Source organism: Curtobacterium sp. MCJR17_055 (assembly GCF_003224335.1).
Classification (GTDB): domain Bacteria; phylum Actinomycetota; class Actinomycetes; order Actinomycetales; family Microbacteriaceae; genus Curtobacterium.
On record NZ_QKLF01000005.1, the window covers coordinates 55880 to 169518 of the forward strand.

Here is a 113639-nt window from a genome sequence, read left to right on the forward strand (position 1 = left end):
CGCGCACGCTCGGCCTCCGCGACCTGCTCGACGTCTACGTGCGGCACCGCCTGTCCGTGGTGACCCGCCGCTCCGAGTACCGGTTGGCCCGTCGTCGCGAACGGCTGCACCTGGTCGAGGGGTTGCTCATCGCGATCCTGGACATCGACGAGGTCATCCAGGTCATCCGGACGTCCGACGACTCCGAGGCCGCGCGCAGTCGCCTGCGGGACGTGTTCGACCTGTCGGAGGTGCAGGCCGAGTACATCCTCGAACTGCGCCTGCGACGACTCACGAAGTTCTCGCGCATGGAGCTCGAGGGCGAGCGTGACCAGCTGCTCGCCGACATCGCCGCGCTCGAGGAACTCCTGGCGTCCGACGACCGCCTGCGCAGCCAGGTCGCGACCGAGCTGAGCGAGGTGTCCGACCGGTTCGCGACGCCCCGGCGCACCCTCCTGACCGAGGCCGACGCCCCCGTCCGCGGTGGCCGGAAGGCCGCGGTCGACCCCGAGTCGCTCCAGGTCGCCGACGCTCCCTGTCGCGTGCTGCTCTCCACGACCGGGCGGTTCGTCCGCGTCGACATCCCCGCGGCCGAGTCCGGCATCGTGCACGTCCCGAAGCGGTCGAAGCACGACGCGGTCCGCTCCACGGTGGTGAGCACCGTGCGCGGGCAGGTCGGCGCCCTCACCTCGACCGGCCGTGTGCTGCGCTTCTCCCCCGTCGACGTCCCCGCCGTGCCGCCCGCGTCCGTGCGGCTCGACGCCGGCGTCCGCGTCACCGACTACCTGGGCATCCCGAAGTCCGAGACCGTCGTCGCACTCGTGTCGCTCGACGCCGCCGTGACCGAGTCGCTCGCGATCGGGACCGCGCAGGGCGTCGTGAAGCGCGTGGTGCCCGGCGCGTGGCCGGACAAGCCCGAGGTCGTCGCGATCGGGCTCAAGCCGGGCGACCGCGTCGTCGGTGCGACCCAGGCACCCGAGTCGGACGACCTGGTGTTCATCACCTCGAACGCGCAGCTGCTGCGTTTCCCGTCCGCCGCCGTCCGCCCGCAGGGGTTGCCGGCCGGCGGTGTCGCCGGGGTGTCCCTGGCCGCCGGCGCGTCCGTCATCTGGTTCGGATCGGTCGCGCTGACCGAGGACTCTGTGGTCGCCACCGTGTCCACGACGTCGACCGCCCTGCCCGGGACGGACGCCGGACGGGCGAAGGTGTCCGCGCTGACCGAGTTCCCGGCGAAGGGCCGCGGAACCCAGGGGGTCCGGGCGCACGCGTTCCTGAAGGGCGAGGACGGTCTGACCGTGGCGTGGGCGGGCGTCGCTCCGCCGCACGCGGTCGGGGCGGACGGTGCTGCCCGGACGCTGCCGGACTGGCTGTCGAAGCGTGACGGCTCCGGCAGTCCGCTCGACGCCGAGGTCGTGACCATCGGTGGGAGCGCGGCGGCCGTCGACGGGACGCGCGGCGAGGCCTGAGCCTCACGCGCGCTGAGCGCACACGAGCGTCGCAGCAGGGCGCACGCCAGCGTGGCCGCACCGGGACGGACAGAGCGTGGCCGCACCGGGACGGACAGGAGGCGCGGGGCCGGGCCGCCCCGCGCCTCCTGTCCGGCAGGGCGCCGTCAGGCGTCGATGCGCTCGCGGTCCAGACCCTCACCGGCGAGGATGAACTCCTTGCGCGGGGCCACGTCGTTCCCCATGAGCAGCTCGAACACCTTGGCCGCCGACTCGGCGTCCGACACGTTGACGCGTCGCAGCGTGCGGTGCGCACGGTCCATCGTGGTCTCGGCCAGCTGGTCGGCGTCCATCTCGCCCAGGCCCTTGTAGCGCTGGATCGGCTCGAGGTACTTCTTGTTCGAGCGCTCGAGCTTCTTGAGGAGCGTCGTCAGCTCCTGCTCGGAGTAGGTGTACAGCGTGTCGTTCGGCTTGCCGCGGTTGACCACGACGACCCGGTGCAACGGCGGCACGGCGGCGAACACCCGGCCCTGCTCGATCATCGGGCGCATGTACCGGAAGAAGAGCGTCAGCAGCAGCGTCCGGATGTGGGCACCGTCGACGTCGGCGTCGGACATGATGATGATCTTGCCGTAGCGGGCCTGGTCGAGCTCGAACGTGCGTCCGGACCCGGCGCCGATGACCTGGATGATCGACGCGCACTCGGCGTTGGAGAGCATGTCCGAAACAGACGCCTTCTGCACGTTGAGGATCTTCCCGCGGATGGGCAGGAGCGCCTGGTACTCGCTGTTGCGGGCGAGCTTCGCGGTGCCGAGTGCCGAGTCGCCCTCGACGATGAACAGCTCGGTCCCGTCGACGTCGTTCGAGCGGCAGTCGGCGAGCTTCGTCGGGAGCGACGAGTTCTCGAGCGCGTTCTTGCGCCGCTGCGTCTCCTTGTGCGCCCGGGCGGAGATGCGCGTCTTCATCTCGGCGACGACCTTCTCGAGCACGACCGCGGCCTGCGCCTTCTCGGTGCGCTGCGTCGAGGTGAGGATCTCCGTCATGCGCTTGGCCACCACGGAGTCGACGATCCGGCGGACGGCCGGCGTGCCGAGGATCTCCTTCGTCTGGCCCTCGAACTGCGGCTCGGGCAGCCGGACGGTCAGCACCGCGGTGAGGCCCGCGAGCACGTCGTCCTTCTCGAGCTTGTCCTGCCCGACCTTGAGCTTGCGCGCGTTCGCCTCGACCTGGGCACGGACGGCCTTGACCAGACCGGACTCGAACCCGGCCTGGTGCGTGCCGCCCTTCGGGGTGGCGATGATGTTCACGAAGCTCCGGAACACCGTCTCGTACCCGTCGCCCCACCGCAGGGCGACGTCGACCTCGCACGTGCGCTCGACCTCGGTGGACACCATGTGGCCCTTGTCGTCGAGCATCGGCACGGTCTCCTTGAACGTGCCGGAGCCCTGGATGCGCCAGACGTCGGTCTTCGCCCCGTCGACGGCGAGGTGCTCGACGAACTCGCCGATCCCGCCCTCGTAGCGGAAGCGCTCGACGACCGGCCCCTGCTCGACCGCCAGGGCCGGCGCGGTGTCGGTCGCGGGCCCGTCCGTCCCGGTCCCGTCGGTGGCGTCGGCCGTCGTCCCGGACGCCCCGGCGCCGGCAGTCGACACCGCCAGGGCCGCACGCTGGGCGGCCGCCGCGATCGACGCCGGGCGAGCGTCGGTGATGGTGAGCCCGAGTCCCGGCACGAGGAACGCGGTCTGCCGCGCGCGGTTGACGAGGTCCCCGGTGCTGAAGGCCGCGTCCTTCGTGAAGATCTGTCGGTCTGCCCAGTAGCGCACCCGCGTCCCGGTCACGCCCTTCTTCACCTTGCCGACCACCCGCAGTTCGCTCCCCGAGGTGAAGGGTGCGAACGGGGCGTCCGGCCCGATGCCCCGGGAGTCGTCGAACACGCCCGGCTCGCCCCGGTGGAACGACATGGCGTACGTCTTGCCGCCGCGGTCCACCTGCACGTCGAGTCGTTCGGACAGCGCGTTGACGACCGAGGCGCCGACGCCGTGGAGGCCGCCCGAGGCCGCGTACGACCCAGAGCCGAACTTGCCGCCGGCGTGCAGCTTCGTGAACACGACCTCGACCCCGGTCAGCCCCGTCTTCGGCTCGACGTCCACCGGGATGCCGCGCGCGACGTCGGACACCTCGACCGACCCGTCGGCGTGCAGGGTCACCCCGATCTCGTCCCCGTGTCCGGCCAGGGCCTCGTCCACGGAGTTGTCGATGACCTCCCACAGGCAGTGCATGAGCCCACGGGAGTCCGTCGAGCCGATGTACATGCCGGGACGCTTCCGGACCGCCTCGAGTCCTTCGAGGACGGAGAGATGCCGTGCGGAGTAGTCGGAGCTCACGTGATCAGGGTACCGAGCCGCACCGACACCAGCGGGCCGCACGAGCGGTGTGCCTCGGCGAGGGGACAAGCGCTCCGCGCTCAGCGAACGAGCCGGTCAGGATGCACGGCATCCAGGCGGGACGTGTTGGAATGGGTGCATTCACCGCACCGTACTGCGATCCGTGAGGAGCACAGCAATGACCCAGACCGTGCAGGACCTCTCCGTCGACGAACTCAACGACAACCACCAGCTCACCGCGGCCGACCGCTGCGACAGCTGCGGTGCGCAGGCGTACATCCGCGCCACCATGGCCAGTGGTGAACTCCTGTTCTGCGCCCACCACGGCGCCGAGTTCAAGGACAAGCTGGCAGCCACCGCCCTCGAGTGGCACGACGAGTCTTCGCGACTCCACGAGTCCAAGTAGGCGGCACCGCCGCGACGCACCGGAGGCCCGGTGCCGGTCCACGAGACCGGCACCGGGCCTCCGGTGCGTCGTCCGGTCGTCGGGCGCTGCCCGACGGCGGGATCAGGTGATGCGCTTGAACGCCTTGTCGACGTAGCGGTCGACCGTGGCGCGAGCTTCGCGCGCGTACCGGTCGATCGTCGCGGTGCGCTCGGCGTCGGGTGCGTACGTCCGTCCGAGGCGGGCGGTCGCCGCGGCGAGGACCGCATCCGTGAGCTGCGGGTTGAGCGGCAGGATCGGCCCCTGGGTGTGGGTGCCGAACGACGTGCCGGCGATCGCGCCCTCGACCGGTGCACCGGCCTGGTTGCCGCCACCGGACACGACGTCCGCGAACGGTTCGACGCCGTCGGCCAGCTCGATGCGCGCGGCGTGGTCCTCGAAGCCCGCGAGGCGCGTGGAGGCGCCGGGGAGCAGCGGGTACCGGGTCTCGAGCACGAAGTAGTTGACCCGGCGCTCGGCACCGCGGACGGCGCGGGCGTCGAACACCCCGAACCCGTCGACCGGGGCGCCCTCGGTCGGCACGACCTGGTTCGTCGCGAGGTCGAACCCGCCGCCGACCGCGACGACCGGCACACCGGCGGCGGCGAAGTCGCGCAGCGGCGCACCGACGCGGGCGACGTCGGTACCGAGCGACCGCATCGCGCTGAGCGGTCCGTTGCCGACCAGCACGACGTCCGCGGACGCGGGGAGCGTGTCGCCCGGGGCGTACTCCACGACCTCGATGTCGATGTCGGCCGCAGCGGCGCGACGGACGAGGGCCGCGACGTTGCCGCGGTCCCCGGAGACCCCCATCTGGCGCGGGTACACGTGCAGGATGGTCAGGCGATCGGCCGTCATGCGGTCTTCTCCAGGTCCGGGTGGCCGAGGGCCTTCCGGGCGATCATCATGATCTCGTAGTTGACGATGAAGTTCTTCGTGCCGGTCGTCGTCGCCCCGAGGCCCTGCATGTGCCGGATCGCGGACTCGACGTCGGGTTCGACGCGGCCGATGCGGACGCCGGCGTGCTCGAGGGCGATCGCGATCTGCCAGGCCTTGTCACCCGACACGACGTCCACGTGGTCGAGCTTCGAGAAGTCGATGTCGTAGATCCACGAGATGTCCGGGGTGCCCTCGTCGATCGCCATGAGCACCTGTTCCGGGTGCGCGGGCAGCGCGTCCAGGTTCAGCTGCAGACTCGCGGCGTTCTTGAACATCGTGAACTCAGCGGACTCGCCCGCGATCGGCAGACGCTCACCACGTCCGTACGCCGGCTTCATCCGCTGGAACGCCTTCGTCACGGCGTCGGCACGGAACTGGGCGCCGAGCGCGGCACTCGCGGTCGCGGTCGCCGCCGCGGCGTCGACGGCGTAGTGCAGGCCGCGAGCCGGCAGGCGCACCGGCACCTCGTCGCCGTCGAAGGCGATGGTCGCGCCGTCGCCGGTGAACACGACGACCTCGGCGTCGGCCGTCGTCTGGGCACGGTCCGTCCCGGCGACGAAGTCGTCGGCGTTCTGCAGGCCGTTCGGCGCAGCGGCCACGACCTCGGAGCTCGCACCGAAGCGGAGCACGCGCTGACCATCGACGGGCGTGTAGGCGTCCAGGAACTGGTCGTCGTGGTTCGTGATGACGTTCGCGGACGACAGCGCCGCGGTGTCGAGCATCATCGTGGCGACGCGCTCGGTCTCGAAGAACCGGTAGAGCTGGTCGACCTGGACGTTGAGCATCGTCACCGTCGACGGCGACAGGATGCCCGCCAGTTCGACGGCGAAGGCCTCGTCCACCTCGAGGATGCCGATGTCCGCCTTGAGCTTGCCGGTCAGCGACACCTCGGACAGGAGCGCGGACGCGATCCCCTGCGGCAGGTTCGCCCCGGACGGGTTCGTGAAGACCCGGAGCCCGTGCGCACGCACGATCTCCGAGATCATGTGCGTCGTCGTCGACTTGCCGTTCGACCCGAGGACGAACACGACGCCGTTCGGGAACTGCCGGGTGACGTGCTGCAGGAAGTCCGGCACGAGCTTGAGGACGACGTAGCCCGGGTAGGCGGATCCGCCGCCCCGCGCACGAGCGAGGGCACGGAGGATCCGCCCGACCAGGATCGGGATCGCGAAACGCACGGGCGGCCTACTCGAGGTAGTCGCGGAGCGACTGCGACCGGGACGGGTGGCGGAGCTTCGCCATCGTCTTCGACTCGATCTGACGGATCCGCTCGCGCGTGACCCCGAACGTGTCGCCGATCTGGTCGAGCGTCTTCGGCTGGCCGTCACCGAGGCCGAAGCGCATCCGGATCACGCCGGCCTCGCGCTCGGACAGGGAGTCGAGCAGGCTCTCGAGCTGCTTCTGCAGCATGGTGAAGCCCACCGCGTCGGCCGGGACGACCGCCTCGGTGTCCTCGATGAGGTCACCGAACTCCGAGTCACCGTCCTCGCCGAGCGGCGTGTGCAGCGAGATCGGCTCGCGGCCGTACTTCTGCACCTCGACGACCTTCTCGGGCGTCATGTCGAGCTCGCGGGCGAGCTCTTCCGGCGTGGGCTCGCGGCCGAGGTCCTGCAGCATCTGCCGCTGCACCCGGGCGAGCTTGTTGATGACCTCGACCATGTGTACCGGGATGCGGATGGTGCGGGCCTGGTCGGCCATGGCACGGGTGATGGCCTGACGGATCCACCACGTCGCGTAGGTCGAGAACTTGAAGCCCTTCGTGTAGTCGAACTTCTCGACCGCACGGATCAGGCCCAGGTTGCCCTCCTGGATGAGGTCGAGGAACTGCATGCCGCGGCCCGTGTAGCGCTTCGCGAGCGAGACGACGAGACGGAGGTTCGCCCCGAGCAGGTGCGACTTGGCACGCTGACCGTCACGCGCGACCCAGCGGAGCTCGCGCTCCTCGGGCTTCGAGAGCCCGGTCGAGTGCTGCAGCTTGTCCTCGGCGAACAGGCCGGCCTCGATGCGCATCGCGAGCTCGACCTCCTGCTCGGCGTTCAGCAGCGCGACCTTGCCGATCTGCTTGAGGTAGTCCTTCACCGGGTCCGCGGTGGCACCCGTGATGGTCGTCGAGTAGACCGGCGCCTCGTCGTCGTCGGTCTGCGAGATGACGAGCGCACCCGCGGCGACCGCGGCGGCTTCGGTCGAGGGCTTCGCAGCCGACTCGTCCTCGGCGTCCTCGGCGACCTCGTCGGTGGTGTCGGTCGTGTCCTCCACGACCTCCACCGGGGCGTCGTCCTCGCCGTCGCCGTCCTCGTCGTCGGCGGCGGCGGCCGTGGCCTTCTTGCCCGCGGCCTTCTTCGGGGCCGCCTTCTTCGGGGCGGCCTTCTTGGCGGCGGTGGTGGTCCTGGTGGCGCGCTTCTTCGGCGCGACCGTGCCCTCCGTCTCCGTGGCGTCTTCCGCCACGACGCCGTCGGGCGTGGTGTCCTTCGTGGGATCGACCGTCGTGCTCCGGGCAGCCATGCGATCACCTTCCTCGTCGTGCCACGTTCCTGGGGTCGTGGCCTTCCCTCGCCGCCCAGGGCCACCGCCGCGGTCCCCCACGTCGTCTGGTCCTACCGTTCCGGGCAGCACTAGGACCCATGTCAAGTCCCCCGACGTCGGACGCGGGGAACCCGAAAGGGTCCGTGGTCATTATTGCACGCGCCGTTTCCGCAGGCGTGCAACGAGTGCAACCCACAGCGGTCCCACCCGTATTCCGTCCTCGGCGTGCAGACGGGCGCGGGTCCGGCGACGGGCGGACAGGAGCATCACGACGCCGAACCCGACGACGACGTACTGCACCGTCATCGCGACGCGGAAGTTCTGCCACGCGAACGTGTCGGTGCCGGAGGCCGAGGCGAGGACGTCGAGCAGCGTCCCGATGGCGAACATCATCACGAAGGCCGCCAGGAACCCGCCGACGTTCACGACGCCGTTCGCCGATCCGAGCGAGCCGACGGGGTTGAACGACCGCGCGAAGTCGAAGCCGATGAGGGAGCCCGGACCACCGACGCCCATCGCCACGACGAGCAGGACGAGCAGCCACGTCGGCGGCTGCCCCGGCCAGAGCAGCACCGCGGTCCAGACGACGCCCAGGGCGGTGACGATCCCGAGCACCAGGTTCGACCGGCGCATCGGGAAGCGCGCGCACAGGAGTCCCAGGACGGGCCCCGCGACGAAGCCGACCACCACGATGACCGTCAGGAAGCTCGCCGCCTCGGTCGGTGAGTACCCGAGCCCCCGCAGCATGGGGACGCCCCACAACAGGCTGAACACGGTGCCGGAGGACTGCGTCACGTAGTGCGACCAGAACCCGAGCTGCGTGCCCGGCCGGCGGAGGGCGTGGCCGAAGGTGGCGAACGCCGCACCCCACGAGTGCGGGATCGGGATCGTGTCCGTGCGCACCGCGACCGGCCCCGCACGGACGAAGACCACCGCCAGGACCAGGCCGACGGCACTGGCGACGGCTGCGACGCCGAACGCCGCGTCCCACCCGACCGAGTGTAGGAGCAAGGCGAACGGGAACGCGGAGACGATCTGGCCGATCTGGCCGAGGTTGCCCGTCCACTGCGAGATCTGCGGCAGTAGCGTCCCGCTGAACCACATCGGCAGCAGTCGCATCACCGAGATGAACGTCATCGCGTCGCCCGCTCCGACGAGCACGCGCCCGATGACGGCCGGGCCGATGGTCGGTGACACCGCGACCACGGCCTGCCCGACCGTGAGCAGCACCGCCCCGAGGAGCACCAGGCGGCGCGGACCGACGCGGTCGAGCGCGATCCCGACGGGGATCTGCAGTCCGGCGTAGACGGCGATCTGCACGACCGCGAGCGTCGACAGCACGGCGGCCGACACGGCGAAGCGGTCCTGCGCGTCGACCCCGGAGACCCCGAGGGACGACCGCTGCACGACCGCGAGGACGTACGCCAGGACGGCGACGCCCCAGACGACGAAGGCGCGGCGGGAGTTCACCCGACCAGGCTAGCCACCACGCGGGCACCGTCCGCGCGGGCGGACCGTGACCCCGCGCCGACGTCAGTCGTCGTCGGCGGTGCGACGGTCCGCGAGGAACCGTTCGAGTTCCGCGGCGATCGCGTCCGCCGTCGGCACCTCACCGTCGGCGCCGGTCAGCGGGGAGGCCACCGGGTTGCCCTCCATGTACGTGTCGTGGCGCTGCTCGAGCGCGCCGACCAGGCGCTGGAGTTCGGCGTTGCCGGCGACCTGCTCGTCGACCCGGGACAGGAACTCCCGACCCTCCTCGCGGAGGGCGTCGGTCGGGAAGATGAGCCCGGTCGCGGCCGAGATCCCGGACAGGGCGGCGACGGCCGCGTCGGGGTACTCGGTGTCCGCCAGGTAGTGCGGGACGAGCAGGACGAGCCCGGTCACCTGCTGCCCGAGCTCGGCGAGGCGGTGTTCCACCAGGTGCAGGACGTTCGCCGGCGCCTGCGTCTCGGGCTTCCAGACGCTCATCGACTCGACCAGGTCCGCCCGTGTGCCGGACACGGTGGTGCCGATCGCCCGGGTGTGCGGCACCGGCATCGGGATCGCCTGCACCCAGGTGGTGTCGGCGACCTGCAGGTCCTCCGCGAGGTCGACGACGGCGCGGACGAAGCGGTTCCACTGGAAGTCGGGTTCGTAGCCCGACAGGAAGAGGAACTGCTGGCCCAGCTCGTCGCGCACGAGGTGCAGGGTGAGCCGGGGCGGCTCCACGGCGGTGATGTGGTCGTGCTCGAACGTGATCACCGGGCGGCGGGCGCGCCAGTCGAGCAGGACGTCCGGGTCGAACTCGGCCACGAGCTGCGACTCGAGGGAGCCGGTGATCGACGTCGTGATCTGCGCCACCGCCGAGCCCGCGTCCGCGAAGCCCGTGAGGGCGGCGACGAGGTGCAGCCCGGCGGGCACCGTCGGGGCGGACTCGTCGAGCGTGTAGAGGTCCTCGGGGTGGTTCACCCGGCCAATGCTAGGCGGGCACGCCGACGCGGCCCGGACCGCCGCCCACGCCGACAGCGAACAGGCCGTCAGAGCACCGTCAGTAGGCTGGTGCGATGGTCCGACCGACGCTCTCCACCACTTCCTCCTCCCCCGCCTCCGTCGACGCCGACGTCCTCGTCGTGGGCGTCCGCCCCGGCACCGACGGCGGCCCCGCCACCCTCGCACCGACCGCCGTCGGCCCCGTCCCCGGCCTCGAACAGCTCGACCTGGAGGCCGTGGGCGCCACCGGCGCGAAGGACCAGCTCGTCCGCATCCCCGGTGGTGCCGCCGCCGGGGTCGCCGCTGCCGGCGTCGCCCTCGTCGGGCTCGGGAGTGCGACCGGGACCGCCACCGTCCGCTCCGCCGCGGGCAGCGCCGTCCGGCAGCTCCCGCACGTCGGCTCGATCGCCCTCGCGCTGCCGACCGAGGACGACGACGCCGTCGCCGCCGCACTCGAGGGCGCGGCCCTCGGCTCGTACGCCTTCACCCGGCACAAGGGCACCGGCACCACCGGTCCGGTCCGCGGCGACCAGCGCATCACGGTCCTCGCCCCCGCATCGGTGGACGCCGACGCGACCGTGCGTCCGGCCGTCGTGGCCGAGGCGGCATCGCTCGTGCGCGACCTCGTGAACACCGCCGCCGGCGACCTCGGTCCGTCGGACGTCGCCGACGTCGCGGCCGCGGTCGCCGAGGAGCTGCCCCTCACGGTCGAGGTCCTCGACGAGACGGAGCTCGAGCAGCAGGGCTTCGGCGGCATCGCCGGGGTCGGTCAGGGCTCGGTGCGGCCGCCGCGACTCGTCGTCGTCCGGTACGAGCCGGCCGGTGCGGCGAAGCACCTCGCGCTCGTGGGCAAGGGCATCACGTTCGACACCGGCGGCCTCTCGCTGAAGCCCGCCGCGTCGATGCTCGGCATGAAGACCGACATGACCGGCGCGGCGACCGTGCTCGCCGCGACGGTCGCCGCAGCACGCCTGGGTCTCGACACGAAGATCACGGCCTGGCTCTGCCTCGCCGAGAACATGCCGTCCGGGTCGGCGATCCGCCCCGGCGACGTCCTCACCCTCAAGAACGGGAAGACCGTGGAGGTCACCAACACCGACGCCGAAGGACGCCTCGTCCTCGGTGACGGGATCGCGGCGGCCTCGCTCGAGCAGCCCGACGCGATCGTCGACGTCGCGACGCTCACCGGCGCGCAGATGGTCGCCCTCGGCGACCGGACGACCGGTCTCATGGGCAGCGACGCGTTCGTCGCGCAGGTCCGCGCGGTCGCCGACGCCGTCGCCGAACCGGTCTGGCCGATGCCGATGCCGGAGGAGCTCGACGGCCGGCTCGCGAGCGACGTCGCCGACATGGTCAACGCCACCGTCGGCCAGACCGCGGGCGGCATGCTCCTCGCCGCCAAGTTCCTCGAGCGCTTCGTCGGCACGACCGCCGACGGCACGACCATCCCGTGGGCGCACCTCGACATCGCCGGCCCCTCCGAGAACCGCGGTGCCGGGTACGGCTGGCTCGGCAAGGGCGCGACCGGTGTGATGGTCCGGACCCTGGTCGCACTCGCAGAAGACCTGCAGGGCAAGTAGTAGGTTTGGTTCCGGCGGGGCCGCCGCGTCAGCGTGCTCCCCGCCGGAACTGACGGGACGGGACCGGTACAGACGGTCCGACCGCCGGACGCCGCCGCGCGGTGTCCACCGGGACGGCGTCCAAGAGACACCAAGCCGCCCCTGACACGCACGAGGGAGTTGCACCAGGTGACGGAACAGACTTACGACGTCGTGGTCCTCGGTGGCGGCAGCGGCGGCTACGCCGCAGCGCTCCGGGCCGCCGAGCTCGGCATGAGCGTCGCGCTCATCGAGGGAGACAAGCTCGGAGGGACGTGTCTGCACCGCGGCTGCATCCCGACGAAGGCACTGCTGCACTCGGCCGAGATCGCCGACGGTACCCGTGACGCGGAGAAGTACGGTGTCATCGCCGAGTTCACCGGCGTCGACGTGCCGAAGGTCATCGAGTACCAGCAGGGCGTCATCAACTCGAAGTACAAGGGCCTGCAGGGGCTCATCAAGGCCCGCGGCATCACCGTCGTCGAGGGGTGGGGCCGGCTGACCTCGCAGAACACGGTGCAGGTCGGCGACCAGACGGTCACCGGTCGCAACGTCGTCCTCGCCACCGGCTCCTACTCGAAGTCGCTGCCGGGCCTCGAGATCGGCGGCCGGGTCATCACCTCCGAGACCGCGCTCCGCATGGACTACGTCCCGAACAAGGTCGTCATCCTGGGTGGCGGCGTGATCGGTGTCGAGTTCGCCAGCGTGTGGAAGTCGTTCGGCGCCGAGGTCACGATCGTCGAGGGCCTGCCGCACCTCATCCCCGCCGAGGACGAGTCGATGTCCAAGCAGCTCGAACGCGCGTTCCGCAAGCGCGGCATCGAGTTCTCGCTCGGAGTCCGGTTCGACCACGTCGACCAGCACGAGAACGGCGTCGTCGTCACGCTCGAGAACGGCGCGACCTACGAGGGCGACGTCCTCCTGGTCGCTGTCGGCCGTGGCCCGGTCACGCAGAACGTCGGCTACGACGAGGTCGGCGTGGCCATGGAGCGCGGGTTCGTCACGACGAACGAGCGCCTCCTCACCAACCTGCCGAACGTCTACGCCGTCGGCGACATCGTCCCGGGCCTGCAGCTCGCCCACCGCGGCTTCCAGCAGGGCATCTTCGTCGCCGAGGAGATCGCCGGTCTCAACCCGGTCGTCATCTCCGACACGAACATCCCGAAGGTCACCTACTCCGACCCCGAGGTCGCCTCGGTCGGGCTCTCCCAGGCAAAGGCCGAGGAGCAGTACGGCGCCGACAAGGTCGACACCTACGAGTACAACCTCGCCGGCAACGGCCGCAGCCACATCATCGGTACGGCCGGTGCGGTGAAGGTCGTCCGCGTCATCGACGGCCCGGTCGTCGGCGTCAGCATGATCGGCGCGCGCGTCGGCGAGCTCATCGGTGAAGCCCAGCTCGCCGTGAACTGGGAAGCGCACCCGGAGGACGTCGCTCCCCTCGTGCACGCCCACCCCACGCAGAACGAAGCCCTCGGCGAGGCCTTCCTGCACCTCGCGGGCAAGCCGCTGCACGCGCTGTGATCGACACGCACGTGCGCACGACGAACACCACAACCACGAACCACGCCTGCGAAGAGGAGTCCACCCGATGAGCGAATCCGTCAACCTCCCGGCGCTCGGGGAGAGCGTCACCGAGGGTACGGTCACCCGATGGCTGAAGAACGTCGGTGACCGGATCGAGGTCGACGAGCCGCTGCTCGAGGTCTCCACCGACAAGGTCGACACCGAGATCCCGTCGCCGGTCGCCGGCGTCATCGAGGAGATCCTCGTCCAGGAGGACGAGACCGTCGAGGTCGGCACCCCGCTCGTGAAGATCGGTGACGGTTCCGGTGGTGCCGACTCCTCCGACCAGGGCGGTTCCGAGTCCACCGACGACGCGACCGAGGCGGTCGCACAGGAGTCCGAGCCGGAGACCGCGCCGAGCACGGAGCAGGACACCGAGGCCAAGGCCCCGGAGCCCACCGAGCCCGAGCCCGCACCGGCCGGTCAGACGCAGCCCGCGGCCCCGCAGGCTCCGTCCGCGCCGCCGGCGGCCTCGCCCGTGCCACAGGCCGCTCCGGTCCCGCCGCCCGCCGCCGCCCCGCCGGCCGCGGTCCCCGCTCCGGCGAAGGCAGCCCCGGCTCCCGCGGCCGTCCCCGCCGCGGCCGCCCCGGCGTCGACGCCCTCGGCCGAGGTCCCGAACCCCACCACCAACGGTGCGGCATCCGGGTACGTCACCCCGCTCGTCCGCAAGCTCGCGAACGAGCAGGGCGTCGACCTGTCGACCGTCGCCGGCACCGGTGTCGGTGGCCGCATCCGCAAGGAGGACGTGCTCGCCGCGGCCTCGGCAGCGGCGGCCGCACCGGCAGCGTCGGCGTCGGCGTCGACCAGCGCTCCGGCTCAGTCCGGTCCCTTCGTCGCCGAGGTCTCGCCGCTGCGTGGGACGCGGGAGAAGATGACCCGCCTGCGCAAGGTCGTGGCCGAGCGGGCCGTGCAGTCGATGACCTCGACCGCGCAGCTCACCAGTGTCGTCGAGGTCGACGTGACGAAGGTCGCGCAGTTCCGTGACGCGCACAAGGCCGAGTTCCTCGAGAAGACCGGTTCGAAGCTCTCCTTCATGCCGTTCTTCGCCCTCGCGGCCTCGGAGGCGCTCAAGGCGCACCCGAAGATCAACTCGACCGTCGACGGCGAGGAGATCGTCTACCCGGAGACCGAGAACGTCTCGATCGCGGTCGACACCGAGCGCGGACTGCTCACCCCGGTCATCAAGGACGCGGCGTCGCTCGACCTCGCGCAGTTCTCGACGGCGATCGCGGACCTCGCGGAGCGCACGCGCAACAACCAGCTCAAGCCGGACGAGCTCGCCGGCGGCACGTTCACGCTGACCAACACCGGTTCGCGCGGCGCGCTGTTCGACACCCCGGTCGTCTTCCTGCCGCAGTCGGCGATCCTCGGCACGGGCATCGTGACGAAGCGTCCGGCCGTGGTGAAGGTCGACGGCCAGGAGGCCATCGCGATCCGTTCGTTCGTCTACCTGGCGCTCTCCTACGACCACCGGATCATCGACGGCGCGGACGCGTCCCGGTACCTGGTGGCCGTGAAGAACCGCCTCGAAGAGGGCAACTTCGCTCCGAACCTCGGGTACTGACCACCCAGGTCGGACCGACACCACGCCGACGGCCCCGTCTCCCACCCGGGAGGCGGGGCCGTTCCGCGTCCCCGGCCCGGTCATCGGCCCCGACCCTGCGTGACGGCGACGACGAGACCCGCCACGACCACCAGCACGGTCACGACCGCACGGACACCGACCCGTCGGCCGGCGAGCGGCACGCCCGATGTCAGGACGTCCCGACACGCCACGAGCAGGCGGCCGACCGGCAGCGTTCCCTGCGTTCCCGGACGCCCGCCCGTCGCCGTGCCGTGGCGGTCTGCGGTCTCGAAGGCGTAGGGCAGCGGCGGCGGGTCCCACCGCACGGGACGCGGTGGTGCGGCCGCCCGGACAGCGCGGTCGAGCTCCACGAGGGCCGCGCCGCCGTGCGTCCGCGCCAGGGAGCACCGTTCGTCGATCCCGTCCACACCCGGGCCCGCGATCCCGGCGTCCCGGGCGTCGACACGGTCCCAGACGGCACGGACCGCGAGCACGAGCGCCTCGACCCCGGGGAGTGACCCCGCGGGCTGCTGCCCGTCCGCGCCCGGAGGGCGGTCGACGAGCACGACCGCGCCCGCGTCGTCGACGACGACGTCCTCCACGCGGGCGGAGCCGAGCAGCAGCGCGCCGGCGTCCGCCAGCAGCGCGACCTCGAGCAGCGGGAGCGTGAGCGTCACGGCGACGCCCGGTGTCGGCGACCCGATGCGGTCCAGTGCCGTCGGCAGCGCCAGCCCGGACGGGCCGGCCGTCCGCACGACGAGCGTCCCGGTCTCGTCACGACCCACCTGCGCGACGGCGACGAGGTGGTCGTGCGCCAGGCAACTGCGGTCCGCGACCCACTCCCAGAAGGCGTCCGAGGGCGTCGCGGTCCGCCAACAGCGGTCGGTCGGTTGCTCCAGGTCCACGGTGACCAGCGTGCCGGCGGTGGGGCGGGCCTCCCGTCCGCGACCAGGACCGGTGGAGACGTCCCGTTCGCCCACAGCCTGAGGGCGGGCGGTCTCCGATCCGCGTGCCAGGCCGTATCCTTGACGGCATGGCACGCAGCAGTTCCTCAAGCACCCCGGCGAAGGAGCCCGGTCGTCTCAAGCAGATGTACCAGGTCTTCACCATGACGCGCCGGGCCGACCCGTCGTCCGTCTGGTGGTTCGCCCTCGCTTTCCTCGGTCCGGTCGTGGCGGGCGTCCTGTTGGCGCTGCTCCTGCCGGGTCAGAACTGGCTCGCGATCGTCCTCTGGATCCTCGCCGGCGTCCTGCTCGGCGTGCTGCTGTTCCTCATCGTGCTCGGGCGTCTGGCCGAGCGGGCCGCGTACTCGCAGATCGAGGGGCAGCCCGGTGCCGTCGGCGCCGTGCTGACGAACTCGCTGCGGCGTCAGTGGCGGTCGAGCGAGATGCCGGTCGCCGTCCACGGCCGCTCGCAGGCTGCGGTCTACCGCGCGGTCGGGACGCCGGGCGTCATCCTCATCACCGAGGGTCAGGTCGGCAACCTCACGCGCCAGGTCGAGGAGGAGCGCCGCAAGGTGGCCCGCATCGTCCCGAACGTGCCGATCCACGTCGTCAACGTCGGCGACGGTGACGGCCAGGTCACGCTGCACAAGCTGCCGAAGGCCATGAACAAGCACAAGAAGGCCCTGAACCGGAACGAGGTGCTGGCGGTGTCGAACCGACTCGACTCGCTGACGCACGGTCCTGCCGCGTCCATCCCGAAGGGCATCGACCCCACGCGTGTCCGAGCGGGTCGCCCGCGCTGACCGTCACCGCCGCGTCCCGATGCCCCCGGCCGTCCTGGTCGGGGGCATCGTCGTCCTCCGGCACCGGCCGGCTCGGACGGCACCGGCGGACGAGGACCCGCGCCGTCAGCGGCGGACGAGCACCGTACCGGCAGCGCCGTCGTGGAGCGGACGGCCGTCCTTCGCGTGGATGAGCGCCGGGACGACGATGCACAGCAGCACGGCGCGGACCGCCGGGCGCCAGACACCGACGTAGCCCCCGCGGATCGGCACCACGCGCAGCCCGACACAGAGGTGCCCGAACGACCCCGACGCGAGCGCGATGAACAGGACCTGCAGCACGGCGAAGATGCCCAGCGTGATGAAGTTGCCCGCCGCGCCGTACGTGCCGATGACGAGGGAGACGAGCGAGGCCAGCGCCCAGTCGATCACCAGCCCGAGGAACCGCCGGCCGAAGCTGCCCATGCTCCGCGGACCCGACTCCGGCAGCCCCAGGACCTTGCCCGGCCACTCGGTCCGACCGGAGCCGGCTGCGGGCGGGGTGGACGGAGTGGAGCGGGCCATGTCCCCAGCGTAGGCGGTCGCCGGGTGCGTAACACGCTGGAAACAACGCAGTCACGTCCGGGAAACCCGGTGTCTCTAGCCTCGTCGGAGGGTGCCTCCTGGTTCCCTCGACACCACCCAACGCCACAGGAGACCGACTCGCATGTTCAGTGATTCCTCCGAGGTGCTCGCGTTCATCAAGGACACGGACGTCAAGTTCCTCGACATCCGGTTCACGGACCTCCCCGGGGTCCAGCAGCACTTCAACATCCCCGCATCAACGGTCGACGAGGACTTCTTCGCCGTCGGTCAGCTCTTCGACGGCTCCTCGATCCGCGGCTTCGCGTCGATCCACGAGTCGGACATGCAGCTCATCCCCGACGTGACGACCGCCTACGTGGATCCGTTCCGCGCGGAGCGCACGCTGATCATGGTGTTCGACATCTACAACCCGCGCAACGGCGAGATCTACGGCCGTGACCCGCGCCAGGTCGCCAAGAAGGCCGAGAAGTACCTCGCCTCGACCGGCATCGCGGACACGGCGTTCTTCGCCCCCGAGGCCGAGTTCTACATCTTCGACGACGTCCGCTACTCGGTCACGCAGAACGAGTCGTTCTTCTCCGTCGACTCGGAAGAGGGCGCGTGGAACACCGGCCGCGAGGAAGAGGGCGGCAACCTCGCCAACAAGACCCCGTACAAGGGCGGCTACTTCCCCGTCTCGCCGGTCGACAAGACGGCGGACCTGCGCGACGACATCTCGCTGAAGCTCATCGACGCCGGCCTCGAGCTCGAGCGCGCGCACCACGAGGTGGGCACCGGCGGCCAGCAGGAGATCAACTACAAGTTCGACACGCTGGTCCACGCCGCGGACGACATCCTCAAGTTCAAGTACATCGTCAAGAACACGGCCGAGCAGTGGGGCAAGGTCGCCACGTTCATGCCGAAGCCCCTGTTCGGTGACAACGGTTCGGGCATGCACACCCACCAGTCGCTCTGGTCGGACGGCACCCCGCTGTTCTACGACGAGAACGGCTACGGAGGCCTGTCCGACGTCGCGCGCTGGTACATCGGCGGCATCCTGCGGCACGCCCCGGCCCTGCTCGCCTTCACGAACCCGACGGTGAACTCGTACCACCGCCTGGTCCCGGGCTTCGAGGCCCCCGTCAACCTCGTCTACTCGGCGGGCAACCGTTCGGCTGCGATCCGCATCCCGATCACGGGCACGAACCCGAAGGCCAAGCGCATCGAGTTCCGCGCGCCCGACGCGTCCGGCAACCCGTACCTCGCCTTCGCCGCGCAGCTCATGGCCGGCCTCGACGGCATCCAGAACCGCATCGAGCCGCACGAGCCGGTCGACAAGGACCTCTACGAGTTGCCGCCCGAGGAAGCCAAGAACATCCCCCAGGTCCCGGCCGGCCTGTCGCAGGCGCTCGACGCGCTCGAGGCGGACCACGAGTTCCTCACGAAGGGCAACGTCTTCACCGAGGACCTCATCCAGACCTGGATCGACTACAAGCGTGAGAAGGAGATCCTCCCCCTCGCGCAGCGTCCCCACCCGTTCGAGTACGAGCTGTACTTCGGCGTCTGAGTTCCGCACACGAGGAAGGGCCCCGCACCGTCAGGTGCGGGGCCCTTCGTCGCGTGCGCGTCCGCAGAGCAGGGAGCCGTCCCCTGCGCCGAAGCGACAGATGGCGGCCGTACTTCCCCGCCGATCTGTCGCTTCCGCGGCGGGACCGCCGTGCGCGTCCGCCTGGAGGCCCGGTGGCGGCCCGGCGGACCGGCACCGGGCCGCGCAGCGCAGCGCAGCGCAGCGCACCGCACTGCGCTGCGCTGCGCTGCGCCACGGCAGACGAGAGCGGGGCCCGCGCCGTCGCCGGCACGGGCCCCGCTCGACCGCGGTCTGTTCAGCGCGCGGTCACCAGCGCGTCCGTCACACCGGCTGCGACGCTCGTGGCCGGTGCAGCGGCCGGGCTCGGTCGGCCGAGGGAGCGGACGGTCCAGCCCGCCCCGACCCACCGTGCGGCCGGGAGGCAGTTGCGCGCGTCGATCACGACCCGCTGACCGACGAGGGCGGCGAGGGCGACCGGGTCGGCCTCGACGACCTCGTCCCACTCCGTGAGGACGAGCACGAGGTCGGCGCCCTCGATGGCCTCCGTCATCGATCCGGCGTACGTGAGGGTCGGGAACGAGCGCCGTGCCGTCTCCATCGCCTCGGGGTCCCACAGCGTCACCTGGGCGCCGCGGAGGTGCAGCGCCGCCGCGACGTTGAGCGCCGGCGAGTCCCGGACGTCGTCGGTCATGGGCTTGAAGGCCGCTCCGACGACGGCGATCCGGCGGTTGAGCACCGATCCCCCGGCGGACTCGATCGCCATGTCGATGACCCGCTGGCGCTGGCCCATGTTGATCTCGTCGACCTGCTGCATGAGCCCGACGACCCGCCCGGCGCCGAGTTCGGCCGCGCGGTGCATGAGCGCCCGGATGTCCTTCGGCAGGCACCCGCCCCCGAATCCGAGACCGGCGTTGAGGAACTTCCGGCCGATGCGGGCGTCGTGCCCGAGGGCGTCCGCGAGCGTCGAGACGTCCGCGCCCGTGATCGCGCACATCTCCGAGATCGCGTTGATGAACGAGATCTTCGTCGCGAGGAACGCGTTCGCGCTCACCTTCACGAGCTCGGCGGTGGCGAGGTCGGTCGTGATGACCGGGGTCCCCTCGCTGATCGGGGCGGCGTACACCTCGCGGATCACCGCGTCCGCCGCCTCCGACGCACCGCCCCAGACCAAGCGGTCCGGGTGGAGCGTGTCCTCGACGGCCTTGCCCTCGCGCAGGAACTCGGGGTTCCAGACGAGTTCGGCGTCGATGCCGGCGGGCGTGAACTCGCTGACGATGCCGCGGAGGCGCGCTGCCGTCCCGACCGGGACCGTGGACTTGCCGACGATGAGCCCCGGGTGGGTGAGGTGCTCGGCGACACCGCGGGTGGCGGCCTCCACGTAGGACAGGTTCGCGGCGTACGACCCGGCCTTCTGCGGTGTCCCGACGCAGACGAAGTGCACGTCGGCCGCAGCGACCGCTTCCGAGATCGAGGAGGTGAAGCGGAGCCGCCCGGTGGCGACGTGCTTCGTGATGAGTTCGGGCAGTCCGGGCTCGTAGAACGGCACCTGCCCGGCCGACAGGGCCGCGAGCTTCGCCGGGTCGACGTCCACGCCGATGGTCTCGAAGCCCATCTCGGCCATGGCGGCGGCGTGCGTGGCACCGAGGTAGCCGGTGCCGATGACGCTGATGACGGGAGCGGGGCGGGCGTGGTCCCGGGATGGCGATGTGGTCACTTCTTGACCTCCTGCAGGTCGTAGTCGATGTCGTTCCGGGCGATGCCGGCCGCGAAGGCCGCCATGCTGTCGGCCCGGGAGTTGAGTCGCCAGTCGTTCGTCGTGCGGGCACCGTCGACGATGGTGGTGGCGGTCTCGCTGAAGTACGCGAAGCCGATGACGTCGGCGTTCGCCGGGTCGGCGAGGGCGTCGAAGAGCGAGGTGATCCAGCGCGCCTTCTGGCCGTCCGTGACCGTGGCACCGGTCTCGGTCGCGCCGATCTCGCTGAGCAGGATCCGCTTCTCGGGCGCGATCTGCCGGAGCTGCTCGATGGTCTTCGCGAAGGTGGTGTCGAACGTCGGCGCCTCGGCCGCCTTCCGGTAGTAGCCGCTCATGCCGACCCAGTCGACGTAGTCGTCACCCGGGTAGTACGCCTTCAGGTAGTCGAGCGTCTGGTACTTCGGGTTGCCCAGGGCGTCGATGCGCGTCGGCGACCAGTTCCAGATGACGTAGTCGTTCGCGCCGGCACGGTCGAAGACGTCGTGCACGTGCTGCCACATCGCGACGAACGAACCCGGTGCGTTCTGCTGGACGGTGCCGTCGGCCCAGTTGTACCAGCTGCCGTTCATCTCGTGGTCGAGCCGGATGACGACGGGCTGGCCGTTCGTCACGAGGGCCTCGGCGTACTGCGTCAGGTAGCGGTCGAACGCCCCGCCGGTGACGTCGGCGTTCGTGTAGCCGGGCACGTACTTCTGGTCGTTGCCGGTCTTCAACGGACGGCTCTCCCAGGTGAGCATCGGGACGCGCCCGTTCGTCCAGGAGCGCTGGACGGCGTCGGCGTTGAAGTCCTGGTCGAAGCCCTGGAAGTAGCCGACCATGTTCGTGGCGGTACCGACCTGCTGGGACACCTGGTCGTACTCCGCCCAGTTGAAGGGCGACTGCGCCGTGTACAGGCCGTACCAGCGGGACTGCTGTGCGAGCACCTCGGCCTTGGTCGGGACGTCGACGGGGACCGCGGGGTCCGGGTCCGTCGACGGGCCGTCCTTGCCGGGTACGACGGTCGGACCGCCGCCCTGCCCGGACGCTCCCGATCCGGACCCCGATCCGGACCCGGACCCGGAGCTGCCGGCGTGGCCGCCGGAGGCCGACGTGCCGGAGGAGGACGAGACTCCCGAGGAGTGGTGCGCTCCGGACGCCGACCGGGCGTGCGCGAGTTGCGACCGCAGGTCCGCGATCTGGCCCTTGAGCTGCGTGAGCTGGTCGCCGCGGGAGCCGGCCTGCGCCGTGGTGCTCTGCAGCTTGCCCTCGAGCTTCCAGATCCGCTCCTGGGCTGCGGTGAGCTTCGCTTCGAGCGCCTCGGCGTCCGCCGGTTGCTCCTGCTTGGTCGGGACGCCGAGCGCTCGGCTGACGGCCGAGGAGACCGGCCCGGAGGGTGAGATCCACACCGACCAGGTGATGAGCGAGAGGACGGCGACGATGGCCGCCATGCCGACGGCGGTGCGCTTGGCGTGTCGGGTCGAGGGTGCCCACCAGGTGCCGGTGGAGCGAGGGAGATCAGACAATGAGGAACGCCTCCAGAGCGAAGACCGCGATCCCGATCACGTAGGGGATCGACGCGTAGGGGTTGAGACGACGGGGACGGGAGGGTTTCGGGGCGCGCTGTGCCTGTCGCTCGGTCGCGGTCGCGACGTCGCGGCGGGTGGCGAGGACGGTCGTGGTGGAGGCCGTGGTGGCGTCCGGACCGAAGATCTCGTCGAACGCGCGGTCGACGGCGGCCTGCTCGTCCGTGCCGCCGACGGGGGCGGACGGGTCGTGGTCGACCGGACTTCCCGGGACGGCCGCGGCGCGGGGCTGCGGCTGCGCCGGGTCCTCCTCGACCGGACCGCCGGCGTAGGCACCGGCACGGGTCCCCCAACCGCTCGCGTGGGCGAGACGGAAGAACCCGATGAGGCGGATCGGCATGAGGAAGAACGTCGAGACGATGATGAACATCGGCAGGCGGAAGAAGTCGGAGGGCTTCTCGGCCAGGTGCCGCATCTGCCGGATCGCCATGCTCAGCACGCTCGAGACGACCATGAGCCCCGCCACGTAGACGAACCCCGTCGAGAAGCCGTACTGGTGCAGGATCCCCTCGTACAGGTTCTGACCCTGCCCGGTGAGCGCCCGGTAGACCCACCCGGCGATCACGCCGAAGAGCATGAACGGCAGGATGATGTCGGTCAGGAAGAACAGGGCGAGGACCGGCGCGTGGCCGAGCATCCAGGGCAGCATCCGCAGCGTGTTGTACTGCGACCCGCGGGCCCAACGGAGCTGCTGCTTGAACAGCTTCTTCACCTGCAGCGGGGCGTCCGTGTACACGAGCGACGTGTACTGGTAGACGGTCCGGTAGCCCTCCTTGAGCGTCAGGTTCGTGAGCGTCCGGTCGTCGGACACCTCGAGGAATACGCCCATGAACTCCTCGTGCATGAACTTGTCCATCACACGGACGAGGATGCTGCGGCGGAACGCGATCGTGCGACCGGGCAGGCAGCCGATCTGCCCGAGCACGCTCTGCGCGGGCATCGAGTACAGCGCGCGGGAGTTCTCGAGCCAGTCCGCCCAGCGGGTGATCCACGAGCGGGTCGGCTCGAGGATGCGCTGGCGGGTGGTGACGCCGCCGACCGACTCGTCCGCGAACGGCCGGAGGAGTTCGACGAGGGTGCCGGGCGTCCAGACGGTGTCGGAGTCGACGAGCACCGTGATGTCGCCGGTGGACATCTCGGTGCCGACCTTGACGGCGTTGCGCTTGCCGGGGATCGGCGTGTGGGTCCAGCGGACCAGCGGCGCGAACTCGTCGCAGACCGCTTCGAGTGCCTCGTTCCGGGCGCCGTTGATGACGACGATGATCTCGCCGGGACGCTGCTCGACCATGCGGCCGATGACGTCACGGAACAGGTCGAGCGGCTCGTCCACGACGGGGACGACCACGCTGGTCGTCCCGGTGTACGTGCCGGTGAAGGGGCGGTACCGGGCGGAGAGGACGACCTTGAGCAACCAGAGCAACCAGATCACCAGTGAGTACACGGTGAAGAGGTAGAACTCGGGGTGGCCGTCGACCATCTGCCGGATCTGGAGGATGAAGGTGAACATCGATCCCTGCTGCAACGTTCGAAGGGGAGATTCCGCGCCATCGGGAAATCGGGGGTCGGTTCGGGTGTCCTCATTCAGACAGAACGCAGACGCGCCGCGCAACGTGCCCCTCGGCCGGGGGTGACGGCGTTGTGCCCCGGGGTACACCGGCGTCCACTGCACGCCGGACAGGCCGTGTCCGCACTGGTGCTGACAGCAGTTCCGTGGACCGGTCCCACGGCTCGCGGCCCGGCCGTCGACGGGGAGTCCGGCCGGGAGGCCCGGCACCAGCAGACGAGGAACCCCCGGTCAGCAGGCACATCGGCAGTGACCGCCGACAGCCGTTCCGGCGTGGGCCGCGCGTGTTCCGAAACCCTGGTCGCACGCTGACAGCGGTACCGCGGCTGAACCGAACGGGGTACGGTATTCCATCACTCGGGGTACGGCGGCGGCGTCGTGGAAATTGCGGAAGACAACTCGCGCTCCTCCGCCCGAACGGAGCACCCCGGGCGTGTCGCGCGGCCCGCCGGGTGTTCAGGTGCCGTAGAACTCGCGTTCGAACACCTGTCGCGCGCGACGCGTCACGGCGAGGTAGTCCTCCTCGAGCTGCGACGCCGAGCCCGGCGGGTACTCCAGCAGACGCGCGATCCCCTCGAGCTGCGTGCGTTCGACCGGCAGGACGTCGGTCGTGCGGCCGGACCAGAGCACGAGCGCGCTCCTCGTGCGCGAGGCGAACCGCCAGGCGGCCGCGAGCTTCTCGGCGTCCTCCGCGGTGACCCAACCGGCGTCCGTCGCGGCGTCGAGGGCCTCGAGCGTCGAGGTGGTCCGGAGCGACGGCTGCGCACGCCCGTGCTGCAGCTGCAGGAGTTGCACGAACCACTCGACGTCGCTGAGGGAACCACGTCCGAGCTTGAGGTGCCGTGCGGGGTCGGCTCCGCGCGGCAACCGCTCCGACTCGACGCGGGCCTTGATGCGCCGGACCTCACGGACCTCGCGCTCCTCGATCGACTCCGGGTACCGCGTTCGGTCGGCGAGGTGCTCGAAGTCGCGGAGGAGCTGCGGGTCCCCCACCGCACCGCGGGCCCGCAGCAGGGCCTGGGCCTCCCACGTGAGCGACCAGCGGGCGTAGTACGCGGCGTAGGAGTCGAACGAGCGCACGACCGGGCCGTTCCCGCCCTCCGGCCGCAGCCCGATGTCGAGCTCGAAGGGGTGCAGGGCGTCCTCGGTCAACCGGTTCAGTTCGCGCACGACCACCTGCGCCGCCCGCGACGCGACCTCGTTCGGCACCGTCTCGGACCGGTACACGAACAGGACGTCCGCGTCGGACCCGAACCCGAGCTCGCGGCCGCCGTACCGCCCCATCGCGATGACGCCGAACTCCAGGCCCTCCGGGGCGTCCCGACGGGCCAGGTCGAGTGCGCCGCTCAGCGTCGCCTCCGTCACGTCGCTCAGCGCAGGACCGAGCCCGTCGACGTCGAGGTGCCCGAGCACCGCCGCCATGCCCAGGCGCAGCGTCTCCCGCCGACGGACGCTGCGCAGGAGGGCCGCCGCCGTGTCCACGGCGTCGCCGTGACGGGCGGTCGTCGCTCCGGTCTCCGCGAGCAGGGCCGGCAGCGGTCGGGGGCGCAGCAGGGTCTCCGGCTCGTCGAGCCAGGCGACGGCCTCCGGGAAGCGCTCGAGCAGTCCGGACAGGAACGCCGACTCCGACAGCACCGTCGTGAGGCTGTGCGCGGCACCCGAGGAGTCGCGGAGCATCCGGAGGAACCAGCTCGACTCCCCCAGGGTGTCGCTCAGTCGCCGGAAGGCCAGGAGGGCGCGGTCCGGTGCCGGTCCCTCCGCCATCCACCGCAGGAGCACCGGCAGCAGGTTCCGCTGGATGGCCGCACGGCGCGAGGTCCCCTGCGTCAGGGCACGGATGTGGGCGACGGCGCCGTCCGGGTCGAGGAACCCGATCGCGGTCAGGCGGTCGCGGACCTGTCCGCTCGTCAGGACGATCTCACCGTCGGTCGCCGCCACCGCCGAGAGCATCGGCCGGTAGAAGAGCCGCTCGTGCAGCCCCCGCACCTCGAGCTTCACCGATCGCCAGCGGTCCTGCAGCGCCGACGCCGAGGACGCCAGCCGCGTCGACCGGGCGAGCACCCGGAGTTCGTCCTCGTTGCTCGGCATGAGGTGCGTCCGCTGCAGCCGTCGGAGCTGGATGTGGTGCTCGAGCACCCGGAGCAGGGCGTAGTCCGGCCCGAACCGAGCCGCTTCGGGACGTCCGACGTAGCCCGCGGCCGCCAGGGCGTCCATGGCCTCGAGCGTGGACCGGCCCCGCACGGACTCGTCGTCCCGGCCGTGCACGAGTTGGAGCAGCTGCACCGTGAACTCGACGTCGCGCAGGCCACCCGGGCCGAGCTTCAGCTGGCGGTCCACCTGACCGTCCGGGATGTGCGCGGTGACCCGCTCCCGCATCCGCTGAACGGACTCGACGAACCCGGGGCGCTTCGACGACTCCCACACGAAGGGCGCCACCGCGGCGACGTACCGCTCCCCCAGGTCGATCGACCCGGCGATCGCCCGCGCCTTGAGCAGCGCCTGGAACTCCCACCCCTTCGCCCACCGCTCGTAGTAGGCCACGTGGGACTCCAGCGTCCGGACGAGCGCGCCGTCCTTGCCCTCCGGGCGGAGGTTCGCGTCGACCTCCCACAGCGCGGGCTCCGCGGCGAGGTCGGTGATGACGTGCGTGGCCGCGATCGCGAGGCGGGTCGCGATGAGGACCGCGCGGTCGGTCCCGATCGACGGCGCGTCGTCGCCCTCCGCCGGCTCGGTCGGTTCGGTGACGTAGATGACGTCCACGTCGCTGACGTAGTTCAGCTCGCGGGCGCCCGCCTTGCCCATCGCGATGACCGCGAGGGGGGTCGCGGCGACCTCGGCGGCGGGGAACGGGACCTCGCGACGGGCCACGGCGACCGCGACGTCGAGCGCGGCGCCGGCCAGGTCGGCGAGCCCGGCTGCCACGGCCGGGAACGCCTCGGTCGGCACCGGGTGCAGGACGTCGAACAGGGCGATCTGGGCGAGGTGCCGGCGGTAGCGGACCCGGAGGCGGCGGCGCGCGGTCTCGCCCGAGCTGCCGTCGACGGCCTCGGCCAGGGAGGCCGTGTAACGCTCCTGGGACTGCGGCGGGGTGACCGGGTCGAGCAGCAGCGTCAGTTCCTCCGGGCGTCGCTGCAGGAACTCGGCGAGGCCGATCGAGGAGCCGAGCAGCCGGACCAGACGCTCGGTGGCGGCCGGGTCGGCGAGGACGGGACGCAGCCGGTCCGGAACCGCCTCGACCAGACGCTCGATCGCGAGCAGGGCACCGTCCGGGTCCGCGGTGGCGGCCCAGACGGACTCGGCATCCGCGATCGGGACACGGGGGTCCGACGCGGGGCGGGCCTCCAGGGCGCCGATCCGCTCGAGCGTGCCGGACAGGTCGGCGAAGCCGAGCCGCGCCAGCTGTGACCGCGACGTCGCCGTCCTGCCCGTCATCTCGCGAGTGCTCCCGTGGTGCGCTGCCGGTGGATCAGAGCATGCCGAGGTTCGTGTCCAGCTCGAACGGCGTCACCTGGTCGCGGTACCGCTTCCACTCCTGGCGCTTGTTCAGCAGGACGAAGTTGAAGACCTGCTCACCGAGGGTCTCGGCGACGAGCTCGGAGTCCTCCATGAGCGACAGTGCGTGGTCGAGGCTCGCCGGCAGCTGGCTGTAGCCGAGGGCCTTCCGCTCGGAGTCGGACAGGCTCCAGACGTTGTCCTCGGCCTCGGCGGGGAGCTCGTAGCCCTCCTCGATGCCCCTAAGGCCGGCGGCGAGCAGCAGCGAGTACGCCAGGTAGGGGTTCGCGGCGGAGTCGATGCCGCGGTACTCGACACGGGCGGACTGACCCTTGTTCGGCTTGTACAGCGGCACCCGGACGAGCGCCGAGCGGTTGTTGTGGCCCCAGGTGACGAAGGACGGGGCCTCGTCGCCGCCCCAGAGCCGCTTGTACGAGTTCACGAACTGGTTCGTCACCGCGGTGATCTCCGGCGCGTGCCGGAGCACACCGGCGATGAACTGCTTGGCCGTCGGCGAGAGCTGGTACTCGCCGCCGGGCTCGTAGAACGCGTTCTGGTCGCCCTCGAAGAGCGAGACGTGCGTGTGCATGCCGGACCCGGGCTGACCGGACAGGGGCTTCGGCATGAAGGTGGCGTAGACGCCCTGCTCGATCGCGACCTCCTTCACCACGGTGCGGAAGGTCATGATGTTGTCCGCCATCGTCAGCGCGTCGGCGTAGCGCAGGTCGATCTCGTTCTGCCCGGGACCGGCCTCGTGGTGGCTGAACTCCACCGAGATGCCGAGGTCCTCGAGCATGCGGACCGAGCGCCGACGGAAGTCGTGTGCGCTGCCGCCGGGGACGTTGTCGAAGTAACCCGCCTGGTCGACGGGCTGCGGGCCGCCGTCCTTCCAGTCGCGGCTCTTCAGCAGGTAGAACTCGATCTCGGGGTGCGTGTAGAAGGTGAAGCCACGGTCGCTCGCCTTCGCGAGGGTCCGCTTCAGGACGTTGCGCGGGTCGGCCACGGCGGGCTGCCCGTCCGGCGTCGTGATGTCGCAGAACATCCGCGCGGTGGGGTCGACCTCACCGCGCCACGGCAGGATCTGGAAGGTCGAGGGGTCCGGGTGCGCGAGCACGTCGGCCTCGTACGACCGGGTGAGCCCCTCGATCGCCGAACCGTCGAACCCGATGCCCTCGGCGAACGCACCCTCGACCTCGGCCGGTGCGATGGCGACCGACTTGAGCGTGCCGATCACGTCGGTGAACCAGAGTCGGATGAACTTGATCCCGCGCTCCTCGATGGTGCGGAGCACGAAGTCCGTCTGCTTGTCCATGCACGACCTTTCCGTGTTCGCCGGGCCGCGTCGCGGCTCGCCGGAGGCCGCATCGCGACCGTGCTCACAGGCTAGTGCCCAGGCCGCTGGTCGTGGGCGGGACGCGCGCGGTCGACGTCCCGCGCGGCCTGTTGTCAGGGGTACCGACCAGTATCGGAGTGGTACCGATCCGCGAAGGAGCACCGTCATGGCCGTCCTCGACGCCACCGAAGTCCTCACCCAGACCCCCATGCCTAGGCCGGAGCCGCGCGGCCCGTTGAGCGCGGCCGTCCTCGACGCACTGGTCTCCGGTGCGCCCGGGGAATCGCTGCCGACCACCGCGGCCGCCGCCGTCGCCGCCGCGTCCGACGTCCTGCACGACGACGACGTCCAGCTCGCGCTCTTCGTCCTGTACGAACTCCACCACGGCGGGGTCCACGGGGTCGACGACCGGTTGGAGTGGGACACGACGCTGCTCGCGACGCGCGCCGTGCTCGAGACGGCGCTCGAGTCCGCCGTGCGCGCCGTCGTCCCGGTACCGGAACGGCCGGAGGCCACGGCCGAGGCGGTGTCGGCAGCCCTCTTCGCCCTCACCGCCGCCGACAGCGGACCGAGTGTCTCCCGATGGGTGGCACGCAAGGCCGACCGTGAGCAGATCCGCGAGTTCCTCGTGCAGAAGACCGCGTACACGCTGAAGGAGGCCGACCCGCACAGCTGGGCCATCCCCCGTCTCTCCGGACGCGCGAAGGCCGCGCTCGTCGAGATCCAGTCGGACGAGTACGGCGGTGGACGGCCCAAGCGCATGCACTCGGCGATCTTCGCCCGGACGCTCCGGGCCGCCGGGCTCGACGACTCGTACGGTGCCTACGTCGACCACCTGCCGGCGATCACGCTCGGCGCGCTCAACATGATGACCATGTTCGGGCTGCACCGGCGCCTGCGCGGCGCGATCGTCGGACACCTCGCCGCGTTCGAGATGACGTCCTCGATCCCGAGCAAGCTCTACGGGGACGGGTTCCGCCGGAACGGGTTCGACGAGGACGCGACCTGGTACTTCGACGAGCACGTCGAGGCCGACGCCGTGCACGAGCAGATCGCCGGTCGCGACCTCGCCGGCGGGCTGGTGGAGGCCGACCCGACCCTCCTGGACGACGTCATGTTCGGGGCGGCGGCGTGCCTGACGGTCGAGGGGATGGCCGGCGCCCAGCTGCTCTCGAGCTGGGAGGCCGGGCGCAGCTCGCTCCGCCGTCCGCTCGACGACGCCACCGTCACGTCGGGCGGTGTCGCGGATGTCGCGTGAGCAGACCGACGAGCCGTCGATCGTCGCCTACCCGGACGGGCCGTTCCTGCTCCGCGGGGACGTCGCGGTGCTCGGGCCGGACGGGCAGGAACTGCCCCGGCGCCGCCGCACCGTGGCGCTCTGCCGGTGCGGCAAGTCGGTGCTGAAGCCGTACTGCGACGGCACGCACAAGCTCATCGGCTTCCGCACCGAACCCGAGCTCCCGGCGGACGGCAGCGACCGCTCCGCCGAGTAGCGGGTCAGCCCTCGGCGTCGGCCGCGTCCGCGCGCTCGTTGTTCGCGCGGATGCGGTCGAGGGCGTGCGCGGCCTCGTCGCGGGTGGCGAACGGACCGATGTGGTGTCGGTTCGTCGACTTGAGGCCCTGTTCGACCTCGCCGGTCTTGTCGTTGTACCACCACTGGGACTCGATGCGTTCGTCGCTCATGAGCCCGACCGTACCCGCCGACCGCACGGCGCGGGCAGGGCGCCCCCCCCCGCCGCTAGAGTGGAGCGCATGCCCCGGGACGAACACGGACACCTGACCGCCGGCCGGATCTCCCCGCAGCGACCGGTCCCGAAGGACATCGACCGTCCCGAGTACGTCGGCAAGGTGGAACCGCACGAGCACGGCCTCGGTGACATCTACACGCCCGACGAGGTCGACCGCATCCGCACCGCCGGGCGCATCGCCTCGCAGGCCATCGACGCGGTGGGTGCCGCCATCCGCCCGGGTGTGACGACGGACGAGCTCGACCGGATCGGGCACGAGTTCGTCGTCGGCCACGGTGCCTACCCCTCCACGCTCGGCTACCGCGGCTTCCCGAAGTCGCTCTGCTCGTCCCTCAACGAGGTCATCTGCCACGGCATCCCGGACGACACGGTGCTGCAGGACGGCGACATCGTGAACATCGACATCACGGCGTACAAGGACGGCATGCACGGCGACACGAACCGCACCTTCGTGGTGGGCTCTGCGTCGCAGGAGGTCCAGGACCTCGTCACCCGGACGGAGGAGGCCCTGCGCCGCGGCATCCGCGCCGTCGCCCCCGGCCGGCAGGTGAACGTCATCGGCCGCGCCATCGAGTCGTACGCCAAGCGCTTCGGCTACGGCGTCGTCCGCGACTACACCGGTCACGGCGTCGGCCGGGCGTTCCACTCCGGGCTGATCATCCCGCACGTCGACGACGTCCGGTACGACACCGTCATCGAGCCCGGCATGGTCTTCACGATCGAACCCATGCTGACGCTGGGCGCGATCGACGCCGACATCTGGGACGACGACTGGACCGTGACCACGCGGGATCGGTCGTGGACCGCGCAGTTCGAGCACACGCTCGTCGTCACCGAACGCGGCGCCGAACTCCTCACCGTCTCCTGACCGCACCACCCCTCAGCACGTCTACCGGAAGGCACCGTTCCTCATGACCTCACTCGCAGTCGGCGTCGACATCGGCGGTACAGGCATCAAGGGCGCGATCGTCGACACCGAGTCCGGCCAGCTCACGACCGACCGCATCAAGAAGGCGACGCCCGAGGGCGGGAAGCCGCAGGACATCGTCGACGTGGCCAAGTCGATCCTCGACGACCTGTCGCCGGCGTCGGACGTGGCCGTCGGTGTCTGCTTCCCGGCGATCGTGCGCGGCGGCAAGACCATGTCAGCGGCGAACGTGTCGAAGAAGTGGATCGGCTTCGAGGCCGAGGCGCTCTTCGAGAAGGAACTCGGTCGCTCGATCCACTTCGTCAACGACGCCGACGCCGCCGGGTTCGCCGAGCAGCAGTTCGGTGCCGCGAAGGGCCGTGACGGCCTCGTCATCGTGACCACCCTCGGCACCGGCATCGGCACCGCCCTCATCAACGACGGCGTGCTCATCGTCAACGCCGAACTCGGGCACCTCGAGATCGACGGCGTCGACTACGAGACGAAGGCCTCGTTCGCCGCCAAGGAGCGCGACGACCTGTCGTGGAAGCACTGGGCGAAGCGGCTGCAGAAGTACTACTCGCGCCTCGAGGCCCTGCTCTCCCCCGAGCTGTTCGTCGTCGGCGGCGGGGTGTCCAAGCAGCACGAGGAGTTCCTGCCGTTGCTCGACCTGCAGGCCGAGATCATCCCGGCGACGCTCCGGAACAACGCCGGCATCATCGGAGCCGCGACCCTGGCCGCGCGCAGCAACGGCTAGACTGCTCGGAGCGAACGGGTCGGTGAGACGGTCGCGTCACTCCCCCGGGAGTGCCGAGGAACGTCCGGGCTCCACAGAGCAGGGCGGTGGGTAACACCCACCCGGAGCAATCCGCGAGACAGTGCCACAGAAAGCAGACCGCCGGCGGCGACGTCGGTAAGGGTGAAACGGTGGTGTAAGAGACCACCAGGGGTCCGGGTGACCGGATCCGCTCGGTAAACCTCGCCCGGAGCAAGGTCAGACAGAGGACGTCGAGGCTGCTCGCCGAGTCCTCGGGTGGACCGCTGGAGGCCGACGGCAACGTCGGTCCGAGAGAGATGGCCGTCACCGCGGCGGAAGTCGCGGGACAGAACCCGGCGTACGGCCGGCCCGTTCGCCTCGATCCACACAGCACGGCCCCCGACACCGCGAGGTGTCGGGGGCCGTCGTCGTCGGCTCAGAGGCCGGACTCCGCCGTCCGCACGAGGATCGCGTCGCTGTCCGGGCAGAGCACGACGTCGTCCGGTGCCGCTGCTCGGATCGCCGCCAGGTCGGAGTTCGTCAGCGTCACCCCGGACGCCGTCGAGACGCCGCCCTGCAGGAGCGACGCGCCGAACCCGTACCGCGCACGCTGCCGCTCGTAGAGGGCGAGGAGGTCCGCCGGGACCGCAGCAGCCACGTCCGCCCGCGCCTGCACGGCCGCGACGCGGTCCTTCTCGAACCGGGCGATGCCGTCGTCGCGGACGCCCATGAGCCGTCCACGCTCACCGTCGAGCTCAGCGAGTTGCGCCTCGACGTCGCCGACCCGTGCGCGCAGGCGGTCGAGCGTCTCCATGACCTCGAGCTCCTGCGTCTCGAGGTCACCGATGCGCCGGTTCAGCGAGTCGAGTTCGTTCTGCAGCCCGGCGGCGTCCTTCGCGTTGCCGACGTTCTGGAGCAGGGTCGTGTCCCGCTCGACACGGGCCTGTGCGGTCGCGGTGTCGGACTCGAGCCGGGCGAGGTCGCGTTCGGCGTCCTCGACCTCGCCGACGGCGACGACGAGCTGCGCGCGGAGGGCGGCGGCGCGGGTGCCGAGTTCGGTGAGGTGCTCGCCCTTCTGCAGGGAGCTGATCCGGTGCGCCAGACGCGTGATGTCGTTGTCGAGTCGCTGCAGGTCGAGCAGGGTGGCCTGGTCCTCGGGTGCTGCCTTCATGGTCAGGCTCCTTCGTTGGGTGCGGATGGCAGGACGGCGAAGTCCCACGGGTCGGTACGGAGGTCGCTCACGGTCACGTGCACACCGGCGGCCGCACGCAGCTGCTCGGCGGCGACGTCCAGCCAGAGCCACTCGGTCGCCCAGTGGGACGTGTCGACGAGCGCCGGACCGTCGGCGAGCAGAGCCTGTTCGCGGAACTCGGACGCGGGGTGGTGCCGGAGGTCGCTCGTCACGTAGACGTCGGCGGCCCGCACGGCCGGGTGCCCGAGGTACGAGTCCCCCGCCCCGGCGCAGAGCGCGACCGTCCGGACCGGGTGGTCGTACTCCCCGGAGACGCGGACGCCCGTCGCGGTGGCGGGCAGGACGTCGACGATGCGTCGGGCCAGTGCGCCGAGGGGCATCGGCTCGGGCAGCACGCCGACGCGGCCGATCCCGGTGATGCCGTCCGCCGCCGGGTCGATGGGGCGCTGGTCGACGAGCCCGATCCGCTCCGCGAGCACCGCCGAGGTCCCGGTGGTGACGACGTCGGCGTTCGTGTGGGCCGCGAGCAACGCGCAGCCGCCACGGACCAGCGTGGCGAGCACGGACCCCTTGACCGTGGACTCGTCGATCGTCGTCACACCACGCAGCAGGAGCGGGTGGTGGGTGAGGAGCAGGTCCGCGCCGGCCGCGACCGCTTCCCGCGCGGTGTCGGGGACGGCGTCGACGGCGAGGTGGACGTGCTCGACCACCGCGTCCGGATCGCCGGAGACGAGGCCGACGGAGTCCCAGGACTCCGCTCCGGCGGTCGGCCACAGGGACTCGACGACGGACTGCAGTTCTCGGAGCGTCGGCATCCCGTCAGTGTACCGAGGCGCGGGGCCCGCTCCGGGTGTCAGCGGCGGCCGACGAGGCGCAGCACGCGAGCGACGAGACGCGACCACCAGCCGGGGCCGGCGGTCGTGTCGGCGGCGTCCCGGGCCTCCCGGTCGGACCCGTCGACGTCGGTCGCGGAGTCCGTCGGCCCATCGACCGTGTCGTCGGTGACGACGGGCGGTGCGGCCGGGACGGCGACCGAGACCACGGGCGTCTCGCCCGTGTGGGCACGCAGCACCGCGGCGAACGCCTCGCGGTCGACGACGGTCGGGCCGGTGGCCGGCTGGACCAGCGGGGTGGGGCGGCCCGACGCCGACAGCGGCGGTGAGACCGGGGCACCGGACAGGAGGCCCGACACGGGGCGGACGGCCGTGCGCGGCCCGACTGCGGTCACGGTGGCAGCGCTCGGCGCGGGTGCGTCCGCGTCGTCGGCTCCGTCGAGGTCGGCGGGCAAGTCGAGCGCGACGGGCTCGGCCACCGCGCGGTGCGGTGCCGGCAGCAACGGGCGGACGGCACCGACCAGGACCGGTGCGGTCGCGGCACGGCGGAGCGCGGCCCGCTCGCGGCGGTCGGCCTCGAGGGCGGCGTCGGCGAGGAGGTCGGCGAAGACCTCGCGGGCGAAGACGCGTGCCCCGTCGATCTCGGCGGCCGAGACATCGGTACCGGCCAGTCCGGCGACGACGGCCTCCCAGGCAGCGAGACGGGCGAGGTCCTCGTCGCGGACACGGACCTCGTCCTCGAGCAGGTCGATGCGCTCGATCGTGGTGCGGCCGCTGGTCGCGCTCAGGGCGACGGCCAGGTCGTCGAGGCGGAGGGCGAGACGCTCGGGCGGTTCCGGGAAGGAGGGGGCGCAGACCGCGACGTGGCGCGCGCGGTCACGGCGGAAGGCGCGGTCGTCACGCTGGTCCACGACGGCACCTTCGTCGGCGACCGGAGCGTCCACGACGGGAGCGTCCACCACCGGAGCGTCGGCGACCGGAGCGTCGGCGACCGGAGCATGCGCAGCGGGATCGACGACGTCCGGGGCGGCGGGGAGCACCGGGCGTCGGACGGGACCGGTGACCGGGGGCACGACGAGGTCGGCCACGTACGGGGAGCGCGTCGCCGGGGCGTCGCGCAACCACTCCTCGAGTTCCCGACCGAAGGGGTCGACGAGAGGGGTGCGTGCACCGGACTGCGTCTCCATGTGAGGAGTATGAATATCGCGCGGTACGGATCGGCGGACATCCGCGGAGTGTCGCGTGATCGGGTGGCATGTCGCGGTGGACGTGAGCGGCGTGTCGGTCGTTCGACACGGTCCGCTCGGTCAGCCGTGCAGCGTGTCGCGGGGGTACTCGCCGAAGCGACGCGCGTACGCCGCGGAGAACCGGCCGAGGTGCGCGAACCCCCACCGCAGGGCGACGGTCGCGACGGTGGTGTCGAGGGGCGACGCTGCCCGGAGTTCGTCCCGGACCCGGTCCAGCCGGATTCCGCGCAGCATCGCGTTCGGGGCGACACCGATCTGCCGTTGGAAGGCCTGCTGCAGCCCGCGGACGCTCAGGCCGACCTGCTCGGCGACGTCCGTGGTGGTGATCGGGGTGTGGGCGACCGCGTGCATGTACTCCACGGCCGCACGAACGCGTCCGGAGGCGCCGACGGGGACCGGGACCTGGCGGGTCAGGACGTGGTGCGGGAACGTGCTGAGCAGGGCGAGGGCGGTGCGCCGTGCGACCTCGGCGAGGGCGAGCACGGACATCGGAGCGGCCCCGAGGACGACCGGCGCCCACTCCTGGACGTGCAGGTTCCAGGCGCGGGCCGCCTCGACCCCGGGTGCCACGGCGTGGTCGAGCACGACCGTGCCGGGCTCGGCGCCGTGGACCTCGGCGGCGACACGCTCGACGACGGCACGGTCCACCTGCACGAGGTTCTGCCGGACGTCCATCAGGTCGAAGCGGAACGGACGGTCCGAGGGGAACACGACAGGACGGCCCGGGACGAGGGCGACCTCGTCGCGGCCGACGTCGACCACGCCGCCGCCGTCGCTCACCCACGTCACGACGAACTCGTCCGGGGACGCGACCTCGCCGACCATCCGTGCGTCGTACCGGGTCGAGCGGAAGGACATCGTCGCGTCGCCGACGGTGCGGAAGCGGTACCCGAACGGTCGCTCCGATCGCTCGGGGAGGAAGCCCGAGGCGTCGTACGCGTCCTCGAACAAGGTCCGAGCGGCGTCGAGGTCGTTCCCGGTCATCTCGACGACGTTCCGAGGGTCGGGTGGCACGCACATCACGGGCATGCTGACACGGCTTGGACCGAGTCTATGAATCCGGATCGACCGGGTGCGGGAAACGGCTCACGCCGCGCGGGTGGCCTTCCGCACCGTCCACCGGTTCTCGTCGCCGTGACGGTCGTAGCGGAGCTCGTCGACGACCATCTGCACGAGGGCCAGCCCACGGCCGCTCTCCGCGAACTCGTCGGGCAGGGTCGCTCCGGCCACGTCGACCGCCGCGGGACGACCGTCGTCGGTGATCCGGGCCTCCAGCCCGTCGGACGCGACGGCCAACGTCAGCGAGCACGTCAACGGGACGCCGGCGGTGGCGTGCTCGATGACGTTCGACGCGAGTTCGATGATCGCGAGCTCGAGGGCCATGCGGTCCTCGACGCTGATCGCGGGCTCCGACGTCCAGACGTCGGCGAGGAAGTCGTGCACGGACGAGACGTCGTCGGGCGGTGACGCGAAGTCGAGCCGGTGTTCCCCCACGACGGCCCCGGTCAGACCCATTCGCTGACGGCTTCGTCGCCGTCCGCGTAGCTGCGGAGGATCTTGTCGATGTTCGAGAGCTTCAGGACCATCGCGACCTGCTCGGAGGGAGCGGCGATCCGGAGGTCGCCGCCGGCCTGGCGCGCGGTCTTCAGTGCGCCCACGAGTGCGCCCAGACCCGACGAGTCGAGGAACTCGACCTTCGACAGTTCCACGGCGACGCGGGGGCGACCGCCCTCGATGACGGACGCGACCGTCTCGCGGAATGCGGGGGCCGACACCATGTTGAGGCGGCCCGAGCACTCGAGCACCGCCGCTTCCGTGCCGGCTTCGTGTACGACGATGTCCATTGTCTCCGGGGCCTCCTCGAGAACGTGCGCGTGCCTTCCAGCGAGGCTACCGATTGTCGACGACCGGGGGAACAGGACGCGCTGACTCCCGCGACCCCGGTCCGGGGGGATCAGCCCGTGTTCTGCAGTCCGGCGGCGATCCCGTTGACCGTCAACAGCAGCAGGCGGTGGTCCGCGTCGGTCGTGTCGGTGCTGCCCGAGGTGCGGATCGAGCGGAGCGCCCGGAGCTGCAGGTGCGACAGGGCGTCGACGTACGGAGAGCGGAGCCGCACGGCACGCGCGAGCACCGGCCGGTCCTGCAGGACGTCCTCGGCGCCGCTGATCCGCAGGACCCACGAGCGGGTGCGGTCCATCTCGGCGAGGACCTTCTGTCCGAGGTCACCGCGGTCCGCGAGTTCGAGGTAGCGGCGGGCGATCTGGACGTCGGTCTTCGCGAGCGACATCTCGACGTTCTTCAGCAGGGCGGCGAAGAGCGGCCACTCGGCAGCCGCGGTGCGCAGCAGCTCGAGGTCGCCGACCGCCTCGAGCGCGGACCCGAGGCCGTACCACCCGGCGAGGTTGATGCGCGCCTGCGTCCACGAGAACACCCACGGGATCGCCCGCAGGTCCTCGAGGGACTCGACGCTCAGGCCGCGACGGGCCGGACGTGATCCGAGCGGCAGGAGCCCGAGTTCCTCCATCGGCGTGACCCGTGCGAACCACGGCGCGAACCCGTCCGCCTTGACCAGGTCGTAGAACGCGGCGCGGGAGACGTCGTCGAGCTGCTGCGCCAGGTCGGCGAACCGCTCGGCTGCGGCCGCCGTGCGGGACTCGTTCGACGGCGAGGACGCGAACAGGGTCGCGGAGGCCATCTGCTCGAGGTGCCGGGCGGCGATGTCCTGGTCGCCGTACTGGGCGAAGATGACCTCGCCCTGCTCGGTGAGCTTGAGCCGGCCGTCGATCGACCCCGGCGGCTGCGCGAGCACGGCCTCGTTGGCGGGACCGCCGCCGCGACCGAGCGAGCCGCCGCGGCCGTGGAACAGCGTCAGTTCGACGTCGTTCGCCGCGGCCCACGTCGCGATGCGCGCCTGGGCGTCGTACAGCGCGAGGTTCGCCGACACGGGGCCGACGTCCTTCGACGAGTCGGAGTAGCCGAGCATGACCTCGAGCCGCCGACCGGTCGCGGCGAGGCGTCGCTGGAACGGCTCGGTCCGGACGGCCTCGTCGAGGATGTCGACACTGGCGTGCAGGTCGGCGAAGGTCTCGAACAGCGGGATCACGTCGAGCACCGGGGCGGCCTCGACCGAGCCGAGCGCGGCGACCGCGAGCTCGTGCACGTTCGCCAGGTCCGCCGCGGACTGCGTGAACGAGACGATGTACCGGCTCGCCGAACGGACGCCGTACCGACGCTGCAGGTCCGCGATGGTCCGGAAGACGGCGAGGACCTCCTCCGTCATCTCGCTGCGTGCTCCCCCGGCCCGGATCTCCGCGAGGGCGGTGCGGTGGACCTGCGAGTGCTGACGGACCTCGAGTTCGGCGAGGTGGAAGCCGAAGGTCTCGACCTGCCACACGAGGTTCTGCAGCTCGCCGTTCGCGGCCCGGACGGCACCGGCGGCGGTCAGGGAGGCCTGCACGACGCGGAGGTCCGTGAGGAGCTCGTCGGGACCGCTGTACGCGAGCGGACGGTCGTCGCGGCGGGTGGCGTCGATGCGGGCGGCGATGAAGAGCAGTGCCCGACGGTGCGTCTCGTTCGGCGCGCGGATGCCGATGCGCTCGGCGACCTCCGGGTCGAGCGACTCCTGCGCCGCGACGAGGGCGGTGAGGCCGGCGTCCGCGGGGGTGTGGTCGGCGTCGAGCGTCAGGCCGCTGCCGATCCGGGTGGCGGCGCGGGTGAGACCGAGCAGGATGTGCTCGGCCGCGATCTCGGCGGCCTGGCGCGTGACGTCGGCGGTGACGTGCGGGTTGCCGTCGCGGTCCCCGCCGATCCACGTGCCGAAGCGCACGAACGCCGGGGCCTGCACCGGGGCGCGGCCGGCGTCGTCGCCCTGCAGCCGGTCGTCGAGCAGTCGGTAGACCTGGGGCACGATCTCGAAGAGCGTCTGGTCGAACACGCTCATCGCGGTCCGGACCTCGTCCAACGGGGTGGGCCGGGTCGTCCGCAGCGGCGAGGTGCGCAGCAGCGTGGCGATCTCCTCGAGCAGACGTCGCTCGTTCTCGGCACGGGCGGTGGCGTTCTTCGTGCGGTCGCGTTCGTCGATGAGGTCCGTGATGCGACGGACACCCGTGGTCACCGCACGACGGCGGGCCTCGGTCGGGTGCGCGGTGAGGACCGGGTGGAACCGGAGCCCCTCGAGCCGGGCGGCGGCCTCGTCGGCGCCGACCTGCTCCACGAGCTCGACGAACGTGGCCGGGAAGGAGTCGCCCGGCAGGCCGCCGTCGTCGCCGCGCGACCGGAGCACGCGGACGCGGTGGTGCTCCTCGGCGAGGTTGACGAGGTGGAAGTACGAGGTGAAGGCGCGTGCGACCTCTTCGGCGCGTTCCGCCGAGAACCCCGCGACGACCGCCTCGGCCCGCGCGGCTCCGTCGGCGTCGGTGTTCTCGTACGCGTGGATGACCGCCTGGCGCAGCGCCTCGACGTCGCGCAGCAGGTCGGGCCCGCCGGTCTCGCTGAGCACCCGGCCGAGCAGGTTGCCGAGGTACCGGACGTCGGCGCGGAGGTCGCTGTCGACCGCTCCGCTGACGTCGTCACGCGCCCGCCCGTGGCGCGTCGAGCCGTCGATCGTCGTCATGGAGGTCCTTCCCGGGTCGGTCCGGGCTGTCCCGCCCGGGTCGGTCCGGGCTGTCCCGGCGTGGCAGCAGCGTACCGGCCAGTGCAGCCTCGTGACGACGACCGTCCGGACGGGCGGACCAGCGGCGGCCCGCAGGGTGGGTCAGGCCGGGTCGGCGAGGACGGACGGCAGCCGCGTGCCGTCGACCGCCGCGAGCAGCCCGGCGTCGAGCCGGTACGCGAGTTCGACCTCGGCGATGACCCGCTCCCGCTCGTCCTCCGTCCACGGGGCCGCGTCGAGTTCCGCCCGGTAGGTGTCCGTGAACGCGGCGGGATCGGCCACCTGGTCGAAGATCCACAGCAGGACGCCGTTCGTCTCGAACCCGAACTGGTCGGCGAGCAACCGGCCGAGCGCGTGGCCGCCGGTCAGGTCGCCGAGGTACCGCGTGTAGTGGTGTGCGACGAACCCGCCCGGCCACGTCGCCGCGACCTCGTTGAGCCGTCGCACGTACGCCGTCGTCGCCGGCAGCGGCGTGAGCAGCTCGTCCCAGTCGGGCCCGACCAGGTACTCGAGGTCCGCGCGGATGCCCGGCATCCTGGTCAGTCGGCTCGTCACGAACGGGGCCGCGACGGGGTGGTCCGCCATCCGGTCCGCCGCGCGTTCGAGGGCGTCGTACACGAACGCGTACTGCCCGAGCAGTGCCGCGTAGTCGGCGACGTCGCACCGCCCCTCGACGAGGTCGTGCATGAAGCCGTGCCCGGCCGAGACGCCGTGCGAGCGCCGGGTCCGGGCCCGCAGCGCCTCGGAGAACGGGACGACGTTCGTGCTCATGAGGTGAGGCTAACCTCACTTGGTGCCCGTCGTCACGCACCGACGGGAAGACCCAGGAAAGGAGGCTCGTCCCCGATGAGCCCGAAGCCGAACCGCCCGCAGCACGTCCTGGTCGTCGTCCGGACCGAACGACTCACCCCGCACATGGTGCGCGTGCACCTCGGAGGACCCGGGTACGACGCCTTCGTCGGCGACGCCGACCCGGAACGCCTGGCGATGACGGACAAGTACGTGAAGCTGCTGCTCCCGCAACCGGGCTCCGGGCTGCGACCGCCGTACGACCTGGAGGCCCTCCGCGCGACGATGCCGAAGTCGGACCTGCCCGCCCGCCGCACGTACACGGTGCGCGCCGTGGACCCGCTCGCACGGACCATCGCGATCGACTTCGTCGTGCACTCGTCGGCAGGGCACGGCGACGACGGACTCGCCGGGCCCTGGGCGGTCGCCGCGCAGCCCGGGGACCGCATCGCACTGTCCGGTCCCGGCGGCGGGTACGCACCCCCGACCGACCCGACCGTCACGCACGTGCTGCTCGGCGACGACAGCGCCCTGCCCGCGATCGGTGCCGCCCTGGAGGCGATGCTCCCCACCGCCACGGGTGTCGCCCTGGTCGAGGTGGCCGGCCCCGCCGACGAACAGCCGCTCGTGCACCCGACGGGCGTCACGCTGCGGTGGCTGCACCGCGACGCGGTCGGGGCCGAGCCCGGCACGCTGCTGCTGGCGGCGACCCGAGAGCTGCCCAGGGCCTCCCGGCCGGTCCGGGTCTTCGCGCACGGCGAGCGTGCCGCGATCAAGGCGATCCGTCGGGTCCTGCAGGACGACTGGGGACTCGAGAAAACGGACATGTCACTGTCGGCCTACTGGGCGCTCGGGCGCGCCGAGGACCGGTTCCAGGAGGAGAAGCGCGAACCCGTCGGGGTGGTCTTCCCCGGCTGAGCTGCCGCCACCGGCCGGTCGGACGGGAGGCCCGCCGCGCGTCGGTGGTCGCCGGTAGCGTCCCGCGCATGGTCCGGCCCCGAGACGTCCCGCGCTGCTGCGTGCCCGGCTGCGACCGCACGACCACGGACGGCGTGCCCGTGCCGCTGTGCCTCGGACACGTCACCCTGGTCGGCGACTTCGCCGCGGAGCACGTCGGCGTCGAGGACCTGCTGCCCGGCCCGTGCATCGTGTGCGGCGGACGCATCGGCGTGCGCTTCCCGACCGGGATCCTCTGTGCCGTGTGCGAGTGGCGGTTCGGCGACGTGCCGGACGGCGAACTCGGTGCGCCGCGGGTCGACGTCGTCTACTACCTGCGGATGCGCGACGAGAGCGGGGACCGGGTCAAGATCGGCACGACCGCGAACCCGCGGCAACGGCTCGGGCGGATCGCGCACCAGGACCTGCTCGGGTTCGAGCGGGGCGACCGGACGCTCGAACGACGGCGACACGCCGAGTTCGCGGCCTCGCGCTACCCGGGCACCGAGTGGTTCCGCGTGACGCCGGAGCTCCTGGCGCACGTGGGCACGGTCGCCGCGGGCGCCCCGGACCCGTGGGCGCTGCACACGCGGTGGGTCAGCGAGGCGCTGGCGCTCCGGGTCTGAGGCAGCGAGCGGCGCTCCGGGCCTGAGGCAGCGAGCGGCGCTCTGGTCCCGAGGCAGCGAGGGGTCCGAGGCAGCGAGGGGTCCGAGGCAGCGAGCGGCGCTCCGGACCCGAGGCAGCGACCGGCGTCCCGCGCCTGGCACGCGGTCGGCGGCGACCGCGGTCAGCGGGCGTAGGCGTCGACGAAGAGCGGGCCGCGGATCTCCCGCAGGACGTCGACGAGCCGGTCGACCGTCCGGCCGGACACGCCGGACACCTGGAGGTCCCACGGACCGAGTGCCGGCAGCCGCCCGGTGCGGATGCGCACGACCTCCCACCCGACGGCACGGGTGGCGCGGTCCTTCCGGCGGTCGGAGTCCTCGCGGGAGCCCACGTGCTCGAGCCCGTGCCGCCCGGTCGAGTCGTACTCGATCGCGACGCGGAGCTCGGGCAGCACGATGTCCGGCCAGACCTCGACGTGCTCGTGGAACGGCCGGTCCAGGCGGATCGCGGTGTGGTCGAACGTCAGGTCGAGCCGGTCGCGCAGCGCTGCGCGGAGCTCCGCCTCGACCGCCGAGGCCGGCGCCGGGGCACACCGACTGACGAAGGACTCCCCCGACGGCAGGCGCGGGGTCTTCGGGCAGATGGTCCGGGGTGCGGCCGAGCGGGCACCGCCGGTCCGTCCGGTGCGGCGGCTCCCCCGGCGCGTCGACGCCACCGCGCCGCTCGGCACCGCGGACGAGGAGGCCCCGGTGGCGACGGCGCGGGCACCACCGCGCGCGGGCGCGGCCGGCAGCGTCTGCCGACCGGTCGTCCGCACGGCGCGCTGCGGGACGGGGACCCCGCTCGGCCAGTCCTCCGGCAGGACCGGCCAGCGCTGCGGCTGGGCGAGCACCGCACACTCCGGGCACCACACGGACCTTCGGCGCTCACGCCCCGGCCGGGACCGCTGCTCGGACGGTGTCGCGACGAACACGTGGCCGACGTCGCACTCCCACGTCAGCAGGACGTCGGCGGCCGGCGGCACCTGCGTGAGGACGACACCGGCGTTCCACTCCGGGTGGTACTGCCGCACGAGGACCGGCCACGACGCCCACTCGGCTCGGAACTCCCCCACGGCGTAGGGCACCGGGACGCCGCGCGACCACTGTCGGCGGCGCCACCACGCATCGACTGGTTCGGCCACGAGCGGCACGGTAGGACGAGCCACCGACACCGACCGGATCGGCCCTCGCCGACACCGACCGGGACCGCTTCGCTCAGGTCGGCGGGGTGACGAACGTGAACCGCTCGGGACCGGCGTCGGACCCGTCGTCGAGCACGCGGATGCCGGACTCGCGGCAGGCGGTGATGCCGTCGCGGTGCACGCGCTCCGGCCGAGGCCGCTTCGGGACGCCGGCGCTGCCGAAGACGGCCCACGCGTTCGCCGCCGCGGCGCTCGTGAAGCGGGTGCTGTACCGGACACCGGCGAACCCCGCCGCGTCGAAGGCCCGGGCCCACGCCTGCGGCACCCGGTAGTCGCCCATCGTCTGCAGCTCCGCCCCCACGCCGGACCGGACCGCGAGCGGGTCGGTGACGTCGGCGAAACGGCGGCCACGGGAGGCGCGCGCGGCCACGACGACCATCTCCCGAGCCCGTGCCGCGAACACGGTGTTCGTGGTCAGGGTGTGGTGTGCGAGACGCTCCCGCACGGCGACCTCCACCGAGTCCGCCCAGTAGCAGGTGCCCCGCGGAGCGGCGAGGTCGAAGCGGCCGCCGTCGATCCCGTCCGCGTCCGCCGGGGTCGAGGCGAACCACCAGGCACCGCGGTCGTGCCGCTTCGCCCGGTAGAAGGTGGTGCCGCGCGACTCCGCCGCGGGGAAGGCCGACAGGTCGACGCCCGCGTCCGGGGGCTGCTGGGCGACGTCGCTGCGCCGGGGCTCGTGTGCCGGAGTCATCGCGCGCGGCTCAGGCGTCCGCGTGCCAGGCGTTCGCCGCGCGACGGGCGGCAGTGAGCACGGGCTGCACGCGACCGTCCCGGAGCGCCTGGGCGGCGGTCGTCCCGCCGAACTCGTCGGCGACGGTGTTCAACCAGAGCGCGCTGCCCCACGGGTCGATGCCGTCGCGGTCGAGCAGGTCGAGGACCTCCCGCAGGTGCGGGAGCGGGGCGCCGGAGGCACCGAACTGGAACGACGGGAAGATGCGGGTGCCGTCCCCGATCTTCAGGCCGAGCAGGTCGCGCTTCTGGCTCGCCTTGTGGATCGCCTGCCGGCTCACACCACGCCAGGTCGCGAGCGAGGTCGTGTCGTAGAACGGCCCGATGAGGGCGTCCGCCTCGTGCTTCACTGCGGGCAGGGCGGCGAGCATGCGTTCGGCCAGCGCGTCGACGTCCGCAGAGTCGGAGAGCGCGCCGTCCGCCCGGCCCTGCCGGACGAGGTCGGTGACCGCCTCGACCAGTGCGGTCTCGGTGGCGGAGAGCCCCCGGCCCGCGCGGCGGTCCGCGTCGGCCGTGGCGCCGGAGCGCTGAGCGCTCGCACCGCGGGTGGCCGAGCGGTGCAGTGTCGATTCCAAGCCGGACTCCTGTCGTCAACCGTGTCAACCACACGCTACGCGCGGGGCGACAACCGTGTCAACCCGTCCTGCCGGTTCCGCTCCCCCGACCGCCGGACGGGAGGTGCGGTGCGCTTCCGGCACCGCGCCTCCCGTCCGGCGACCCCGCGTCAGCGGGTGTCAGTGCTCGTCGTAGTGGTCCTCGTGACGGGCGTGACGGTGCCCGTCGTGGACGAAGTCGACGTGGTCGTCGTGCTCGACGGTCTCGTGCTCGCCGCCGTCGCGCTCGTGATCGTGCTCCTCGACGCCGTGTTCGGCGACGCGGTGCTCGCCCTCCGCGGGTCCGTCGACGGTGGGGTCGGTCGTGTCGGTCATGGTGCCGTCCTTTCGTGAGATCGGTTCTCATGGCAACCGTACGGGCTCGTCCCCCCGATGTCCGCCGGCGGACCGGCAGACCCGTCGGACCTTCCCCGGGACGCCGTGCCGTGCCAGGGTCGGACCGTGTACACCGACATCACCGGACCGGACCTCACCTCGTACCGCGGCAGCGTCGCCGAACCGGACGACTTCGACGACTTCTGGCGACGCACCCTCGCGGCAGCGCGGGAGCACCCCGTCGCCGTACGGACCGAGCGGGTCGACACCGGCCTCACGACGGTCGACACCTACGACGTCTCGTTCGCCGGCTGGGACGGGCAGCGCGTCGCCGCGTGGCTGACGGTCCCCGCGGGCAGCAGCGCCGACGCTCCGCTCCCCGCCGTCGTGGAGTACCTCGGCTACGGCGGTGGACGCGGCCTGCCCACCGAACGCCTGCTCTGGGCGTCGTCGGGCGTCGCGCACCTGCTCATGGACACCCGCGGCCAGGGCTCCGGTTGGGCGACCGGCGACACCCCGGACCCGGACGGCAGCGGACCGGCGATCCCCGGCGTGATGACCCGCGGCATCGAGTCGCCCGACACGTACTACTACCGGCGCCTGACCACCGACGCGGTCCGCGCCGTCGACGCCGTCCGCGACATCGACCTCGTCGACGGCCGACGGGTCGCGGTGCTCGGCGGCAGCCAGGGCGGCGGGATGGCGATCGCCGTCGCCGGTCTGGTGGAGGGACTGGCCGGGGTGTTCCCCCGCGTGCCGTTCCTCTGCGACCACCGGCACGCCACGCAGATCACCGACGCCTACCCGTACCACGAGGTCGTCGACTACCTGGCGACGCACCGCACCGCCACGGAGCAGGTGTTCGGCACGCTCGCGTACTTCGACGGCGTCCTGCACGCGGCCCGTGCGACCGCACCGGCGTGGTTCTCGGTCGCGCTGATGGACCCGATCTGCCCGCCCTCGACCGTCTACGCGGCCTACAACGCCTGGGGTGGCCCGAAGGAGATCACCGTCTGGGAGTACAACGGCCACGAGGGCGGCGGGGCGCACGAGGACGCCGACACGCTGCCGCGGCTCCGGGAGCTGTTCGGCTGACACCGGAGCGACCACGGCGACCGGCCAGCGGGCGAGCACCGGCTCGGTCACCGGGGAGGGCCACGATGTGACGCTGCGTTGCGCCGTGTAGCGCCGTGTTGCGGAGTGTGCCGCCGTGTTTCGTCCTCCGTTGTGAGCGGGGCGCAGCCCTCGTACCGTCGGGCCACCGACCGGCACCCGCCGGCCGGGTCACCGACGTGAGGGACACCGATGACCGACACGGCCCCGGCGCACACCGCCTCCTCCCGCACGCTCGTGTTCCGCACGGTGCACCCCGACGACCCTGCCGTCGCCCCGCTGCTCGCCGACCTGGAACACGAGTACGACACCCGGTACGGCGACTCCTCCGACGAGCCGGCTTCGGTCGAGCTCCGGCGTTGGCCGGCGGAGGACTTCGTCGCCCCCCGCGGTGCCTTCGTCCTGCTGTTCGAGGACGACCAGCTCGTCGCCGGCGGCGCGTTCAAGCCGTACGACGCGGAGACCGTCGAGCTCAAGCGCATCTGGACCGCGCCGGCCGCACGCGGGCGGGGGCTCGCCGGGCTCGTCGTCGCCGAACTCGAGGCAGAAGCCCGCCGCCGTGGGTTCCGCCGCGTCCACCTGACCACCGGGCCGCGGCAGCCCGAGGCGGTCCGGCTCTACCTCCGCTCCGGGTACACCCCCCGGTTCGACCGCGGACGGCCGCCGGAGGAGATCGGGATCCACCCCTTCGAGAAGGTGCTCGACGAGGCGGAGGCGGAGCGGGCCTCCCGTCCGGAGACCGACCCGGACGTCGTCCTGGCGGGGCGCGCCGCGCTCGACCGGCCTGTCGTGCCGCTCCGGCACCCGCTGCGGTGGCTCGCCGCCGCGGTCGTCCTCGTGCTCGTGCTGAACCTGGTGCAGACGCTGTTCACCAACCCGTCCTGGGGGTGGCCCCGTGTCGGGACGTGGCTGTTCAGCCCGGCGATCCTCACCGGACTGCAGCTGACCCTCGTCGCGACCGCGTTGAGCGCGGTGATCAGCTTCGCCGGTGGAGTCCTCGTCGCGGTCGCCCGGATGTCGCCGAACCCGGTGTTGTCCGGGCTCGCCTGGGGCTACGTCTGGCTGTTCCGGTCGGTGCCGCTCATCCTCGTGCTCGTCTTCCTCTACAACCTCGGCTCGCTGTACCCGTCGATCGGCGTCGGGATCCCCTTCGGGCCGCAGTTCACCGTGCCGACGACCGACCTGCTCGGCGACCTGGCGATCGGGGTGCTCGCGCTGAGCCTCAGCGAGATCGCCTACGCGTCGGAGATCGTCCGCGCCGGGGTCCTCGCCGTCGACACCGGGCAGCGTGAGGCGGCGCAGGCGCTCGGACTCCCCCGTCACCGACAGTTCCTGCGGATCGTGCTGCCCCAGGCCCTCCGCTCGATCGTGCCGGCGTTCGTCAACCAGCTGATCGGGCTGCTCAAGGCGTCCTCGCTGCTGTTCTACGTCTCGCTGCTCGACCTGTTCGGGGTGGTGCAGAACCTGTCGAGCACCTACCCGACGGACGTCATCCCGCTGCTCGTCGTCGCGACGCTCTGGTACCTCGCACTCACCAGCGCCGTGTCGGTCGTGCAGTACCACGTCGAGCGGTGGACGGCCCGCGGCTCGGTGCGCGAGCTGCCGCCGACCCCCTGGCAGCGGATCCGTGCCGCGCTGCGGGCTGCCCGCCGCACCGCCGCCACCCGTTCCACGACCACGGCGTCCGACCCGTCCGTCGCGACGACCGCCGTCAGGAGCACCCGATGACCGCCGCCGTCTCCGTCCGGAGTGCCGTGAAGGCGTTCGGCGACCACGTCGTCGTCGACGGCGTCGACCTCGACCTGCCCGCCGGGAGCGTGACGGCGGTGCTCGGACCCTCCGGGTCGGGCAAGTCGACACTCCTCCGCGCGATCAACCACCTGGAGCCGCTCGACCGCGGTGTCGTCACCATCGGTGGCGAGCCGGTCGGGGTCCGCGTCCGTCGCGGCCGCGACGGCCGTGAACGCCTCGAGGAGCTGCCCGAACGGATCATCCTGCGGCAGCGCTCCCGGATCGGGTTCGTGTTCCAGCACTTCAACCTGTTCCCGCACCTCACCGCGCTCGAGAACGTCGTCGAGGGGCCGGTCGCCGCCGGGGTCCCCGCCGACGCTGCCCGGGCACGCGGCAGACAGCTCCTCGACCGGGTCGGGCTCGGTGACCGCGCGGACAGCCGACCACGGCAGCTGTCCGGCGGCCAGCAGCAGCGCGTCGCCATCGCCCGGGCGCTCGCGCTCGAGCCCTCGGTGGTGCTGCTCGACGAGCCGACGTCGGCGCTCGATCCGGAGCTCGTCGGCGAGGTGTTGTCCGTCATCGCGGACCTCGCCCGGTCCGGCACCACGCTCGTCGTCGTCACGCACGAGGTCGCCTTCGCCCGCGAGGTCGCCGACCACGTCGTGTTCCTCGACCGCGGCCGCGTCGTCGAACAGGGACCGCCGTCGCAGGTCATCGATGCGCCGGCGCACCCGCGCACCCGCGACTTCCTCGCCCGCGTGCGCTGACCGCGCGGCTCTCCCACACCCCGTCCCCACCCGATCCCCTCGTCTGGAGCACCATGTCCTCGAACCCCGTCTCCCTCCGCCGGCGGCACCGTGCCGGCGTCCTCGTCCTCGCGGCCGGCGTCGTCGTCGCACTCGCCGGCTGCTCAGCGAACGCCGCGGCCGAATCCGCCGGCGCGGACGACGGCTCGGTCACGATCGGCGCCGCCGCGAACGGTGCCGCGACCGAGACCACGCTCGACGTCGCGGCCGACCCCGCCCTGCACGATGCCCTCCCCGCCGACGTGCAGGCCTCGGGGAAGCTCGTCATCGGCGTCGGGGCCCTGCCCGCCGGGTTCCCGCCGCTCGCCTTCACCGGGGACGACCAGAAGACGCTCACCGGCTCGGAGCCGGACCTCGGCCGCCTCGTCGCCGCGAAGCTCGGTCTCCGGGCGGAGGTGTCGAACGCGACCTGGGACAACCTCTTCGTCGGCATCGACGGCGGCAAGTTCGACGCCGGGTTCTCGAACATCACCGTGACCGAGCAGCGCAAGGAGAAGTACGACTTCGCGTCCTACCGGCAGGACGAACTCGCCCTGCAGGTACCGGCCGACAGCGACCTGTCCTTCGACGGCGACCCGTCCGTCCTCGCCGGGGAGACGATCGCCGTGAGCTCGGGCACGAACCAGGAGAAGATCCTGCTCGAGTGGCAGGAGCAGCTCGCGGCCGACGGGAAGACCGTCACGGTCAAGTACTACCCGGACGGCAACGCGGTGAAGCTGGCCCTCGACTCGGGGAAGATCGACGGGTACTTCGGCCCGAACCCGACGATCGCCTACCAGAACAGGCAGAGCGCGGGTGGGGCGCACCCCACGAAGACGGCGGGCACGTACTCCGGAGCCGGGGCGGACCTGCAGGGGCTCATCGCGGCGACGACGAAGAAGGGCAGCGGTCTCGCGGATCCGATCGCGGACGCCCTCGACGAGCTCATCGAGGACGGCACCTACGCGGAGTGGCTGCGGGCGTACGGCCTGTCGAACGAGGCCGTCGAGCACTCGGAGGTCAACCCCGAGGGACTGCCGCTCGACAACAGTTGACGCACGGCTCCCGCGCTGGCACGACGCGCCGCTCACCTCCCCGGTGGGCGGCGCGTCGTGCGTTGCCGCCGTCGTCCGCGCAGCGGCGACGGGCCGACGGTCCGCCGGGACGCACGGTGGCGGACGGGAGGCGCGGTGTGCGCCGGCACCGAGCCTCCCGTCCGGCGGCAGGACCGCACCCCGCGCGAGCGGGCGCGACCCGGGTCGCGCGGCGCGCCGGGCTCCAGGCGACGCCAGGCCTCAGCGACGCCTGGCCTCAGCGACGCCTGGCCTCAGCGACGCCGGGCCTCAGGCGACGACGACCGCCTCGGCGGTGCGGCGGGCCCACTCGGCGGCGAGCAGCTCGTAGGACCGCACCCGTGCGGCGTGCTCGTGCGTGATCGTCGTGACGAGGAGCTCGTCCGCACCGGTGACCCGGCGGAGCACCTCGAGCCGGTCCGCGACGTGCCCGGCGTCCCCGACGAAGCGGGCGGCGATGCGGTCGCGGACGGACGCGGCGGCGGCTGCGTCGAGCGGGGTCGCGCGGGCCTCGTCCGGCGTCGGGTACGCGATCGCGCCGATGCCGGAGCGGATCGAGCGCACCCACTGCCCGTAGCCGTGCGCGAGTTCCTCGGCCTCGGCGGTCGAGCGGCCGACGACGACGTCCGCGGACACGATGACGTACGGCTCGTCGAGCACGCCGGGGCGGAAGGCCGCGCGGTACGCCTCGACGGACGCCAGGACGGTGCCGGGTGTGGAGTGGTAGTTCGCGCCGTAGGGCAGACCGAGCACCCCCGCGATCCGGGCGCTCTCGCCGCCGGTCGAACCGTGGACCCAGAGCTCGACGTCCGCACCGGTCGCCGGTGGCGCCTCGACGACGGCGCCGTCACGCTCCCAGGTGCCGGCGAAGAGGGCACGGACCAGGGCGAGTTCGTCCTCGAACCGGTCGACGTCACCGGGCACGCGGCCGAGGAGCTCCCCCTGCAGGGCGAACCGGCTCCCGGGGGCGATGCGGAGGTCGAAGGGCGCGGGCAGGAGCAGCCCGTCCACCTCGGTGTCCGCGCGCGGGGCGAGCGCGGGCGGCTTCGGGGTGCCCGGAGCGGGTGCGCCCGAGCGGCCGAGACCGAGGTCGAACCGCGGCCCGTACAGCCCGGTGAGGGTGCCGAAGGTCTCGGCGATCTGCAGTCCGCGGACGTTCCCGACCAGGGTCGCTGCGCTGCCGACCCGGATCGACGTGGTGGCACCGGCGACGGCACCCATGACGACGGTCGGCGCACTGCCCGCGACGCCCGGGTTGAGGTGGTGCTCGGCGAGCCAGTACCGGGCGTAGCCGGCGCGCTCGGTGACGACGGCGAGGTCGATCGTCTCGTGCAGGGCCGCCGTGGCGGACGAACCGCTGCGCACGGGGACGAGGTCGAGCACCGAGAGCGGCACCGGCGCCCCGCGGTCGACGCCGCTCACGCGAGCACCCCCTGGCGGTCACGGACCCGCCCGGAGAGCCCGAGGGTCTCGCGCAGGGTCGCCCCGTCCTCGTACTGCTCCCGGTACACACCGCGCTCCTGCAGCAGTGGGACGACGCTGTCGACGAACTCGTCCAGGCCGTACGGGTTCGTGTGCGGGACGACGACGAACCCGTCGGTCGCCCGTTCCTGCACGTACCGGTCGATCTCGGCGGCGATGCTCGACGGCGTGCCGACGAAGCCGCCCCGTGTCGACACCCGGATGACGAGCTCGCGGATGGACAGCCGGTCCGCCGCGGCCTGCTCGCGCCACGTCTGCACGACCGCCCGGGGGTCCCGGACGTGCCGGACCCTGCCGCGGGTGATCGTGTCCGCGTCGACGTCGGGTTCGACCTCGGGCAGCGGTCCGTCGACGTCGTAGGACGACAGGTCCCGGTTCCAGACCTGCTCGAGGAACGCGATCGCGGTCGCCGAGCTGACCTGCGCGCGACGGATCGCCCGGGAGCGTTCCTCGGCGTCGGCCCGGGTGTCGCCGAGCGTGAAGGTCGCGCCGGGCAGGACGAGCAGCTCGTCCCGGGAACGTCCGACCCGTTCCAGCCGTGCCGCCAGGTCGTCGGAGAACCGGCGGGCGTCCTCGAACTCAGTGTGCAGCGAGAAGACGACCTCGGCCTGCGCGGCGGCGAGGTCGCGGCCCTCGTCGGAGTCGCCGGCCTGCACGAGCACGGGGTGACGCTGTGGGCTGCGCGGCACCGGGAACGTGCCGGTGACGTCGAACTGCGGGCCGTGGTGGTCGACGTCCCGGATGCGGGAGCGCTCCGCGTACACGCCGGAGGTCCCGTCGGCGACGACGGCGTCCGGCTGCCACGAGTCCCACAGCTCGCGGGCGAGCTCGACGAACTCGGCGGCGCGCGTGTACCGGTCCGCGTGGTCGAGGAAGCCCCCGCGTCGGAAGTTGGCACCGTGGAAGGCGTCCGAGCTCGTCACGACGTTCCACCCGGCGCGGCCCTCGGTGAGGTGGTCGAGCGTGGCGAGCTGCTTCGCGAGCTCGACCGGCTCGTTGAACGTCGCCGACAGCGTGCCGACGAGCCCGATGTGGGACGTCACCCCGGCGAGGGCGGCCAGGACGGCGAGCGTGTTCGGACGACCGACGACGTCGAGGTCGTGCACGCGGCCCTTCTGCTCGCGGAGCCGCAGCCCCTCGGCGAGGAACAGGAAGTCGAGCCGGCCCCGCTCGGCGTTCCGCGCGAAGTGCTCGAACGACGAGAACGCGATCTGGCTCTCCGCGCGGTCGTCGCTCCAGACCGTGGTGTTGTTGACGCCCGGGAAGTGGGCGGCCAGGTGCACCTGTCGCTTCGTGCTCATGCGGGGACCCCCTCGGGTGTGGTGGTGGCGTACCGGCTGAGCGCGGGGCGCAGCCCGAACCGCGTCCGCAGGTCGGCGACGGGGCGCGAGGCGACGTCCGCGCGGAGCCCGGCGGTGACGAGCGCGGGGACGAGCTGTCGGGCGACGGCGGTGCTGTCGAGCGGGATCCGCAGCGGGCGCAGTCGGACGCCGGCGTACCCGAGGGCACGGAGGTCGCCGATGCGGGACACGAGTTCCGGCACGGTGGTCGCGAGCACGGCGGCGTCCGACCAGGAGGGACCCGCTGCCGCAGGCCCCGCCGCCACGGTTCCCGCCGCCGCGTCGAGCGCCGCCAGCGCGTCCGCCGCCTCCGCCGACGACGACCCGATGAGCACCGCGAGGTCCGCGAGCACCGGGCGCTCCGGGTCCGATCCGGCCGCCTGCTCGGCGTCCCGCACCACGGCCAGCGCGCCCCGGTCCTCCAGGCCGCCCGCGCCGGGCGTGACGAGCACGACGTCCGCGGCGTCGACCGCGAACCGGGCCGTGTCCTCGCGGTGCGCCAGTGCGAGGACCGGCGGCCGACCCTGCGGGGACCGCGGGACGATCGACGCGCCGTGCACCGACAGGTACGAGCCCCGGAACCGGGCATCGTGGATGCGGTCGCGGTCGATGAAGCGGCCGGTGGCGACGTCGCGGATGACGGCGTCGTCGTCCCAGCTGTCCCAGAGACGCGCAACGACCTCGGCCACCTCGCGCGCCTCGTCGAGCAGCGGCTCGACCGTGCCCGGTCCCGGTGCTCCGTCGGGCAGGGTCCGGCGGCCGAAGAGCGCGGCCTCGCGGGCGGTGGGACTCACCTGCAGTCGCCACCCGGCCCGGCCGGTCGACACGTGGTCGAGGGTCTGGAGGGCCGTTGCGACGTGGAAGGGTTCGGTGTGCGTCACCGAGACGGTCGGGACGAGGCCGATCTGGCGGGTGGCCGGTGCGACGGCGGCGGCGACGAGCAGTGCGTCGAGGCGCCCGACGACCGTGCTGGTGTCCAGGTCACCGGTCGCGTCCACGGGGCCGGCGGTGAAGGAGTCCTCGAACGTGACGGCGTCGACGCCGAGGCGGTCCTGCTCGCCGACGACGTCGCGCCAGTGCTGCAGGGTCGGCAGGCGTCGCGCGGCGACCGGGTCGGTCCGCCAGGCTGCCGGGTGCCATCCGGCACCCTGCAGCGCGGTGACGAGGGTGATGCGGTCGGGCACGGGTTCCTCGGCTCTGTCGGTGGTCACGGCATGCGGGATGCGGGGCATCGGGCGTGCGTCGACGCTACGGCGACGGACGCCGGACCGGGGCGTGGGTTGCGGTCCGTGACGGGGTGTTGCGTCGGATGACGTCCGGCGTCCGTCCGTCACGCGGGTGGTGACGGCGCTCGATCACCAGGTGATGCGGACGAACTCCTGGCGGAGGCGGTCGGCTCGTCCGGGGTTGGTCTGCTCACCCAGCCGATGCGGCCGAGGAGGTGCGCCCGGAAGTCCGGATGACCCGAGCGGTTCTGCGACTCCGGTCCGTGCTCGGCGCAGTTGTGGAGGACGGCGTGGAGGCGGTCGACCTCGCGGCGGCCGGGAGCGGTGCGGTCGTTGACGACGACGCCGGTGACGCTCTGGCGGACGCTCGCGGGTGGGACCCGGGTCTTGCGGGCGTTGAGCCGGAGGCCCTGGTCGGTGACGATGCGGTCGACACCCCGGAGGAAGGCGTCGGCGCGTCGCGCGAGACGGTCGTCGCCGCTGAAGGTGAGGTCGTCGACGTCCCCGCCGGGCGGCATCGCGGTGAGCACGTGGGTCGGGACGCGGTGGGTGCAGAGACCGGTGAGGACGTGGGCGAGGGGTTCCGCGAACCCGGCCGCCCGGAACACCCCGTACACGGACCGTGCGCGGACGCTCGCGAAGAAGCTGGTGAGGTCGGCGGTGATGACGACGCGTTGCCCGACGTGCAGCGCGGCGCCGGAGACCACGCTGCGGCCGGGGACGAAGCCGTGTGCCGCGTCGTGCACCGGCAGGACCGCCAGGAGTTCGTCGAGGACCGTCCGTTGCGTCCGGCGGAGCATGTCCAACGGTTTCTCGAGCAGGCGCGGCGTGCGCCCCGGGCGGCGGACCCACTCGTGCCGGTGGTGGTGCAGCGGGCTGGCGGAGCCGGGTCGGCGGTTCCACCCGCGCGTGTCGGCGAGCCACAGGAGCCGGCCGACCGTCAGGTCCAGTTCGCGGGCGAGCTCGGGCAGGGTGTCGACGAGCAGGCGGCTCGACACCCGCGGCACCGCGCGCACCGGGACCGCCCGCCGCACCAGCACCCGGACCGGACGGCGGGTGGACCGTGTGCGGTGCAGTCGCACCAGCTGCGGTGACGCCGCGATCACCGCCGCGAGTTGCCGGGGTGCGTCGACGGGAGGCCGTGGGTACGTCTCGAGCGCGGTGCGGACGGCGTGGCCCACGTACGCGCGCTCCGGTCCGACGACGTCGAAGCCCGCGGCCGTGAGCAGACCGGTGTCCCAGGCGTCGGCGGCGAGGAAGGCGTCCGCGAGGGCGGTCGCGACCACCTCGACGGGCGTGGGGTTCCCGGGGGACCTGTCGGTGCCTCCGTGAGGTCGCGCGCGCGGAGCGCGCCGAGCCTCTCGGGGCGTGTGGTGCTGCTGGTCCTGCGTACCCCGGGGTGACCCCGGAGAGGTCGACGCGTCACGCGCGCCGTCCGCCTCCCCCGGGAACTCCACGTGCTCACCATACGGAGGATCGCGCTACCGTGACGAGCGACACCGCCGTCCCTGTGAGGAGCACCATGCCCGACACCACCGACACCACCACCGGAGCCCGGTACCGCGAACTCGGGACCGAGCAGAAGCTCGCCGTCCTGCTCGCGGAGGAACGCGAACTCGACCACGACTCGTTCGACCTCGACGACGCCTGGGCGGTGGGCTCCTGGTTGCGGGCGACCGCCCTGGAGCGCGGGCTCGGCGTCGGGTTCGCGGTGTCCTTCGGCGAGCAGCGGGTGTTCCACGCGGCGACCCCGGGCTCCGGCGCGGTGAACGACGCCTGGTTGGAACGGAAGTTCCGGGTGGTGCGGCACTTCGCCCACTCCACCCTCGCGGTGCGGACGCAGTACGAGGTCGGCGGCTCGACGTTCGACGAGGCCGCGGCACTCGACCCCCGGCAGTACCAGGCCGCGGGCGGGGGCTTCCCGCTCGTGGTGCGCGGGTCGCTCATCGGCGCCGTCGGCGTCAGCGGCCTCGAGATGCACGACGACCACGCGCTCGTGGTCGAGGCACTCCGGGCACACCGGGCGTCGCGCCCGTGACGACGGTGGACCCCGACGACTGCGTCTTCTGCCGGATCATCGCGACGGACGACCCGGACACCGTCTGGATCGAGCGGGAGCCGGACGCGGTCGCGTTCCGGCCGCTGCCGGAGTCGGAACTCGCGCCCGGGCACACGCTGGTCGTCCCGCGGGAGCACGCCACGGGCCTCCTGGACGTCGCCCCGGACGCCCTGCGAGCGACGGCACTGCTCGCGCAGCGGGTGGGGCGCGCCATGCGGGCCGCGCTCGGTGCGACCGGGGTCGTCGTGCTCAGTGCGACCGGAGCGGACGCGGGCCAGAGCATGCCGCACCTGCACCTCCACGTCGTGCCGTGCTGGCCCGACGACGGTGTCCTCCGCTGGCCGGAACAGCGCTCCGCGCACGTCGTGGACGGGGACCCGTCGGCGCTGCTCGCGGAGATGTTCGAGTGACGGCCACCGGACGACCCACCGCGGTCGAACTGATCCGCTCCAGCGTGCTCAGCCCGGCTGAGTACGCGCACGCCGCCACAGCGCCGGCTCATGGCCGGCTCGTCTTCCTCGCCGGGTCGTGCCCGCTCGACGCGGACGGAGCGACCGTCGCCCCGGGCGACCACGCGGCACAGGCTGGGCAGTGCGTCGCGAACCTGCGGCAGGCGCTGACCGACGCCGGGGCGCGCATGACGGACGTCATCAGCACCCGCGTGCTCGTGGCGTCGGCTCGCCGAGCGGACCTGGTCACTGCGTGGCGGGTCGTCCGCGACGCGTTCGGCGAGCACGAGGTGCCGAGCACCCTGCTCGGCGTCACCGTCCTCGGCTACGACGACCAGCTGGTCGAGGTGGGGGCGGTGGCCGTGGTCCTCGACGCACACTGATCCGGCCTGCGACACTGGTCGCGCCGGTCGGTCCGCAGTCGCGTGGCCGACACCGGTGACGGCGGCGCGGAGAGCGCCACGGGCGGAGGCGGGGGCCGATGGGGACCGAGGGGTGGCGCGACTGCCGACGCCAACGGCGCGTGCGGAAGGGCAACGGGGAGCCGCTTCCGCCGCTGCGCTGGTGGCAGGTCGCGACGCGGTCGCTCCTCCGCATCGACCTGACCGACCCCGGCACCACGATCACGGCGACCTACACGGTCGACGTCGACCACCTGGGCGACCGTGCCGACGGTGCGGTCCGTGCCCGACTGTACCGGGACGGCCGGCTGCTGTCCCTCGCATCGCTCCCGGCGCGGTTCCCGATCCCCGGCGGCCACATCGAGGTCGCCGTCGGCACCTTCGGACTGCGCCGGTGTCACTTCGTCGCCGCCACGGGCGCCGTGCACCAGTTGACGCCGCTGGCCGGGAGCGCCGAGGGCCGCCGAGCGCGCTTGGCGGCCGAGCGCCCCGGACTGAGCCGGGCGATCGGGACGACATCGACCCTGGTCGTGCTGGCAGGTGTCGGACTCGCAGTGCCGCAGCTGCTCGAGGGGATCACGGCGATCCCGGCCGTCCAGCAGGCGGTCGGGGCATTCGAACTGGCGATCGAGATCCCCCTCGCGGTCAACATCGCCGCCGGTGTCGCGACGGTCGCGGGGAGCATCGAGCGGGCGCTCCGGCTGCGGTCGAACTGGTTGGACGACCTGGCGAACTGATCCGGCGCGTGCCAGCAGTTCCTCAGAGGTCGGCGGCCCGGACCAGGTGCCGGATCGGCGGTAGCCCGTCCTGTGCAGCCGCTGACGCCTCGTCGACGACGACCGCGACGCTGACGAGCGTCCCGCCGCACGCGTCGACGAGCGCCGCGGCGGCCGCCGCCTGCCCGCCCGTCTCGATCCAGTCGTCGACGAGCACGACCCGCTGTCCCGGGCGGACGAGGTCCGGTCTGGTGGCGAGCGTCCAGCGGCGTCCGCGGTAGTCGGGGTCGGTGACGTGAAGCACGAGCGGACCCGGGAACAAGGCACCGTCCTTCCGGACCGGGACGAACCCGACGCCGAGCACCAGGGCCACGGCCGGTCCGAGCACGAATCCGCGCGCTTCGATGCCGAGGACCAGGTCAGCACGGTCCTCCGCGACGAGCGCCGCGAGCCCCGCGACGACCGTTGCGAGGGCGTCCGGGTCAGCGAGCACCGCCCAGGTGTCCGCGTCACCGTCGAGCCACCGGAACCGGCGCACCACCGCCCGGCGAGCGCGGTCGACGGCGTCCTCGTCGGTCATGACGACGCGGTGTCCGGGGCGGTCCTGCGGAGGACCCGGCCCATGCCCTGGATCACCCGCCGGCCCGGGAGGATCGCCGCCGGACGGCGAGGACGACGACACCGGCGACGACGAGCAGCACCCCGCCGAGCGCCCACGGCAGCACGGGCGCTCCGGTACTGGTCGCGGTCGGGTCAGCGGCATCAGCAGGGGTCGGCGTCGCCGTGGCGGACGTGTCCAACCGGGCCTCCCGGCTCGCGGTGGCGGACGGCGCGGAGACCGGAGTGGGGGCGCTCGACGGGGTCGGAGCGACCTCGACGGTGAACGCGACCTGGCCGTCGACCGGGTGGCCGTCCGGTGAGACGTACCGCCACAGCACCGTGTGCGGGCCGGCCGACAGGTCGACGCGCTTCGACATCGTCGTCCCCTCGACGCGGACCTCGCCCGTCGACTCGTCCTGGCCGGTCTGGTCCCGCACCTCGATGCGGAGTCCGGCGTTGAGACCCGCGAGCGGGGCCTCGCTGAACGTCAGGTCGACCTGCCGCACGGCCGTCGTCACCGTGGCCCCGTCCGCAGGGGTGCTGCCGATGAGCGCAGAGTGCGCCGAGGCGGGCGCAGCAGCCTCCGGACCGGCGACGACCGCCGCGAGGACGACCGCCAGCGCGAGGGCGGAACCTCCGACGCGACGGGAGGAAGAGCTACTGGGTCCGGTCCGTGGCACAGACGGACTCTACGGGTCCGAGGTGTGCGCCCGGCGGACGGACGGGAGGCCCGGAGCCAGCTGGCACCGGGCCTCCCGTCCGACGGACGCCCGCGTCAGCGGCGCGAGCCGCTGCGGAGGAAGAGCACGGCGGCACCGGCGACGCCGAGCCAGACCAGCGGCCGCGTGACGCGACGCCGCTTCGCGACCCAGCCGCCGTCGGTCGCGTTGCCCGCATCGGTCGGTGCGTAGAGGTTCCCGTCGGTGGGCGCCTGCTTGCCGCGCAGGGCGAAGACCTCGACGGCCGGACGAGTGATGCGGTGGAACAGCCACGGCACGATGAACTCGGCCGGCACGAGCGCGGCCTGGATGCGCCCGACGTAGCGGTTGCGCTTGGGGTGCAGGGCCTCGGCGACGACGGCCTTCGCCGCACGCTGCACGGAGACGGTCGGGGGCAGCGGGTGCGACGCCTTCTCGGTGTAGTTCGCGCCGTTCTGGTAGATCGGGGTGTCGATCGTCGACGGCAGGACGGCGCCGAAGCGGATGCGCGTGCCCAGGTGCTCGTCGGCGAGCACGTCCATGAGCCCGAGGGCCGCGTGCTTGCTCGTCACGTAGGCCGACTGGTACGGCGCGGACAGCAGCGACTGGATGGAGCCGACGAGGACGTACGTGCCCTCACCACGCTGCTTCCAGTGCGGCAGGAGCGCCTTCACGGCGTGGACGTGACCGTGCAGGTTCGTGTCGACGACGCGCTTGAACGCCTCGGTCGGGGTCTGCTCGAACAGGCCGTAGACGAACAGCGCGGCGTTGCCGACGAAGACGTCGATGCGGCCGAAGCGGCTGGTGACGGTGCCGACGAGGTCGTTCACCTGTCGCTCGTCGGCGACGTCGGTGGGGATGGCGACGGCCTCGGCGCCGAGCTTGCGGCACTCGGCGGCGGCTTCCTCCAGGCTCTGCTCGCCGCGCGCCGCGAGGACGAGCGTGGCGCCCTGCTTCGCGAACTCGTGCGCAGCAGCCCGGCCGATGCCGCTCGATGCTCCGGTGATGACGACGACCTTGCCGCGGAATCGTGAACCCATGGCTCTTCCCTACCCGGTCGGGGCTGCTGGGGAGCCGAGCGGCGTGTCCCCCGGCCGCGCACCCGGGCGCTCGGTGGTCCGGGCGGCGCCGGCGGGATCGAGCTCCGCGCGCAGCGAGCGCAGCACCCGCACCAGCACGGGTCGCTTCAGCCCACCGGCGGTGAAGGGTCGGCCGAGCGTCGTCCGGGGAACGAGCACGACGTGACCGTTCGCGGTGCTCACCCAGATGCCGCAGTCCTGTCGCACCCCCTTGACCACGGTGTTCGCGAGGCCGAAGGCGCGGATGCGTTCCCACGGCAGCGCGTGCACCGGCCGGGCGTGGTCGGGTGTCCAGCCGTGCAGCCCGGCGTCGTCGACGGTCCAGACCTCCGGCTTCGGGTCGGCGAACTCCTCGCCGGCGACCGGGGCCGCTGTCTCGACCGGCAGGTGGAACACCGGCCGGCCACCGGCGGCGCGGATCCGGGCGAGGGTGCGGCTGTCGCGTCGGCCGGATGACCATGCGGCGAGCGCCACTCCGGGTCCGGTGAGGAGCAGGACGACCGGCACGAGGACGGTGACGAAGGCCCCGCGGCCCTGCACCTCGAAGAGTCGGCGGGTGGCCTCGGGGTGTGCGAACTGCTGCCAGAGCAGGAACGCGCCGAGCGCCGAGACGAGCACCGTGACGAGGACGATCCGCCAGGTCGAAGGGACCTCGCCGTCCCGCAGTCGCTGCACCCATCGGTCCCCGTCGTGTTCCACGGGCCCAGCTTGGCAGCGGGGACGGTCGGCGTCCGCCGAGGCTGCCGGTGGACGCCGTGCCCCGCATCCGGGCAGGTCAGGCGCGGCCGCGGAGTGCTGCGTCCACGGTCCGGCCGAGCGGCCCGACGAGGGTCGACACGTACGTGCGCGTCAGGTGCTGCGAGTCCCGGTAGACGAGCACGTTGCCGATCACCGCTGGGCAGGACCCGTCCGCGCAGAACCACCGTGTCATGTCGGCGACGACCACGCCCGGCGTCGCCCGCGCTGCGTCGACGAGCCGGTCACCGGCGGCGAACGCCCGTCCGGCGCTGATCCGACACGTCCAGCGGGAGTCGGGGTGCTCGTCGACACAGCGCTGGGCACCGCTGCCGGCGGCCGGGGTGTCCGGGATCGCGACGACGGTGGTCCCCCGTGCGACGAGGGGCTGCCAGGAGGCCCGGTACCCCTCGAGCGCGCGCCGCGCCGGCTCGGGACCCTCGGGGGTGCCCCGCAGGTCAGCCCGGGACGAGGTGAACACGAGGTCGTACGGTGCTCCCGCCGCCAAGGACCGGTCGACGGCGTCGTTCCACGCCCCACACCGGGCGCGCTCGTCATCGGACACGTCGGTCCACACCACGTGGGAGAACTCGCACCCACCCTTGACCATGAGGTGCAGTTCCCACCCTCGTCGATCGGCGAGGGCGATGAGGGCCGACGACCACTGGTGCGCGTGCGAGTCGCCCACGAGCGCGACCCGGGTGCCCCCGCGGACTCCGACGACGCAGCTGCGGGCGGCGGTCGCCTCCGCCTGGCAGTCGTCCCACGTGGGGTCGATGTCGTAGGCGGCGGTCATGGTCGAAGGGGTGGTCCCCCGGTCCGGGTCTCCGCCGACGGCGCATCCGCTCCCCGGTGCGATGGCGGCGGCTCCCCAGCAGGACCCCGTCGCGGGACCGGAGGTCGTCCCCGGAGAGGATCCGGGGGCGCCGCCGAGCTCGGCGGCGAGTGCACGGTCCTCGCGGAGCTGACCGGTCAGCACGGTCCACCCGGCGGTCGGCGCGAGCAGCACCAGGGCCATGCCCACCGCCACGACGGCGAAGGTGGCCCGTGGGCGGAGGCGGGCGAGCCTCCCGGCCGTCACCGGACGTTCCACGAGGACGGCGGTGCCGTGCGCGAGCCCCGCGGACAGCAGGACGACCGCGGCGGTACGGACCGGCGACGGCGGGTCGGCGACCCCGACGCGCTCGAGGGCGCGTGGCAGCAGCAGGACGACGGGCCAGTGCCAGAGGTACAGCGGGTAGGAGACCCGTCCGAGCCAGCGGACGGGCGGCAGCACGGCGAGACGGGCGAGGACGCCGGTCTCGGCGCGGGTCACGATGACGATCGCGGTGGCGGCGACGGGCAGGACGGCAACGGTGCCGGGGTAGGGCACGTCCGGGTGGAGGAACACCCCGCAGGCGACCAGACCGAGCCACCCGGTGGTGGCGAGACCGGTCCGGACCCGGGCTCTGGCGGACGCCGGCCCGGGTGCCGGGACGAGTGCGAGCAGCGCTCCGACGCCGAACTCCCACGCGCGGGTGTGCGGCCAGAAGTAGGCGGGGGCGGGGTCCGTCGCGGTGAGCACCACGGAGCAGACAGCCGACGCGACGGACACGAGTGTGACGACCACCGCCACGGCGGCCAGCTGCGGACGGCCGGACGGTCGCGGGGTGGGGTGCCGTCGTCGCACGAGGCGGACGACCCGCCAGGCGGCGAGCAGCAGGAGGGGCCACACGACGTAGAACTGTTCCTCGACGCCGAGCGACCAGAAGTGCTCGAACGGGGTCGAGGGGCTGCCGGCGGCCAGGTAGTCGGTGCTCGCCGCCGCGAGTGCCCAGTTCTCCACGTACCCGACGCTCGCGGCGAGGTGCAGGCCGAGGCCCGGCCAGTCCTCCCGCGGGGACAGCAGCCACGATGCCAGCGCGGTGACGGCGAGGACGACGAGCGCCGACGGGACGAGCCGACGCGCCCGGCGTGCCCAGAAGCCCGGCAGGTCGACGCCGTCGCGGGCCTGCAGTTCGCGGACGAGCTGCCCGGTGATCAGGAAGCCCGACACCACGAAGAAGGCGTCTACCCCCACGAACCCGCCCCGGACCACCCCGGCGTCGAGGTGGTAGCCGACCACGAGCACGACGGCCAGGGCGCGGATCGCGTGGACGTCGGTGCGGAAGGGTCCGTGCTGCGGCGAGGGCATCACCGGCGACGGTAGGCAGGACGGGTGAACGGCAGGCGACGCGGGCGGCGTCCGCGCCGTGCCGGTCAGGACCGTGCGACCGTCGGTGCGGTCGCGTCCGACGGCTCGGTGCGGGATCCGGCGATCAAACGGACGCCCGGTTGACCCCTCCGGAGGTCGTGCACGAGAGTGAAGCGATGCTCTCCCTCGTCTACATGTCCGTCGCCGTCGACGACCTCACCGACGCGCAGCTCGTCGACCTGCTGCGGGACGCCCGCCTGAAGAACGACGCGCTCGGCGTCTCCGGGCTCCTCGTCGCCAAGGAGGGACGCTTCATGCAGGTCCTCGAGGGGCCGGCGTGGAGCGTCGAGGACCGCTTCGGCGCGATCCAGCGCGACCCCCGCCACACCGACGTCCGTTCGCTCAGCCGCGAGGAGATCGACACGCGCCGCTTCGACGGCTGGTCGATGGCCTTCGGCACCCCCTCCGACGTCGAGGTCCGCGACGAGCCCGGCTTCAGCGACTTCCTGCAGCGACGCGGTGGTCTGCCGGCCGGGCTCTCCGGGTCACCGGCGGACTGGCTCCTCCGGTGGTTCCGCGGTCGGCAGTTGCAGGACACCCCGCTCGAGGCCGTCTCGCTGGGACGCCACGCCGCCTGACACCGGGCAACGCCCCGTTCACCCGGCTGTGGCACGGTGACGGACGTGCACCACGCTCCCCTGACCGGCCCCCTGGCCCGTCGTCTCCGGTTGTCCGACGCCGTCACGATCGGTCTCGGCTCGATGATCGGCGCCGGCGTGTTCGCGGCGTTCGCCCCCGCGGCCGCCGCTGCCGGGACGGGGCTGTTCCCCGCCCTCGTCCTGGCGGGCGTCGTCGCCTTCTGCAACGCCACCTCGTCGGCGCAGCTGGCAGCCCGGTACCCGACGTCCGGCGGCGCCTACGTGTCCGGGCGGGAGCGACTCGGGCCGTGGGCCGGCTTCGCCGCGGGATGGGGCTTCGTGATCAGCAAGACCGCGAGTTCGGCGGCGATGGCGATCACCTTCGCCGCCTACGTCGTACCGGAGCCGTGGCAGAAGCCCGTCGCGATCGCCGCGGTCGTGGTGCTCACGGTCGTGAACACGTTCGGCATCACGCGGACGGCGCTGCTCACGCGCGTGCTCGTCAGCGTCTCGCTCGTCGCGCTGACCGTCGTGGTCGTGATCGGCACGACCTCGACCGGGTCGACCGCGGCGGACCCGGGTACGCCCGCGGCACCGCTCGGCGTCCTGCAGGCCGCCGGGTTCCTGTTCTTCGCCTTCGCCGGCTACGCCCGCATCGCCACGCTCGGGGAAGAGGTCGTCGACCCCGCCCGGACCATCCCGCGGGCCGTGGTGACCGCGTTGACGATCACGCTCGTCGTCTACGCGCTCGTCGCGGTCGCGACCGTGCACGCGCTCGGGCCGGGAGGCACGGCCTCCTCCGCCGCGCCCCTCCGGTCCGTCGTCGACACCGCCGGACTGCCGTGGCCGGGCGTCGTCGTGCAGGTCGGGGCGGCGGCCGCGTCGCTCGGCGCGCTCCTCGCGATGATCGCCGGCGTCGGCCGGACCAGTCTGGCGATGGCGCGGAACCGGGACCTGCCCGGCTGGTTCGCCGCCGTGCACCCGCGCTGGCAGGTGCCGGCACGGGCGGAACTCGCCATCGGCGTCGCCGTGTGCGTGCTCGTCGCCGTCACCGACCTGCGCGGGGCGATCGGCTTCTCGTCCTTCGGCGTCCTGCTGTACTACGCCGTCGCGAACGTGGCCGCGTGGACGCAGGAGCGGCAGGACCGGCGGTACCCGCGCCTCCTGGCCGTCGTCGGCGTGGTGGGGTGCGTCGTCCTCGTCGCCGCGCTGCCGCTCACCTCGATCGTCGGCGGTGTGGCCGTGACGGCGGTCGGCCTGGCGTACCGGGCCGGGCGGCTCGCGCTGGCGCGACGGCGGGTGCGCTGAGCACCGCCGGTCCGGGCGGCTGCGGCCTCCTCCCACGCGCTGCCGCCTGGCGGCCGCCGCCGATCGGTCGACGTGTCAGTGCGCGGCGACGGGGACGCTCTGCGCCCGGGCACCCCGCGGAGAGGCGACCTCGAGCGTCACCACCACGGCCGCGACGAGCAGGGCGGTGACCGGCAGCGACACCGCCGGGACCGCGATCGAGGCGAGCACCGCGACCGACAGCACGACGACGGCCGTGTTCGCCCGCTGCGGCAGTGACGGTCGGATGGCGAGCGCCCAGATGGACAGCACGAACAGCGCGACCGGGACGGCGACGGTCGCGGCGACGGCGACGGAGCTCAGGTGCACCCGACCGTCGTCGGCGAGCACCGCGACCTCGATCCCCGCCGGCAACGCACCCGCGGCCGCGAAGACGAGGTAGTGCCCGTAGCCGAACACGAGCGCCGACCGCAGGTCACGGATGTGGTCGTGCTGCTCGCGCGAGAAGTAGATCCACCACATCCCGACGGTGATGACCAGTCCGCAGCCCGCGAGGGTGAGCAGGGAGCCGAGGTGCTCGGTGTGCTCGATGGCGTCGATCACGGCGTTCGCCGATGCGAGCAGCCCCTCGCCGAGGACGATGAGCGTGAACAGCGAGTACCGCTCCGCCAGGTGGTGGGTGTGCCACGGCGTCGTCTCCGACCGCGACTCGACCCAGACCGGCACGAGCAGTTCGCCGAGGATGAGCAACGGCGCCGCGAACGGCCGCAGGTCGTGCGGCAGGGCGAGCGACGCGACCCAGAGGACCTGGACGCCGGTGACGCCCACGGCGTACCGGACGGCGCTCGGTCGGTAGCGCGCCGACGACACCGCGGCCCGGACCCACTGGCCGACGAGCGCCAGCCGCATGACCACGTACCCGGTGATCCCGACCGTGAAGTCGCCGTCGACCATGACGGCGTGCACCCCGGCGGCGAGGACGAGCACGCCCGCCATCTGGACCACCGTCATCACCCGGTACAGCCAGTCGTCGGTGTCGAACGAGGTGGCGAACCACGTGAAGTTCATCCACGCCCACCAGATCGAGAAGAACACCAGGCCGTACGACAGGACCGCCGACGTCACCTCGCCCTCCGCCTCGATCTCGTGCAGGTCCGTCGCCGCGAGGCCGACCGCGACCACGAACACCAGGTCGAACAGCAGCTCCAGGGGGCTCGCGGCACGGTGCCGCTGGGTCGGGTCGCGGGGGACCATCCGCCGCAGACCGATCGTCGTCACGTCACGCCTCCTCGGTCGTGGGCACGTCAGCGCGTCTCGCGCAAGTAGGTGAGCACCGCACGGACCCGTCGGTTCGCGTCGTCCGGTGCGAGGTCGAGCTTGGTGAAGACGTTGCCGACGTGCTTCGCGACCGCGGCGTCCGACAGGTGCAGCTCGCGGGCGATGTCGGCGTTCGCGGCTCCCTCGGCCATGAGCGTCAGGACCGTGGTCTCGCGTGCCGTCAACCGGGCCAGCGGGCTGTCGGTCGTCCGACCACGGGCGAGGTGGCGCACGACGTCCGGATCGACGACCACCCCGCCGTCCGCCACCGTCTCGAGCGACCGGAGGAAGGCGGCGACCTTCCCGACGCGGTCCTTGAGCAGGTACCCGACCCCGCCGCGTCCGTCGTCGAGCAGGTCCTGCACGTACGCGCCCGCGACGACCTGCGACAGCACGACGACGGGCAGGTCGGGGTGCTCGCGGCGGAGCGCGATCGCGGCGCGGAGGCCGTCGTCGGTCCCGGACGGCGGCATCCGGACGTCGGTGAGCACGAGGTCCGGCCGCTCCCCCGCCGCGGCGAGCGCCGAGACACCCTGGACCAGGGCGCCGGCGTCCGCCGCGGTGCCGACCACGGTGTGACCGGAGCGCTCCAGCAGACTGACCAGGCCCTCCCGGAGGAGCACGGCGTCCTCCGCCACGAAGATCTTCACGAGCGCCATCGAACCACGTCGGGACGGTCCCGCAGGTGCTCGCCGTGCGTCGGCACGCTGAACCGCAGCACGGTCGGGCCGCCGACGGGGCTCTCGACGTGGAACGACCCGCCGAGGACGGCCGCGCGTTCCCGGAGTCCGTCCAGGCCGCCTCCGGGCGAGGACACGGCTCCCCCGACGCCGTCGTCCGCGACCTCGAGCCAGAACCGGTCGTCGGTGGTCCCGGCGGTCACCTGCACGGTGGCCGCCCCGCCGTGTCGACCGGCGTTCGTCAGTGCCTCGCTCACGACGAAGTAGGCCGCGGTCTCGACCCGTGCGGGCGGTCGGACCGGCAGGTCGACGGCCACGCGCACGGCCAGCGGGGAGCGCGCGGCGAGTTCGTCGACGGCGGCGCCGAGACCGTGGTCGACGAGGACGCGGGGGTGGATCCCGCGGATGGTCGCGCGCAGGGCGTCGACGGCGTCGTCGACGTTGCCGCTGATGCGGTCGAGGGCCTGCCGCAGGGTGCCGAGGTCCCGGCCGTCCCGCTCGGCGGCGTCGAGGTCGACCGCGAGCAGACCGATGTTCATCGACAGGATCGTCAGCTGCTGCTGTGCGCCGTCGTGCAGGTCGCGTTCGATGCGTCGCCGCTCGGCGTCGAACCCGTCGAGGAGCGCCCGCCGCGAGTCGGTGAGTTCCTCGACGCGGTGTTCGAGTTCGCCGGTCCGGTCGCCGAGGAGTGCCCGGGCGACCAGGTCGTGTGCGGTCGCGAGGGCGGTGACCGCGTACAGCAGGACGACGAGCACGACGAGGGCGCCCGCGAGCTCCACGGGTGGGCTGAGCCGGAGGCCGTCGAGCCAGGTCCGGACGACGTCGTCGTCCTGCAGGCGCGCCCCGGTGGCGGCCCCCACGGCGACGCCGACGCTGACGAGGGTCAGGACGACCAGTGCGAAGCCGATCCCGGCGACCAGGAGGAACACGGGCAGGTAGCCGAGTTCGGACCAGGCGAGCGGGTCGCGGAACCGTCCACGCAGGGTGGTGTGGCGGACCCGTCCGGACGACCGGGGGTCCGGGATGCGGGGCAGTCCGAGCACGACCGGCAGGCGGCGACCGACCCGGGCGACCGTGACGGCCCAGACGGGGGCGAGGAACCAGGTGGCCACGACGGGTGCGACGACGACGAGTCCGAGCGCCGCGGTGAGGGTGACGTCGAGCAGCGCTCGCCACGGCGTGCCCGACAGGAGGAACGTCCACGGCGGGACGGTCCACGCCGGCCCGGTCGACGGCCCGGTCCGACGGGGCGGGGCGCCCGTGCGCGTCGGTGGATCGGTCCGGTCCGTGCTCGTCACCCGCCCACGGTAGGGCGCGGAGGCGCACCACCACCAGGGTGACGGCGACCGGTCGACGGTGGAGTCGGCTCCACCACGGGAGTCCGGCCCCCACCCGTGTGCGTGACCCCGGACGCCGTCAGGATCCAGGACGTGGGACCGCTGACGGATCGTCGAGCCCTGCCGATCAGTCCGGGTGCAGGTCCCGCACCACAGCCCCAGCCGAGCACCGCGGAGTCCGCCGTGTCCGGCCCGCCCCTCCGACAGGAGTCCCCGGTGAGCTCACCGCGTCCCGCCGTCCGCACGAGGTCCGTCCTCGCCGTCACCGCCTCCGCCCTGACCGCGGTCACCCTGCTCGCGCTCGTCGGCCCTCCCGCTGCGGCCGCCACCGCCACCGTGGACGTCCCGCGGTCTCCGGCCGGCGTGACCGCGGCCGTCGGCGAGCAGGACGCCGGGACCCCGGCGGTCGGTCCGGCCGCCGACGGTGTGCGGGTCGGTGACGGGTCCTACGCCCCGACCCCGCCGGCGAGCATCACGGACAGCGCCGACGTGCAGAAGACGCTCGACCAGCGGCTGTACATCGACCCGTCGCAGGCGGGCAAGCCGGTCCCGACGAACCAGTGGTGGACCGACCTGCTCGTCAGCAGGTACTCCGGCGACATGTGGGCGTACCCGTTCGTCTCGTCGAACAGCGCCGCCGGGACGAAGGTCACCATCCCGACGCGCTGGAACAGCGACGGCACGGCGATGCGCCTCGAGGCGCCGGTCACGGTCGGCGGGACCGTCGAGCCGACCCCGGATGCCTCCGACCGGGTGCTCGCCGACTTCGAGGACGGCCTGCCCGAGGGCTGGACCGCCACGGGCAACGCGTTCGACCGGACCGCGTCGGGCACGGCCACCGGGCAGAGCGAGGTCGCCGGGTGGCTCGGTGACCGGTTCCTCGACTCGTTCACCGACGCCGACGGCGACGGCGCGACCGGGACGCTCACCTCCCCGTCCTTCACGATCGACCGGTCCACGCTCGCGTTCCTCGTCGGCGGCGGGAACCACCCCGACCACGAAGCCGTGCAGCTGCTCGTCGACGGCGACGTCGTGGCGAGCAGCACCGGGACCGACAGCGAGCAGCTGCGGTGGGACAGCTGGGACGTCTCCCGCTTCCAGGGCCGCTCCGCGCAGGTGCGCGTCGTCGACGACCTCCGTGCCGGGTGGGCCCACGTCCTCGTCGACCAGGTCCTGCTCACCGACGCGCCGGAGGGCCTGGCCGAGCGGTTCTCCACGACGTTCTCCGCGGAGCAGGCCGACGCGCTCCGCTGGGGCGACTGGAACGTCAGCTGGCGCATGCCGCAGGACGGCCCCGGCGGCCAGTACATGGACGTCACGAGCATGCAGGGCTCGCCGTACGAGTGGTTCGAGTTCCACGGCATGACGCCGCGCATCACCCTGCAGGACGGAGCCGAGGTCACCGACGGCGACGGACGGCCCCTCACGCTGCCGGTGACGACGGACCGCTTCGAGATCCGCCAGGACGGGCACGTCTTCGGCGTGCACGCTCCCGACCGCACCACCTTCACCCGGACCGGCAACGCGCTCGAGGCCTCCTCCGGCACGCCGTACCTGGTCCTCAGCGCGGTCCCCGAGGCCGGGCTCACGCTGGACGACCTGCACCGGACCGCGTTCGCCGTGCCGCGCAACACGACCATGACGTACTCCTACGACCCCGCTGCCGCGAACGTCCGGCAGCAGTGGTCCGTCGACACCGAGACCCTCCAGGGCGACGACCACGACACCGTGCAGGGTTGGCTGCAGCACCAGTACGCCGACGCCACCACGAACCTGCGCTTCACCGGCGCCACCTACGCGACCCCGCGCGGCACGATGAAGACGACGGTCGGGCACGACGGGTGGACGCTCGACTACCGGTTCACGGGCATCACGCCGATCGGCAGCAAGCCGGAGGCCATCGGGGACGACCCGTACTCCGAGGACGTCATGCGGCGGTACCTGCACGACTACGCCGCGAAGACCACCTACGGCGGCGACACGTACTGGGGCGGCAAGGACGTCCTGCAACTCGCCGAGTACATGACCATCGCCCGGCAGATCGGCGCCACCGAGGACGCCCGGAAGCTGCAGGACACGCTCGAGACGGCCCTGACCGACTGGTACACGTACACGGACGGCGAGAAGGAGCACTTCTTCGCCATGTACCCGACGTGGAAGGCCCTCATCGGGTTCGCCGACTCGTACGGCTCCGCGCAGTTCAACGACAACCACTTCCACTACGGCTACTTCGCCGTCGCGACGGCCCTCCTCGGCCGCGTCGACCCCGCCTGGGCGGACCGGTACGAGGGCATGGCGACCCTCGTGGTCAAGCAGTACGCGAACTGGGACCGTGACGACGCCCGCTTCCCGCACCTGCGCACCTTCGGCGTCTGGGAGGGCCGGTCCAACGCGGGCGGGGTGTCCTCCCCGGGCGGCAACAACCAGGAGTCGTCCTCCGAGGCGATCCAGTCCGAAGCCGGCCTGTTCCTGCTCGGCAGCGTCCTCGGCGACGAGGACATGCAGGCCACCGGCGCGATGCAGTACGTCACCGAACGGGCCGCCGTCCGCGACTACTGGCAGAACGTCCGCGGCAACCCCGCCTCGGCCTCGTACGACGGCAACGGCGCGTTCCCTGACGCGTACCGGCACGGACAGGCCGGGATCCTGTTCGACTCCGGCCAGGCCCACGCCACGTACTTCTCCGGCGACCCGGCCTGGATCTCCGGGATCCAGTGGATGCCGACCGCACCCTGGTTCGACTACTTCGGGTGGGACCCCGACTTCTCGAAGGCGCTGATGCGGGAGATGATGGCGGCCCGACCCCGGGCGCTCGGCCAGGCCGGGGTCACCGACGGCAACGCCGGCCGGATCCAGATGCTCACGAAGAAGTGGTGGGGTGTCGGGACCTACGGAGACGCGACGATCAGCCGCGACCGCCCGGCTGCGATCGGTGAACTGCAGGAGGCGATCCGCAGCGTCGAGACGAACCACCCCGGGTACGTCACCCAGCGCACCGCCGCGAACCCCCTGTACGTCCAGGCCACCGACACGCTGCTGGTCTCGGTCGACGACGACGGACGGGTGGTGTTCCCGGACCGGTACTGGACCCCGGAGACGCTCCCGGCGTCGCTCGTCCCCGCCCAGCTCGACGGACGCACCGCCGACCGTCTGCCGGAGGACTGGCCGGTGCCGTCGCCGCTCATGCCGTTCCTCGTCGACGATTTCCGCGCCGACACCGCCACCATCGACGGGTTGTACGGCGTCGACCTGACCGACCACACCCCCGGGCCGGACACCGCGCACGCCGCGCGGGTCTTCAGCGGCATGGGTGACGCGCTCGGCAACGTCGTCCTCGGCTTCCTCGGCCAGTACGACCCGGACACCTACGCCGACGTCCATGCCGCACTGTGGGACGCCGAGGACCCGGCCGTGACCGGACAGTCGATGGCCGGACTCGTCTACCACCAGGCCATGTCGAACCGCACCGTCGGCACCGAGGTCACCGACCGGCACACCTCCGACCCGCTCAGCCAGGTGTTCCGCGCGGCCGACGGGACGATCAGCTACGTGCTCGACAACCCCGACACCGTGCAGCACACGTACGACGTGTACGACGGCACCGAGGTCATCGGGCAGATCGCTGTCCCCGCGCAGACGCAGATCACCTCGCACCTCGACGCCCACCTGGCCGAGATCGAGGTGCACGCCGACGGCGACCCGAAGACCGTCGTCCCGGGGACGACCACCACGTTCACGGCGACCGGCCGCGACCAGTACGGCGCGACCGTCGACCTCGACGACGTCACCTGGTCCACCGACGCCGGCACGATCAGCGACTCCGGCGTCCTCCGCGCCGGCGAGCGGTCGGACCGGGCGACCGTCACCGCGACCGTCGGCGACGTGCACGGATCGGTCGCCTTCCGCGTCGCCCCGGCACCGGTCCTCACCGGGATCGACGTCACCCCCGGCACCGAGCGGCTCGTCGTCGGCACGCCGCAGCGGTTCCGCGCCGCCGGCCACGACCAGTACGGCGACCCCGCCGCGCTGCCCGGTGACGTCAGCTGGACCTACACCGGGTCCGGCACGGTCGCCGCCGACGGCACCGTGACGACGACCGCCGCCGGCTCCGGGTACGTCGTCGCCACCGGCGCAGGCGTCGAGGGCGCCGCCGTCGTGGCGTCCGTCACGACGATCCCGGACGCCGCAGCCGGAGCCGACGTCACCGCGAGTTCGTCGGACGGCGGCAACACCGCCGGCAAGGCCGTCGACGGCGACCGCAGCACCCGCTGGGAGAGCGCGCACGGGGTCGACGACGTCGACTACACGATCGACCTCGGGCGCATGACCGACGTCACCACCGTGCGGGTCGACTGGGAGGCCGCCGCCGCCGAGCAGTACGTCGTCCAGGTGAAGGACGCCGCGGACGACGACTGGCGGGACGTCCGCACGGTCGAGAAGACCACCGCGGACGCCGACACCGTCGCGGTCGGCACGAGTGCCCGGTTCGTCCGCCTGCACATGACGCAGCGGCTGACCGGGTACGGCTACTCGATCTGGGAGGTGCACGTGTCCGGCACCCCGGCTGCCTCCGCCGTCGAGGTCGAGGACGTGCTCCTGGCACCGCGGTCGGCGACCGTCCGTCCCGCCGACACCGTCCGGCTCCGGGCGTACGGCTTCGACCGTGACGGGTACGGCGGCCTCCTCGCCACGGACCGACCGGCGTGGTCCGTCGCGGGCGGGGACGACGTCGGCACGGGCAGCGTCGACGGCGACGGCGTCGTGACCGCCGGACGTGACGGCGGTGCCACCGCGACCGTCACCGCCACCGTCGGACGGGCCTCCGCACAGGCGGCGGTGACCACCCTCGACGAGCACGCCGACGACGACGGAGCGGTCCTGCCCGGCCCGTCGCGGGACGTCGCGATCGGCAAGCCGGTGACCACGTCCTCCGACGAGCGCGGAGACCTCGCCGGCCGCAACGCGGTGGACGGGGACGGGGCCACGCGGTGGTCCAGCGCCGCCCGTGACGACCAGTGGATCGCCGTCGACCTCGGCGCCGTCGTGCCCGTCGACCAGGTCCAGGTCGACTGGGAGGCCGCCTCGGCCGAGGCCTACCGCATCCAGGTCCGGGACGACCCGCACGACGAGTGGCGGACGGTCGCCGGCGAGCAGCACGGCAGCGGCGGCACGGCGGCCCACCCGTTCGAGGACGTGTCCGCGCGGTACGTCCGCCTGCTCGCCGACCGCCGCCACACGGCGTACGGCGTCTCCCTGTGGGCCCTCCGCGTGTTCTCGACCGAGGGCGCCCCGACCCCCGACCTCGCACACCGTGCGGCCGTGTCGTCCTCGGCCGACGAAGGTGACGGCGTCCCCGCCCGCAACGCCGTCGACGGGGACGCCGGCTCCCGCTGGGCGAGCGGGCACACCGACGACCAGTGGCTCGCGGTCGACCTCGGCGCGGAGCACGAGCTGCACGGAGCCGTCGTGCGGTGGGAGGACGCGTTCGGCCGCGCCTACCGCATCGAAGCGCGGAACGCGACGGACGACGGGTGGACGACGCTCGCGACCGAGACGGACGGTGACGGCGGGACCGACCGGCTCGACCTGCACGGCTCGTGGCGGTACGTCCGCCTGCACGGCGTCGAGCGCGCGACGCCGTACGGCTACTCGGTGTACGACTTCGAGATCCGGTAGGCCAGGACCGGATCGCAGGGCGCACGCCGTGCCGCGGTCGGGCAGTCGTGTCGCGACGGTCCGACCGCGGCGCGGTTACGTCGTCCGACGGATGCCCCGGCCGGGCAGGACCGCGGAACCTGGAGGGACCACGGCACCCACCACGTCAGGAGCACCCGCATGGCCAGCCCCACCCCCGTCCAGACCCTCGGCATCGTCGGCGCCGGCAACGTCGGCTCGCACATCGCCCGACGCGCCACCGAGACCGGCCTGGACGTCGTCATCGCGAACTCGCGCGGTCCTGAGACGCTCGAGACGCTCATCGCCGAGCTCGCCCCGCTCGCCGGCGCCGCGTCGGTGGCCGACGCGGCGAGGGCCGGCGACGTGGTCGTCGTCGCGATCCCGGTCACCGGCTACGCGGCGCTGCCCGCGGACGCCTTCGCGGGCAAGGTCGTCGTCGACACCGGCAACTACTACCCCGAGTACTCCGGCACGGTCGCCGAGCTCGAGCGGGACCCGCACCCCACGACCTCCGAGCTGCTGCAACGCGCGCTCCCCGGCGCCTCCGTCGTCAAGGCGCTCAACAACCTCGGCGCCGCCGACGTCACCACCGACGGTTCCCCGGCCGGCACCCCTGGCCGTCGGGCGCTGACGGTCGCGGGCGACGACGCCGACGCCAAGGCGGTCGTGGCCGGTCTGCTCGACCGCTTCGGGTTCGACGTCGTCGACGTCGGGCCCCTCAGCGAGGGGTGGCGGTACGAACGCGACCAGCCCGCGTACGGCGTCCGACACGACCGCGACGGCATGACCGCGGCGCTCGCTGCGGCACGTCGGTCCTGACGGGGAGGGACGACCATCGTGACCGAGCTGCTCAGCACCCCCTTCCCGGCGTCGGCCACCGCAGCCGACGTCCTCGCCGACGTCGACCTGCACGGCCGGCGGTACCTCGTCACGGGCGGCGGGTCCGGCATCGGCGCCGAGACCGCGCTCGCCCTCGCGGGTGCCGGCGCCGAGGTCGTCGTGGGCGTCCGCGACCCCGTCCGGGCCACCGCCACGCTCGAGCGCACGGGTCGGACGGCGGACCGGGTCCACGCGCGCCCGCTCGACCTCGCCGACCTCGCCTCGGTCCGCCGGTTCACCGACGCCTGGGCCGACGACGGGGTCGGTGCGCTCCACGGGGTCGTCGCGAACGCCGGCGTGATGGCGCTGCCCGATCGACAGCTCTCCGCCGTCGGGTGGGAGCTGCAGCTCGCGACGAACCACCTCGGACACCTCGCGCTCCTCCTCGGGCTCCGCGACGCCGTCGTCGAGGCCGGCGACGGACGCGTCGTCACGGTGAGTTCCACCGCCCATCTGCGGTCGCCGTTCCACTTCGAGGACCCCCAGTTCGACGAGCGTCCCTACGACCGGTGGGCGGCGTACGCGCAGTCGAAGACGGCCGACGTCCTGCTCGCCGTGGGCGTCGCCGAACGGTGGGCGGCGGACGGCGTCGTCGCGAACAGCCTGATGCCGGGGTGGATCACGACCGGGCTGCAACGGCACCTCGACGACGACACCCTGCGCGCCATGGGCGCGATGGACGAGGCGGGCAACCGCATCGAGCAACCGTTCTACAAGACCCCGGCGCAGGGGGCCGCGACCTCGACGCTGCTCGTCGCCTCGCCGACCGTGTCCGGCGTGACCGGGCGGTACTTCGAGGACAACCAGGAGGCCCCGGTGCTCGACGACGGCACGGGTCACGACCGCGGTGTCGCCCGGTACGCCCTCGACCGGGGGAACGCCGACCGCCTCTGGGAGCTCGGCACGAGCGTGCTCTGAGCGGATACGTCAGCTGACGGATGCCGCACCGTCGGCCCTGCTGCGAACGTGGGGACCGCCCCACCCATCCCACCGACACCCCGACAAGGAGCAACACCATGGCCGGAAACCCGAAGGGCATCGCCCTCGAGCCCGCCGCGCAGGAGTTCGTCGACGCGACGTCCACCCCGCCCTTCCTCAACGAGCTGCCGCCGGCGGAGGGCCGGAAGGCCGTCGACGCGGTCCAGGACACCCCGATCTTCAAGCCCGACGTCGACGAGGAGTGGCTCGAGATCGAGGGCGGCCCGACCGGCACCGTGCGGATCCGCCTCGTGAAGCCGGCCGGCACGACGGCGAACCTGCCCGTCATCCTCTACGTGCACGGCGCCGGCTGGGTGTTCGGTGACGCCCACACCCACGACCGGCTGGTCCGTGACCTGGCGATCGGGTCGAACGCCGCCGTCGTCTTCCCCGAGTACGACCGGTCGCCGGAGGCCGGCCACCCGGTCGCCCTCGAGCAGTCGTACGCAGCGGCGCAGTGGGTCGTCCGCGAGGGCAGCGACAAGGGCCTCGACGCGTCCCGCTTCGCCGTCTCCGGCGACTCCGTCGGCGGCAACATGGCGATCGCACTCTCGCTGCTCGCCGCCGAGCGCGGGGACGTCGAGTTCGTCAAGCTCGTGGCGTTCTACCCGGTGACCGACGCCGCGTTCGACACCGGCTCGTACCAGGAGTTCGCCGAGGGCTACTTCCTCACCCGCGCCGGCATGCAGTGGTACTGGGACCAGTACACGACCGACGAGACGGTCCGCGCACTCCCGACGGTGTCGCCGCTGCGCGCGCCGCTCGAGACCCTCGCGACGCTGCCCGAGACGCTCGTGATCACGGCAGAGGCCGACGTGCTCCGCGACGAAGGCGAGGCCTTCGCAGCACGCTTGCGTGAGGCAGGGGTCAAGGCGACGAACGCCCGCTTCGGCGGCATCACGCACGACTTCGTGATGGTCAACTCGCTGCACGACACCGAGGCCGCGAAGCACGCGCTCCTGCTGGCCACCGCCTCCCTGCGCGCGGCCCTGGCCTGACGGCCGCGGGCGCGGTGGTGTCCCAGACCCGACCCACCGCGCCCGTCCGTCCGTCCGTCCGTCCGCACGACCACGACCGGGACCACGACCGGGACCACGAACACGACCACCGAGGAGCAGCCGTGACCGAGACACTCGAGACCCTCGTCGCCCGCGAGGAGATCCGGACCCTGCTGGCGACCTACGCCCGCGGCGCCGACCGCCGCGACGCCCGTCTCGAGGCGTCCGTGTTCACCGACGACGGCGTCGTCGTCCTCTTCCAGGGCGACCCGTCGACCTCCGACCCGGTCGACACGATCCGCGGGCGGGAACGCCTCGAGGAGACGTTCGCCGGCCTCGTCGAGCAGTACGACGTGACGACCTACCTCACCGGCCAGTCGACCATCCGCTTCACCGGCGCCGACGAAGCCGAGGGCGAGACGTACTGCGTCGCCTTCCACGTCCTGCACGAGGGCGAGCAGCGGACCCTCCTGACGATGTCGATCCGCTACCTCGACCGCTTCGTCCGCGTGGACGGCGCCTGGGCGATCGCGGTCCGACACCTGGTGTTCGACTGGACCGACCGCGCACCGTCCCACCCCTGATCCCCGACCACCCACGACCCGTCCGGAGCCCGCTGTGTCCCAACCCCTCGAGTCCCTCATGCACGCCAACCTGTTCGACGTGTTCGGCGAACGCGACCCCGAGCGCCGACGGCAGGCGATCGCGCGCACCTACGCACCCGACGTCGCCTTCCTCGACCCCGACGAGGTCGTCGTCGGGCACGAGGCCCTGCACGCCAAGGCCCAGCGGCTGCTCGACGAGGCCCCCGGCTTCGTCTTCTCGCCTGCCGGCCCCGTGTACGAGAACCACGGCATGGGGTACCTCGCCTGGCACTTCGGCCCCGACGGCCAGCCGCCGGTCGTGTCCGGGATGGACATCTGCTTCATCGAGGGCGACGTCATCGCGAAGGTGTACACCCTGCTGACGAGCGCACCGCCCGCCTGACGGTCGGACCAGTCCCCGCCGGACGCCCTGCCATGATGGTCGGGCGTCCGGCGGTCGGGCGACGGGAGGTGACGGACGATGGCAGCCCACGGCGAGGTGCCCCCGGAGTCGCCGTACGCGTTCCTCACCGACGAGCAGATCCGGGTCTGGTACGCCTGGATGAAGCTGCAACTCCGGCTCCGGTACGAGATGAACCGGCAGCTCCGCGCGGACAGCGACATCTCGCTCGCCGACTACGACGTCCTGGTCGCCCTCACGAGCGAGCCCGGCGGTGAGATGACGATGACCGCCCTCGCGACGCGCATCGGCTGGGAGCGGAGCCGTGCCTCCCACCACACGAAGCGCCTCGCCGAGCGCGGCCTCCTCGAGCTCCGCCGCTGGGAACAGGACCGACGGAGCACCGCGGTCGCGCTGACGGACGACGGCTGGCAGGCCCTGCGCGACGCGACGCCCGCCCACACGGAACTCGTCAAGCAGATGTTCTTCAGCGGGCTCGACAGCGCGGAGTTGCCGGGCTTCGCCGACGTCCTCGAGCGGGTGTACGAGACCGTCATCGACCACGGCACCCTCCCGCGGCCGGCGGACCACCCGTAGCGACCGCTCGGCTTGCCCACCGGGACCGCACCCCGTACGTTTGAGTGAAAGATCACGCAAACCGGCGGGGAGGACCGACGATGGGTGCAGACGGACTCGCTGCGAGCCTCCAGGGCGGGACGGACGACGGCGTCCTGCGCCTCCGCACGGACGACCAGCGCCCGCTCCTCGGTCGCGACGAGGAGCTCGCCGCCCTGACCGCCCTGCTCGACCGGTCGGGCGGAGGCGGCACCGCCGTACTCGTCGAGGGCGAAGCCGGCGTGGGCAAGACCGCCCTCGTCGCCGCGGTCGAGGCACACGCCCGCCATGCCGGACACCGCGTCCTCCGGTGCACGGGCGTCCAGGGGTCGAACGCCGTCGGGTTCGACGGTCTGCACGAGTTGCTCCACCCCCTGATCCCGTACGCCGACGCCCTGCCGGGACGGCAGCGCGCCGCCCTGCTCACCGCCCTCGCCGTCGAGGACGGCCCCGTGCCGGACCGCCTCCTCGTGAGCACCGCGGCCCTCGGCCTGCTCGAGGAGGCCGCGGCGCACCGACCGGTCCTCGTCCGCGTCGAGGACCTGCACTGGGTGGACCGCTCGAGCGCCGAGGTGCTCGACTTCATCGGGCTGCGGCTCTCGAACGCGCCGATCGTGGTCATCGCGACCGCACGCACCGGGCACGAACCCACCGGTACCCTCCCCTGCTCCGCGGCCCGCCTCGAGCTCGGCCCCCTGCCGGAGGACGCCGCGGAGGCCCTCCTCGCCGAGCGCGCCGGCGGACTGTCCGAGACCGCGCGTCGGCGCATCCTCGCCGAGGCCGGCGGCAACCCGCTGGCCCTCCGCGAGCTCCCGGCCGCGCTCGCCGCCACCGGCGCCGCCGGGACCTCCCTCGCCACCCGGCTCCCGACCACCCGTCGGCTCGAGCAGGCGTTCCTCGACCAGCTCTCCGCCGTCCCGGCCGGCAGCCGGGCACTGTTGGTCCTCGCGGCGGCCGCCGACGATGCCGTGCTCCAGGACGTCATGGCGGCGGCGCGGACCATGGACCTCGGGCTGGCCGACCTCGGGCCGCTCGAGGTCCGCGGACTCCTCCGGACGGACCTGGCCGCCCTGCACTTCCGGCACCCGCTCCTCCGGTCCGCCGTCCTCGGGAGCGCGACCGCCGCGGAACTCGCCGCCGCGCACCGCGCGCTCGCGTCGGTCGCCCGCGACGAGACCCGAGCCGCATGGCACCGCGCCTCCGCCACGTTCGAGCGCGACGAGACCATCGCCGCCGACCTCGAGACGGTCGCCCGACGCGCCGAGCAGCGCGGCGCACGGCCGGAGGCGGTCCGCGCGTACGAACGCGCGGCCACCCTGTCGCAGGGGGACGTCGGGCGGGCCCGTCGGCTCGGACGTGCCGCGGAGACCGCGCGGGCCGCCGGCATGACGAACGAGGCGATCGAGCTCCTCGAGCAGGTGGACGCCCTGGCCGGCGACCCGGACACCGTGACCGCCACCGCCGTGACCCGCACCGTCCTCAGCCTCACCACGGGGTCACCCGTCGCTGGCCGCATCGAGACGGACCGCGTCCGGTCCGTGCTGGGCGGCGCCGAGCACACCGACCGGCTCGTGGAGGTCCTCTGGGTCTGGGCACTGAGCGTCCGCGGGCGGAACCTGCCCCGCGCGGAGTGGCACGCGATCGAGACACAGCTGCGCAGCCTGTCCTCCTCGAGTCCGCTGAAGCCGGTCGCACTCGCCCTGCTCAACCCGTTCGGGACGGCTCCCGCGGCCCGGGCGGACCTCCCGCACCTCGTCCCACAGCTCACCGACTCGCCCCTCGGCATGGCCTCCCTCGCGATCGCCGCCGAGTCCCTGCAGGACCTCGAGACCGCGCTGACGTGCTGGGAACTCGCCTACGAGCGCGCGCACGAGCTCGGCGCGGTGGCCGACGAGGCCCAGGCCCTCCGCGGGCGCGCCACGGTCCTCCTGCTCCGCGGGCGGATCCGCGATGCAGTCGCCGACGCCGAGTACGCCGTCCGGATGGCCAGCGAGAGCCACCTCCCCCTCGTCGCCGGGATGGCGTACGGAACGCTCGCGCGGGCGCACGCCCTGCTCGGCGACGCCGAGGCCGCCGCGCAGGCGCTCCGGGACGGCTCGGCCCGCTCCCTGGGCGGACGGCTCGCGCTCGCCAGTGCCGACGCACGCTGGGCGGCAGGCCTCGTCGCGCTCGGGCAGCACCGGTACCGGGACGCGCAGATCGAGTTCACGCACATGACGGTGCACCCGACACGCTCGCTCTGGGCCATCGCGGACCGCACCGAGGCCGCCGTGCACGGCGGTCGGCCGGAGTCGGTGACCGAGACACTCGCCCAGGCCGAGGCCGTGGCGAGCACCTTCCGGTCCGCGCACCTCACCGCCCTCGTGCTCCGCAGCCGGGCGCTGCTCGCTCCGGCGGACCGTGCCGAGTCCTGGTTCGTCCGGGCCGTCGAGGCGGGCCAGCTGAGCGAGTCCCCCGTCGAGCTCGCGCGCACACGCCTGCTCTTCGGCGAGTGGCTCCGACGGGAACGCCGCGTCGTGGAGGCCCGCACCCACCTCCGGGAGGCGCTCGCCGAGTTCGTCGCCGCGGGCACCGCCGGGTTCGCCGCACGGGCCGCCGCGGAACTCCGCGCCGCCGGTGAGGCCCCACCCAACGGCACCTCCGGCGCGCCGTCGGCGAGCGCCCCGCTCACCCCGCAAGAGCTGCAGATCGCCCGGCTGGCGGCAGCGGGGATGTCGAACCGCGAGATCGCGGACCGGATCTACCTGTCGCACCGCACGGTGAGCACCCACCTGTACAAGGTCTTCCCGAAGCTCGGTGTCAGCAGCCGCGCCGGACTCGCGGAGGCGCTCGCCGCGACCGGACACGCCGACTAGGCCCGACCGGCTCGCCTACGTCAGTCGACGGATGCCGACAGGGCGGTGCGCCTGCGACGCTCGTCGGACGGCCCGGGGCGAAGGACACGGAGCTGCCCGTGGAGGTGGAGCGCGCTCCACCCTCCGTCTCGTGCCTGCACCCGTGACCGGACGACCAGACCGAGGTGGACTGACGCCATGACCGAACCACTCCTCCATGCAGAGGACCTCATCAAGTCGTTCCCCGGCCCGGACCAGGGTCGGGTCGAGGTGTTGCGCGGTGTCTCCCTCGCCGTGCTGCCGGGCGAGTTCGTCGCGATCGTCGGGCCGAGCGGCTCCGGCAAGTCGACGCTCCTCTACTGCCTGTCCGCCCTCGAGCCCTACGACAGCGGGTCGGTGTCCATCACCGGGCAGCGACTCGGGACCCTGCGACCGAAGCAACTGCAGACCCTGCGCCGCTCCACCGTCGGCTTCGTCTTCCAGTCGTTCAACCTCATCCCCTCGCTGACGGCCCGGCAGAACATCGCACTCCCCGCCAGCCTCGCGCACCGTGCGGTCTCCACCGCCGAGGTCGACGCGGCACTGGCATCGGTCGGGCTCGCCGACCGTGGGGACCACCGTCCGGGGAGCCTGTCCGGCGGGCAGCAGCAGCGGGTCGCGATCGCCCGGGTCCTGGCGTCCCGCCCGGAGGTCGTCTTCGCCGACGAGCCCACCGGCGCGCTCGACACCACGGCCGGTGACGCGGTGCTCGGGCTCCTGCGGCAGGTGGCGTCCGGCGACCGCGCGGTCGTGATGGTGACGCACGACCTCGAGGCCGCCGCCCGCGCGGACCGGGTGCTCGTGCTGCGGGACGGCTCGATCCACCGGGAACTCGTCCGTCCGAGCGCGGGGCAGGTCCTCGACGCGCTCACCGCCGCTGCCCAGGAGGCGTGACGATGCTCCGACTCGTCCTCAGCGACCTCCGGTACAACGCCGGGATCTGGGTCGGGGCGCTGGTCGTCAGCGCGGCGACGGCCGTGGCCCTGGCGGTCGCGGCGGCCATGGTCGAGACCGGGATCGCGCTGATCGCCTCGGGTGACGAACTCGACCTGCTGCGCGCAGCCGGCCTGGGCACCCTGGCGACGCTGGTCGTGGTGCTCACGGTCGTCGCGGTGGCCGCGGTGCTCGGCAGCGTGACCCGACTGACGATCGACCTGCAGCGCCGGGGGTACGCGCTCTGGCAGCTAGCGGGCGTCCCGTCCCGGACCGTCACGGTCGTCGTCCGGATCCAGCTCGGCGTGGTCGCCATCGTCGGGAGCACCCTCGGGTGCCTCGTCGTCGCGCCCGTCGCGCCGGCCGTCCTGCACCTCGGGCTCTCGGCCTCGGACGGGCTCCGCGACCTCGACGAGCGCTTCGACGTCGTCGGCGGGGTCGCCGTCGTCGTCGCCGTGACGGCGGTCGTCGTCCTCAGCAGTCTCCGGTCGTCCCGTCGCGCCGGTCGGGTCCGCCCCGTCGAAGTCCTCCGCGACCCTGACGCAGCGGCGGGTCGGACGAGCTGGGGACGGTGGACGCTCGCGGGCGTCGCCGTCGTGCTCGCCGCCCTGCTGACGTCGAGCCTCGCAGCCGGTGGAGTGCGTGCGTCCACCTCGGTCCTGCTCATCGGGCCGTTCCTCACCGCAGCCGCCGTCGCCGTCGGGCCGACGCTGTTCCCGGTCGTGCTGCGCGCCTGGACCGCCGTCCTGCCGGCGCACTGGTCGGCGTCGTGGTTCCTGGCCCGGAACGCCGCGGCCTCCGCGGTCGGCCGGAGCAGCGCGACGGTCGGTGCCCTCGTCCTCACGATCGCGCTCCCGGCCAGCATCACGGGCGGGTTCGCGACCACCGCCGACGCCGTCCGGCGGTCCACCGGCGGGGACGGACCCGGACTCGATCCGCAGAGCCTCCTCCTCATGCTCGGCGGACCGCTGCTCGTCTCGCTGTCCGGAGCCGCCGCGACCGTGCTCATGGCCGGGCGGACCCGTGAGCAGGAGGCCGCGCTCGTCGAGGCCGCGGGCGGGTCCCGGTCGGTCGTCCTGGCCCGGGCCGCCTGGGAGTCGGTCGTCCTCGTCGGGACCGCGGTGCTCGTGTCGGCTGTCGTCCTGGTGGTGAGCGGCGTCGCGCAGGCGATCGCCCTCGGGGTCACCGTCCCCGGCACGTCGCCCGACGTCGGACTGGGTGTGGCCGGCCCGGCCACGCTGGTGAGCCTCGTCCTGATGGTGGCCGCCAGCACGCTCCCGCTCGTCGTCGGGCGCCACCGCAGCATCCCGCTCGTCCTCGCCGCGGACTGAACCCGGTCCACCACGGCCGTGTCGGGCCTCCCGGCCGGACAGGCTGCTCCGCCGTGCCCGCCCGGCCGGCGCACCCTCCCGATCCCCACGAACCCACGAACCCTGGAAGGACGCACCATGCGCATCCTCTTCTCCGGTGTCCCCGCACTCGGACACCTGCTCCCCCTCGTCCCCCTCGTCCGCGCCGCCGCGACGGCGGGGCACGACGTCGCCGTCCTCACCAGCGGCGGCATGCGGGACGCCCTCGCCGCCGAACTGCCCGGGGTACCGGTCCTGGCAGCGGGCCCCATGCCTCCCGAGCTGTTCGCGGAGGTGGCCCGGCGCCTCCCCGGCAGCGACCCGGCGAACCGACCGGAACCCGCGGCCGTCGCCGAGTTCTTCGCCGGGACGCGGGTCGACCTCACCGTCGACGACGCCGTCCGCGAAGCGAGGACGTGGGGTCCGGACGTCGTCGTGGCCGACGCGGTCGACCTGGTGGGACCGCTCGTCGCGGCGACGCTCGGCGTCCCGTACGCCGTCGTCGCGTTCGGACCGGAGGTGCCCGATGCGTTCCGACGTCCGATGACGGAGCTCGTGCTCCCCCGGTACGCGGGCCGGGGCCTGGTGCCGTCACCCCCGGTGGCGCTGCTCGACCCGACGCCGGCGTCCCTGCAGGCGTCCGGGTGGACGCAGCACCCCCTGACCGTCCCGTTCCGGGCGGAGCCGCACAGCCGTCCGGGCGACACCACTCCGCTGCCGCCGTTCCCGGCGTCCGAGCGGCCGCGCGTGCTCGTCACGCTCGGGACGGTGTTCGGGGACGCCGCACTCCTGACGGCGATCATCGACGGCCTCCACCCTGACGAGGCGGACGTCCTCGCGACGGTCGGCGTGATCGGGGACCACCTCGAGGACACCGACCACGTCCACCACGTGCCGTTCCGGCCGATGCGAGAGCTGCTGGACGGCGTCGACGTCGTGGTGAGCGCTGCGGGAGCGGGTACGGTGCTCGCGGCCGCGAGTGTCGGCGTCCCGATGGTGCTGCTCCCCCAGGGCGCCGACCAGTTCATCAACGCCGAGCGTGCTGCCGCGGCCGACGTCGCCGTGGTGGTCGACGAGCCCGCTGCCGTCGGGCCGGCGGTGCACGCGGTGCTCGCCGGGTCGCGCCATGCCGCCGCGGCCCGTCGGCTCCGCGAGGAGAACGAGCAGCGTCCGAGCGCCGGGGACGCGATCGCCGTGCTCGTGGACCGCGTGACCCGCGCCACGAGCGCCGCCGAGCGGTGACCCGGCGGGCCCTGGGCCGCCGACCGGCCCGGGGCCCCGGCAGGCGGCGTCAGACCTCGGTCAGCCCGGGTCCTCCGGGACCCGGACCGATGACCGACGCCACGAACCGACGGGCATCCTCGTCGTCGTGCTCGTGCAGCCGCATGCCGAGCAACGTGTTGATGAGCATCCCCTTGGCGAGGAACGTCTCGGCGGCCGACGGCGTGAGGTGGGCGTCGTCGACGAGGAACCGGAGGATCCGCGTGAACCCCTCCCGCGCGACCGGCCCGATCACGGGGTCCGCACCGAGCATGTACGACTGCATCACGATGAGGTGGACGCCGTCCTCGGTCGCGAGCGTCCGGTACGCCTCGCCGAGTCGGGACTCGACCGTGCCCGGTTGCCCGTCGTCCAGCGCCGCACGGAACGTGTCGAGGACCGCTTCGAGACAGCCGTCGATGACCGCGAGGAACAGGTTCTCCTTCGACCCGAACATCCGGACGACGTAGGGCTGGCTGATCCCGGCGGCCTTCGCGATCCGCTCGGTGGTCGCCCCGTGGTACCCCTCGCGGGCGAACACGGCGGCCGCGGCGGCCAGGGTCGCCTCCCGCCGCTGACTGCCCGCCATGCGCTCCGCTGCCCTGGGGACCGGACCCCTTGCCGTCGTCATGCCCCGAGGGTATCATCCGATTCCATGAGTAATGAATCGATTACTAACCAACGCTCCTCCGTTCCCTCGCTCCCGCCGCTCCGCCGGGTCCTCCCGGTCCTCGTCGTACAGGTGCTCGTCGCGATGGCCATCGCCGGTGCGTTCGCCGGCCTCTACATCGGACTGCAGAAGGCCCCCGTGCCGCACCACCTGCCGGTCGCGGTCGTCGGCGCACAGCTCGCCGACGCGGCCTCGACGGCGCTCGGTGACTCCGCCGACGTCCGTCCGGTCGACTCCGCAGCCGCCGCTCGCGCCCTCGTCCGCTCACACGACGTCGTCGCCGCGCTCGTCCCCGCTGCCGGCGGATCGACGCTCGCCGTCGCCGGCGCGGACGGGCGGAGCGCGACCGGTGCGGCGACGGCCATGCTGAGCGGTGTCGCCCGGGCCGGCGGCGTCCCGGTGACCCGCACCCAGGACCTCGTCCCGCTCGTGACCGGGGACGGGCAGGGCATCGCGGGCTTCTACCTCGTGTTCGGCACCACGCTCGCCGCCTTCGTCCTCGCCCAGATCATGAACTCCCTCGGCACCCTGGCCGGCCTGCGGGTGCGCGTAGCGGTCACCGTCATCGGGAGCATCGCCGCGGCCGTCGTCGTGGCCGTCATCGCCGGACCGGTCGCCGGCGCCGTCCCCGCGGCCCCCGCTGTCGTCGTCGGCGTGCTGGCGCTGCTCGCGGTGGCCGTCTCGCTGTCGACCCTGGCCATCACCGCCCTCCTCGGCCCGATGGGCGTCGTCGTGTCCACGCTCGTGTTCACCACCCTCGGCAACGCGACCAGCGGCGCGACGGTGAGCACACACCTCCTGCCGCCGTTCCTGTCCGCCGTCGGTGGCGCACTGCCGCCCGGAGCGGCGTTCGGGGCGGTGACGGCGGCCAGCTACTTCGACGGCGCCGGCGTCGGCCGCGCACTCCTGACGCTCGGCCTGTGGATCACCGGAGCCGCGATCGCGTTGTCCGCCGCCGCCGCCCGTCGCCGTGCCGTCCGGCATGACCGCCGCTCGCCGTCGGCCTGAGCCGAGCGACATGCTCCGTCCTTCCTGAGCACTCACAGGACTCCGCATCTCCATCGCCTATCGTGGCGACCAGCGCGATCGCGCGAACAGCCCACGCCGGTGCAGACCGGCGGCGACGGAAGGTCGGTCTGCGTTGACCACCACCCCGATCCAGCCCGGCTACACCCGCACCCGGCCTGCAACCGGTCCCAGGGGCTCGAGCACGTCCACCTACTCGGCCGTCCTCGCGCAGGTCAAGCAGCACGACCTGCTCCGCCGCCGCACCGGGTTCTACTGGTCGCTGTTCGGCTCGCTCGTCGGCACGCTCGCACTCGCGTGGATCGCCTTCGCCGTGCTGGGCGAGTCGTGGTTCCAGCTCATCGTCGCCGGCGCGCTCGGCGTGGTCTTCACCCAGTTCGCCTTCCTGTCGCACGAGGCCGCGCACCGTCAGGTGTTCGCCTCACAGCGCTGGAACGACCGCGCCGGCCGCTACGTCGGCACGTTCCTGGTCGGCCTGAGCTACTCGTGGTGGATGACCAAGCACACCCGCCACCACGGCAACCCGAACACGATCGGGAAGGACCCGGACATCGCCGCCGGCGTCATCCGGTTCACGCCCGAGGACGCAGCGGAGACCCGGGGTGCGCGGAGCGTCTTCACCCGGTTCCAGGGGTGGCTGTTCTTCCCGCTCCTGACGCTCGAGGGCATCAACCTGCACTGGTCCGCCGTGCACACCGTGCTGACCGGCGCCGACACCAAGGCCGACGTCCGGGCACGCGTGCTCGAGGCGACGCTCCTCGTCCTGCGCTTCGGCATCTACCTGACCGTGCTCTTCTGGTTCCTGCCGTTCGGCATGGCGTGCGCGTTCCTCGGTGTGCAGCTCGCCGTCTTCGGCGTCATGATGGGTGCCTCGTTCGCCCCGAACCACAAGGGCATGCCGACCATCGCGCACGACGCCAAGGTCGACTTCTTCTCGCGCCAGGTGCGCACCTCGCGCAACATCCGCGGCGGTTGGTGGGTGTCGTTCCTCATGGGCGGCCTGAACTACCAGGTCGAGCACCACCTGTTCCCGTCGATGCCGCGACCGGCCCTGAAGAAGGCCCGGCTGCTCGTCCGTCAGCACTGCGAGACGCTCGACGTCCCCTACACGGAGACGACGCTCCTGCGCTCGTACGGCATCGTCGTCCGCTACCTCAACCGCGTCGGCCTGGCCGCCCGCGACCCTTTCACCTGCCCGATGGTCTCGGAGCTCCGCATCCACTGACGGGTCGGCGAACCGCACCGCGCTCCCACCCGTACGATCGACGGACACCCATCGTCGACGGAGACGGAGCCCGGCATGACCACCACTGACCTCGCCGCACCGGCGGACGCAGCGAGCGTCGGACGCCCCGCTGCCGACCATCCGCACCACCACGCGACCGCGTCCGTCGCCGCGATCCTCGCGGAGTCAGCGGCCCGGTACCCGGACGACGTCGCCGTCGTCGTCGGCGAGCAGCGCATCACCTACGCCGAGCTGTGGGACCAGACCCTCGCGTACGCGGGCGCTCTCCGCGCCCGCGGTGTCACCGAGGGCAGCCGCGTCGCGATGCTCATCCCGAACGTGCCCGACTTCCCCCGCGTCTACTACGCGACCCTCGCGCTCGGCGCCGTCGTCGTTCCCGTGCACGCACTCCTCAAGCGGCACGAGATCGAGTACGTGCTCCGCGACAGCGGAGCGGCCCTGCTCGTCTGCGCCGCACCGCTCATCGCGGAGGGTGCGGCGGGCGCCGCACTCGCCGGGGTCGACGTCGTCACCGTCCTCGCGCCTCCCGTGGCCGACGACGCCGACGGTTCCGCCCCGCCCAGCCTGGAGGCCCTCGCCGCGTCGAGCGCGCCCCTCACCACCCTCACGCCCCGCGACCCCTTCGACACCGCGACGATCCTGTACACGAGCGGCACCACCGGGCAGCCCAAGGGCGCCGAGGGATCGCACTTCGCCCTGCTCGAGCAGGTGAACACGCTCCTCATGAGCACCTTCGACATGCGACGGGGCGACGTGCTGCTCGGCGCGCTGCCGCTGTTCCACACCTTCGGCCAGACCTGCACCATGAACACCGGCTTCCGCGCCGGCGCGACCATCGTCATGCTGCCGAAGTTCGACGGCGACGCCGCACTCGCCGCGATGGTCGAGCACGGCTGCGGCATCTTCATGGGCGTTCCGACGATGTACATGGGTCTGCTCGACGCAGCGACCCGGACCGACGCCCGACCGCACCTCCGGTACGCGATCTCCGGCGGGGCCTCGTTGCCGCTCGCCGTGCTCGAACGGTTCGAGGCCGTGTACGGCGCGCCGATCCACGAGGGCTACGGCCTCACCGAGACCTCACCCGTCGCGAGCTTCAACCACGTCGGACGGACACCCCGTCCCGGCACGATCGGGACGCCCGTCTGGGGCGTCGAGGTCGAGATCGCCGACCCAGCCGTACAGGACCGCATCGAGATGCTGCCGCGCGGCACGATCGGCGAGCTGGTCATCCGCGGCCACAACCTCATGAACGGCTACCGCAACCGACCCGACGCGACCGCCGCGGCCGTGGTCGACGGGTGGTTCCGGACGGGCGACCTCGGGACGAAGGACGACGACGGCTTCCTGACGATCGTCGACCGCACGAAGGACATGATCATCCGCAACGGCTACAACGTGTACCCGCGCGAGGTCGAGGAGGTGCTCGCCGCGCACGAGGACGTCACGATGGCCGCGGTGTTCGGGGTTCCGCACGACGTGCACGGTCAGGAGATCGCGGCGGCGGTCGTCCTCACCGACGGCGCCACGACCACCTCCGACGAGCTCGTCCGGTACGTCGCGGACGCCATCGCCGCGTACAAGTACCCGCGGGTCGTCCACGTCGTCGACGCGCTCCCCCTCGGTCCGAGCGGCAAGGTGCTCAAGCGTGCCCTCGTCGAGCGGTTCGGCTCGGAGCCGGTGCCCGGACCGGAGGAGCACGCCGGCGCCTGACCGACGTCGGTACGCTCGGCCGGGTGGAGCTGATCACGGACGTGCGTCGAGCCGACTGGCTCGTGCGACGCCTCCAGGCCTCCGGGACCGTCGCCGGCACCGTCGGCGGCGGGTTCGACGGGTACGCCCGCGTCCTGCACCCGCTCGCGGCCTTCCGGGAGGACCGCTCGGTCCTCGACGAGCACGGCGACGCTCCGGTCCTCGAGACGAGCACCTGGCGGTGGTCCGACGTCGCAGCGAGGACCGGGCGGACGGTGGACGCCGGGGTCTCCTGGAGCGCACTCAGCGCCAGCCGCGACGAGGACGTGCTGTTCGACGACGGGTGGCGGGTCGAACCGCCTGTCGAAGGCTGGCTCGATCCGCGCCTGCTGGCCGCACTCACCTCGCACCTCAGTGCCTCGACGGCGACCCCGCTCGACCTGGTGGCGGCGGTGTGGGACGGATGGGGGGACCTGAGCGGCGGCTCCACCCTCGTGTCCGGGTGGCAGGACGGGACGCCCGATGCGACGGAGCGTGCCCGCGCCGAGGCGGAGGCCGCCCGCCTCCGCGCAGCGCACCAGGCGGCACTCGACGCCGTCCGCCGCGCACTCGCCGTGCCGCGACTGCACCTCACACACCGCGAGCACCTCCTGGTGCACACGACGGTCGCGGACTGGGCCGACCCGGCGTGGACCGAGCGGGCGGAGATCGCGGACGGTGTGCCGCTCGCGCACACGCCGCAGCTGTTGTGGCCGGAGGACCACGCGTGGGTCCTCGCGACGGAGATCGACTGCGACTCGACGCTGGTCGCGGGGACGCGACGACTCGTGGACGCGATCGTCAGGGACCATCGGTTCGAGGCGTACGAGGTGGACCCGGCCGACGGACTCCGCTGACCTCCGCGGACGTCGTCCCGTGCAGGTCGACGCGGAGGCCGTCGGGCGTCCGGACCGTCCTGCCACGGACGCGGAACACGTCCGCGAGCAGACCCGGCGTGAGCACGTCCTCCGGGGCACCAGCTGCGGCGACCCGTCCGCCGTGCAGGACCACGAGGTGGTCGCAGTAGCGCGCCGCGAGGTCGAGGTCATGCAGCACGACCACGACGGTGCGTGGGCCGGCGGCGAGCAGGTCGAGGAGCTCGAACTGGTGGTGCACGTCGAGGTGGTTCAACGGTTCGTCGAGGACGAGCACCGCGGGTTCCTGGGCGAGCGCGCGGGCGATCTGCACCCGCTGCCGCTCGCCGCCCGACAGACCGCTCCACCGCCGTTGCTCAGTCCCGGCCATGCCGACTTCGGTCAGCGCCTCCCGGCAGATGTCGTCGGCGTCGTCGTCCAGCGTCCCGAGCCGGGACCGCCACGGGAGCCGACCGAGCCGGACGACGTCGAGCACCCGGTGGTCGATGTCCGTGTGCGCCTGCTGTTCGACGAAGGCGAGCCGACGGGCGACCGACCGGCGCGGGAGCGTCCGGAGGTCGGCGCCGTCGAGTGTCACGGTGCCGCGGTCGGGTGCGGTGACGCCCGCGAGGCAGCGGGCGAGCGTCGACTTGCCGGACCCGTTGGGTCCGACGATCCCGGTCATCAGCCCGCTCGGCGCGAGCAGGTCGACGCCGTCCAGCAGGTCGACGCCCGGGACGGACCGCCCCACGTCACGCGCGCCGAGCACTCCGGAGCCGTCCCCAGCGGTCATGCGCGCTGTCCCCGGCGGAGGACGACCAGGAACGTCGGCACCCCGATGAGCGCCGTGACGACGCCGACCGGGATCTGGTGCGGTGCGAGCGCCAGACGTCCGGCGAGGTCCGCGACGACGAGGAACACCGCGCCGGCGAGGGCGGACACCGGCAGCAGGAGCCGGTGTCCGGGTCCGACGAGCATGCGGGCCGCGTGCGGGACGACGAGTCCGACGAACCCGATCGCCCCGACGGCGGCGACGACCGCAGCGGTGGTGGCCGCGGCGCCGACGAGGACCACGATCCGGAGCACTCGGACGTCGATGCCGAGCGCCACGGCGGCGTCGTGCCCGAAGACGAACGCGTCCAGCGCCGGCGCGACGGCCACGAACACGACGGTCGCGAGGACGACGACGACCGTGCACACCACGACCGAGGACCAGCGGGCTGCTGCGAGCGAGCCGAGCAACCAGTAGGTGATGCCGCGGGTGGCGTCCGCGTCGCCCCAGGCCGTGACCACGAGCGACGTCACGGCCGAGAAGAGCTGACCGACGACGACGCCGGTCAGCACGACACGACTCGTGCTCGCGGTGTCCCGCCCCATGAGCGCGAAGACGAGCGCGAACGAGACGAGGCCGCCGACCAACGCTCCCCCGGCGAGGGTGACGGACCCGGCGCCGAGGCCGAGGACGAGGACGAGGACCGCCCCCGTCGAGGCTCCGGACGAGATGCCGAGCAGGTACGGCTCGGCGAGCACGTTGCGGGTCACCGCCTGCAGCACGCATCCGCACACGGCCAGACCCGCTCCGGCCGCGGCGGCGAGCAGGACGCGCGGGAGCCGGAGTTGCCAGACGACCGAGTCGGCCAGCGGCGGCAGCGGCGTGAGCGGCAGGCCCAGGTGGGTGCCGATCGACCGCACGGTCTCCGCCCACGTGATCGAGCCTCCGGCCAGCGTCACGCCGGCGATGACGACGCCGACGAGCGCCACCGCCAGCACCGGCACGACGAGGGCACCGCGCAGGGCGGTCGGGGTCACCGGCGGGCGAGCACGACGAAGTCGTCGAGGTACTGCCAGACCGGCCCGACCTCGGCGAACCCGGCGACCTCGAGCGCCGCCGTGTGGAACGCGAGGCTGAGCTCCGGGTTGGGCGGCCGGTGCTCGAACCGGCGCTCCCGCTCGGCTGCCAGACGGCCGTACCGTTCGACCGCGGTGACCTCGGCGAACCACTGCTCCCAGTCGAGCGCACCCGCAGCACGGTCGGTCTGCTGCGTCCGCTCGTCGTCGCGGGCACTGAGCTCGGCGAACAGGGTGCGTCCGTCGAGGTGCCGTAGGTGGTCGGCGTTGAGCACGACACCGCCGGGGGCAAGGAGCTCCCCGAGGTCGTTGTAGACGCGGCTCAGGACGTCCGACGGCAACCAGTGCAGTGCGGTCGAGCTGAGCACTGCGTCGGGGACCGCCCCGTCGAGGCCGGCCGTCCAGTCGCGGTCCCACAGGTCGGCGTCGACGAAGCGCACCGGCTGCCCGGCGAGCGCCGTCCGCCCGAGTTCCAGGAGCACGGGGTCGAAGTCGACGGCGATGCAGGTGACGTCGGGGCGGCGGGCGAGGACCCGCTGGCTGATCGACCCGGGTCCGCTGGCGAGGTCGAGCACGACACCGCCCTCGGGGACGACGTGGTCCACGACGTCGAGCATGATCGTGAAGCGTTGCTCGCGGTGCGTGATGTACGCCGCCTGCTGGGCGTCCCAGGCGGACAGGAGATCGAGCGCGCGCTCGGTCTCGGCGGTGGTCGGGGCGTCGGTGGTGGTCATCATCGTTCCTCGGCGTACGCGGTCAGGGCGGTGGACACGGTCTGCAGGGCGTCGATGCTCCGCACCGAGGGGTCGAGCTCGGTGGCCGGGACGGCGACGAGGTGGTCCCCGCGGACGGCGCTGAGCCCCTTCGTCACGGCGTCGGACCGCAGCTGCGCGATCTTGTCGTCGGCGCTGTCACCGGACAGGCCACGGGACAGGTCGGCGACCACGATCACGTCCGGGTCACGCTGGGCGATCTCGTCCCAGCTGGTCTCGCCCCACTGTGCGTCGAGGTCCTCGAACGCGTTCGTCGCGCCGGCCACGCGTCCCATCGTGTCGGCGAGCCCGTTCCCGCCAGCCACGACCGGCGCTCCGTTCACGGAGGAGTAGAGCCAGGCGACGGAGGGCTTCCCGGTGTCGGACGCGGCTGCGGTGACCTGCTCGAGCGTGTCCCGCTGCTCGGCGACGAGGTCGCGACCTCGCTGGTCCACCCCGAACACCCGGGCGATGTCCGTCACCTCGTCGAGGATCGCGTCGAAGCCGACCTCGTCGGGGACGAGGGCGGGGTCCTCGCAGTCGTTCGTCGACAGGTAGGCCGGCACGCCGAGGTCGACGAGCTCCTGGCGGCTCCCCGCGGCCTCGGAGGCGAACGCGGAGGCCCGCATCGAGTAGACGAAGTCGGGATCCGCCTCGCGGAGCTGCTCGGTCGTCGGGTACTGGTCGGCGAGGACCGGCACGTCGTCGTACGCCTTCCGCCACTCCGGCGCGACCGCGTCCGTGAGGTAGCTCGTGCCGACCATGCGGTCTTGCAGACCGAGGGCGAGCATGACCTCGGTGGCGCCCTGCTCGAGGGTCACCGCACGCTCGGGAGGCGCGGCCACGGTGAGCGGCATGCCACAGCTGGTCAGGCTGGTCCCACTCGACGGGTCGGTACCCGAACGGTCTGCGGCGGTCGGGCTCGCACACCCGGCGAGGGTGAGCGCAGCAAGTGCCACCGCTGGAATGAGAATCGTTTTCACATCAGCACCGTAGGGGATGCTCGGAGGCGCGCCAAATCCGTGTCGACCTGCCCTGCGCCCGCGCCGGTCCGCCACGGGGCAGGTAGGTTCGGAGCAGGACGTCGTCGACAGGGGAACCATGACAGCGGTCGTGTGGATCACAGCGGTCATCGGAGGACTCGCGGCAGTCGCTGCACTCGCGCGGACTCGCCGCCGCTGACAGCGCGGCAACGATCCGGTCACGTTCGTCCAGCTCGTGCCGTAGGCGGCGACTCGCGGTGCTTCACTGACCCGCATGGGGCAGAGCCGGACACGCGGGCCGATGTCGGTCGTCATCGCGGTGGGCATCGCACTCGGTGCAGTCGGGTGCAGCGGGACACCGGCTGCGTCCTGCGCGATACCGACGATGGAGCTCCACGAGTCGTCCCTGCACCCCGGAGGGGTGGTCCAGCTCCAGGTCGACGCGGTCTGGGAGACGTGCGAGGACACCGGAGGCACCAGCCGCGCGGCGTCGGACGTCACCGTCGTCGTCACGCCCTCCCCGGACGGTGAGGAGGTCCTGCTCGGCCGGCCGACACCGCAGGGGTCGCTGTCCACGGTCGACGAGTCCTTCGACCTCCCGGCGGACCTCCCGGTCGGTCCCGCGGTGCTCGCGCTGCACACCCACAGCGGCGACCTGATCGACGCCGAGCTCCCCATCACGATCACCGCACCGCCGGCGACCTGAGGCCGCCGCACCGCACCCGACGGTTGTGCCGTGGTGGGCCCTGCCGGGATCGAACCGACGACATCCACGAGCGACGACCCGGAGGCCGGCTACCAGTTCGTCGACGTCCTGTTCGACGAGGTGGAGAAGAGCGTCGACGTCGAGCCGTGCGAGTCCACGCTTGTGGGGACCCGGAAAGCGGATGCCCGGGTAGCGTCAGGGCGGTCGTCCCGGGTCGGGACGGACGTGGGGACCAGAACGGACGACACATGCACCGCATCACCCGCGCGGCAGCTATGACAGCTGCCGCGCTTCTCACCGCCAGCGGACTGGGGCTCACGGGACCGCACGCAGCGTCAGCTGCGGCGCCGACACCGATCGGAACCGGAGGGGTGCTGCAGATCCTGTCGCCGAACCTCGCAGACCGCGGAACACCACAATTCGCCGACGGGCCGAACGTGCGACGCTTCGTCGCGGACACCACTCGCGGCATCGATGCTCGGATGACGAGCTCACCGACTTCGACCGCGTCGTTCACGCTGACGCCGCCGGACGGGAAACCCCTCGCCGCTGGTTCCTACCGGCTCGTCGGGTCGCAGCAGGCTGACTTCGCATCGGTTCCGACGCTGAAGATCAACGACGACTACGTGTACGGCGCATTCGACATCCTCGACCTTGCCTCCAACCCGACCAACGGCACCATCACCCGCTTCGACGCGGTCGTTCCCGGCATCGGCGAGTTCCGATTCGGGGAAGACAAGGCCGGGTCGGTCCTCCTCGGAGCGAACAGCTTCTCCTTCAAGAAGACGTTCATCGGCCTGAAGAAGAACGCGGAGCAGGTCGAGACAGTGCACAACACCGGGACCACGGCGGTCGCGCTCGGGAAGCCATCGATCGCCGGCGCCGATGCTTCGTCGTTCTCCGTCATGAGCAACACCTGCCGCACCACCCTCGCGGCCGGGGCGGCGTGCACCTTCAGGGTCGGGTTCGCGCCGAAGACCGCCGGTCCTCTGACCGCGAAAGTCGCGATGAAGATCGGCACGGCGAACAAAGCGGTGCGGCTGACTGGTTCGGCGTACCTCGGCACGACCAGCATCACGTCCTCGGGGAAGGACATCGTCAACAAGGGGAAGACGACGAGCGTCAACAGCTCGAACACCGCCATGCTCGTCACCGAAGACGGTTACGGCTGGACGTTCATCGCTGACCGACTCGACGGCTCCGGCACTGTCGTCAGTGTCCACGTCGAAGGCCCTTACCGGAAGCCGCTCGCGGTTGGTACCAGGAAGACGACCTCGACCTCGGCCGCCGGAGACTACGAGGTCCTCACCACCGTCAACGGAAGCGGCTGCGACACCACGGGTACCGAGACGGTGAAGCAGTTCCTGCTCGACCCGGTCACCGGCCTTCCGGACACGGCCGACATGTCCTTCACCCAGTACTGCTTCGACAAGATCCCGCAGACGGGGACGCTGAAGTGGCAGGCCCGTTCCGACGCCACCGCGCCCGCGGCGCCGACCGCTGTGGAGGTGTCCGCGACCAAACCGCGGAAGGTCACCTGGAAGGCCTCCGCCTCGAGGGACGCGAAGTCCGTCGTCGCACGGCTCGTGCAGGGCACCGGCGCAGGTGCCACTGCGCAGAGTGGGATACCGCTGACCGTCTCCGGCACGACAGCGACAGTCCCGTCCGTTCATTCCGGACAGCAGTACACGGTGCTGCTGTTCAGCGTCGACACCGCTGGGAACGTCAGCAAGCCAGCCACCGCCCGGTTCGGAACCGCACCCGTCACCGTGATGGCACCGGGCCGGCCGACCATCACCGCTGTGACTTCCGGACCCGGAACAGTCACCGTGTCATTCACGCCGTCGCCGGACAACGGCGGACTCCCCACCAGCTACACCCTCTCCGACAGCCACACGGAGGTCACGGGCACCTCCAGCCCGCTGACCCTCACCGGCGTTCCCGCCGGAGATGGGTTCGTCTACATCACCCCGAGGAACGCTGCCGGGGAGGGCAAGACGTCCTCCTCCGTCGGGATGACCGTCGAGTAACAGCAGACTGACGAACGCCCCGACCACTGCGCGTGGTCGGGGCGTTCGTCAGTGCGTCGCGGTCTCCGCGGCTGCGGTGTCAGCGCCGTGTTCGGCGAGCTCGAGATCCGCACGGACATGGCCGCGATCGCGGAAGCGACAGAGGCCCGTCGGTCCCGAGGCGGGTCGCGAAGAGGCGGCACTCGCGCTCGACTGTCGTGCACGCCGAGGCCCGCGCCTCCGCAGCGTTGCACGCGCCATCGCGACCGCCTGTCGGACTGGAGGCGCGGCGCCGGCTGGCCCCGCGGCTCCGGTCCGACGACGCTTCCGGATCCAGCCCGGCCCGCTCGACGATCCTCCGGTGGGCCCTGCCGGGATCGAACCGACGACATCCACGGTGAAAGTGCGGCGGTTGGTGCCGCGCTCCACCGCAGGCGCGCCGCGTGTTCGCGAACTGGCGGTGGCGTGATGCAGTACCCAGCATCGGTCGCAGAGTCGGCGTGCGTCTGCCCGGAGGACTCCTACAGCTGCCTGAGCCCCGAAGCCGACATCGAGGGGTGCGAGCACTGTCGGTGGCTCGACTCCGAGGACCTGTGCCCGCAGGACCCCGACGCCGTCGAGTGGTGGAACGAGTACAAGCGCCCGTTCCTGACGTGAGCGTTCCGCGGCGCGCCTACTTGACTCTGGTGTCAGAGGCTTGTCGGCAGAATGGTGGACCGGCAACGCGGCCGGTGCCGGTTGCCCCGCCGGCCGACACGGACGGCGACGTGACTCACCACCACCTGCTCAACGATTTCGAGGACCACCAGCGCGCTGCTGGCCTCGCCCTGACCACCATCCGTAACCGATCCTCAGTCCTCCGCACCGCGACCGCCGCGTGCGGTCCGCTGCACGAGGCCACCACCCTCGACCTGCGCCGGTTTCTCGGCTCCCCCGGGTTGACCCCGGGCACACGGCGCACGTACCGCTCGGCGCTGCGGGCGTTCTACGCCTTCCTCGCGGACGAGGGCGTGTGCGAGGACCCGACAGGCCGGCTCGCGCCTGTACGGGTCGCACGTGGGCAGCCGCGCCCGTTCACCCAGGACCAGGTCGACCGCATGCTGTCGTCCGGCGCGTACCGGCGCACGCGGGCCATGATCCTGCTCGGCTACTACCAGGGGTTCCGGGTGTCGTCGATCGCCGCGGTGCACGGGCACGACGTCGACCTGGTCGGCATGACGATCCGCACGGTCGGGAAGGGTGGAAAGGATCGCACCCTGCCGCTGCACCCGACCGTCGCAGAGCTCGCCGAGACCATGCCGCGTGACGGCTGGTGGTTCCCCGCTCGAGCAGGGCGGGACGGCCATGTGTCCGGGCACTCGGTCTCGGAACTGATCACGCGCGCGAAGCGGCGCGCCGGCATCACCGACCCGAAGCTGACCGCGCACTCTCTCCGCCACGGCTTCGGGACCGACCTGGTCGAAGAGGGCGTCGACATCCGCGTCGTGCAGGAACTGATGATGCACGAGTCCCTGGCGACGACGCAGATCTACACCGGCGTCAGTGAGCACCGCAAGCGCGAGGGCCTGCACGCACTCCGGCCGCGGCCGATCCCGGAGCGTTCCGGGCGCCGCGTCGCCGCATGACTCCCGGTCCGGGACCTGACCCGAACAGGCCCCGGACCGGGTACGCTGCCCCGATGATTGATCTGCGGGCGCTGTGGGGCGCGATCTTCCCGCCGGTGCGCGGCTCCGCCGATGACGGCAGGTGCGCCCTGTGCGGACAGATGGTGACGCCAGCCGACCGAGTACACGACGAGGCCACCGGCAACGCCTTCTGCTCGACGGAGCACTACCTCGAGGGCCTGGCAGAGCGCTGGTGACCTAGACCAGCGCGAGGGCCTTCCGGGTCTGCCATGCGCGGATCGCGTCGATACCGGTCCGAGCTAGGTCAAAGTGCCCCTTCTCGTTCGGGTGCACCTGGTCGCTCGTGAGGATGTCGGTCGTCTTGTCCCAGTATCCGAACTGGTTCGGGTCGGCGACGATCACGTTCGAGAACTCCGCGGCGAGCAGGTCAACGATCGCGTTGAACGAGTTCACGGCGGCATCGGAGCCGTTCGGGAACTGCGTCGAGGCGGCGTAGTTCGCGAGGTACGGCTCCTTCATCCACAGCACCGGCGGTGGCGTGAGGCTGACAGGGAGCACTGCGTCGATGTTCAGGGCGCTGCCCCCCGTCTTGGTGAAACGGACCACGTGCCCCCTCGCGGACGCCGGCGTGCGCCACGCGTAGATGCCGGATGCCGAGATGGTCTGGTTCGACAGGTCGAGCCCGGACACGAGGACCGTGCCGGCGGTCTGGTCGGTGATGTCGACGATCACGCCGGCGGTGCCACCGCCACGGGACAGGGTGACGATGTAGGCATCACGGTTGCTCGGCACGGTGTACTCGAAGTAGGCGCCGTTCGTCGCGTTGTACGAGCTTGAGCCGTTGAGCGGGAATCCCGAGGTCTGGGACGCCCACGCGGTGCCAGTCGACTTCGTGATCCGCGGGTCGCTGTCATCGATGATCTCGGACGCGCTCAGGATCGCGAGCATCGCGCGGCCGTAGTTGGTGGCGCTGCGGAGGTCCAGATCGGTTGCTCCGCGGAGGCGCAGCGTGTTCATGAGGCACTGCAGCACGACGAGCGCTTTCGTGCCAGGAACCCACCGCGGCACCTGCGGGTCGCCGAACCCGGTGGCGCCGCCGACGCGGCCGAGGGTGTCGCCGATCGAGGACCCGCCGATCGCGCGCTTGAGGTCGTTCGCGGCGCCGCCGTCGCTCGTCGGATAGGTCAGACCGAGCGCCTTCGCGAGCCGGCGCGCCCAGTATCGGGAGGCGTCTGCGAGTCCCTGCTCTGCGAGGAACGAGTGCCCGTAGGTGATCAGCTGAGCCCGGTTGCTGATCGGCGGAGCAGACATGCCGAAGCTGGCGAGAGCGGAGTTGGTCGCCGTTCCCGGAGTCGCGATCAGGGTGGCATTCGCGTCGTCGTTCGCGATCGCGTTGACGCCCGGGAGTCCGTCCTTCCCGTCGCGGCCGTCTCGACCATCGGCTCCGGGGGCACCCGTGCGTCCATCCTCACCGCGGATGATCGGGACGCCGTTGGACGACGTGACCGGGGCGACGACGGACAGGTCAATCGTCTGGCCGGCGGGGACCGCGATCGAGAACGGGCCGTACGAGACCGGCGTGCCGGCGTAGGTCAGGCCGGTGAACGTCACCTTGTAGGTGAAGTCGCGGGGGTTGGTCTCGTCGGTGTCGGTCGCGATGAGGTTCACCGACCGCACGCCGTTCTGCACGAGGTAGCCCTGCGTGTCGAGCGTGCAGGTGATCGGGACGGGCAGGATCGTGGCCTTCTGGCCGACGACCTGGAGCGCGCGTCCCTTCGGGAGATCGGCGGTGAACGTGACCTTCCCGACGAGTGGGACCTCGTCGGGGTTGCGGTCGGTGTCGGTCGCCGTGTCGCCGACTGCGGCGAGGAATCGGCCGGTGACGGTTCCGTACTGCATGAGGTGTCCTATCCGAGTGCGTCGTCGGGCTCGGTCTTGAGCGCGTCGGGGTAGCCGGCGGAGGTCTGCTCTGCCGGCGGGCGGGCGTTCCGGACCTTGTAGGTCGCGAACGTGGTCAGCAGGGCCGTGCCAAGGCCGACCCACACGTTGTACGGCTCGGGCAGGTTCGTCAGCAGCCCGACCGAAGTGAGCCCGCCGACGCCGGTGACGATCGTCTTCGCATACTGCTGGCAGGTGGCGAGCGTGACGCGGACCTTCGTCGGCTTCTCGTGGTCGCCCATCACTTGACCTTCGCGATCTTCGCGAGCTTCTGCGCGATGACGAGCACCGCGACGAGGCGGGTTGCGAGGCCGCGCTTCGGGTCGCCGATGGCGTTCTGCACGCCGCCGAGCATCGTCTCGATGTTCTTGAGTCGGCGGTCCTGTTCCGGGGTCATGTCGTCGTCCTGTTCGTCGTGGTTGGCGGTGTCGTGCTCGATCGAGGTGGTCGGGAAGTGCGGCCGCACTTCGTCAGGCGCCCAGTCGGGGCGGAAGCGGCCGAGGATGTAGCTCTTCGGGCGGGAGCGGTAGCGGGCCTCGCGGCTGTCGGACCCGTTCGCGCCGAAGGTCTGGACGTAGCCGTTGCCGAGGTCGGCGACCATGAACTCGACGTGGTTGCCGACGCCGTTGTGCTCCCAGTCGAAGAGGAGGACGTCCCAGGGGGCGAGGTCGTCGTCGCCGGCGGCGTAGGTGCCATCGCCGGCGGTCTTGAAGTTGTCGACCCAGAGGATCGGGCCGGGCTTGCCGCCCCAGAGGACGTGCGAACAGAACGCGGCGCAGTCGTCCATGACCGGCGACGCGGTCCACGGGACGGGCAGGCGGTCGCGGGACTGGCCGGCGAGGCCGAGCGCGTAGCCGGCGGCGGCTTCTCGGGTGGTGCGCGTGAGGCTCATTCGGGCTTCCTGTCTCGGGTGTGCTCGAGTTCTTCGATCCGGTCGTCGTGCTCGCCGAGGATCGTGAGGACCCGGTCGAGCTTCCGGTCGACGCGGCCGAGGGTGCCGCGGTTCTCGTCGTGGCGCTCGTCGGCCTCTTCGCGGAGGTTGGTGGTGTGGTTGTTCTTGACCTCGTGCTTGATCGCGGCGATGTCGCGGGCGAGGGCGACGATCCAGCGGACGACCTCGCGGAGCTTCTTGATCACGTAGCCGAGCGCGGTGAGCGCGGCGAGGACGCCGGTCAGGATCGTGGTGGCGCGGCCGGCGGGGTCGTCCCAGAACGACACGACGGCGGACGCGGCCTGCTGTGCGAGCACGTCACACCACCAGCCGGCGGACGGTGAACACGGTTCCGGTGGAGTCGCTGAGGCTGGCGGCGCTGGACGTCGCCCAGGGGCGGAGCGTGTCGCCGGCGTCGAGCGAGACGGTCAGGGTGCTGACGGCGTTGAGGCCGTCCTGGAATCCGAACCGGGTGTCGTCGCTGGTGCCGTTCTTCGTCAGCCAGACGCGACCGCCCGTCGTGTTGCGGATGCTCACGGAGACGAGGTACTCGCCGCCGGAACCGGGCGGCATCGTGAGCACGCCGTCGTCCCATGCGGTCGAGCCGATGTTGTCGCCGGAGCGGTAGAGCATGCTCTCGCCGATCTGGGTGACGCCGTTGATCGCGACGCTCTCGCGGGCGCTCGCGCGGAACGAGTACGGGGTCAGCCGCTTGAGCAGGCCCTGGAGGTCAGCGCCGAGCGGCACGGCGCCGCGCTTGGCGAGGATCGCTTCCACGAGTAGCGCGTTGTCCCAGTCGACGTCAGCGATGTCGCGGGCGCGTTCGGTGGGTGCGAGCGCCGGCAGGCCGTAGAGCGGCGTGTAGCGGGGCATCGTCAGAGTCCCTTCGTGACGTTGATCAGGTCGGTGAGGCGGATGTCCGGATCGAAGTCGCGGATTCGTCCGTTGGAGAACTGGCCGAACAGGTCGGCGAGGGTGAGGTTGCTGGTCCGGTTCGAGCGGGCGGGGATCACGGTGAGGTCGTGGGTCCAGCCGCCGTCGTAGCGGAGGGTGCCGCCGATGATCTGGTACTCAGGGCCGGCGTTGTCCAGGCCGTTGAACACGGAGCCGAGGAAGTAGAGCGGGGCGTCGGTCTGGTACGGCCGGTAGAGGGCGTCGGAGGTTCCCTGCGTGAGCGGGAGCCGGCGGTCGTCCAGTCGGAGGGTCGGGAGCCGCATCTGCCCGTTCAGGGTGTTGACGATCTCGGTGATGCGGTTCGCGAGCCACCGCGGGAACGCGTTGCCGTACTGGACGGGGCCGGGTCCGGGCTCGAACTCGTCGGGGTCGCGGAACTGCGATTGCGTGTCGATCTTGAGGACCCGGTTGCCGCCGGTGGCGTCCCCGCGTGCGGTTTTCCGCTGGAAGATGGCGCCGGTGTAGATGACGCGCTTCTGGGTGCCCGGGGTCATGTTCGGGTCTTTGCCGTACCAGTTGTAGGCGATCTGAATGACGTCGATCGCGTCGGTCGAGGTGGTCTCGCCGACGAGCCCGTCCGGGACTGCGACACGCGTGGCGGGCACGAGCCGGCCGGACGGGACGGTGATGCGGATGGTCTCGCCGTCGAAGTCGAGGACGATGCTCGACGCGGTCGCGAAGCCGCCGACCTGGACTCGGTTCGTGTCGGGGTTGTAGTTCACGACGCCGAGCGGGACGAGCCGGTACACCTGAGCGATCAGCTCGAGCACGGAGCGCTGGTCGGACGCGGCCTGCCCGTGCATCCGGCGGAGCACCTGCCCGTCCGCGGTCGCCTCGGGAGCGACGCCCTCGTAGCTGTCGAAGATGCGCTTCGCGCCGAAGTTGAACAGGTTCGCCATGCGGGTGTCGGTGTACTGCTCACCCCACCCGCCGGGACCCTCGACGCTCTTCTCGCCCATCTCGCCGGGGACGACCGTGGAGGCAGCTTCGGCGAGGGTGTCGCCGGCGCTGATCGCGACGAGCCACACGGGCGCGTAGGTCTTCGTCGTGGGGTTGAAGATGACGCGGCGCTCCGGGCGCGCGGCGGCGATGCGACCGCGGAACACGACCATGTCGGGCAGGGTCGCGTGCGTGCGGGTGACGGTGATGACCTGACCGCCGAACGTGTCCGATCCGATCCACTCCCCCGTGGGGTCGATGACGATCGCGGACAGGGTCCCGGGCTCGGTCTCGTCGTAGGCGTCGCCGCGGCCCCACACGATCGACAGCCCGTCGAGCGCGACCGAGTTCCGGCCGTCCCACGTCGAGCGGATGACTCGACCCTGAATCGCGACGCGCGCCCCGAAGTCGGCCACTAGACGGCGCTCCCAGGCGTGCTGAGGCCGGTGGTGCGCTGGTACTCGCGGATCGCGCTGACGACCTCGCGGCCGATCGCGGTCTTGTCGGCGAGGGGGCCGGCCTCGACCTTGACATTGAGTGTGACGGGTCCCCCGCTGGCCTGTCCGGAGGACGACCGGCCGAAGTCGGTGGGGCTCCACCCGCCGGTGGCGGTCGGGCTGACGGTGGCCGCGGTGGTGCTGGCGACGGCCATGCGGGCGAACCGCATCGTGCCGCTCGTCTGCGCGGCGGCACGCTGGACAGTGCGGGTGGTCTTCGCGCCTCCCCCGCCGCCGAACAGGCTGGTGAGCTTGTCGAAGCCGGACCCGAAGTTGAACGTCGCGATGTCCCAGAGCGCGGAGACGAGCTTGCCGACCCAGCCGATCGCGTCCTTGATCCAGCCGACGAATCCGCCGATCTTGTCGCCGACCCACTCGACGGCGGTTGCGCCGGCCTCGCGGAACTGGTCCCAGTGGGTGACGACGAGCACGATCGCGGCGACGACGAGGCCGATCGCGACGATGATCGCGAGGATGATCCAGGTGATCGGGTTGGCGAGCCATGCGGCGTTCGAGGCCCACTGAGCAGCGGTCTGGATTGCCTGCACGGCGGCGAACACCTTCATGGCGCCGGACACGATCGCGACGGCGCCGCCGACGGCGGTGAGGACGATCGCGAGCGGGCCGAGCACGGGTGCCCACTGCTGCAGCTGGGTCAGGATCGGTTCGAGGATCGGGAGGGCGGCGACGCCGATGTCGGTGAACGTCTGCGTGGCGGCGCGCTGGAGTTTGACGAGGCCCTGGTCCTGACCGACTGTCTCGTCGAGCTTCTGAGCGGCGCCGGTGACGTCGCCGATCGCCTGCACGGCGGACGACGGGTCGAGGGCGAACAGGGCGCCGCCGAGGTCTTCCGCCTGGGTGCCGAACAGGGCGACGGCGGCGGCGTTCCGGGCGACGGGGTCCTCCATGTTGCGGAGCCCGTCGAGGACGGTCTGGAGGCCCTGCGCTGCCCCGTCGCCGCCGGCCGCGATCTGGGCGGTGGCTTCCTTCGCGTTGAGGCCGAGTGCCTCGAATCCGGCGGCGGAGGTTGCGGACCCGTCCGTCGCGCGGATCTGGAACTCCTTGAGCGCGTCGGCGACGAGGTCCGTGTTGCGGGCGCCGGCGGCGAGCCCCTGGTCGATCAGGCCGGTCGCGGTCTGCCCGTCGAGGCCGAGCGCCTGGAACAGCGCCGGGTACTCGGTGAACGTGTCGATCAGGTCTTCGCTGGCGCGGGCGTTGCCCTGGAGCCCCGCGGTGATGATGTCGAGCGCTTCGTCGGCGTCCTTCGCCATGCCGGTCCGCATCAGCTGCCCGACCGCGGTGGTCACCCCGCCGAGGTCCTGGTCGAAGGTAGTCGCGACGTCGAGCGTCTTCGCTGTGATGCCAGACAGGGACTCGTCGCTGGCCGAGCGCATCCCCTCGATGTTGCCGATGACCTGTCGCGACGCTTCGGCGACCTGGTCCATGCTGTCGCCGTAGGCGTTGGCGAAGAGGTCGCCGTTGATCCGGCCGAGTCGTTCGGACTCGGCCGGATCGAGGCCGAGTTGCCCGGCCAGCTTGTTCCCGACCTGCGCGTTCTCGACCGCGCCGATGACGCCCGCGGCGAGGGCGGCGCCGCCGGCGGCACCGGCGAGCTTGAGCCCGTCAGCGGCCTTCGCGGCGTGCTCCTGGATGCCGTCGACCGCCTTCTCTGCGTCGCGTGCGGCGCGCTGTGCGCCGGCGGCGTCGCCGAGGATGCGGACGGCGAGAACCGCGGTCTTACCCGCCACTGTGGGCCTCGTTTCTCCGGCCGATCAGGTCGACCATGGTTGCGATGTCGTCGGGGTGCTCGGTGCGCCAGACCGAGGCAGGGATGCCGGTTTCGAGGGCGAGCGCTACTAGTAGCTCGTGGGCTGACCCTCGGGGATGGATTCCCCCAGGCTCACGACCGCGTCGTCGTCGCCGGACTCGTCGTCGTCCTTCTTGAACGACACGTCGACGGCGGCATGCTCACCGCTCGAGAACTCGTCCCAGGTCTGGTCGGTCTTGTTCTCGCGCTTCGCGGCGGACCAGGCGCGGAAGAACTGCATCCGCATGGCGTTGTCGGTGAGCGAGCCCCACGCCTTGTTCTTCCGGAGGGTGGACTCGAACGCGAGGGTGTCGCCGATGTTCGGCGTGACCTCGAGCTTCTGGTCGTCGTGGGTGGTGATGACGAGGGTCGCGTTGGACACGGTCAGGCTCCTTGGATGCTGTCGAGGGTGTGTTGGACGTAGTCGGTGTAGACGGGCAGCCAGCGACCTTCGGAGTCGCGGGCGCCGTCCGAGAGGAACGGCTGGGCGGTGATGTGCCGGCGGGACCAGCCCCAGTGGATCGGGGCCGCGTACGGGACGCGGGCGGTGCCGGCGCGGATGATGCCGGCGGTCTTCGTGCCGGATGCTCGGATCGTCTGTTGCAGCCGTCCGGTGCGGCGGGGGGCGAGGTCGGCGGAGGCGTTCGCCGCGATCTGCGCGGCGTGCTTGTGCGCGGCCTTGAGTTCGGTGAAGTCGTCGCCGGCGCGGCGGAGCGACGCGCGGAGTTGCCGCGCGCCGTCCACCTGCACCAGTGCGTCGACCATCAGGCGAGGACGAGCGGGGAGCCGTCGATGTCGACCGGGATGGGCTCGCCGATGACGCGGAACTCGAAGTCGGACGTGTTCTTCTTCTTGACGTCGCCGCCGACCGTGAGCGGGACGATCGTGCAGACGCCGGACCAGCTGACGGCCAGGTTGTTCGACGGGGTGAAGAGGAACGGGACGTCCTGGAGCCGGTGCTGGTAGCACCAGAGCTCGAACGAGTCGAGGTCGTAGTCCTGGTTCGCGGTGCCCTTGAGCGCCCAGTCGGTCGAGGCGTCGCCGGCGACGGTCTCGCCGGACAGGACGGGGATGTCGTCCTCGAAGTCGCTGGACGGTTCGAGGCTGAACTTCGTCAGCTGCTGCGCGGTCTCGCGCTGGCTGGCGGTCTCGCCGAGCTTGAGCGAGCCCGGGCCGAGGACATGGGACTTGGGCGCCATGTTGGCTCCTATTCAGGGTCGGTGTAGGTGAGGAGGTAGGCGGAGAGCGGGGCGCCGGCGTTCGGCTGGAACGAGGCCGGCTCGGCGACGGTGACGTCGAGCCCAGGGGCGATCGCCGCGACGATCGAGTCGATGCGATCCCACGCGACGATGTGGTTGTCGACGGGGCCGGCGGTGACGCAGAGTTCCCACGTCGCTTCGGTCTGGTGGTAGGTCGGGAACGTCAGGCGGGGCGGGAGGATGATGACGGCGCCGTCCGGGGCGCCCTGCGGGACCTCCAGGCCGTTGATCGTGACGAGCACGCCGTCGATGCCCTCGGTGCGAACGGCGTTGTCGATCAGGTCGGCGATCTGCTGCGCGCGCTCGGTGCGGGGGCTCATGCGAGGCCCACGATCCACGGCGACAGGATCGACGTCGCGGTGTTCATCGGGTCACGGGCGAGCCGGATCGGGGCGACGTCGGCACCCTCGAACCCGACGACGCCGTTGCGGGACGCCTTGCGCCAGTACAGGTCGGCGCCGACTTCGAGGATCGCGCGCCGGCGGACGGCGGGCGGGACCGTGGCGTACGCCGTGACCCCGATCCGCTCGTCCACCAGCGCGGTTGCCTCTTCCTCGGAATCGTCGCAGAGCTTCCCCCCGAGTTCGTCTGTGCGGGCGAGACCGACGTACTCGGCGAGAGTGACGTGCTCGCGGTCCGCGTCGTCGGTGCCCGCCACGATCAGGCGCCCGCGGCCGGGTCGGCCTTGACGACGGGGATGAGCCCGCCGGGGACCTCGTCGGCGAGGGCCGTGTAGTAGTACACGGAGTACGAGTTGGTGAGGTTGACGATGTTCGCGTCCGTCAGCTGCGCGAGCGGGCTGTTGTACGCCCGGACGGCCAGCTTGTTGAGGAACTGCGGGGTGCCGTCCGTCTGCTTCGGGTCGACGCGGACCGTGACGCCGACGAGGTCGCCGGTGAGCGCGGGGACGTTGATCGTGCCGACGGCGTTGACGCCGGCGCCGGAGACGGTCATCAGCGGTCGCCCGGTGGTGTCGTTCATGTTCGCCAGCACCTTGAACGTGGCCTTGTCCACGAGCAGGACGTCGAGGCTGAGGCCCTGGTCCTCGTAGAGCCCCGCGGCGTCGATGATGCCGCCGACCCACCCGGTGTACTTCGTGAAGTCGCTCACGGTCACGGTCGTGCGGGCGGTGAGCTTGTCGGCCGCGACGCGCTTGGCGCGGAGGGCGGCGACGAACGCGCGCAGGGCGATGTTCTTGTTGCGGCCGGCGGCGATCGCGAGGGCGCGCAGGTGGGTGTCCAGCATGTTGACGCTGGAGCGCTCGATCTCCTGACGGCTGAGGGTGGTGTAGCCACCGACCGTCTGCACCGGCGCGTTGCGGGTCTTGACCTTGACGTTGCCGTAGACGAGGTCGTCGCCCTCCTTCGCCTGCACGCCGACCTGCACGGTGTTGGTGTCCAGCTCGCCGAACTCGATCGAGTTCCCCTCGGCCGGCAGCGTGCCGGTGGAGAGCAGACCGGACAGGACCGAGTTGTCCTCGATCAGCCGGGTCAGGTCGCCGACCCACGCGGGGCGGATCGTGCCGTCGTCGGCGAGCACGCCGCCCGTGTACGCGCGCTCGAGCAGGTTCTCGTACGCCTCGATCGTGTCGGAGTCGCCGCGCACGAGGGCCTGGAGCCACTGGCCGGCGCTGCGGTTGTCGGTGGCCGGGGCGACGCCACCGGCCTCACCGACGCGGGCCGTCAGCGCGTTGAACTGACGGGCGTTCTCGGCGCGCTCGTTCGCGAGCGCGGTGTCCAGCATGCGCTGGAACTCTTCGGGGTCCACGGGGTCTCCTTGGGGTGTGTGGTCGGGGCCGGGCTGGCGGTGACGGACGCTCGTGACGGTCGCGCCGTCGTAGGCGGGCATGGGGACAAGGGACACCTCACGAACGCGGACGGCGGTCCGGGTGACGTCACCGGTCTCGTCGTCGATTTCGGTGGTGATCGACTGGAACCCGACCGACATGGACGAGACGACGCCGTCGCGGAGCAGCGTGTAGGCCTCGTCGCCGCGCGGGGTCTGGGAGATTCGGGCGGTAACTTCCCAGCCCTCATCGGCGTCGCGGTGCGACACGATCCGGCCGATGGGCTCGGAGTGCCGCCAGTAGAGCAGCGCGTCGTCCGAGTCCTGGACGGCGCCGCGGGCGAACTGCTCGGTGTAGTCGCCGAACCAGTCACGGATGGACGTCGGCTGCTCCCACGGGACGGCGATGCCGGTCACCGTGCGGGACTCTTCGTCCACGGCGCGGACGTGCATCTGGCGGACGTGCAGCTGCTCGTCCGGGGCGGCGCGGTGGTGCAGGCGGTCAGGCATCGGTGTTCTCCGGGGTCGCGGGGGCGGGAGTGGTCTTCCGGGCGGCGATGCTGGTGCGCTGCGCGGCGGTGAGGGGTGGCAGGTTCTCGCGCTTGCGGACCTCGTCCTCGGTGAGCCAGCCGCCGTCGAGCGCGATCTTGTAGGACTCGTAGCGGGTCTTCGTGTCGGTGCGGAGCAGGACGTCGATCGCGAAGCGGACCGTCTGGCCGCGGACGCTGACCTCGGTGATGGCCTCTTCGATTTCGCGGAGGACGTTCATCAGCGAGAACCGGACGTAGCCGATCCAGTCCTGCTCGACGTTCGCGTAGGTCTGCGAGCCGCCCTGGACGGCGGCGAGGAACAGCGAGCCCGGGACACCCATCAGGCGGGCGATCTGCGTGGTCGAAAACTGCTGCGATTCGAGGAACTGGACGTCGGCCGGCTTGAGCAGCAGCGGCGCGTACGAGAGGCCCTTACCGAGCACCTTGACGTCGTGCGGGTTCCACCCGTCGACGTGCTCGCCGTTCTCGTCCAGGCCCTTCCACACGCGCTTGTAGAGTTCGGCCTCGTCGCGGTTGAGCGGCTGGTCGGTCTGGAGGATGCCGCTCGGCATGGACCCCTCGGAGAACCAGCCGGACCCGTAGTCGCGGGCGTCGATCGCGCCGGCGATTTCGAGGCGGGCGGCGGTGATCGGGCCAAGCCCGCGGTCCATGCCGGGGATGCTGAGGAACTTCAGGTGCTGGATGTCGTCGGTCGTCCAGTCGGCGCGGCCGTTGTAGGTGAACGTCTTCCGGCCGGTCTTCGGGTCGCTGCTCGGTGCGACCTTGCGCGGGTCGAGGACTTCGGTGTCGACCCACTCGCCGTTGAGGCGGATGATGCGGAGGAAGGCGTTGCCGTCGAGGTACAGGCACGCGGTGATCTCTTCGAGGAACCGCGATCGGGACATTGCGAGGGCCGGCCGCTGGACCATGAGCGGGGTGTCGGCGAGGGTCTGCCCGCCGCGCTCGACCACGAGCGGGAGTTGCGAGACGGCGGTGCAGTGAATCTGCACGGCGCGGAACACGGTCGAGAGGGTGAGCGCGCGCTCCTGTGTGACAGTCGCCGCGGCGGTGCGGACCGGCGGGCGGAGGGCTTTCGGCATGGTCGAGCCGTCCGTCGTCGTCGTGTCGATCGGTGCGCCGGCCCGGAAGAGGGCGGCGGTGCGGGACCAGAACGACGACATGGCAGGAACCCTCCAGGGGGCTCCTGCCATGCACCAACTCTGAGCGGCCCCACGCGGACACAGACGGACAGCGCGGCCACAGGCGGACGGTCAGAACAGCTGCATGCCGATCTTCTCCGGCAGGTGGTCTACGGCCCACGCGGCGAGGGTCGCGGCCTCCAGAGCGCTGATCGACCCGACCGATGCGCGCCGGCCCCACGTCCAGGCGCCGTCGCCGATCCACCGGCGGGTGGCAAGCTCGGCGGCGTTGTCGAGAGCGGCGTGCGGGCGGTAGCGGAACTTCGGCGAGGGCTCGGCGGTGACCCAGGCGAGCACGTTCGAGGCGGCGGCAGTGACGGCGGAGGTCTGGAGCGGGACGAGGTTGAGCTTCGCGCGCTCGGCGGCGTCGAACAGGGCGCCGGACGGGCCGACGCGGTCGATCGCGGCCGATGCGTCGAACTCGTCGCACAGCTGCTGGAGCCGCGGGAGCACCCAGTCGGACCCCGGGGCGTGGCCGTTGGGGACGACGGTGACGATGATGTCGCCGGCGACGCGGACGGCGGCGACGATCGTGGCGTCCACGTTGTCGACGCCGACTGCGGCGCCGAACGCGATCGGCCCGTCCGGCTTCGTGTCGTCGGTCCACGCGGCGCGCTTCCACGCCTCGAGCGGGATGGTGCGCTCGGTCGCGCCGGTGCGACGGTTTCCGTAGGCGCGGGCGAACTCGCCGGGGCCGAGCCGTTGAAGGTTGTCGACCAGGGTCTGCATGTCGAACAGGTAGCCGTAGCCGGGGTGTGCTCGGGCGACGGCGTCGAGGTCGGTCGGGTCGACGTCGGGGCCGATGCCGTAGTCGATCAGGCAGACGGTCGGGTCGCCGGCGCGGGCACGTTCGAGGACGGCGTTGAGGAACGTCGAGTCCACGGTCCCCTCGGTGCTCTCGATCCACACCTGAGGGCGCTGGCCGGTGACCATGGAACGAGAGCCGGCGGCGCCGGCGATCGCCTGCACGAGCGCCTGCCCGTCTGTCTGCGAGAACGCCCACGCCTCGTCAATCGACGCCCGGTCGACCTGCTTCGAGTGCAGCGAATCGACGGTCGGCGGGTGCGGTCGAAATGTCGAACCGTTGTAGAACTTGAGCGATTCCGACCCGTTCGACAGTCGCGGTTTCTTCGCAAGCGGTGCGATAGCGGACGCGGCCCAGTCGTCCTCCACCATTTCGCGCCACTTGTCCGTGGCGTGCTGCCCGGATTGCGCCGTGTACCAGGCACGACGCCCCGGACCCATAAGTGCGTTTTGCACGCTCGTCCCCAGGTCGAGCGTGGTTTTTCCGCACTGACGCTGGACGGTGACCACGACGTCCGAATACACGAACCGGCCGAACGAGTCGACTTCGAGGGCGACGTCCGCACCGATGCGCTGCCACGGAATGAACGGCTTTCCCATCGCGGCACCTACTGCGGCGGCGTGCGCCCCGTACGTGGCACGGTCATAGTTCCTGGGAGTTATCTGCCGTGGGGCCACCGGGGCGGGGGGCGGTTGCGAGTGCATCAGCGATCTTTCGGAGTTCGGGTGGGAGGTCGGACGTGTCGGCGTCGATCACGGGCGGGTCGAGTTGGTCCATCAGCTGGGAGAGGGTCGCGACCTCGTTCGCGACGGCCCGTCCCTTTTCGTTGCCCTTCGCGATGTTCTTCGCGAGCGACAGGCACATGCGAGCGAGGGCAATCCGGGAACCAACTAGCGGGTTTTTCTGCTCAATCTCGGCCAGTGCTTTTCGAACCGCTGATTCTTCCTGCGATTCCCCGTAATAGTCCGGCGCGATGTCCAAACTTGCGAGAATGTCGGGCGTTGTTTCAGGCATGGCCGGCGCTCCGATTTTTCTTTTCCTGGTCGGATTGAGGGAGAACACGGCGGTGGGAACGCTGGGTGTCGTGCGCGCCGTTCTCAGAAAAACGGATCATCCCCACCAGCCCCCATCGGGCGGGCCGGCGTTGACACGCTCCGGCTCGCGCACGGTCTTGGTCGCTTCGACCTCGGGCTCGTGCTGCCGTGCCCGTGGTGCGGCTGCTGACAGGGCTGGGGCCACAATGTCGTACCAGGTCGCGACGTGCTGGCGCATGACCTCGGGCCTCTCGGCTAGGGCTCGGCGCTCGACCGTCTCGCGGCCGGGGTCGATGGTGATGACGCGGTAGTGCAGCGCCCGGTACTCGGCGAGGTCGTCAGCGGTCGGCATGCTGTGGATGATCCACACCCCGCACGGCACCTGGAGCCGGCGTGCGCGCTGGATCGCTGCTGACCGTGCACCGATCGCGACGTGGCGGACGTGCTGCGGGTAGACGTGCGTGGTGCTCGGCTTGATCGGCATGAGGGCTCGAGCAATCTCGTCCAGGTCAATCGCGACGTCGATCGGGCTTGCGTGCTCACGGATGTACGTGGACTTCCCGCCGGCGGGCGGGCCGATCAGCACGGTGATGATCGGACCGCCGGCGCCCGACATGGCGAGGTTGCGGCGCTTCGAGTTGCACGACTTGCACGCCGGGCGAAGGTTCTCCATGTCGTCGGTGCCGCCCTCGTGGAACGGCACGACGTGGTCCTTCGTCGTGGCCTTGTACGAACACCCGGGCAGCTGGAGCCAGCACAGGTCGCCGTAGAACTCGATCACGCGCCGCGTGAGCGCCGCTGAGGCGCTACCGCCCCGCTTAGCGCCTCCCACTGTCGCCGCCCTGCTGGCAGGCCGCGAGCCAGGCGCCCACAGCGTTCGGGTGGTACCGGATCAGCCGGCCGTCCTGCACGAACACCGGACCACGGCCCCGTGCGCGCATCTTCCGCAGGGCCTCCGGGGTGACCTGGAGCAGCGCGGCGACCTCGGCCGGCGTCATGTACTTACCCACGGCGTCCGGCGCGTTCGGCGTACACGGCCTCGAGCGCTGCTGCGTCGATCGCCTGGGCGAGCAGATGTGCGTCCTTCGGGTCGAGCCAGATCGGGCTCTCGGAGACAATGCGGACGGCGTAGCCAGCCGAGGCCGGGGTCAGCTGTCGGACGCTGATAGCGACGCCCAGGGACTCGATGTGGTGCTGCGCCTCGGGAGTGGTGGTCTGCGTGCTGTCCAGAGCCTGGCGCGAAGCGCCCTGCCGCGTAGCGGCGTGCTCGCGTGGATGCTGCACGGTCATGTGGGCGTCGGTGACCTGCGTGAGTTCGCGGAGCGTGAGGTTGGGTCGCTGATAGCCACAAATGACGCAGCCGTAGCGCCAGATGCGTTCGACGTCAGCCACGGTCGGCCTCCTGGGCGTCGCGGTCGAACCAACCGCAGAAGTAGACGCCGGCGGCGGTGAGGATGATGGCAAGGACGGTGATCATGCGCGTGCTCCGATCGAATCCATGTCGAACATCGCGGGCGGCAGCGCCGTGGGGTCGTTCTCGGGCTGCGGCAACGCATCGGGACGTGGGTGGTGCAAGTCAGCGTGGCTCGCGCAGTAGTGCTTGCCCTCGCGCTCGACCCAGTCGATGTCGGTGAGGTCGAGGTCCGACGCGGACCCCATGCCGCTGTATTCGCCACCGCTCCACTGCTCCACGAAGTCGGCTTCGCATCCTGGCTCGTCGCACAGAATCGTGTAGGTCTCGAACGTCTTGATACTCATGCGGATGCTCCGATCGGTGCGGGAGCGCGGAGTCCGCACGCGTTCGTGCACCACCCCGTCAACTCGTCAAAGTGGTGCTGTCCGGCGACAGCTGAGGGGCCAGTGCAACGCGAGCGAGTCTCAGGGGTGACATCTGCTCTGTGGTTGCGTACCGGGGTCTTAGTAGGTTGTTCTCTTAGTTCTCTTAGTTCTCTATGCGCGACAGCAGTTGTCGCCCCTGGTGTCACCCCTGGTGTCACCCCTGACGGC

Annotated in this window: 107 protein-coding genes, 1 other RNA gene and 1 pseudogene (2 of these 109 running past the window's edge); 45 read left to right on the forward strand and 64 right to left on the reverse strand. The window is 72.2% G+C overall.

Annotated features, from left to right (window positions below; translation table 11 throughout):
* Positions 1 to 1445, forward strand: the 3' portion of a protein-coding gene (locus DEJ16_RS12160; RefSeq protein WP_110825447.1) for a DNA topoisomerase (ATP-hydrolyzing) subunit A. Its footprint begins 1042 nt before the window's first position; the window shows 1445 of its 2487 coding nt (coding positions 1043–2487); its start codon lies beyond the left edge, outside the window; its stop codon occupies positions 1443 to 1445.
* 146 nt (positions 1446 to 1591) lie between these two features.
* Here the strand turns inward: DEJ16_RS12160 and DEJ16_RS12165 are convergent, their stop codons facing one another.
* Positions 1592 to 3808: a type IIA DNA topoisomerase subunit B gene (locus tag DEJ16_RS12165; protein WP_110825446.1), complete on the reverse strand. Its 2217-nt coding sequence runs from the start codon at positions 3806 to 3808 to the stop codon at positions 1592 to 1594.
* A 178-nt stretch (positions 3809 to 3986) separates the two neighbouring features.
* On the opposite strand from DEJ16_RS12165, the gene DEJ16_RS12170 reads away from it, so the two are divergent.
* The gene (locus DEJ16_RS12170; RefSeq protein WP_110825445.1) at positions 3987 to 4214 is read left to right on the forward strand and encodes a hypothetical protein; all 228 of its coding nucleotides are present in this window, start codon (positions 3987 to 3989) and stop codon (positions 4212 to 4214) included.
* A 102-nt stretch (positions 4215 to 4316) separates the two neighbouring features.
* On the opposite strand, the gene DEJ16_RS12175 is transcribed toward DEJ16_RS12170, so the two are convergent.
* From DEJ16_RS12175 to DEJ16_RS12195, 5 genes are all read right to left on the reverse strand, one after another.
* Positions 4317 to 5090 (reverse strand): cobyric acid synthase, encoded by a 774-nt coding sequence (locus DEJ16_RS12175; RefSeq protein ID WP_110825444.1) that lies wholly within the window; start codon positions 5088 to 5090, stop codon positions 4317 to 4319.
* Complete coding sequence (locus tag DEJ16_RS12180; protein WP_110825443.1) at positions 5087 to 6349, reverse strand: MurT ligase domain-containing protein; 1263 nt, start codon at positions 6347 to 6349, stop codon at positions 5087 to 5089. The genes DEJ16_RS12175 and DEJ16_RS12180 overlap by 4 nt, the downstream gene beginning before the upstream one ends.
* A 7-nt stretch (positions 6350 to 6356) precedes the next feature.
* Positions 6357 to 7673 (reverse strand): RNA polymerase sigma factor, encoded by a 1317-nt coding sequence (locus tag DEJ16_RS12185; protein WP_110825442.1) that lies wholly within the window; start codon positions 7671 to 7673, stop codon positions 6357 to 6359.
* Between the two features lie 171 nt (positions 7674 to 7844).
* A complete protein-coding gene (locus DEJ16_RS12190; RefSeq protein ID WP_110825441.1) occupies positions 7845 to 9164 on the reverse strand; it encodes a nitrate/nitrite transporter in 1320 nt (439 codons plus the stop codon).
* A gap of 63 nt (positions 9165 to 9227) precedes the next feature.
* On the reverse strand, positions 9228 to 10142 hold the full coding sequence (locus tag DEJ16_RS12195; RefSeq protein ID WP_110825440.1) for a proteasome assembly chaperone family protein: 915 nt from the start codon (positions 10140 to 10142) through the stop codon (positions 9228 to 9230).
* A 95-nt stretch (positions 10143 to 10237) separates the two neighbouring features.
* On the opposite strand from DEJ16_RS12195, the gene DEJ16_RS12200 reads away from it, so the two are divergent.
* The 3 genes from DEJ16_RS12200 to sucB all read left to right on the forward strand — a co-directional run bounded on the left by DEJ16_RS12200 (position 10238) and on the right by sucB (position 14891).
* A complete protein-coding gene (locus DEJ16_RS12200; RefSeq protein ID WP_110825439.1) occupies positions 10238 to 11743 on the forward strand; it encodes a leucyl aminopeptidase in 1506 nt (501 codons plus the stop codon).
* A gap of 168 nt (positions 11744 to 11911) precedes the next feature.
* Positions 11912 to 13285, forward strand: coding sequence for a dihydrolipoyl dehydrogenase (lpdA, locus tag DEJ16_RS12205; RefSeq protein ID WP_110825438.1), 1374 nt, complete (start codon positions 11912 to 11914; stop codon positions 13283 to 13285).
* Between the two features lie 67 nt (positions 13286 to 13352).
* A complete protein-coding gene (gene sucB / locus DEJ16_RS12210) occupies positions 13353 to 14891 on the forward strand; it encodes a 2-oxoglutarate dehydrogenase, E2 component, dihydrolipoamide succinyltransferase (RefSeq protein WP_110825437.1) in 1539 nt (512 codons plus the stop codon).
* Positions 14892 to 14971: 80 nt separating this feature from the next.
* On the opposite strand, the gene DEJ16_RS12215 is transcribed toward sucB, so the two are convergent.
* Positions 14972 to 15796, reverse strand: coding sequence for a hypothetical protein (locus tag DEJ16_RS12215; RefSeq protein WP_146232876.1), 825 nt, complete (start codon positions 15794 to 15796; stop codon positions 14972 to 14974).
* Positions 15797 to 15924: 128 nt separating this feature from the next.
* Between DEJ16_RS12215 and DEJ16_RS12220 the strand changes: the two genes are divergently transcribed.
* Entirely contained in the window at positions 15925 to 16638 is a 714-nt protein-coding gene (locus tag DEJ16_RS12220; protein ID WP_110825435.1) for a DUF4191 domain-containing protein, read from the forward strand.
* A gap of 105 nt (positions 16639 to 16743) precedes the next feature.
* Here the strand turns inward: DEJ16_RS12220 and DEJ16_RS12225 are convergent, their stop codons facing one another.
* On the reverse strand, positions 16744 to 17181 hold the full coding sequence (locus DEJ16_RS12225) for an RDD family protein (protein WP_110825434.1): 438 nt from the start codon (positions 17179 to 17181) through the stop codon (positions 16744 to 16746).
* Between the two features lie 142 nt (positions 17182 to 17323).
* On the opposite strand from DEJ16_RS12225, the gene glnA reads away from it, so the two are divergent.
* Positions 17324 to 18748 carry a type I glutamate--ammonia ligase gene (gene glnA, locus DEJ16_RS12230; protein ID WP_110825433.1) on the forward strand — a complete coding sequence of 475 codons (1425 nt, stop codon included), beginning with the start codon at positions 17324 to 17326 and terminating at the stop codon, positions 18746 to 18748.
* A gap of 316 nt (positions 18749 to 19064) precedes the next feature.
* Here glnA and DEJ16_RS12235 read toward each other — a convergent pair whose 3' ends face one another.
* The 5 genes from DEJ16_RS12235 to DEJ16_RS12255 all read right to left on the reverse strand — a co-directional run bounded on the left by DEJ16_RS12235 (position 19065) and on the right by DEJ16_RS12255 (position 28452).
* The gene (locus DEJ16_RS12235; RefSeq protein ID WP_110825432.1) at positions 19065 to 20483 is read right to left on the reverse strand and encodes a UDP-glucose/GDP-mannose dehydrogenase family protein; all 1419 of its coding nucleotides are present in this window, start codon (positions 20481 to 20483) and stop codon (positions 19065 to 19067) included.
* Positions 20480 to 22024, reverse strand: coding sequence for a glycoside hydrolase family 26 protein (locus tag DEJ16_RS12240; RefSeq protein ID WP_146232877.1), 1545 nt, complete (start codon positions 22022 to 22024; stop codon positions 20480 to 20482). The genes DEJ16_RS12235 and DEJ16_RS12240 overlap by 4 nt, the downstream gene beginning before the upstream one ends.
* Complete coding sequence (locus DEJ16_RS12245; protein ID WP_110825430.1) at positions 22017 to 23591, reverse strand: glycosyltransferase family 2 protein; 1575 nt, start codon at positions 23589 to 23591, stop codon at positions 22017 to 22019. The genes DEJ16_RS12240 and DEJ16_RS12245 overlap by 8 nt, the downstream gene beginning before the upstream one ends.
* A 513-nt stretch (positions 23592 to 24104) precedes the next feature.
* Complete coding sequence (locus DEJ16_RS12250; protein ID WP_110825429.1) at positions 24105 to 27080, reverse strand: bifunctional [glutamine synthetase] adenylyltransferase/[glutamine synthetase]-adenylyl-L-tyrosine phosphorylase; 2976 nt, start codon at positions 27078 to 27080, stop codon at positions 24105 to 24107.
* A gap of 34 nt (positions 27081 to 27114) precedes the next feature.
* A complete protein-coding gene (locus tag DEJ16_RS12255; protein WP_110825428.1) occupies positions 27115 to 28452 on the reverse strand; it encodes a glutamine synthetase family protein in 1338 nt (445 codons plus the stop codon).
* 187 nt (positions 28453 to 28639) lie between these two features.
* Between DEJ16_RS12255 and DEJ16_RS12260 the strand changes: the two genes are divergently transcribed.
* Positions 28640 to 29731, forward strand: a complete 1092-nt coding sequence (locus DEJ16_RS12260; RefSeq protein ID WP_258365959.1) for an iron-containing redox enzyme family protein — start codon at positions 28640 to 28642, stop codon at positions 29729 to 29731.
* Positions 29721 to 29966 (forward strand): CDGSH iron-sulfur domain-containing protein, encoded by a 246-nt coding sequence (locus tag DEJ16_RS12265; RefSeq protein WP_110825427.1) that lies wholly within the window; start codon positions 29721 to 29723, stop codon positions 29964 to 29966. The genes DEJ16_RS12260 and DEJ16_RS12265 overlap by 11 nt, the downstream gene beginning before the upstream one ends.
* A gap of 4 nt (positions 29967 to 29970) precedes the next feature.
* On the opposite strand, the gene DEJ16_RS12270 is transcribed toward DEJ16_RS12265, so the two are convergent.
* Entirely contained in the window at positions 29971 to 30156 is a 186-nt protein-coding gene (locus DEJ16_RS12270; protein ID WP_110825426.1) for an SPOR domain-containing protein, read from the reverse strand.
* 69 nt (positions 30157 to 30225) lie between these two features.
* Here DEJ16_RS12270 and map point away from each other — a divergent pair, with 69 nt between their 5' ends.
* The 3 genes from map (at position 30226) to rnpB (ending at position 32261) form a co-directional block, all read left to right on the forward strand.
* Positions 30226 to 31089, forward strand: coding sequence for a type I methionyl aminopeptidase (gene map / locus DEJ16_RS12275; protein ID WP_110825425.1), 864 nt, complete (start codon positions 30226 to 30228; stop codon positions 31087 to 31089).
* Between the two features lie 43 nt (positions 31090 to 31132).
* On the forward strand, positions 31133 to 31885 hold the full coding sequence (ppgK, locus tag DEJ16_RS12280) for a polyphosphate--glucose phosphotransferase (protein WP_110825424.1): 753 nt from the start codon (positions 31133 to 31135) through the stop codon (positions 31883 to 31885).
* A 15-nt stretch (positions 31886 to 31900) separates the two neighbouring features.
* Positions 31901 to 32261: RNase P RNA component class A (gene rnpB, locus DEJ16_RS12285), an RNA gene on the forward strand.
* Between the two features lie 60 nt (positions 32262 to 32321).
* Here the strand turns inward: rnpB and DEJ16_RS12290 are convergent.
* The 8 genes from DEJ16_RS12290 to DEJ16_RS12325 form a co-directional block, all read right to left on the reverse strand.
* Positions 32322 to 33056 (reverse strand): zinc ribbon domain-containing protein, encoded by a 735-nt coding sequence (locus DEJ16_RS12290; protein WP_110825423.1) that lies wholly within the window; start codon positions 33054 to 33056, stop codon positions 32322 to 32324.
* 2 nt (positions 33057 to 33058) lie between these two features.
* Positions 33059 to 33892 carry a Nif3-like dinuclear metal center hexameric protein gene (locus tag DEJ16_RS12295; protein WP_110825422.1) on the reverse strand — a complete coding sequence of 278 codons (834 nt, stop codon included), beginning with the start codon at positions 33890 to 33892 and terminating at the stop codon, positions 33059 to 33061.
* A 38-nt stretch (positions 33893 to 33930) separates the two neighbouring features.
* A complete protein-coding gene (locus tag DEJ16_RS15565) occupies positions 33931 to 35097 on the reverse strand; it encodes a hypothetical protein (RefSeq protein WP_146232878.1) in 1167 nt (388 codons plus the stop codon).
* A 120-nt stretch (positions 35098 to 35217) separates the two neighbouring features.
* Positions 35218 to 36141: an AraC family transcriptional regulator gene (locus DEJ16_RS12305; RefSeq protein WP_181419581.1), complete on the reverse strand. Its 924-nt coding sequence runs from the start codon at positions 36139 to 36141 to the stop codon at positions 35218 to 35220.
* Between the two features lie 102 nt (positions 36142 to 36243).
* A complete protein-coding gene (locus DEJ16_RS12310) occupies positions 36244 to 36672 on the reverse strand; it encodes an ATP-binding protein (protein WP_110825420.1) in 429 nt (142 codons plus the stop codon).
* Positions 36663 to 37001, reverse strand: a complete 339-nt coding sequence (locus DEJ16_RS12315) for an STAS domain-containing protein (RefSeq protein ID WP_110825419.1) — start codon at positions 36999 to 37001, stop codon at positions 36663 to 36665. Before DEJ16_RS12315 ends, DEJ16_RS12310 begins: the two co-directional genes overlap by 10 nt.
* A 110-nt stretch (positions 37002 to 37111) precedes the next feature.
* Positions 37112 to 39769 (reverse strand): phosphoenolpyruvate carboxylase, encoded by a 2658-nt coding sequence (locus tag DEJ16_RS12320; protein ID WP_110825418.1) that lies wholly within the window; start codon positions 39767 to 39769, stop codon positions 37112 to 37114.
* Positions 39770 to 39910: 141 nt separating this feature from the next.
* Positions 39911 to 40579, reverse strand: coding sequence for a heme oxygenase (biliverdin-producing) (locus tag DEJ16_RS12325; protein ID WP_110825417.1), 669 nt, complete (start codon positions 40577 to 40579; stop codon positions 39911 to 39913).
* Between the two features lie 75 nt (positions 40580 to 40654).
* Between DEJ16_RS12325 and DEJ16_RS12330 the strand changes: the two genes are divergently transcribed.
* Together DEJ16_RS12330 and DEJ16_RS12335 are read left to right on the forward strand one after the other, a co-directional pair.
* The gene (locus DEJ16_RS12330) at positions 40655 to 41515 is read left to right on the forward strand and encodes a siderophore-interacting protein (RefSeq protein ID WP_110825416.1); all 861 of its coding nucleotides are present in this window, start codon (positions 40655 to 40657) and stop codon (positions 41513 to 41515) included.
* 68 nt (positions 41516 to 41583) lie between these two features.
* Entirely contained in the window at positions 41584 to 42159 is a 576-nt protein-coding gene (locus tag DEJ16_RS12335) for a GIY-YIG nuclease family protein (protein ID WP_110825415.1), read from the forward strand.
* A gap of 161 nt (positions 42160 to 42320) precedes the next feature.
* On the opposite strand, the gene DEJ16_RS12340 is transcribed toward DEJ16_RS12335, so the two are convergent.
* From DEJ16_RS12340 to DEJ16_RS12355, 4 genes are all read right to left on the reverse strand, one after another.
* Complete coding sequence (locus DEJ16_RS12340) at positions 42321 to 43322, reverse strand: hypothetical protein (protein WP_110825530.1); 1002 nt, start codon at positions 43320 to 43322, stop codon at positions 42321 to 42323.
* A gap of 73 nt (positions 43323 to 43395) precedes the next feature.
* Positions 43396 to 44073: an RES family NAD+ phosphorylase gene (locus tag DEJ16_RS12345; protein WP_110825414.1), complete on the reverse strand. Its 678-nt coding sequence runs from the start codon at positions 44071 to 44073 to the stop codon at positions 43396 to 43398.
* A 10-nt stretch (positions 44074 to 44083) separates the two neighbouring features.
* A complete protein-coding gene (locus DEJ16_RS12350; RefSeq protein ID WP_110825413.1) occupies positions 44084 to 44686 on the reverse strand; it encodes a hypothetical protein in 603 nt (200 codons plus the stop codon).
* Between the two features lie 159 nt (positions 44687 to 44845).
* Positions 44846 to 45040 carry a zinc transporter permease gene (locus DEJ16_RS12355; protein ID WP_110825412.1) on the reverse strand — a complete coding sequence of 65 codons (195 nt, stop codon included), beginning with the start codon at positions 45038 to 45040 and terminating at the stop codon, positions 44846 to 44848.
* Positions 45041 to 45166: 126 nt separating this feature from the next.
* Here DEJ16_RS12355 and DEJ16_RS12360 point away from each other — a divergent pair, with 126 nt between their 5' ends.
* The 4 genes from DEJ16_RS12360 to DEJ16_RS12375 all read left to right on the forward strand — a co-directional run bounded on the left by DEJ16_RS12360 (position 45167) and on the right by DEJ16_RS12375 (position 49724).
* Entirely contained in the window at positions 45167 to 46135 is a 969-nt protein-coding gene (locus DEJ16_RS12360) for an acetylxylan esterase (protein WP_258365961.1), read from the forward strand.
* A gap of 210 nt (positions 46136 to 46345) precedes the next feature.
* Entirely contained in the window at positions 46346 to 47881 is a 1536-nt protein-coding gene (locus DEJ16_RS12365; protein WP_110825410.1) for a GNAT family N-acetyltransferase, read from the forward strand.
* Positions 47878 to 48651 (forward strand): amino acid ABC transporter ATP-binding protein, encoded by a 774-nt coding sequence (locus DEJ16_RS12370; protein WP_110825409.1) that lies wholly within the window; start codon positions 47878 to 47880, stop codon positions 48649 to 48651. The genes DEJ16_RS12365 and DEJ16_RS12370 overlap by 4 nt, the downstream gene beginning before the upstream one ends.
* 53 nt (positions 48652 to 48704) lie before the next feature.
* On the forward strand, positions 48705 to 49724 hold the full coding sequence (locus DEJ16_RS12375; protein ID WP_110825408.1) for an ABC transporter substrate-binding protein: 1020 nt from the start codon (positions 48705 to 48707) through the stop codon (positions 49722 to 49724).
* 288 nt (positions 49725 to 50012) lie between these two features.
* On the opposite strand, the gene DEJ16_RS12380 is transcribed toward DEJ16_RS12375, so the two are convergent.
* The 4 genes from DEJ16_RS12380 to DEJ16_RS12395 form a co-directional block, all read right to left on the reverse strand.
* On the reverse strand, positions 50013 to 51164 hold the full coding sequence (locus DEJ16_RS12380; protein ID WP_110825407.1) for an LLM class flavin-dependent oxidoreductase: 1152 nt from the start codon (positions 51162 to 51164) through the stop codon (positions 50013 to 50015).
* A complete protein-coding gene (locus DEJ16_RS12385) occupies positions 51161 to 52525 on the reverse strand; it encodes an NtaA/DmoA family FMN-dependent monooxygenase (protein ID WP_110825406.1) in 1365 nt (454 codons plus the stop codon). The genes DEJ16_RS12380 and DEJ16_RS12385 overlap by 4 nt, the downstream gene beginning before the upstream one ends.
* Positions 52522 to 53775, reverse strand: coding sequence for an LLM class flavin-dependent oxidoreductase (locus DEJ16_RS12390; RefSeq protein ID WP_258365962.1), 1254 nt, complete (start codon positions 53773 to 53775; stop codon positions 52522 to 52524). The genes DEJ16_RS12385 and DEJ16_RS12390 overlap by 4 nt, the downstream gene beginning before the upstream one ends.
* Before the next feature lie 119 nt (positions 53776 to 53894).
* Positions 53895 to 55076: a reverse transcriptase family protein gene (locus tag DEJ16_RS12395; protein ID WP_110825404.1), complete on the reverse strand. Its 1182-nt coding sequence runs from the start codon at positions 55074 to 55076 to the stop codon at positions 53895 to 53897.
* A gap of 236 nt (positions 55077 to 55312) precedes the next feature.
* On the opposite strand from DEJ16_RS12395, the gene DEJ16_RS12400 reads away from it, so the two are divergent.
* The 4 genes from DEJ16_RS12400 to DEJ16_RS12415 all read left to right on the forward strand — a co-directional run bounded on the left by DEJ16_RS12400 (position 55313) and on the right by DEJ16_RS12415 (position 57436).
* Positions 55313 to 55828 (forward strand): heme-degrading domain-containing protein, encoded by a 516-nt coding sequence (locus tag DEJ16_RS12400; protein WP_110825403.1) that lies wholly within the window; start codon positions 55313 to 55315, stop codon positions 55826 to 55828.
* Positions 55825 to 56259, forward strand: a complete 435-nt coding sequence (locus DEJ16_RS12405) for an HIT family protein (RefSeq protein ID WP_110825402.1) — start codon at positions 55825 to 55827, stop codon at positions 56257 to 56259. Before DEJ16_RS12400 ends, DEJ16_RS12405 begins: the two co-directional genes overlap by 4 nt.
* Positions 56256 to 56681, forward strand: a complete 426-nt coding sequence (locus DEJ16_RS12410) for a RidA family protein (protein ID WP_110825401.1) — start codon at positions 56256 to 56258, stop codon at positions 56679 to 56681. Before DEJ16_RS12405 ends, DEJ16_RS12410 begins: the two co-directional genes overlap by 4 nt.
* Before the next feature lie 98 nt (positions 56682 to 56779).
* Positions 56780 to 57436: a hypothetical protein gene (locus DEJ16_RS12415; RefSeq protein WP_110825400.1), complete on the forward strand. Its 657-nt coding sequence runs from the start codon at positions 56780 to 56782 to the stop codon at positions 57434 to 57436.
* 22 nt (positions 57437 to 57458) lie between these two features.
* On the opposite strand, the gene DEJ16_RS12420 is transcribed toward DEJ16_RS12415, so the two are convergent.
* The 5 genes from DEJ16_RS12420 to DEJ16_RS12440 form a co-directional block, all read right to left on the reverse strand.
* Positions 57459 to 57995: a phosphoribosyltransferase family protein gene (locus DEJ16_RS12420; RefSeq protein ID WP_181419582.1), complete on the reverse strand. Its 537-nt coding sequence runs from the start codon at positions 57993 to 57995 to the stop codon at positions 57459 to 57461.
* Positions 57996 to 58047: 52 nt separating this feature from the next.
* Entirely contained in the window at positions 58048 to 58695 is a 648-nt protein-coding gene (locus DEJ16_RS12425; protein WP_110825398.1) for a copper resistance CopC family protein, read from the reverse strand.
* A 95-nt stretch (positions 58696 to 58790) separates the two neighbouring features.
* Complete coding sequence (locus tag DEJ16_RS12430; protein ID WP_110825397.1) at positions 58791 to 59753, reverse strand: SDR family NAD(P)-dependent oxidoreductase; 963 nt, start codon at positions 59751 to 59753, stop codon at positions 58791 to 58793.
* 9 nt (positions 59754 to 59762) lie between these two features.
* Complete coding sequence (locus tag DEJ16_RS12435; RefSeq protein ID WP_110825396.1) at positions 59763 to 60491, reverse strand: hypothetical protein; 729 nt, start codon at positions 60489 to 60491, stop codon at positions 59763 to 59765.
* A gap of 76 nt (positions 60492 to 60567) precedes the next feature.
* Positions 60568 to 62700: an acyltransferase family protein gene (locus DEJ16_RS12440; RefSeq protein WP_110825395.1), complete on the reverse strand. Its 2133-nt coding sequence runs from the start codon at positions 62698 to 62700 to the stop codon at positions 60568 to 60570.
* Between the two features lie 176 nt (positions 62701 to 62876).
* Here DEJ16_RS12440 and DEJ16_RS12445 point away from each other — a divergent pair, with 176 nt between their 5' ends.
* Together DEJ16_RS12445 and DEJ16_RS12450 are read left to right on the forward strand one after the other, a co-directional pair.
* The gene (locus DEJ16_RS12445) at positions 62877 to 63338 is read left to right on the forward strand and encodes a BLUF domain-containing protein (protein ID WP_110858055.1); all 462 of its coding nucleotides are present in this window, start codon (positions 62877 to 62879) and stop codon (positions 63336 to 63338) included.
* Between the two features lie 123 nt (positions 63339 to 63461).
* On the forward strand, positions 63462 to 64646 hold the full coding sequence (locus tag DEJ16_RS12450; protein WP_375232133.1) for an APC family permease: 1185 nt from the start codon (positions 63462 to 63464) through the stop codon (positions 64644 to 64646).
* Positions 64647 to 64721: 75 nt separating this feature from the next.
* Here the strand turns inward: DEJ16_RS12450 and DEJ16_RS12455 are convergent, their stop codons facing one another.
* Genes DEJ16_RS12455 through DEJ16_RS12465 form a run of 3 tightly spaced genes read right to left on the reverse strand, consistent with a single transcriptional unit; the run spans position 64722 to position 67920 of the window.
* Positions 64722 to 65903, reverse strand: coding sequence for a low temperature requirement protein A (locus DEJ16_RS12455; protein WP_258365964.1), 1182 nt, complete (start codon positions 65901 to 65903; stop codon positions 64722 to 64724).
* Between the two features lie 26 nt (positions 65904 to 65929).
* The gene (locus DEJ16_RS12460) at positions 65930 to 66592 is read right to left on the reverse strand and encodes a response regulator transcription factor (RefSeq protein ID WP_220032732.1); all 663 of its coding nucleotides are present in this window, start codon (positions 66590 to 66592) and stop codon (positions 65930 to 65932) included.
* On the reverse strand, positions 66589 to 67920 hold the full coding sequence (locus DEJ16_RS12465) for a sensor histidine kinase (RefSeq protein WP_110825392.1): 1332 nt from the start codon (positions 67918 to 67920) through the stop codon (positions 66589 to 66591). Before DEJ16_RS12465 ends, DEJ16_RS12460 begins: the two co-directional genes overlap by 4 nt.
* A 255-nt stretch (positions 67921 to 68175) precedes the next feature.
* On the opposite strand from DEJ16_RS12465, the gene DEJ16_RS12470 reads away from it, so the two are divergent.
* The 11 genes and pseudogenes from DEJ16_RS12470 (at position 68176) to DEJ16_RS12520 (ending at position 84486) form a co-directional block, all read left to right on the forward strand.
* Positions 68176 to 73635, forward strand: a complete 5460-nt coding sequence (locus DEJ16_RS12470; protein WP_110858056.1) for a discoidin domain-containing protein — start codon at positions 68176 to 68178, stop codon at positions 73633 to 73635.
* 90 nt (positions 73636 to 73725) lie between these two features.
* Positions 73726 to 74454, forward strand: a pseudogene (locus DEJ16_RS12475) (NADPH-dependent F420 reductase); the annotation flags it as partial.
* 18 nt (positions 74455 to 74472) lie between these two features.
* On the forward strand, positions 74473 to 75432 hold the full coding sequence (locus DEJ16_RS12480) for an SDR family NAD(P)-dependent oxidoreductase (RefSeq protein WP_110825390.1): 960 nt from the start codon (positions 74473 to 74475) through the stop codon (positions 75430 to 75432).
* Positions 75433 to 75530: 98 nt separating this feature from the next.
* Positions 75531 to 76490 carry an alpha/beta hydrolase gene (locus tag DEJ16_RS12485; RefSeq protein ID WP_110825389.1) on the forward strand — a complete coding sequence of 320 codons (960 nt, stop codon included), beginning with the start codon at positions 75531 to 75533 and terminating at the stop codon, positions 76488 to 76490.
* Between the two features lie 122 nt (positions 76491 to 76612).
* The gene (locus tag DEJ16_RS12490) at positions 76613 to 77074 is read left to right on the forward strand and encodes a nuclear transport factor 2 family protein (RefSeq protein WP_181419583.1); all 462 of its coding nucleotides are present in this window, start codon (positions 76613 to 76615) and stop codon (positions 77072 to 77074) included.
* Between the two features lie 34 nt (positions 77075 to 77108).
* Entirely contained in the window at positions 77109 to 77477 is a 369-nt protein-coding gene (locus DEJ16_RS12495) for a nuclear transport factor 2 family protein (RefSeq protein ID WP_258365965.1), read from the forward strand.
* A 78-nt stretch (positions 77478 to 77555) separates the two neighbouring features.
* On the forward strand, positions 77556 to 78071 hold the full coding sequence (locus tag DEJ16_RS12500; protein ID WP_110825387.1) for a MarR family winged helix-turn-helix transcriptional regulator: 516 nt from the start codon (positions 77556 to 77558) through the stop codon (positions 78069 to 78071).
* A gap of 80 nt (positions 78072 to 78151) precedes the next feature.
* Positions 78152 to 80944, forward strand: coding sequence for a LuxR family transcriptional regulator (locus tag DEJ16_RS12505; RefSeq protein WP_110825386.1), 2793 nt, complete (start codon positions 78152 to 78154; stop codon positions 80942 to 80944).
* A gap of 177 nt (positions 80945 to 81121) precedes the next feature.
* Positions 81122 to 81856 carry an ABC transporter ATP-binding protein gene (locus DEJ16_RS12510; RefSeq protein WP_110825385.1) on the forward strand — a complete coding sequence of 245 codons (735 nt, stop codon included), beginning with the start codon at positions 81122 to 81124 and terminating at the stop codon, positions 81854 to 81856.
* Entirely contained in the window at positions 81853 to 83226 is a 1374-nt protein-coding gene (locus DEJ16_RS12515) for an FtsX-like permease family protein (RefSeq protein ID WP_110902000.1), read from the forward strand. Before DEJ16_RS12510 ends, DEJ16_RS12515 begins: the two co-directional genes overlap by 4 nt.
* 117 nt (positions 83227 to 83343) lie before the next feature.
* Positions 83344 to 84486: a glycosyltransferase gene (locus tag DEJ16_RS12520; protein WP_110825383.1), complete on the forward strand. Its 1143-nt coding sequence runs from the start codon at positions 83344 to 83346 to the stop codon at positions 84484 to 84486.
* Positions 84487 to 84535: 49 nt separating this feature from the next.
* On the opposite strand, the gene DEJ16_RS12525 is transcribed toward DEJ16_RS12520, so the two are convergent.
* Positions 84536 to 85135, reverse strand: coding sequence for a TetR/AcrR family transcriptional regulator (locus DEJ16_RS12525; protein WP_110825382.1), 600 nt, complete (start codon positions 85133 to 85135; stop codon positions 84536 to 84538).
* A 24-nt stretch (positions 85136 to 85159) separates the two neighbouring features.
* On the opposite strand from DEJ16_RS12525, the gene DEJ16_RS12530 reads away from it, so the two are divergent.
* The 4 genes from DEJ16_RS12530 (at position 85160) to DEJ16_RS12545 (ending at position 90034) form a co-directional block, all read left to right on the forward strand.
* Positions 85160 to 86182, forward strand: coding sequence for a hypothetical protein (locus DEJ16_RS12530; RefSeq protein WP_146232879.1), 1023 nt, complete (start codon positions 85160 to 85162; stop codon positions 86180 to 86182).
* A 133-nt stretch (positions 86183 to 86315) separates the two neighbouring features.
* Positions 86316 to 87425 (forward strand): acyl-CoA desaturase, encoded by a 1110-nt coding sequence (locus tag DEJ16_RS12535; protein WP_110825380.1) that lies wholly within the window; start codon positions 86316 to 86318, stop codon positions 87423 to 87425.
* A 75-nt stretch (positions 87426 to 87500) separates the two neighbouring features.
* A complete protein-coding gene (locus DEJ16_RS12540; protein ID WP_110825379.1) occupies positions 87501 to 89159 on the forward strand; it encodes a long-chain fatty acid--CoA ligase in 1659 nt (552 codons plus the stop codon).
* 23 nt (positions 89160 to 89182) lie between these two features.
* Positions 89183 to 90034: a hypothetical protein gene (locus DEJ16_RS12545; RefSeq protein ID WP_110825378.1), complete on the forward strand. Its 852-nt coding sequence runs from the start codon at positions 89183 to 89185 to the stop codon at positions 90032 to 90034.
* On the opposite strand, the gene DEJ16_RS12550 is transcribed toward DEJ16_RS12545, so the two are convergent.
* From DEJ16_RS12550 to DEJ16_RS15805, 4 genes are read right to left on the reverse strand one after another with little or no spacing between them, the layout of a single operon-like run.
* Entirely contained in the window at positions 89979 to 90824 is an 846-nt protein-coding gene (locus tag DEJ16_RS12550; protein ID WP_110825377.1) for an ABC transporter ATP-binding protein, read from the reverse strand. The two genes, DEJ16_RS12545 and DEJ16_RS12550, sit on opposite strands and share 56 nt — an antisense overlap.
* Positions 90821 to 91840, reverse strand: coding sequence for an iron ABC transporter permease (locus tag DEJ16_RS12555; protein ID WP_110825376.1), 1020 nt, complete (start codon positions 91838 to 91840; stop codon positions 90821 to 90823). The genes DEJ16_RS12550 and DEJ16_RS12555 overlap by 4 nt, the downstream gene beginning before the upstream one ends.
* Positions 91837 to 92613 carry a trans-aconitate 2-methyltransferase gene (locus DEJ16_RS12560; protein ID WP_110825375.1) on the reverse strand — a complete coding sequence of 259 codons (777 nt, stop codon included), beginning with the start codon at positions 92611 to 92613 and terminating at the stop codon, positions 91837 to 91839. The genes DEJ16_RS12555 and DEJ16_RS12560 overlap by 4 nt, the downstream gene beginning before the upstream one ends.
* Positions 92613 to 93488 carry an ABC transporter substrate-binding protein gene (locus tag DEJ16_RS15805; RefSeq protein WP_181419584.1) on the reverse strand — a complete coding sequence of 292 codons (876 nt, stop codon included), beginning with the start codon at positions 93486 to 93488 and terminating at the stop codon, positions 92613 to 92615. The genes DEJ16_RS12560 and DEJ16_RS15805 overlap by 1 nt, the downstream gene beginning before the upstream one ends.
* Before the next feature lie 547 nt (positions 93489 to 94035).
* Here DEJ16_RS15805 and DEJ16_RS15810 point away from each other — a divergent pair.
* The 6 genes from DEJ16_RS15810 (at position 94036) to DEJ16_RS12590 (ending at position 98190) form a co-directional block, all read left to right on the forward strand.
* Positions 94036 to 94320: a hypothetical protein gene (locus DEJ16_RS15810; RefSeq protein ID WP_181419585.1), complete on the forward strand. Its 285-nt coding sequence runs from the start codon at positions 94036 to 94038 to the stop codon at positions 94318 to 94320.
* A 30-nt stretch (positions 94321 to 94350) separates the two neighbouring features.
* The gene (locus DEJ16_RS12570) at positions 94351 to 94599 is read left to right on the forward strand and encodes a hypothetical protein (protein ID WP_110825373.1); all 249 of its coding nucleotides are present in this window, start codon (positions 94351 to 94353) and stop codon (positions 94597 to 94599) included.
* A 203-nt stretch (positions 94600 to 94802) separates the two neighbouring features.
* Positions 94803 to 96350, forward strand: coding sequence for a choice-of-anchor D domain-containing protein (locus tag DEJ16_RS12575; RefSeq protein ID WP_181419586.1), 1548 nt, complete (start codon positions 94803 to 94805; stop codon positions 96348 to 96350).
* Between the two features lie 447 nt (positions 96351 to 96797).
* Positions 96798 to 96986 (forward strand): hypothetical protein, encoded by a 189-nt coding sequence (locus DEJ16_RS12580; protein WP_110825371.1) that lies wholly within the window; start codon positions 96798 to 96800, stop codon positions 96984 to 96986.
* A gap of 110 nt (positions 96987 to 97096) precedes the next feature.
* On the forward strand, positions 97097 to 97954 hold the full coding sequence (locus tag DEJ16_RS12585; protein ID WP_146232880.1) for a tyrosine-type recombinase/integrase: 858 nt from the start codon (positions 97097 to 97099) through the stop codon (positions 97952 to 97954).
* A 53-nt stretch (positions 97955 to 98007) separates the two neighbouring features.
* Entirely contained in the window at positions 98008 to 98190 is a 183-nt protein-coding gene (locus tag DEJ16_RS12590; protein WP_110825369.1) for a hypothetical protein, read from the forward strand.
* A gap of 1 nt (position 98191) precedes the next feature.
* On the opposite strand, the gene DEJ16_RS12595 is transcribed toward DEJ16_RS12590, so the two are convergent.
* The 21 genes from DEJ16_RS12595 to DEJ16_RS12695 form a co-directional block, all read right to left on the reverse strand.
* Entirely contained in the window at positions 98192 to 99853 is a 1662-nt protein-coding gene (locus tag DEJ16_RS12595; protein ID WP_110825368.1) for a hypothetical protein, read from the reverse strand.
* 8 nt (positions 99854 to 99861) lie between these two features.
* Complete coding sequence (locus DEJ16_RS12600) at positions 99862 to 100134, reverse strand: hypothetical protein (protein ID WP_110825367.1); 273 nt, start codon at positions 100132 to 100134, stop codon at positions 99862 to 99864.
* Complete coding sequence (locus DEJ16_RS12605) at positions 100134 to 100784, reverse strand: hypothetical protein (protein ID WP_110825366.1); 651 nt, start codon at positions 100782 to 100784, stop codon at positions 100134 to 100136. The genes DEJ16_RS12600 and DEJ16_RS12605 overlap by 1 nt, the downstream gene beginning before the upstream one ends.
* Positions 100781 to 101140, reverse strand: coding sequence for a DUF2746 domain-containing protein (locus DEJ16_RS12610; RefSeq protein ID WP_110825365.1), 360 nt, complete (start codon positions 101138 to 101140; stop codon positions 100781 to 100783). The genes DEJ16_RS12605 and DEJ16_RS12610 overlap by 4 nt, the downstream gene beginning before the upstream one ends.
* 1 nt (position 101141) lies before the next feature.
* Positions 101142 to 101696 carry a hypothetical protein gene (locus DEJ16_RS12615; protein ID WP_110825364.1) on the reverse strand — a complete coding sequence of 185 codons (555 nt, stop codon included), beginning with the start codon at positions 101694 to 101696 and terminating at the stop codon, positions 101142 to 101144.
* 2 nt (positions 101697 to 101698) lie between these two features.
* Positions 101699 to 103132 (reverse strand): hypothetical protein, encoded by a 1434-nt coding sequence (locus DEJ16_RS12620; protein WP_110825363.1) that lies wholly within the window; start codon positions 103130 to 103132, stop codon positions 101699 to 101701.
* The gene (locus DEJ16_RS12625; protein ID WP_110825362.1) at positions 103132 to 104961 is read right to left on the reverse strand and encodes a phage tail tape measure protein; all 1830 of its coding nucleotides are present in this window, start codon (positions 104959 to 104961) and stop codon (positions 103132 to 103134) included. The genes DEJ16_RS12620 and DEJ16_RS12625 overlap by 1 nt, the downstream gene beginning before the upstream one ends.
* 108 nt (positions 104962 to 105069) lie before the next feature.
* Positions 105070 to 105402, reverse strand: coding sequence for a hypothetical protein (locus DEJ16_RS12630; RefSeq protein WP_110825361.1), 333 nt, complete (start codon positions 105400 to 105402; stop codon positions 105070 to 105072).
* A 2-nt stretch (positions 105403 to 105404) separates the two neighbouring features.
* Positions 105405 to 105785, reverse strand: coding sequence for an HK97 gp10 family phage protein (locus DEJ16_RS12635; protein ID WP_110825360.1), 381 nt, complete (start codon positions 105783 to 105785; stop codon positions 105405 to 105407).
* Positions 105785 to 106219, reverse strand: a complete 435-nt coding sequence (locus tag DEJ16_RS12640) for a hypothetical protein (protein ID WP_110825359.1) — start codon at positions 106217 to 106219, stop codon at positions 105785 to 105787. The genes DEJ16_RS12635 and DEJ16_RS12640 overlap by 1 nt, the downstream gene beginning before the upstream one ends.
* Positions 106220 to 106227: 8 nt before the next feature.
* Positions 106228 to 106599 (reverse strand): hypothetical protein, encoded by a 372-nt coding sequence (locus tag DEJ16_RS12645; protein ID WP_110825358.1) that lies wholly within the window; start codon positions 106597 to 106599, stop codon positions 106228 to 106230.
* Positions 106596 to 106937 (reverse strand): hypothetical protein, encoded by a 342-nt coding sequence (locus DEJ16_RS12650; protein ID WP_110825357.1) that lies wholly within the window; start codon positions 106935 to 106937, stop codon positions 106596 to 106598. Before DEJ16_RS12650 ends, DEJ16_RS12645 begins: the two co-directional genes overlap by 4 nt.
* Before the next feature lie 2 nt (positions 106938 to 106939).
* Positions 106940 to 108574, reverse strand: coding sequence for an HK97 family phage prohead protease (locus DEJ16_RS12655; RefSeq protein ID WP_110825356.1), 1635 nt, complete (start codon positions 108572 to 108574; stop codon positions 106940 to 106942).
* Positions 108567 to 109775, reverse strand: coding sequence for a phage portal protein (locus DEJ16_RS12660; RefSeq protein WP_181419587.1), 1209 nt, complete (start codon positions 109773 to 109775; stop codon positions 108567 to 108569). Before DEJ16_RS12660 ends, DEJ16_RS12655 begins: the two co-directional genes overlap by 8 nt.
* A 90-nt stretch (positions 109776 to 109865) precedes the next feature.
* Positions 109866 to 111197, reverse strand: coding sequence for a hypothetical protein (locus tag DEJ16_RS12665; protein ID WP_146232881.1), 1332 nt, complete (start codon positions 111195 to 111197; stop codon positions 109866 to 109868).
* A 43-nt stretch (positions 111198 to 111240) separates the two neighbouring features.
* Positions 111241 to 111660, reverse strand: a complete 420-nt coding sequence (locus DEJ16_RS15570; protein ID WP_146232882.1) for a hypothetical protein — start codon at positions 111658 to 111660, stop codon at positions 111241 to 111243.
* Between the two features lie 48 nt (positions 111661 to 111708).
* On the reverse strand, positions 111709 to 112413 hold the full coding sequence (locus DEJ16_RS12675) for an HNH endonuclease (protein WP_181419588.1): 705 nt from the start codon (positions 112411 to 112413) through the stop codon (positions 111709 to 111711).
* Between the two features lie 37 nt (positions 112414 to 112450).
* Positions 112451 to 112630 (reverse strand): AlpA family transcriptional regulator, encoded by a 180-nt coding sequence (locus DEJ16_RS12680; protein WP_110825351.1) that lies wholly within the window; start codon positions 112628 to 112630, stop codon positions 112451 to 112453.
* Between the two features lie 4 nt (positions 112631 to 112634).
* Positions 112635 to 113024: a hypothetical protein gene (locus DEJ16_RS12685; protein ID WP_110825350.1), complete on the reverse strand. Its 390-nt coding sequence runs from the start codon at positions 113022 to 113024 to the stop codon at positions 112635 to 112637.
* 81 nt (positions 113025 to 113105) lie between these two features.
* Positions 113106 to 113390 (reverse strand): hypothetical protein, encoded by a 285-nt coding sequence (locus DEJ16_RS12690; RefSeq protein ID WP_110825349.1) that lies wholly within the window; start codon positions 113388 to 113390, stop codon positions 113106 to 113108.
* Positions 113387 to 113639, reverse strand: partial view of a helix-turn-helix domain-containing protein gene (locus DEJ16_RS12695; RefSeq protein WP_110825348.1) — the 3' portion only. It continues 371 nt past the right edge of the window; 253 of the gene's 624 nt are visible here — the last part of the coding sequence; its start codon lies beyond the right edge, outside the window; it ends in the stop codon at positions 113387 to 113389. The genes DEJ16_RS12690 and DEJ16_RS12695 overlap by 4 nt, the downstream gene beginning before the upstream one ends.

Excerpts from the sequence above, each read along its gene's own strand:
- DEJ16_RS12170 (WP_110825445.1), top strand. The coding sequence starts at position 3,987 with ATGACCCAGACCGTGCAGGACCTCTCCGTCGACGAACTCAACGACAAC.
- DEJ16_RS12175 (WP_110825444.1), bottom strand. The coding sequence starts at position 5,090 with ATGACGGCCGATCGCCTGACCATCCTGCACGTGTACCCGCGCCAGATG.
- DEJ16_RS12185 (WP_110825442.1), bottom strand. The coding sequence starts at position 7,673 with ATGGCTGCCCGGAGCACGACGGTCGATCCCACGAAGGACACCACGCCC.
- DEJ16_RS12200 (WP_110825439.1), top strand. The coding sequence starts at position 10,238 with ATGGTCCGACCGACGCTCTCCACCACTTCCTCCTCCCCCGCCTCCGTC.
- sucB (WP_110825437.1), top strand. The coding sequence starts at position 13,353 with ATGAGCGAATCCGTCAACCTCCCGGCGCTCGGGGAGAGCGTCACCGAG.
- DEJ16_RS12220 (WP_110825435.1), top strand. The coding sequence starts at position 15,925 with ATGGCACGCAGCAGTTCCTCAAGCACCCCGGCGAAGGAGCCCGGTCGT.
- DEJ16_RS12225 (WP_110825434.1), bottom strand. The coding sequence starts at position 17,181 with ATGGCCCGCTCCACTCCGTCCACCCCGCCCGCAGCCGGCTCCGGTCGG.
- glnA (WP_110825433.1), top strand. The coding sequence starts at position 17,324 with ATGTTCAGTGATTCCTCCGAGGTGCTCGCGTTCATCAAGGACACGGAC.
- DEJ16_RS12245 (WP_110825430.1), bottom strand. The coding sequence starts at position 23,591 with ATGTTCACCTTCATCCTCCAGATCCGGCAGATGGTCGACGGCCACCCC.
- DEJ16_RS12250 (WP_110825429.1), bottom strand. The coding sequence starts at position 27,080 with ATGACGGGCAGGACGGCGACGTCGCGGTCACAGCTGGCGCGGCTCGGC.
- DEJ16_RS12255 (WP_110825428.1), bottom strand. The coding sequence starts at position 28,452 with ATGGACAAGCAGACGGACTTCGTGCTCCGCACCATCGAGGAGCGCGGG.
- DEJ16_RS12260 (WP_258365959.1), top strand. The coding sequence starts at position 28,640 with ATGGCCGTCCTCGACGCCACCGAAGTCCTCACCCAGACCCCCATGCCT.
- DEJ16_RS12265 (WP_110825427.1), top strand. The coding sequence starts at position 29,721 with ATGTCGCGTGAGCAGACCGACGAGCCGTCGATCGTCGCCTACCCGGAC.
- DEJ16_RS12270 (WP_110825426.1), bottom strand. The coding sequence starts at position 30,156 with ATGAGCGACGAACGCATCGAGTCCCAGTGGTGGTACAACGACAAGACC.
- map (WP_110825425.1), top strand. The coding sequence starts at position 30,226 with ATGCCCCGGGACGAACACGGACACCTGACCGCCGGCCGGATCTCCCCG.
- ppgK (WP_110825424.1), top strand. The coding sequence starts at position 31,133 with ATGACCTCACTCGCAGTCGGCGTCGACATCGGCGGTACAGGCATCAAG.
- DEJ16_RS12290 (WP_110825423.1), bottom strand. The coding sequence starts at position 33,056 with ATGAAGGCAGCACCCGAGGACCAGGCCACCCTGCTCGACCTGCAGCGA.
- DEJ16_RS12295 (WP_110825422.1), bottom strand. The coding sequence starts at position 33,892 with ATGCCGACGCTCCGAGAACTGCAGTCCGTCGTCGAGTCCCTGTGGCCG.
- DEJ16_RS15565 (WP_146232878.1), bottom strand. The coding sequence starts at position 35,097 with ATGGAGACGCAGTCCGGTGCACGCACCCCTCTCGTCGACCCCTTCGGT.
- DEJ16_RS12305 (WP_181419581.1), bottom strand. The coding sequence starts at position 36,141 with ATGACCGGGAACGACCTCGACGCCGCTCGGACCTTGTTCGAGGACGCG.
- DEJ16_RS12310 (WP_110825420.1), bottom strand. The coding sequence starts at position 36,672 with ATGGGTCTGACCGGGGCCGTCGTGGGGGAACACCGGCTCGACTTCGCG.
- DEJ16_RS12315 (WP_110825419.1), bottom strand. The coding sequence starts at position 37,001 with ATGGACATCGTCGTACACGAAGCCGGCACGGAAGCGGCGGTGCTCGAG.
- DEJ16_RS12320 (WP_110825418.1), bottom strand. The coding sequence starts at position 39,769 with ATGACGACGATCGACGGCTCGACGCGCCACGGGCGGGCGCGTGACGAC.
- DEJ16_RS12325 (WP_110825417.1), bottom strand. The coding sequence starts at position 40,579 with ATGAGCACGAACGTCGTCCCGTTCTCCGAGGCGCTGCGGGCCCGGACC.
- DEJ16_RS12330 (WP_110825416.1), top strand. The coding sequence starts at position 40,655 with ATGAGCCCGAAGCCGAACCGCCCGCAGCACGTCCTGGTCGTCGTCCGG.
- DEJ16_RS12335 (WP_110825415.1), top strand. The coding sequence starts at position 41,584 with ATGGTCCGGCCCCGAGACGTCCCGCGCTGCTGCGTGCCCGGCTGCGAC.
- DEJ16_RS12345 (WP_110825414.1), bottom strand. The coding sequence starts at position 44,073 with ATGACTCCGGCACACGAGCCCCGGCGCAGCGACGTCGCCCAGCAGCCC.
- DEJ16_RS12355 (WP_110825412.1), bottom strand. The coding sequence starts at position 45,040 with ATGACCGACACGACCGACCCCACCGTCGACGGACCCGCGGAGGGCGAG.
- DEJ16_RS12365 (WP_110825410.1), top strand. The coding sequence starts at position 46,346 with ATGACCGACACGGCCCCGGCGCACACCGCCTCCTCCCGCACGCTCGTG.
- DEJ16_RS12370 (WP_110825409.1), top strand. The coding sequence starts at position 47,878 with ATGACCGCCGCCGTCTCCGTCCGGAGTGCCGTGAAGGCGTTCGGCGAC.
- DEJ16_RS12375 (WP_110825408.1), top strand. The coding sequence starts at position 48,705 with ATGTCCTCGAACCCCGTCTCCCTCCGCCGGCGGCACCGTGCCGGCGTC.
- DEJ16_RS12385 (WP_110825406.1), bottom strand. The coding sequence starts at position 52,525 with ATGAGCACGAAGCGACAGGTGCACCTGGCCGCCCACTTCCCGGGCGTC.
- DEJ16_RS12400 (WP_110825403.1), top strand. The coding sequence starts at position 55,313 with ATGCCCGACACCACCGACACCACCACCGGAGCCCGGTACCGCGAACTC.
- DEJ16_RS12415 (WP_110825400.1), top strand. The coding sequence starts at position 56,780 with ATGGGGACCGAGGGGTGGCGCGACTGCCGACGCCAACGGCGCGTGCGG.
- DEJ16_RS12420 (WP_181419582.1), bottom strand. The coding sequence starts at position 57,995 with ATGACCGACGAGGACGCCGTCGACCGCGCTCGCCGGGCGGTGGTGCGC.
- DEJ16_RS12430 (WP_110825397.1), bottom strand. The coding sequence starts at position 59,753 with ATGGGTTCACGATTCCGCGGCAAGGTCGTCGTCATCACCGGAGCATCG.
- DEJ16_RS12440 (WP_110825395.1), bottom strand. The coding sequence starts at position 62,700 with ATGCCCTCGCCGCAGCACGGACCCTTCCGCACCGACGTCCACGCGATC.
- DEJ16_RS12445 (WP_110858055.1), top strand. The coding sequence starts at position 62,877 with ATGCTCTCCCTCGTCTACATGTCCGTCGCCGTCGACGACCTCACCGAC.
- DEJ16_RS12450 (WP_375232133.1), top strand. The coding sequence starts at position 63,462 with ATGATCGGCGCCGGCGTGTTCGCGGCGTTCGCCCCCGCGGCCGCCGCT.
- DEJ16_RS12485 (WP_110825389.1), top strand. The coding sequence starts at position 75,531 with ATGGCCGGAAACCCGAAGGGCATCGCCCTCGAGCCCGCCGCGCAGGAG.
- DEJ16_RS12500 (WP_110825387.1), top strand. The coding sequence starts at position 77,556 with ATGGCAGCCCACGGCGAGGTGCCCCCGGAGTCGCCGTACGCGTTCCTC.
- DEJ16_RS12505 (WP_110825386.1), top strand. The coding sequence starts at position 78,152 with ATGGGTGCAGACGGACTCGCTGCGAGCCTCCAGGGCGGGACGGACGAC.
- DEJ16_RS12510 (WP_110825385.1), top strand. The coding sequence starts at position 81,122 with ATGACCGAACCACTCCTCCATGCAGAGGACCTCATCAAGTCGTTCCCC.
- DEJ16_RS12520 (WP_110825383.1), top strand. The coding sequence starts at position 83,344 with ATGCGCATCCTCTTCTCCGGTGTCCCCGCACTCGGACACCTGCTCCCC.
- DEJ16_RS12525 (WP_110825382.1), bottom strand. The coding sequence starts at position 85,135 with ATGACGACGGCAAGGGGTCCGGTCCCCAGGGCAGCGGAGCGCATGGCG.
- DEJ16_RS12530 (WP_146232879.1), top strand. The coding sequence starts at position 85,160 with ATGAGTAATGAATCGATTACTAACCAACGCTCCTCCGTTCCCTCGCTC.
- DEJ16_RS12540 (WP_110825379.1), top strand. The coding sequence starts at position 87,501 with ATGACCACCACTGACCTCGCCGCACCGGCGGACGCAGCGAGCGTCGGA.
- DEJ16_RS12550 (WP_110825377.1), bottom strand. The coding sequence starts at position 90,824 with ATGACCGCTGGGGACGGCTCCGGAGTGCTCGGCGCGCGTGACGTGGGG.
- DEJ16_RS12560 (WP_110825375.1), bottom strand. The coding sequence starts at position 92,613 with ATGACCACCACCGACGCCCCGACCACCGCCGAGACCGAGCGCGCGCTC.
- DEJ16_RS15805 (WP_181419584.1), bottom strand. The coding sequence starts at position 93,488 with ATGCCGCTCACCGTGGCCGCGCCTCCCGAGCGTGCGGTGACCCTCGAG.
- DEJ16_RS12575 (WP_181419586.1), top strand. The coding sequence starts at position 94,803 with ATGACGAGCTCACCGACTTCGACCGCGTCGTTCACGCTGACGCCGCCG.
- DEJ16_RS12580 (WP_110825371.1), top strand. The coding sequence starts at position 96,798 with ATGCAGTACCCAGCATCGGTCGCAGAGTCGGCGTGCGTCTGCCCGGAG.
- DEJ16_RS12590 (WP_110825369.1), top strand. The coding sequence starts at position 98,008 with ATGATTGATCTGCGGGCGCTGTGGGGCGCGATCTTCCCGCCGGTGCGC.
- DEJ16_RS12595 (WP_110825368.1), bottom strand. The coding sequence starts at position 99,853 with ATGCAGTACGGAACCGTCACCGGCCGATTCCTCGCCGCAGTCGGCGAC.
- DEJ16_RS12600 (WP_110825367.1), bottom strand. The coding sequence starts at position 100,134 with ATGGGCGACCACGAGAAGCCGACGAAGGTCCGCGTCACGCTCGCCACC.
- DEJ16_RS12605 (WP_110825366.1), bottom strand. The coding sequence starts at position 100,784 with ATGAGCCTCACGCGCACCACCCGAGAAGCCGCCGCCGGCTACGCGCTC.
- DEJ16_RS12615 (WP_110825364.1), bottom strand. The coding sequence starts at position 101,696 with ATGCCCCGCTACACGCCGCTCTACGGCCTGCCGGCGCTCGCACCCACC.
- DEJ16_RS12635 (WP_110825360.1), bottom strand. The coding sequence starts at position 105,785 with ATGGTCGACGCACTGGTGCAGGTGGACGGCGCGCGGCAACTCCGCGCG.
- DEJ16_RS12640 (WP_110825359.1), bottom strand. The coding sequence starts at position 106,219 with ATGGCGCCCAAGTCCCATGTCCTCGGCCCGGGCTCGCTCAAGCTCGGC.
- DEJ16_RS12645 (WP_110825358.1), bottom strand. The coding sequence starts at position 106,599 with ATGAGCCCCCGCACCGAGCGCGCGCAGCAGATCGCCGACCTGATCGAC.
- DEJ16_RS12655 (WP_110825356.1), bottom strand. The coding sequence starts at position 108,574 with ATGCCTGACCGCCTGCACCACCGCGCCGCCCCGGACGAGCAGCTGCAC.
- DEJ16_RS12660 (WP_181419587.1), bottom strand. The coding sequence starts at position 109,775 with ATGTCGTCGTTCTGGTCCCGCACCGCCGCCCTCTTCCGGGCCGGCGCA.
- DEJ16_RS12665 (WP_146232881.1), bottom strand. The coding sequence starts at position 111,197 with ATGGGAAAGCCGTTCATTCCGTGGCAGCGCATCGGTGCGGACGTCGCC.
- DEJ16_RS12680 (WP_110825351.1), bottom strand. The coding sequence starts at position 112,630 with ATGACGCCGGCCGAGGTCGCCGCGCTGCTCCAGGTCACCCCGGAGGCC.
- DEJ16_RS12690 (WP_110825349.1), bottom strand. The coding sequence starts at position 113,390 with ATGAGTATCAAGACGTTCGAGACCTACACGATTCTGTGCGACGAGCCA.